This is a genomic window from Pseudomonas sp. DW-iso17, from assembly GCF_058725345.1.
Genome location: NZ_JBZXEA010000047.1, coordinates 171,328 through 268,989 on the forward strand (window position 1 = coordinate 171,328; position 97,662 = coordinate 268,989).

The 97,662-nt window shown below is 59.7% G+C and carries 94 protein-coding genes (1 of these 94 only partly in view); 43 read left to right on the forward strand and 51 right to left on the reverse strand.

Annotated elements, in window-relative coordinates; genetic code table 11:
* Positions 1 to 423: the 3' portion of a 1-acyl-sn-glycerol-3-phosphate acyltransferase gene (locus AC4PS6_RS27135; RefSeq protein ID WP_014716949.1), read on the forward strand. It extends 741 nt beyond the left edge of the window; only the last 423 of its 1,164 coding nucleotides appear in the window; its start codon lies off the left edge, out of view; it ends in the stop codon at positions 421 to 423.
* A gap of 180 nt (positions 424 to 603) precedes the next feature.
* Here AC4PS6_RS27135 and AC4PS6_RS27140 read toward each other — a convergent pair whose 3' ends face one another.
* Positions 604 to 861, reverse strand: coding sequence for a GNAT family N-acetyltransferase (locus AC4PS6_RS27140; RefSeq protein WP_014716948.1), 258 nt, complete (start codon positions 859 to 861; stop codon positions 604 to 606).
* A gap of 182 nt (positions 862 to 1,043) precedes the next feature.
* On the opposite strand from AC4PS6_RS27140, the gene AC4PS6_RS27145 reads away from it, so the two are divergent.
* Complete coding sequence (locus tag AC4PS6_RS27145; RefSeq protein WP_014716947.1) at positions 1,044 to 1,253, forward strand: hypothetical protein; 210 nt, start codon at positions 1,044 to 1,046, stop codon at positions 1,251 to 1,253.
* Positions 1,254 to 1,313: 60 nt separating this feature from the next.
* On the opposite strand, the gene AC4PS6_RS27150 is transcribed toward AC4PS6_RS27145, so the two are convergent.
* A complete protein-coding gene (locus AC4PS6_RS27150) occupies positions 1,314 to 1,898 on the reverse strand; it encodes a YajG family lipoprotein (protein ID WP_014716946.1) in 585 nt (194 codons plus the stop codon).
* Between the two features lie 182 nt (positions 1,899 to 2,080).
* Here AC4PS6_RS27150 and AC4PS6_RS27155 point away from each other — a divergent pair, with 182 nt between their 5' ends.
* Complete coding sequence (locus tag AC4PS6_RS27155; protein WP_014716945.1) at positions 2,081 to 2,314, forward strand: hypothetical protein; 234 nt, start codon at positions 2,081 to 2,083, stop codon at positions 2,312 to 2,314.
* 728 nt (positions 2,315 to 3,042) lie between these two features.
* Positions 3,043 to 4,551 carry a malate dehydrogenase (quinone) gene (mqo, locus tag AC4PS6_RS27160; protein ID WP_014716944.1) on the forward strand — a complete coding sequence of 503 codons (1,509 nt, stop codon included), beginning with the start codon at positions 3,043 to 3,045 and terminating at the stop codon, positions 4,549 to 4,551.
* A gap of 109 nt (positions 4,552 to 4,660) precedes the next feature.
* On the opposite strand, the gene AC4PS6_RS27165 is transcribed toward mqo, so the two are convergent.
* The 3 genes from AC4PS6_RS27165 to AC4PS6_RS27175 all read right to left on the reverse strand — a co-directional run bounded on the left by AC4PS6_RS27165 (position 4,661) and on the right by AC4PS6_RS27175 (position 6,076).
* Complete coding sequence (locus AC4PS6_RS27165; RefSeq protein WP_336827008.1) at positions 4,661 to 4,948, reverse strand: PA4642 family protein; 288 nt, start codon at positions 4,946 to 4,948, stop codon at positions 4,661 to 4,663.
* A 99-nt stretch (positions 4,949 to 5,047) separates the two neighbouring features.
* Complete coding sequence (locus AC4PS6_RS27170) at positions 5,048 to 5,515, reverse strand: WbuC family cupin fold metalloprotein (protein ID WP_020301262.1); 468 nt, start codon at positions 5,513 to 5,515, stop codon at positions 5,048 to 5,050.
* 3 nt (positions 5,516 to 5,518) lie between these two features.
* Entirely contained in the window at positions 5,519 to 6,076 is a 558-nt protein-coding gene (locus tag AC4PS6_RS27175; RefSeq protein ID WP_003188610.1) for a hypoxanthine-guanine phosphoribosyltransferase, read from the reverse strand.
* Between the two features lie 164 nt (positions 6,077 to 6,240).
* Here AC4PS6_RS27175 and upp point away from each other — a divergent pair, with 164 nt between their 5' ends.
* Both upp and AC4PS6_RS27185 read left to right on the forward strand, forming a co-directional pair.
* The gene (gene upp, locus AC4PS6_RS27180; RefSeq protein ID WP_003188608.1) at positions 6,241 to 6,879 is read left to right on the forward strand and encodes a uracil phosphoribosyltransferase; all 639 of its coding nucleotides are present in this window, start codon (positions 6,241 to 6,243) and stop codon (positions 6,877 to 6,879) included.
* Between the two features lie 2 nt (positions 6,880 to 6,881).
* Positions 6,882 to 8,156 carry a uracil-xanthine permease family protein gene (locus AC4PS6_RS27185; RefSeq protein ID WP_003188606.1) on the forward strand — a complete coding sequence of 425 codons (1,275 nt, stop codon included), beginning with the start codon at positions 6,882 to 6,884 and terminating at the stop codon, positions 8,154 to 8,156.
* 127 nt (positions 8,157 to 8,283) lie between these two features.
* On the opposite strand, the gene hisC is transcribed toward AC4PS6_RS27185, so the two are convergent.
* From hisC to AC4PS6_RS27235, 10 genes are all read right to left on the reverse strand, one after another.
* The gene (hisC, locus tag AC4PS6_RS27190) at positions 8,284 to 9,336 is read right to left on the reverse strand and encodes a histidinol-phosphate transaminase (protein WP_014716942.1); all 1,053 of its coding nucleotides are present in this window, start codon (positions 9,334 to 9,336) and stop codon (positions 8,284 to 8,286) included.
* 3 nt (positions 9,337 to 9,339) lie between these two features.
* The gene (gene hisD / locus AC4PS6_RS27195) at positions 9,340 to 10,656 is read right to left on the reverse strand and encodes a histidinol dehydrogenase (protein WP_058409866.1); all 1,317 of its coding nucleotides are present in this window, start codon (positions 10,654 to 10,656) and stop codon (positions 9,340 to 9,342) included.
* A gap of 128 nt (positions 10,657 to 10,784) precedes the next feature.
* Complete coding sequence (gene hisG / locus AC4PS6_RS27200) at positions 10,785 to 11,420, reverse strand: ATP phosphoribosyltransferase (RefSeq protein WP_003188599.1); 636 nt, start codon at positions 11,418 to 11,420, stop codon at positions 10,785 to 10,787.
* Positions 11,421 to 11,631: 211 nt separating this feature from the next.
* Entirely contained in the window at positions 11,632 to 12,897 is a 1,266-nt protein-coding gene (gene murA, locus AC4PS6_RS27205; RefSeq protein ID WP_003188598.1) for a UDP-N-acetylglucosamine 1-carboxyvinyltransferase, read from the reverse strand.
* Between the two features lie 23 nt (positions 12,898 to 12,920).
* On the reverse strand, positions 12,921 to 13,160 hold the full coding sequence (locus AC4PS6_RS27210) for a BolA family protein (RefSeq protein WP_003188597.1): 240 nt from the start codon (positions 13,158 to 13,160) through the stop codon (positions 12,921 to 12,923).
* Between the two features lie 114 nt (positions 13,161 to 13,274).
* Positions 13,275 to 13,580: an STAS domain-containing protein gene (locus AC4PS6_RS27215; protein WP_336827010.1), complete on the reverse strand. Its 306-nt coding sequence runs from the start codon at positions 13,578 to 13,580 to the stop codon at positions 13,275 to 13,277.
* Positions 13,577 to 14,224, reverse strand: coding sequence for an MlaC/ttg2D family ABC transporter substrate-binding protein (locus tag AC4PS6_RS27220; RefSeq protein WP_014716940.1), 648 nt, complete (start codon positions 14,222 to 14,224; stop codon positions 13,577 to 13,579). Before AC4PS6_RS27220 ends, AC4PS6_RS27215 begins: the two co-directional genes overlap by 4 nt.
* Positions 14,225 to 14,235: 11 nt before the next feature.
* Positions 14,236 to 14,703, reverse strand: a complete 468-nt coding sequence (mlaD, locus tag AC4PS6_RS27225; RefSeq protein WP_003188593.1) for an outer membrane lipid asymmetry maintenance protein MlaD — start codon at positions 14,701 to 14,703, stop codon at positions 14,236 to 14,238.
* Positions 14,703 to 15,500, reverse strand: coding sequence for a lipid asymmetry maintenance ABC transporter permease subunit MlaE (mlaE, locus tag AC4PS6_RS27230; protein ID WP_003188592.1), 798 nt, complete (start codon positions 15,498 to 15,500; stop codon positions 14,703 to 14,705). The genes mlaD and mlaE overlap by 1 nt, the downstream gene beginning before the upstream one ends.
* On the reverse strand, positions 15,500 to 16,309 hold the full coding sequence (locus AC4PS6_RS27235; RefSeq protein WP_038448939.1) for an ATP-binding cassette domain-containing protein: 810 nt from the start codon (positions 16,307 to 16,309) through the stop codon (positions 15,500 to 15,502). The genes mlaE and AC4PS6_RS27235 overlap by 1 nt, the downstream gene beginning before the upstream one ends.
* 310 nt (positions 16,310 to 16,619) lie before the next feature.
* On the opposite strand from AC4PS6_RS27235, the gene AC4PS6_RS27240 reads away from it, so the two are divergent.
* From AC4PS6_RS27240 to AC4PS6_RS27285, 10 genes are all read left to right on the forward strand, one after another.
* Entirely contained in the window at positions 16,620 to 17,594 is a 975-nt protein-coding gene (locus tag AC4PS6_RS27240) for a KpsF/GutQ family sugar-phosphate isomerase (protein WP_336827011.1), read from the forward strand.
* Positions 17,595 to 18,119 carry a KdsC family phosphatase gene (locus tag AC4PS6_RS27245; RefSeq protein WP_014716938.1) on the forward strand — a complete coding sequence of 175 codons (525 nt, stop codon included), beginning with the start codon at positions 17,595 to 17,597 and terminating at the stop codon, positions 18,117 to 18,119. It begins immediately after the preceding gene.
* An 8-nt stretch (positions 18,120 to 18,127) separates the two neighbouring features.
* Positions 18,128 to 18,700: an LPS export ABC transporter periplasmic protein LptC gene (lptC, locus tag AC4PS6_RS27250; protein WP_014716937.1), complete on the forward strand. Its 573-nt coding sequence runs from the start codon at positions 18,128 to 18,130 to the stop codon at positions 18,698 to 18,700.
* A complete protein-coding gene (gene lptA, locus AC4PS6_RS27255) occupies positions 18,687 to 19,220 on the forward strand; it encodes a lipopolysaccharide transport periplasmic protein LptA (protein ID WP_020301264.1) in 534 nt (177 codons plus the stop codon). Before lptC ends, lptA begins: the two co-directional genes overlap by 14 nt.
* Positions 19,220 to 19,945, forward strand: coding sequence for an LPS export ABC transporter ATP-binding protein (lptB, locus tag AC4PS6_RS27260; protein WP_003188582.1), 726 nt, complete (start codon positions 19,220 to 19,222; stop codon positions 19,943 to 19,945). The genes lptA and lptB overlap by 1 nt, the downstream gene beginning before the upstream one ends.
* Positions 19,946 to 20,129: 184 nt before the next feature.
* Positions 20,130 to 21,623 carry an RNA polymerase factor sigma-54 gene (locus AC4PS6_RS27265; protein WP_014716935.1) on the forward strand — a complete coding sequence of 498 codons (1,494 nt, stop codon included), beginning with the start codon at positions 20,130 to 20,132 and terminating at the stop codon, positions 21,621 to 21,623.
* Positions 21,624 to 21,698: 75 nt separating this feature from the next.
* Positions 21,699 to 22,004 carry a ribosome hibernation-promoting factor, HPF/YfiA family gene (hpf, locus tag AC4PS6_RS27270; RefSeq protein WP_003171804.1) on the forward strand — a complete coding sequence of 102 codons (306 nt, stop codon included), beginning with the start codon at positions 21,699 to 21,701 and terminating at the stop codon, positions 22,002 to 22,004.
* Positions 22,005 to 22,014: 10 nt separating this feature from the next.
* A complete protein-coding gene (gene ptsN / locus AC4PS6_RS27275; RefSeq protein ID WP_014716933.1) occupies positions 22,015 to 22,479 on the forward strand; it encodes a PTS IIA-like nitrogen regulatory protein PtsN in 465 nt (154 codons plus the stop codon).
* Positions 22,480 to 22,481: 2 nt separating this feature from the next.
* Entirely contained in the window at positions 22,482 to 23,339 is an 858-nt protein-coding gene (gene rapZ / locus AC4PS6_RS27280; RefSeq protein WP_019816957.1) for an RNase adapter RapZ, read from the forward strand.
* Between the two features lie 16 nt (positions 23,340 to 23,355).
* Positions 23,356 to 23,628, forward strand: a complete 273-nt coding sequence (locus AC4PS6_RS27285; protein ID WP_014716931.1) for an HPr family phosphocarrier protein — start codon at positions 23,356 to 23,358, stop codon at positions 23,626 to 23,628.
* 114 nt (positions 23,629 to 23,742) lie between these two features.
* Here the strand turns inward: AC4PS6_RS27285 and AC4PS6_RS27290 are convergent, their stop codons facing one another.
* From AC4PS6_RS27290 to pmbA, 6 genes are all read right to left on the reverse strand, one after another.
* Entirely contained in the window at positions 23,743 to 24,636 is an 894-nt protein-coding gene (locus AC4PS6_RS27290) for a ZIP family metal transporter (RefSeq protein WP_201913599.1), read from the reverse strand.
* Positions 24,637 to 24,668: 32 nt separating this feature from the next.
* Positions 24,669 to 25,280 (reverse strand): superoxide dismutase, encoded by a 612-nt coding sequence (locus tag AC4PS6_RS27295; RefSeq protein ID WP_014716929.1) that lies wholly within the window; start codon positions 25,278 to 25,280, stop codon positions 24,669 to 24,671.
* Position 25,281: 1 nt separating this feature from the next.
* Complete coding sequence (locus AC4PS6_RS27300; protein WP_014716928.1) at positions 25,282 to 25,710, reverse strand: DUF2753 family protein; 429 nt, start codon at positions 25,708 to 25,710, stop codon at positions 25,282 to 25,284.
* A gap of 27 nt (positions 25,711 to 25,737) precedes the next feature.
* The gene (locus AC4PS6_RS27305) at positions 25,738 to 27,114 is read right to left on the reverse strand and encodes a class II fumarate hydratase (RefSeq protein WP_492181066.1); all 1,377 of its coding nucleotides are present in this window, start codon (positions 27,112 to 27,114) and stop codon (positions 25,738 to 25,740) included.
* Positions 27,107 to 27,502, reverse strand: coding sequence for a hypothetical protein (locus tag AC4PS6_RS27310; RefSeq protein ID WP_003188570.1), 396 nt, complete (start codon positions 27,500 to 27,502; stop codon positions 27,107 to 27,109). Before AC4PS6_RS27310 ends, AC4PS6_RS27305 begins: the two co-directional genes overlap by 8 nt.
* A 147-nt stretch (positions 27,503 to 27,649) precedes the next feature.
* Positions 27,650 to 28,996, reverse strand: coding sequence for a metalloprotease PmbA (gene pmbA, locus AC4PS6_RS27315; protein WP_014716925.1), 1,347 nt, complete (start codon positions 28,994 to 28,996; stop codon positions 27,650 to 27,652).
* Positions 28,997 to 29,104: 108 nt separating this feature from the next.
* Here pmbA and yjgA point away from each other — a divergent pair, with 108 nt between their 5' ends.
* Entirely contained in the window at positions 29,105 to 29,626 is a 522-nt protein-coding gene (gene yjgA, locus AC4PS6_RS27320) for a ribosome biogenesis factor YjgA (RefSeq protein ID WP_003188568.1), read from the forward strand.
* Between the two features lie 45 nt (positions 29,627 to 29,671).
* On the opposite strand, the gene tldD is transcribed toward yjgA, so the two are convergent.
* The 8 genes from tldD to mreB form a co-directional block, all read right to left on the reverse strand.
* The gene (tldD, locus tag AC4PS6_RS27325; protein WP_003188566.1) at positions 29,672 to 31,114 is read right to left on the reverse strand and encodes a metalloprotease TldD; all 1,443 of its coding nucleotides are present in this window, start codon (positions 31,112 to 31,114) and stop codon (positions 29,672 to 29,674) included.
* A 16-nt stretch (positions 31,115 to 31,130) separates the two neighbouring features.
* The gene (locus AC4PS6_RS27330) at positions 31,131 to 31,979 is read right to left on the reverse strand and encodes a carbon-nitrogen hydrolase family protein (RefSeq protein ID WP_094774472.1); all 849 of its coding nucleotides are present in this window, start codon (positions 31,977 to 31,979) and stop codon (positions 31,131 to 31,133) included.
* Between the two features lie 48 nt (positions 31,980 to 32,027).
* Complete coding sequence (locus AC4PS6_RS27335) at positions 32,028 to 35,843, reverse strand: YhdP family protein (RefSeq protein ID WP_336827013.1); 3,816 nt, start codon at positions 35,841 to 35,843, stop codon at positions 32,028 to 32,030.
* 78 nt (positions 35,844 to 35,921) lie between these two features.
* Positions 35,922 to 37,379, reverse strand: coding sequence for a ribonuclease G (gene rng / locus AC4PS6_RS27340; protein WP_003188562.1), 1,458 nt, complete (start codon positions 37,377 to 37,379; stop codon positions 35,922 to 35,924).
* Between the two features lie 70 nt (positions 37,380 to 37,449).
* A complete protein-coding gene (locus AC4PS6_RS27345; RefSeq protein ID WP_103451294.1) occupies positions 37,450 to 38,046 on the reverse strand; it encodes a Maf family protein in 597 nt (198 codons plus the stop codon).
* A gap of 50 nt (positions 38,047 to 38,096) precedes the next feature.
* Entirely contained in the window at positions 38,097 to 38,585 is a 489-nt protein-coding gene (gene mreD / locus AC4PS6_RS27350) for a rod shape-determining protein MreD (RefSeq protein WP_003188558.1), read from the reverse strand.
* Positions 38,585 to 39,652 (reverse strand): rod shape-determining protein MreC, encoded by a 1,068-nt coding sequence (gene mreC, locus AC4PS6_RS27355; protein ID WP_072434182.1) that lies wholly within the window; start codon positions 39,650 to 39,652, stop codon positions 38,585 to 38,587. The genes mreD and mreC overlap by 1 nt, the downstream gene beginning before the upstream one ends.
* A gap of 139 nt (positions 39,653 to 39,791) precedes the next feature.
* Positions 39,792 to 40,829: a rod shape-determining protein MreB gene (gene mreB / locus AC4PS6_RS27360; RefSeq protein WP_002555108.1), complete on the reverse strand. Its 1,038-nt coding sequence runs from the start codon at positions 40,827 to 40,829 to the stop codon at positions 39,792 to 39,794.
* A 210-nt stretch (positions 40,830 to 41,039) separates the two neighbouring features.
* On the opposite strand from mreB, the gene gatC reads away from it, so the two are divergent.
* The 6 genes from gatC (at position 41,040) to AC4PS6_RS27390 (ending at position 46,266) form a co-directional block, all read left to right on the forward strand.
* Positions 41,040 to 41,327: an Asp-tRNA(Asn)/Glu-tRNA(Gln) amidotransferase subunit GatC gene (gene gatC / locus AC4PS6_RS27365; protein ID WP_003188556.1), complete on the forward strand. Its 288-nt coding sequence runs from the start codon at positions 41,040 to 41,042 to the stop codon at positions 41,325 to 41,327.
* Between the two features lie 16 nt (positions 41,328 to 41,343).
* On the forward strand, positions 41,344 to 42,795 hold the full coding sequence (gene gatA, locus AC4PS6_RS27370) for an Asp-tRNA(Asn)/Glu-tRNA(Gln) amidotransferase subunit GatA (protein ID WP_014716920.1): 1,452 nt from the start codon (positions 41,344 to 41,346) through the stop codon (positions 42,793 to 42,795).
* Between the two features lie 10 nt (positions 42,796 to 42,805).
* Positions 42,806 to 44,251: an Asp-tRNA(Asn)/Glu-tRNA(Gln) amidotransferase subunit GatB gene (gatB, locus tag AC4PS6_RS27375; protein WP_005784800.1), complete on the forward strand. Its 1,446-nt coding sequence runs from the start codon at positions 42,806 to 42,808 to the stop codon at positions 44,249 to 44,251.
* Between the two features lie 157 nt (positions 44,252 to 44,408).
* On the forward strand, positions 44,409 to 44,780 hold the full coding sequence (locus AC4PS6_RS27380; RefSeq protein ID WP_014716919.1) for a septal ring lytic transglycosylase RlpA family protein: 372 nt from the start codon (positions 44,409 to 44,411) through the stop codon (positions 44,778 to 44,780).
* 59 nt (positions 44,781 to 44,839) lie between these two features.
* Complete coding sequence (locus AC4PS6_RS27385) at positions 44,840 to 45,886, forward strand: calcium/sodium antiporter (protein ID WP_490602872.1); 1,047 nt, start codon at positions 44,840 to 44,842, stop codon at positions 45,884 to 45,886.
* The gene (locus AC4PS6_RS27390) at positions 45,883 to 46,266 is read left to right on the forward strand and encodes a carboxymuconolactone decarboxylase family protein (protein ID WP_014716917.1); all 384 of its coding nucleotides are present in this window, start codon (positions 45,883 to 45,885) and stop codon (positions 46,264 to 46,266) included. The genes AC4PS6_RS27385 and AC4PS6_RS27390 overlap by 4 nt, the downstream gene beginning before the upstream one ends.
* Before the next feature lie 124 nt (positions 46,267 to 46,390).
* On the opposite strand, the gene AC4PS6_RS27395 is transcribed toward AC4PS6_RS27390, so the two are convergent.
* The 5 genes from AC4PS6_RS27395 to kdgD form a co-directional block, all read right to left on the reverse strand.
* Positions 46,391 to 47,332 carry an AEC family transporter gene (locus AC4PS6_RS27395; RefSeq protein WP_003188544.1) on the reverse strand — a complete coding sequence of 314 codons (942 nt, stop codon included), beginning with the start codon at positions 47,330 to 47,332 and terminating at the stop codon, positions 46,391 to 46,393.
* Between the two features lie 187 nt (positions 47,333 to 47,519).
* Positions 47,520 to 49,073, reverse strand: coding sequence for a galactarate dehydratase (gene garD / locus AC4PS6_RS27400; RefSeq protein WP_019816962.1), 1,554 nt, complete (start codon positions 49,071 to 49,073; stop codon positions 47,520 to 47,522).
* Between the two features lie 10 nt (positions 49,074 to 49,083).
* Positions 49,084 to 50,448, reverse strand: a complete 1,365-nt coding sequence (locus AC4PS6_RS27405) for an MFS transporter (protein ID WP_014716915.1) — start codon at positions 50,446 to 50,448, stop codon at positions 49,084 to 49,086.
* A gap of 182 nt (positions 50,449 to 50,630) precedes the next feature.
* Positions 50,631 to 52,076 (reverse strand): aldehyde dehydrogenase family protein, encoded by a 1,446-nt coding sequence (locus AC4PS6_RS27410; RefSeq protein ID WP_014716914.1) that lies wholly within the window; start codon positions 52,074 to 52,076, stop codon positions 50,631 to 50,633.
* 54 nt (positions 52,077 to 52,130) lie between these two features.
* A complete protein-coding gene (gene kdgD, locus AC4PS6_RS27415) occupies positions 52,131 to 53,042 on the reverse strand; it encodes a 5-dehydro-4-deoxyglucarate dehydratase (RefSeq protein WP_003188537.1) in 912 nt (303 codons plus the stop codon).
* 234 nt (positions 53,043 to 53,276) lie between these two features.
* On the opposite strand from kdgD, the gene AC4PS6_RS27420 reads away from it, so the two are divergent.
* Positions 53,277 to 54,434: a phospholipase gene (locus AC4PS6_RS27420; protein WP_103451293.1), complete on the forward strand. Its 1,158-nt coding sequence runs from the start codon at positions 53,277 to 53,279 to the stop codon at positions 54,432 to 54,434.
* Between the two features lie 141 nt (positions 54,435 to 54,575).
* Here the strand turns inward: AC4PS6_RS27420 and AC4PS6_RS27425 are convergent, their stop codons facing one another.
* From AC4PS6_RS27425 to rplM, 8 genes are all read right to left on the reverse strand, one after another.
* The gene (locus tag AC4PS6_RS27425) at positions 54,576 to 55,325 is read right to left on the reverse strand and encodes a FadR/GntR family transcriptional regulator (RefSeq protein WP_003188534.1); all 750 of its coding nucleotides are present in this window, start codon (positions 55,323 to 55,325) and stop codon (positions 54,576 to 54,578) included.
* Between the two features lie 159 nt (positions 55,326 to 55,484).
* Complete coding sequence (locus tag AC4PS6_RS27430; protein WP_014716912.1) at positions 55,485 to 55,904, reverse strand: ClpXP protease specificity-enhancing factor; 420 nt, start codon at positions 55,902 to 55,904, stop codon at positions 55,485 to 55,487.
* 17 nt (positions 55,905 to 55,921) lie between these two features.
* On the reverse strand, positions 55,922 to 56,539 hold the full coding sequence (locus tag AC4PS6_RS27435; RefSeq protein WP_003188529.1) for a glutathione S-transferase N-terminal domain-containing protein: 618 nt from the start codon (positions 56,537 to 56,539) through the stop codon (positions 55,922 to 55,924).
* 148 nt (positions 56,540 to 56,687) lie between these two features.
* Complete coding sequence (locus AC4PS6_RS27440) at positions 56,688 to 57,467, reverse strand: cytochrome c1 (RefSeq protein ID WP_014716911.1); 780 nt, start codon at positions 57,465 to 57,467, stop codon at positions 56,688 to 56,690.
* Positions 57,467 to 58,678: a cytochrome b gene (locus tag AC4PS6_RS27445; protein WP_003188526.1), complete on the reverse strand. Its 1,212-nt coding sequence runs from the start codon at positions 58,676 to 58,678 to the stop codon at positions 57,467 to 57,469. Before AC4PS6_RS27445 ends, AC4PS6_RS27440 begins: the two co-directional genes overlap by 1 nt.
* Positions 58,678 to 59,271, reverse strand: a complete 594-nt coding sequence (petA, locus tag AC4PS6_RS27450) for a ubiquinol-cytochrome c reductase iron-sulfur subunit (protein ID WP_003188524.1) — start codon at positions 59,269 to 59,271, stop codon at positions 58,678 to 58,680. Before petA ends, AC4PS6_RS27445 begins: the two co-directional genes overlap by 1 nt.
* A gap of 266 nt (positions 59,272 to 59,537) precedes the next feature.
* Positions 59,538 to 59,930: a 30S ribosomal protein S9 gene (rpsI, locus tag AC4PS6_RS27455; protein WP_002555064.1), complete on the reverse strand. Its 393-nt coding sequence runs from the start codon at positions 59,928 to 59,930 to the stop codon at positions 59,538 to 59,540.
* 14 nt (positions 59,931 to 59,944) lie between these two features.
* Positions 59,945 to 60,373 (reverse strand): 50S ribosomal protein L13, encoded by a 429-nt coding sequence (gene rplM / locus AC4PS6_RS27460; protein WP_003188508.1) that lies wholly within the window; start codon positions 60,371 to 60,373, stop codon positions 59,945 to 59,947.
* Positions 60,374 to 60,623: 250 nt separating this feature from the next.
* On the opposite strand from rplM, the gene AC4PS6_RS27465 reads away from it, so the two are divergent.
* Positions 60,624 to 61,664 (forward strand): NADP(H)-dependent aldo-keto reductase, encoded by a 1,041-nt coding sequence (locus AC4PS6_RS27465; protein WP_014716910.1) that lies wholly within the window; start codon positions 60,624 to 60,626, stop codon positions 61,662 to 61,664.
* Between the two features lie 144 nt (positions 61,665 to 61,808).
* Here AC4PS6_RS27465 and AC4PS6_RS27470 read toward each other — a convergent pair whose 3' ends face one another.
* Positions 61,809 to 62,945 (reverse strand): acyl-CoA dehydrogenase family protein, encoded by a 1,137-nt coding sequence (locus AC4PS6_RS27470; RefSeq protein ID WP_168224158.1) that lies wholly within the window; start codon positions 62,943 to 62,945, stop codon positions 61,809 to 61,811.
* Between the two features lie 220 nt (positions 62,946 to 63,165).
* Between AC4PS6_RS27470 and AC4PS6_RS27475 the strand changes: the two genes are divergently transcribed.
* Positions 63,166 to 64,086 (forward strand): GlxA family transcriptional regulator, encoded by a 921-nt coding sequence (locus AC4PS6_RS27475; protein WP_177324603.1) that lies wholly within the window; start codon positions 63,166 to 63,168, stop codon positions 64,084 to 64,086.
* Between the two features lie 138 nt (positions 64,087 to 64,224).
* Here the strand turns inward: AC4PS6_RS27475 and zapE are convergent, their stop codons facing one another.
* From zapE to AC4PS6_RS27490, 3 genes are all read right to left on the reverse strand, one after another.
* Positions 64,225 to 65,319, reverse strand: coding sequence for a cell division protein ZapE (gene zapE / locus AC4PS6_RS27480; RefSeq protein WP_014716907.1), 1,095 nt, complete (start codon positions 65,317 to 65,319; stop codon positions 64,225 to 64,227).
* Between the two features lie 79 nt (positions 65,320 to 65,398).
* Positions 65,399 to 66,754, reverse strand: coding sequence for a tryptophan--tRNA ligase (locus AC4PS6_RS27485; protein ID WP_336827015.1), 1,356 nt, complete (start codon positions 66,752 to 66,754; stop codon positions 65,399 to 65,401).
* A 16-nt stretch (positions 66,755 to 66,770) separates the two neighbouring features.
* Positions 66,771 to 67,400 (reverse strand): alpha/beta hydrolase, encoded by a 630-nt coding sequence (locus tag AC4PS6_RS27490; protein ID WP_038448913.1) that lies wholly within the window; start codon positions 67,398 to 67,400, stop codon positions 66,771 to 66,773.
* A gap of 146 nt (positions 67,401 to 67,546) precedes the next feature.
* Between AC4PS6_RS27490 and AC4PS6_RS27495 the strand changes: the two genes are divergently transcribed.
* Complete coding sequence (locus AC4PS6_RS27495; RefSeq protein ID WP_003171734.1) at positions 67,547 to 67,984, forward strand: Z-ring associated ZapG family protein; 438 nt, start codon at positions 67,547 to 67,549, stop codon at positions 67,982 to 67,984.
* Positions 67,985 to 68,179: 195 nt separating this feature from the next.
* Here the strand turns inward: AC4PS6_RS27495 and AC4PS6_RS27500 are convergent, their stop codons facing one another.
* The 3 genes from AC4PS6_RS27500 to AC4PS6_RS27510 form a co-directional block, all read right to left on the reverse strand.
* On the reverse strand, positions 68,180 to 69,904 hold the full coding sequence (locus tag AC4PS6_RS27500) for an ABC transporter ATP-binding protein/permease (RefSeq protein ID WP_336827016.1): 1,725 nt from the start codon (positions 69,902 to 69,904) through the stop codon (positions 68,180 to 68,182).
* 99 nt (positions 69,905 to 70,003) lie between these two features.
* On the reverse strand, positions 70,004 to 70,564 hold the full coding sequence (locus AC4PS6_RS27505) for a response regulator transcription factor (RefSeq protein WP_003171731.1): 561 nt from the start codon (positions 70,562 to 70,564) through the stop codon (positions 70,004 to 70,006).
* Entirely contained in the window at positions 70,557 to 71,819 is a 1,263-nt protein-coding gene (locus AC4PS6_RS27510) for an ATP-binding protein (RefSeq protein ID WP_003188495.1), read from the reverse strand. The genes AC4PS6_RS27505 and AC4PS6_RS27510 overlap by 8 nt, the downstream gene beginning before the upstream one ends.
* Before the next feature lie 205 nt (positions 71,820 to 72,024).
* Between AC4PS6_RS27510 and AC4PS6_RS27515 the strand changes: the two genes are divergently transcribed.
* The 12 genes from AC4PS6_RS27515 (at position 72,025) to AC4PS6_RS27570 (ending at position 91,623) form a co-directional block, all read left to right on the forward strand.
* Positions 72,025 to 72,738: an SIMPL domain-containing protein gene (locus tag AC4PS6_RS27515; protein WP_014716903.1), complete on the forward strand. Its 714-nt coding sequence runs from the start codon at positions 72,025 to 72,027 to the stop codon at positions 72,736 to 72,738.
* 180 nt (positions 72,739 to 72,918) lie between these two features.
* Positions 72,919 to 76,266, forward strand: a complete 3,348-nt coding sequence (locus tag AC4PS6_RS27520) for a dermonecrotic toxin domain-containing protein (protein ID WP_032872230.1) — start codon at positions 72,919 to 72,921, stop codon at positions 76,264 to 76,266.
* A 103-nt stretch (positions 76,267 to 76,369) separates the two neighbouring features.
* Positions 76,370 to 77,971: an ABC transporter substrate-binding protein gene (locus tag AC4PS6_RS27525; protein WP_014716901.1), complete on the forward strand. Its 1,602-nt coding sequence runs from the start codon at positions 76,370 to 76,372 to the stop codon at positions 77,969 to 77,971.
* Between the two features lie 258 nt (positions 77,972 to 78,229).
* The gene (locus AC4PS6_RS27530) at positions 78,230 to 79,858 is read left to right on the forward strand and encodes an ABC transporter substrate-binding protein (RefSeq protein ID WP_014716900.1); all 1,629 of its coding nucleotides are present in this window, start codon (positions 78,230 to 78,232) and stop codon (positions 79,856 to 79,858) included.
* Positions 79,859 to 80,163: 305 nt separating this feature from the next.
* Entirely contained in the window at positions 80,164 to 81,768 is a 1,605-nt protein-coding gene (locus AC4PS6_RS27535; RefSeq protein ID WP_032904009.1) for an ABC transporter substrate-binding protein, read from the forward strand.
* 171 nt (positions 81,769 to 81,939) lie between these two features.
* Positions 81,940 to 83,334 (forward strand): OprD family outer membrane porin, encoded by a 1,395-nt coding sequence (locus AC4PS6_RS27540; protein ID WP_336827018.1) that lies wholly within the window; start codon positions 81,940 to 81,942, stop codon positions 83,332 to 83,334.
* A gap of 80 nt (positions 83,335 to 83,414) precedes the next feature.
* The gene (locus AC4PS6_RS27545; protein WP_014716897.1) at positions 83,415 to 85,013 is read left to right on the forward strand and encodes an ABC transporter substrate-binding protein; all 1,599 of its coding nucleotides are present in this window, start codon (positions 83,415 to 83,417) and stop codon (positions 85,011 to 85,013) included.
* Between the two features lie 76 nt (positions 85,014 to 85,089).
* Entirely contained in the window at positions 85,090 to 86,100 is a 1,011-nt protein-coding gene (locus AC4PS6_RS27550) for an ABC transporter permease subunit (protein ID WP_003171721.1), read from the forward strand.
* Positions 86,101 to 86,110: 10 nt separating this feature from the next.
* Entirely contained in the window at positions 86,111 to 87,022 is a 912-nt protein-coding gene (locus AC4PS6_RS27555; protein WP_003188486.1) for an ABC transporter permease subunit, read from the forward strand.
* 10 nt (positions 87,023 to 87,032) lie between these two features.
* Entirely contained in the window at positions 87,033 to 88,001 is a 969-nt protein-coding gene (locus AC4PS6_RS27560; protein ID WP_014716896.1) for an ABC transporter ATP-binding protein, read from the forward strand.
* On the forward strand, positions 88,001 to 88,972 hold the full coding sequence (locus AC4PS6_RS27565) for a peptide ABC transporter ATP-binding protein (RefSeq protein WP_014716895.1): 972 nt from the start codon (positions 88,001 to 88,003) through the stop codon (positions 88,970 to 88,972). Before AC4PS6_RS27560 ends, AC4PS6_RS27565 begins: the two co-directional genes overlap by 1 nt.
* Before the next feature lie 392 nt (positions 88,973 to 89,364).
* On the forward strand, positions 89,365 to 91,623 hold the full coding sequence (locus tag AC4PS6_RS27570; RefSeq protein ID WP_020301281.1) for a TonB-dependent siderophore receptor: 2,259 nt from the start codon (positions 89,365 to 89,367) through the stop codon (positions 91,621 to 91,623).
* Positions 91,624 to 91,696: 73 nt separating this feature from the next.
* Here AC4PS6_RS27570 and AC4PS6_RS27575 read toward each other — a convergent pair whose 3' ends face one another.
* Positions 91,697 to 91,957 carry a hypothetical protein gene (locus AC4PS6_RS27575; protein WP_032904007.1) on the reverse strand — a complete coding sequence of 87 codons (261 nt, stop codon included), beginning with the start codon at positions 91,955 to 91,957 and terminating at the stop codon, positions 91,697 to 91,699.
* Between the two features lie 226 nt (positions 91,958 to 92,183).
* The gene (locus AC4PS6_RS27580; protein ID WP_003188476.1) at positions 92,184 to 93,767 is read right to left on the reverse strand and encodes a peptide chain release factor 3; all 1,584 of its coding nucleotides are present in this window, start codon (positions 93,765 to 93,767) and stop codon (positions 92,184 to 92,186) included.
* Positions 93,768 to 94,099: 332 nt separating this feature from the next.
* On the opposite strand from AC4PS6_RS27580, the gene AC4PS6_RS27585 reads away from it, so the two are divergent.
* From AC4PS6_RS27585 to AC4PS6_RS27600, 4 genes are read left to right on the forward strand one after another with little or no spacing between them, the layout of a single operon-like run.
* Positions 94,100 to 94,816, forward strand: a complete 717-nt coding sequence (locus tag AC4PS6_RS27585; RefSeq protein ID WP_020301284.1) for an ABC transporter permease — start codon at positions 94,100 to 94,102, stop codon at positions 94,814 to 94,816.
* Positions 94,817 to 94,835: 19 nt separating this feature from the next.
* Positions 94,836 to 95,729, forward strand: a complete 894-nt coding sequence (locus AC4PS6_RS27590) for a glycine betaine ABC transporter substrate-binding protein (RefSeq protein WP_014716892.1) — start codon at positions 94,836 to 94,838, stop codon at positions 95,727 to 95,729.
* A gap of 12 nt (positions 95,730 to 95,741) precedes the next feature.
* Complete coding sequence (locus tag AC4PS6_RS27595; protein ID WP_003188473.1) at positions 95,742 to 96,395, forward strand: ABC transporter permease; 654 nt, start codon at positions 95,742 to 95,744, stop codon at positions 96,393 to 96,395.
* A complete protein-coding gene (locus AC4PS6_RS27600; RefSeq protein ID WP_014716891.1) occupies positions 96,392 to 97,549 on the forward strand; it encodes an osmoprotectant ABC transporter ATP-binding protein OsmV in 1,158 nt (385 codons plus the stop codon). The genes AC4PS6_RS27595 and AC4PS6_RS27600 overlap by 4 nt, the downstream gene beginning before the upstream one ends.
* Positions 97,550 to 97,662 lie beyond the last annotated feature (113 nt).

A 97,662-nucleotide genomic window follows, 5' to 3' on the forward strand; every position in this document is an offset into this window, starting at 1 on the left:
CGCGAGTTGTATATCCGCGCCACCACCGGTACCTACAGCAAGGCACCGGGCGAGGATGATGTGAGCATTGCCCTGGGCATTACCGGCTATAAAGGCCGGGTGCACGTGAACTTTGCGCCGCCGATCACCGAGCGTTTCGAAGACACCAAGCTGCTGGCCGTGGAGATGGACCGGCAGATCCTGGGCGGCTATCGGTTGTTCCCGGTGCACTACCTGGCATATGCGCAGTGGAGTGACGCCGACCCGCAATTGCAGGTGCCCAAGGCGGCGGACGTATTCCCGGCCGATGAGCTGGCCAAGGCCAAGGCGGAATGGGAGCGGCGCTTGAACGAGTGCCCGGCGGAGCACCGGCCTTATCTGGTGGTGCAGTATGCGACGCCGGTACGCAACCAATACCGAGTCAAGGCTGGGATCCCTCTATAAACACCCAACCCAAATATGTGAGCCCACTGGGGATATGGGGCAGGCGCTGATTCTGTGGGCAGTACATGGCCAGTGTGGGAGCTGGCTTGCCTGCGATAGCGGTGGGTCAGTTAAAGATTCAGCGGCTGATACACCGCCTTCGCGGGCAAGCCCGCTCCCACATTTGGTTTTGCAGTGGAATTAGAAGTGGGTGCTGAGCCAGGAGATGGCCAGGGCCAAGCCAAGGCAAGCAAAACCGACGCGGTACGCCAGGCGATGCGCCCGTTCGGTGCGTGTATCCAGAAACAGCATCGGCTGGTCGATAGCGCGCTCTTCGCTGCGCAGGGCCAGGTCGGCCATCGCACGCTGTGCATGCAGGCGGGTGATGAACAGCACCCAGGCGCCCGAGCAGGCAACCAACAGGGCAACAATATTAATGAGCAGTGCGGGCAGCGCCATCGCAAACCTCGGTGAACCAGTGTTCGGGTATCAGTCCAGATACACTCCTGAACGATCGTCGCCTCCTGCGCCTTTAATGCTCCTTCCCCATGGACGGCTAATGTATCCAGTAATTTACGCCGTCACCTGAACGTCACCTTAACAAGCCACTCTGTTGCCCTTCGACGCTTGAGGAGCTTGTCATGCTGCATGCGCAAAACCAGGATCGGCTGTATCTGATCGCCCAGAGCGATGAACAGGAGGCGCTGATCGGCAGCCTCGCGTTCAACGTTCAGGACCGCCATTGGCTGGTGTATTGCGCCCTCGGCGGGCACCAGCATGCCGATCTGCCGGAGCTGGATGTGCTCACCGGCGTGAGCATGCTGGACTTTTATGTCGATACGGCGGCATGACAAAACCACAGGCATAAAAAAACCGGGCTCAGCGATGAGCCCGGTTTTTTTGTGAGCGGCTTATTGCGCGCTGAGCAGTTGGCCGATGCTTGGGTCCTTGAACAGGCGGGTCAGGGCATCGCTGAGCACGTCGCTGACCAGCTTGGTGTTGGTTTCCTGGTTGGGCGACATGCCGAAACGCTGGTTGAGCGAGGCGGCGTAGCGGCCACTGTAACGGCGGGTGCCGGCACTGACGTCAGACTTGAAGGTGGCGCCGATGGAAGCCTCGGTCACATACAGGCCGTCTTTGGGCGACTGGTATTTAAGCTCGGCCAGGGTCACGGTCAGTTGTGGTACGCCTGGCGAGTTGGTCGGCGTAAAGCCCAACAAACGCACAGCAGCTTCAGCCTGGGCCTGCAACTTGGGCAGCACATCCTGGCCGGTCACCGAAATCAGTGCGGTCTCCGGGTACAGGCCGCCACGCGAGCCCAGGGTCGGCGACGGACGACCGTCGACCACGCGCACCGACACCGGCTGGCCATGGCCTACCGCAGCCAACGGCGCAGTGACTTTAGGTTGCGGGCTGAGTTGTTGCGGGCTGTTGGCGCAGCCGACAAGGGTCAAACTGGTCACAGTGATCAAACCGAACAACAGGCGTTGCAACATCGCATTTCTCCAGGACTAGGTGCAGACAGGTCGCCAGTATAACGGTGCACGCGCGCCACTCACCAGCGATCCTGAACGACGGCTGAAGCCCCGGTGCAAATTACAAATTCGCATAAATTCGTCACCCCAGTGTCATGCCACACTGGCAACCTTCAAGCATGTAACACACCAGGTACACAGCCATGCGCCTTCTCAAGACCCTGTTCATGTCACACACCCGCCATCGTCACTTTGCCTTGCTCGATGCCAAAGGCCATTGCCAGGCATTCAAGCAGTGCAGCCTGCCGCCCGTCGGTGAAGGCTGGGTGGAAGTGACCGAGACTCACCTGGGCTGGATGCACCGCCCACTGCCGGCCAGCGCCCGGGTCAGCCCGCAGGTTTTTCGCGCACAACATCGGCAAGCGTTGGCCTCCTGACCGGGACCCGAATAAAAGTCATAAAACACGCCCATTTCCTTGGCATTCTTCGCTACAATCTCCCCCCGATTATAAGGACGTCTCCTGATCGGGCCCCGCAGCATCGTTAATGCCCAGGCATTAGCCCCCAAAATCGCCCACAGAGAGCCGCCCACACAGATCGAGTGAAGCTGGCGTGCTTGCTGTTTCCTTTGCAAACCACCCCGTCTTTCATCGAATCTGCCAGAGCTGCCATTGCGCTCGGCCACTTGAGTTGTTTGCCCGTTTTGCCGCGTGTCGGCAGAGGTTTACGGGCCAGGTGCCAGGCTGGGGCAGCCCTTTTTTGAGGTTCACGTCTTCAAAAGAGCGTGAAAAAACGGGTTTTCACAACTTCACAAGAGTGTGGCGAGCAAATGAATAGTTTGGCGTTTGTACAAGCACCATCAGCGTCTGGGTCAGCCCAATTACACAGGATCGAGCCTTCCTCAAAAACCGGAGCTTGAGCCTGTCCGCTACGGATTGGTTGCACGAATCGCACGCTTTGACCATAAGTCGAATTGCCACAGGCGCCCATGAATGCGTTCATAGGCAGATTAGCCCGGCAGGAAGCGTGTGCTGAAGTTGCAAAGAATTGCGAAACGGACATGGCGATCCTGGCCATGGGTAACCTGGGGCAACACGTGAATCGCCCCGTCACTCCTGGCAGCCATGCCGTCAATTTGGTGCTGCAGATTTTGGAGACGCGTTAAATGGCGCATAACGAAGCAGTCGACGTAGTACTGGTAGGGGCCGGCATCATGAGTGCCACCCTGGCCGTACTGCTCAAAGAGCTCGACCCCAGCCTCACGCTGGAAGTCGTTGAGCTGATGGACTCGGGTGCCGCGGAGAGTTCCAACCCGTGGAACAACGCCGGCACCGGCCATGCCGGGCTGTGTGAGCTGAACTACACGCCACAGGCCGCCGATGGTTCCATCGACATCAAGAAAGCCGTGCACATCAACACCCAGTTCGAGGTGTCGAAGCAGTTCTGGGCTTACCTGACCAAGAAAGGCACCTTTGGCTCGTCCAAGTCGTTCATCAGCCCGGTGCCGCACCTGAGCTTCGTGCAGGGCGACAAAGGCGTGTCCTTCCTCAAGAAGCGCTTTGAGACCCTCAGCCAGCACCACGCGTTTTCGGACATGCACTACACCGAAGACCGCAGCGAAATGGCCGAGTGGATGCCGTTGATGATGCCGGGCCGCCCGCTCGACGAAAAAATCGCCGCCACCCGCGTGATGAACGGCACCGACGTCAACTTTGGCGCCCTGACCAATCAGCTGCTCAGCCACCTGACCAGTTCGCCAGACGCCCAGGTCAAGTACTGCAAGCGCGTAACCGGCCTCAAGCGCAACGGCGCAGGCTGGACCGTGAGCATCAAGGACGTCAACAGCGGTAACAGCCGCGACGTCGATGCCAAGTTCGTGTTCCTCGGCGCTGGCGGTGCGGCGCTGCCGTTGCTGCAGGCCTCGGGCATCGAAGAGAGCAAAGGCTTCGGCGGCTTCCCGGTGAGCGGCCAGTGGCTGCGTTGCGACAACCCGGAAGTGGTCAAGCAGCACCAGGCCAAGGTCTACAGCCAGGCTGCCGTGGGCTCGCCGCCGATGTCCGTGCCGCACCTGGACACCCGCGTGGTGGATGGCAAGAAATCCCTGCTGTTCGGGCCATACGCCGGTTTCACCACCAAGTTCCTCAAGCACGGCTCGTTCCTTGACCTGCCGATGTCGATTCGCGCCGGCAACATCGGCCCAATGCTGGCCGTGGCCCGCGACAACATGGACCTGACCAAGTACCTGGTCAGCGAAGTGCGCCAGTCCATGGAACAGCGCCTGGAATCCCTGCGTCGCTTCTACCCCGAGGCGAAAGCCGAAGACTGGCGCCTGGAAGTGGCCGGCCAGCGCGTGCAGATCATCAAGAAAGACCCGAAGAAAGGCGGCGTGCTGCAGTTCGGCACCGAACTGGTCGCGGCCAAGGACGGTTCGCTTGCGGCACTGCTGGGCGCGTCTCCAGGCGCTTCGGTCACGGTCTCGATCATGCTGGAGCTGATCGAGCGCTGCTTCCCGGAGAAAGCCGCCGGCGAATGGGCCACCAAGCTCCATGAGATCTTCCCGGCACGCGAGAAAGTGCTGGAGACGGACGCCGAGCTGTATCGCAAGCTCAACACGCAGAACAACATCAGCCTGGAGCTGGTGGAGCAAAGCAACGAGGCTGAAAGCTACGCGTGAGGTCGTGACGCAGAGCGTCACAGAATGCATTCCCACGCAGAGCGTGGGAACGAGCGCGAAACGCCCCGGCCTCTCATGAGGCCGGGGCGTTTTTTTGTGGCTCGGATAATCAGCCGCGGGCGTTGTCGATCAGCTCGATGTATTCGGCGGCGTTGCGCTGGTCTTTGATCAGGTCGACGAAGGTCTGGCCATGCTCGTCCTTGCCGTCCAGGTCCAGGCCTGCTTCTTTGAAAAAGCCCAGGAAACGCTCGAAGTCGTCGATACGCAGGCCGCGATAGGCCTTGATCAGTTTGTGCAGGGACGGCGACGTCGCTTCAACCGGCTCGAAGTCCAGGAACAACTTGATCTGGTCGTCACCGATTTCGTCGCCAATCACCTGTTTCTTATCTTTACGCATTACCGACTCCAGCCTGCAGACATTTACACGGGGCTTGAAGTCTACCTGCGCGACGCCGGCTTCGAAAGCGGTGAGAAAGCAATGTGGGACGGGGCTTGCTCAGTCGAACTGGGCAAGCATCCAGCGATGATACTCAGCCATACCTGCCTCGCCTTCACGGGGAGCCCAGTCGGCCAGCTCACCCTCACCCACAGCGCGGTAAGGGCCAGCCTTGCACTCAAACATCACGCTGTCCGGCTCAAGCACTACCAGGCCATGGAACACGCCGGGCGACAGGTCGACGCCCTGGCATTCCCCGCCCGCTTCCAACACACGCGTGCTCAACACTTCCCCCGTCTCGCTGAAAATCAGGATTCCCAGACGCCCTTTGAGCACCAGCAACGTCTCCGCCTTATCGGCACTCAGGTGACGGTGAGGCTGTACATAGGTGCTGGGCTGCAAACCGACGGCCATGCGATGACAAGGCTCTTGCATCTCATGGAAGTTAACGTTTTGACGACCACGGGGATTGGCGGCCGCTTTCTCGGCCAACTCGGCAAACAGCGTCTGATCAAGAAAGCGGGCCATCGATTACATTCCTTTAACGGCGTAGATGCCATTGGCATTACGCCAGTAGCCCTTGTAGTCCATGCCATACCCGAAGATATAACGGTCGACGCACGGCAACCCGACAAAGTCGGCTTTCAGCTCTGGGCGCGCCTTGCGGTCGTGGTCTTTGTCGATCAGCACGGCGGTGTGCACTTTGCGTGCGCCGGCATGTTTGCAGAAATCGATGATAGCGCCCAGGGTGTGACCTTCATCGAGAATGTCATCGATGATCAACACATCGCGGTCGATGAACGACACTTCCGGCTTGGCCTTCCAGAACAAGTCGCCGCCGCTGGTCTCATTGCGATAGCGGGTGGCGTGCAGGTAAGAGGCTTCCAGCGGGAACTGCAGGTGAGTGAGCAATTTACCGGCGAAGATCAGGCCACCGTTCATCACGCAGAAAACCACCGGGTTGGTGTCGGCCATTTCGCGGGTGATGTGCGCGCCGACCTTGGCGATCGCTGCTTCGACTTGCGCTTCGGTGTACAGGCAGTCAGCCTCGTGCATGATTTGACGGATATGCTCGAGATCAGCAGACATGGCGCTCTCCAAGGGGGTGCTGTGGCAAGAAAAGCGGGCGAAGGTACGCTTCTCGTGCGCTCCAATCAAGCCTTTATGGACTAACGTACTTGATGTCTATAGGACAACACCCTCGGATAGATTAATCTAGGCCGGTTTTTTTGCCCGCCGCCGGAGCCTTTCCTATGCCCACTCGCGAGATCCGCCACCCGCTGATCCGACACAAACTCGGCCTTATGCGCCGTGCCGACATTAGCACGAAGAACTTCCGTGAGCTTGCTCAGGAAGTCGGAGCGTTGCTCACTTACGAAGCCACCAAGGATTTGCCCCTGGAAACCTACGAGATCCCCGGTTGGGCTGGTCCCGTACAAGTGGAGAAAATCGCCGGTAAGAAAATTACCGTCGTCCCTATCCTGCGTGCCGGTATCGGTATGCTCGAAGGTGTACTCAGCCTGATCCCGGGCGCCAAGGTCAGCGCCGTGGGCGTAGCCCGCAATGAAGAAACACTGCAGGCCCACACCTACCTGGAAAAACTCGTCCCGGAAATCAACGAACGCCTGGCCATGATCATCGACCCGATGCTCGCCACCGGCAGTTCCATGGTCGCCACCATCGACTTGCTGAAAAAAGCCGGTTGCCGGGACATCCGCGCCATGGTGCTGGTGGCCGCGCCAGAAGGCATCGCCGCCGTCGAGAAGGCCCATCCGGATGTACAGATCTACACCGCATCCATCGATGAGCGCCTGAATGAACACGGCTACATTATCCCGGGCCTGGGCGATGCCGGTGACAAGATCTTCGGCACCAAGCAGAAGGACGCGTGAGCATGCAGGATGAATTCAACGACCCGCTTTGGCGCCAGATCCTGTCTGGCGCACAAATGCTCTTCGTAGCATTTGGCGCGTTGGTGTTGATGCCGCTGATCACAGGTCTTGATCCAAACGTCGCGCTGTTTACCGCAGGCCTGGGCACGTTGTTGTTCCAGGTGGTGACAGGGCGGCAGGTGCCGGTATTTTTGGCATCGAGCTTCGCGTTCATCACCCCGATCATTCTCGCCAAGGGCCAGTTCGGCCTGGCGGCGACCATGGGCGGCGTGATGGCGGCGGGTTTCGTCTATACGTTCCTGGGACTGGCCGTGAAGGTCAAGGGCACCGGTTTTATCGACCGGCTGCTGCCGCCCGTGGTGATTGGCCCAGTGATTATCTCGATCGGCCTGGCCATGGCGCCGATTGCCGCCAACATGGCCATGGGCAAGTCTGGCGACGGTGCCGAGTTGATCCACTATCAGACGGCGATGCTGATCTCGATGCCAGCGCTGCTTACCACTTTGATCGTGGCGGTGTTCGGCAAGGGCATTTTCCGCCTGGTGCCGATCATTTCCGGCGTGCTGGTGGGTTTTGCCATGTCGTTCTACTTTGGTGTGGTCGACACGGCGAAAATCGCCGCCGCCCCCTGGTTCGCCCTGCCCCACTTCACCGCGCCGGAGTTCAACTGGCAGGCCATCCTGTTTATCGTCCCGGTAGCACTGGCCCCGGCGATCGAGCATATCGGGGGTGTGATTGCGGTAGGCAGCGTGACCGGCCGCGATTACCTGAAAAAGCCTGGCCTGCATCGCACGCTGCTGGGTGACGGTATCGCCACCACGGCTGCCGGCATGTTTGGCGGCCCGCCGAACACCACCTACGCCGAAGTGACCGGCGCCGTGATGCTGACCAAGAACTACAACCCGAAAATCATGACCTGGGCGGCAGTGTTTGCCATCAGCCTGGCGTTCATCGGCAAGTTCGGCGCGCTGCTGCAGAGCATCCCGGTGCCGGTGATGGGCGGGATTCTGTGCCTGCTGTTCGGCTCGATTGCTGCGGTGGGGATGAACACGCTGATTCGCCACAAGATCGACCTGGGCGAGGCGCGCAACCTGGTGATTGTGTCGGTAACGTTGGTGTTCGGGATTGGCGGTGTGCTGGTGGGTACCGGCACCGGCCCGGATGATTTCGGCCTCAAGGGCATCGCCCTGTGTGCGGTGGTGGCAATTGGTTTGAACTTGCTGCTACCGGGCAATGATGGCTGGAAGAACAAGAAGCCGGATGAGCCGCTGCTGTAACTGACTAAACGCAAATCAGTGTGGGAGCTGGCTTGCCTGCGATAGCGGTGTATCAAACGACAGATAGGTCGACTGTTACACCGTCATCGCAGGCAAGCCAGCTCCCACATTTGATTTTCAGCGTCTGTTAGAGCTCACCGAGCCCGTCGATCAGCGCCTGGTTCTGCTCCGGCGTCCCGATGCTGATCCGCAGGAACTGGGCAATCCGCTCCTGCTTGAAGTGCCGCACGATCACCCCTTGCTCACGCAACTTGGCGGCCAGCCCTGCAGCGTCATGCCGCGGGTGACGGGCGAAGATGAAGTTCGCTGCCGATGGCAATACCTCGAATCCCTTCGCTTCCAATTGCGCGACGACCTGGTTGCGGCTGTCGATCACCCACTGGCAGGTTTTCTCAAAGTATTCACGGTCGTCAAACGCGGCCGCCGCGCCAACAATCGCCAACCGATCCAACGGGTAGGAGTTGAAGCTGTTCTTGACCCGCTCTAGCGCCTCGATCAGGTCTGGGTGGCCCACAGCCAGGCCCACACGCAAACCGGCCAGTGAGCGCGATTTGGACAGGGTCTGGGTCACCAGCAGGTTCGGGTAACGGTCGACCAGGCTGATGGCAGTTTCGCCGCCGAAGTCGATATAGGCTTCATCGACCACCACCACCGAGTCCGGGCTGGCCTTGAGGATCTGCTCCACCGCGTCCAGCGCCAGTACGCAGCCGGTGGGCGCGTTAGGGTTGGGGAAGATGATCCCGCCGTTGGGCCTGGCATAGTCAGCGGCCCGAATCTGGAACTGTTCGTCCAGTGACACCGCGTCGAACGTAATGCCGTACAGGCCGCAGTACACCGGGTAGAAGCTGTAGCTGATATCCGGGAACAGCAGCGGCAGATCGTGCTGGAACAGGCCATGGAAGATGTGCGCCAAGACTTCGTCAGAACCGTTGCCGAGGAACACCTTGCCGGCATCGATCCCGTAATACCTGGCCACGGCCTGCTTGAGCAGGTCGCTGTTGGGGTCCGGGTACAGGCGCAAGTTGTCGTTCAACTCGGCCTGCATTGCCGCCAGCGCCTTGGGGGATGGGCCGTAGGGGTTTTCGTTGGTGTTGAGCTTGACCAGTTTGGTCAGCTTCGGTTGCTCACCGGGTACGTAAGGCACCAGGTCCTTGACGAAAGGGCTCCAGAATTTGCTCATGCCTTACGCTCCCTTGACGATGCGGTATTCAGCGCTGCGTGCGTGCGCGCTGAGGGATTCACCACGGGCCAGCACCGAGGCGGTCTTGCCCAGCTCGGAAGCGCCTTGTGGCGAGCAGAAGATAATCGACGAGCGTTTCTGGAAGTCGTACACCCCCAGCGGCGACGAGAAACGCGCAGTGCCGGAGGTTGGCAACACGTGATTGGGGCCGGCGCAATAGTCGCCCAGGGCTTCGCTGGTGTGACGGCCCATGAAGATCGCCCCAGCGTGACGGATCGATGGCAACCAGGCCTGTGGGTCCGCCACGGACAGCTCCAGGTGCTCCGGCGCGATGCGGTTGGCCACATCAATGGCCTGCTCCATGTCACGCACCCGAATCAGCGCACCACGGCCGTTGATCGACTTCTCGATGATCTCGGCACGCTCCATGGTCGGCAGCAGCTTATTGATGCTGGCGGCGACCTTGTCGAGGAACTCGGCATCGGGGCTGACCAGGATCGCCTGGGCGTCTTCATCGTGCTCCGCCTGGGAGAACAGGTCCATGGCGATCCAGTCCGGGTCGGTCTGGCCGTCACACACCACGAGGATTTCCGAGGGCCCGGCGATCATGTCGATACCGACCTGGCCAAACACATGGCGTTTGGCGGTAGCGACGTAGATATTGCCGGGACCGACCACTTTATCGACCTTCGGCACGCTTTCGGTGCCATAGGCCAGCGCTGCAACGGCCTGGGCGCCACCAATGGTGAATACCCGGTCGACACCGGCGATGCAGGCGGCAGCCAGCACCAGCTCGTTGATCTCGCCACGGGGGGTCGGCACCACCATGACCACTTCGGTCACGCCGGCGACTTTGGCCGGGATCGCATTCATCAACACCGACGATGGATACGACGCCTTACCGCCCGGCACGTAAAGGCCGGCGCGGTCCAGTGGCGTGACCTTCTGGCCCAGCACAGTGCCGTCGGCCTCGGTGTAGCTCCAGGAGTCCTGCTTCTGTTTTTCGTGATAGCTGCGTACCCGCGCCGCAGCGACTTCGAGGGCTTCGCGCTGCGGTGCGGTGATGCGCGTCAGCGCCAGCTCCAGGCGTTCACGCGGCAGGATCAGGTCAGCCATGGACTGCACGTCCAGGCCGTCGAACTGGCGGGTGAAATCCACCAGCGCAGCATCACCGCGCTCACGCACGGCCTTGATGATGTCGAGCACCCGCTGGTTGACCGAGTCGTCAGACACGCTTTCCCAGCTCAGCAGATGATCCAGATGATGGGCGAAATCCGGGTCGGCAGCGTTGAGTCGGGCAATTGCAGTGGACGTGGTCATAGCGAGGGCCTCAATAGAATTGGCAAAAACTCAGGCGCCCTAAACTAGCAGTCGTTTCCGCTTGGGCACCTGAGAATTCTGGCTATGAGGCGGATAGACGGGCGCAGCTCTTCAGCTACGCGGGTGAGTCAACCGCGGTGTCGAGACTCCACTGCCTTGCGCAGGGTGTCGATCAACGCCTGAATACGGGCGTGCTGCATCTTCATCGATGCTTTGTTGACGATCAGGCGGGAGCTGATGTCAGCGATAAAATCCTGGGGCTCCAAACCGTTGGCACGCAGGGTGTTGCCGGTGTCGACCACGTCGATGATCTTGTCGGCCAGCCCGATCAGCGGTGCCAGCTCCATGGAGCCGTAGAGCTTGATGATATCGACCTGACGGCCTTGTTCGGCGTAATAGCGCTTGGCAACGTTGACGAACTTGGTGGCGACCCGCAGGCGGCCCTTGGGCTCGACATCACCCACGCGGCCAGCGGTCATCAGCTTGCACAGGGCGATGCGCAGGTCCAGAGGCTCGTACAGGCCCTGGCCACCGTATTCCATCAGCACGTCCTTGCCGGCAACACCCAGGTCGGCGGCGCCATGTTCAACGTAGGTCGGCACGTCGGTAGCCCGCACGATCAGCAGGCGCACGTCGTCCTGGGTCGTGGGGATGATCAGCTTGCGGCTCTTGTCCGGATTCTCGGTCGGCACGATGCCCGCTTCAGCCAGAAGCGGCAACGTGTCGTCAAGGATGCGGCCCTTGGACAGTGCGATGGTCAACATGGGAAATGTCAGTCCTTCATCAGGCTATTGCTGTCCGGTCGCAAACGGCGCCAGACACAGATCGAGGCCATGACAGCCTCGATTTGAAACAAACCAGTCAACAACAAACTGTGGCGAGGGAGCTTGCTCCCGCTGGGACGCGAAGCGGCCCTCGAAGAGCGGGACTGCTACGCAGTCCAGCGGGAGCAAGCTCCCTCGCCACAAACAGGGACTAGCCCGGTACGCGGCGAATCTTCGCGCCGAGCATCTGCAGTTTCTCTTCGATGCACTCGTAACCACGGTCTATGTGGTAGATGCGGTCGATCAGGGTGTCACCTTCGGCGCACAGTGCCGAGATTACCAGGCTGGCCGAGGCACGCAGGTCGGTTGCCATTACTGGCGCGCCCTTGAGCTTGTCGATCCCAGTGACGATGGCGGTGTTGCCTTCGACCTGGATCTTGGCGCCCATGCGGTGCAGTTCATACACGTGCATGAAGCGGTTTTCGAAGATGGTCTCGATCACAGCACCGGTGCCTTCGGCAATCGCGTTCAAGGAGATGAACTGCGCTTGCATGTCGGTCGGGAACGCCGGGTACGGAGCGGTACGCACGTTGACGGCTTTTGGCCGCTTGCCGTGCATGTTCAGCTCGATCCAGTCTTCGCCGGTGGTGATCTCTGCGCCGGCTTCCTTGAGTTTTTCCAGGACGGCTTCCAGGATGGTCGGATCGGTGTCCTTGACCTTCACACGGCCACCGGTCACGGCAGCAGCAACCAGGTAGGTACCGGTCTCGATGCGGTCAGGCATGACTTTGTAGGTGGCGGTGTGCAGACGCTCTACACCATCAATAGTGATGGTGTCAGTGCCAGCGCCGGAAACTTTGGCGCCCATGGCGTTGAGGAAGTTGGCCAGGTCGACCACTTCCGGCTCGCGTGCGGCGTTCTGCAACACGCTGCGACCGTTGGCCAGGGCAGCGGCCATCATGATGTTCTCGGTACCGGTGACGCTGACGGTATCAAAGAAGAAGTTCGCGCCGCGCAGGCCGCCTTCCGGCGCCTTGGCCTTGATGTAGCCGCCTTCGACGTCGATGACTGCGCCCATGGCCTCAAGGCCACGGATGTGCAGGTCGACCGGACGCGAACCAATGGCGCAACCGCCAGGCAAGGCTACTTCGGCTTCGCCGAAACGGGCAACCATCGGGCCCAGCACCAGGATCGACGCACGCATGGTTTTCACCAGTTCGTACGGGGCAATCAGGGTCTTGATGGTACGTGGGTCAATTTCGACGGCCAGTTTCTCGTCGATCACCGGCTCAATGCCCATGCGACCGAACAGCTCGATCATGGTGGTGATGTCGTGCAGGTGCGGCAGGTTGGCCACAGTCACCGGGCCATCGCACAGCAGGGTCGCTGCCAGGATCGGCAAGGCGGAGTTTTTCGCACCGGAAATGCGAATCTCGCCATCAAGGCGGGCACCGCCGGTAATAATCAATTTATCCATAAGAATCTCGACGCCTTGGGGGCTCAGGTGCGCTCGGCCCAGGCCGCGCGGCTGAAAAATTTCATAGTGACCGCATGGATGCTGCCATCGGTGATCCATGGGTTCAAATGGGCATAGATCTGCTGCTGACGCTTGACCGGGCTCAATGCCGCCAGTTCATCGCTAATCACGTTCAGCTGGAAATTGCAGCCTTCGCCTTCGACTTCTACAGTCGTTTCAGGCAGCTTTCCTTCAAGGAAGCTCTTAACTTCTAGGGCCTGCATGCTCAACCTCTATCGGCGCCCAGTGCGCACGGGTCGCACATCATACAAAAAAGCCCCGCGCCTGCGAACCCCGCATAGCAGGACTCTGACGGGGGGCTTCTTTAATAATGTGTATCAGGGATGCGCCAGCAGCTCGGTCAAACCGGAAACTTCGGCAATTTCGCGCATGTCTTCCGGCAACGCACGGATACTGACCGGTTTTTTCGCCGCCTCGGCATCACGCATGAAGCACAGCAACAACGACAGGCCGGCGCTGCTGGACTTGGTCACCGCCGAGCAATCAAGCACCAGCTCTGGCGCTTTGCTGGCCTTGATTAACGCCTGGCCCTGCTTGCGCAGGTCAGGCCCGGTGCGGTAATCCAGCACGCCGCTGAGGAACAGCTCGCCGGCGTCGCCGATACGAACAGCCGACTCGGTCATTGCGCAGGCTTCCCGGCAGCTTTGTCGGTTTCTTCCTTGGCCTTGGCCACTTCACCGGCCCAACCGTTGATGGTCTTGTCCAGATCGTTGCCATTGCGCTGCATCGCGTCGGCGAACTGATCACGGAACAGCTTGCCGATGTTGATACCGTTGATGATCACGTTGCGCAGTTTCCACTCACCGTTGATCTTCGTCAGGGTGTAGGACACCGGGTACACGGCGCCATTGCTGCCGGAGACTTTCATCCCGACTTCAGCACGGTCGCCCGACTCGTCCTTGGGCGCATCAACGATAATGCCCTGGTTGTTGTATTCCAGCAGAGCGTTGCCGTAGAACTGGAACAGACCCTTCTTGAAGTTTTCCTGGAACGTCTGCATCTGCGCAGGCGTAGCCTTGCGCGAATACTTGACCGTCATGATGCTTTTGGAGATGCCTTCAGCATCGACCACAGGGCCAACGATCGTGTTGAGCGCGTTGTAGAACTTGGAAGGGTCTTGCTTGTACTGTTCTTTATTAGCCTTGAGGTCAGCCAGCATTTTACTGGTGGTGTCCTGCACCAAATCGTGGGCAGAACCTGCCGCGTTGGCCATCATCGGCAATGCTGCAAGCAGTACCAGCAGGCCACGTCGCAAGGTAGAGATCATGAACAGATTCCTCATTTGGCGTCTTTATTGACCGTATTGAGCAAAAATTTTCCGATCAGGTCTTCAAGCACCAGCGACGACTGTGTGTCGTGGATGGTCGAACCATCCTTGAGCAGGGCTGTTTCCCCGCCCACGCTGACCCCGATGTACTTCTCGCCCAGCAAACCCGCAGTGAGGATAGATGCCGTGGAGTCAGTTGGCAGATTATCTACCTTCTTGTCCAGTTGCATCGTCACCCGACCGGTAAAGCTGTCGCGATCCAGATCGATTGCCGTGACTTTGCCGATGGTGACACCGGCCATGGTCACTTTGGATCTGACCGTCAAACCGGCGATATTGTCGAAGTACGCGTAAAGTTTATAGGTATCGGCGGTAGGGCTGGCCGACAGGCCGCTGACTCGCAGGGCCAACAACAGTAAAGCCAGGATGCCAGCCAGCAAGAAAAGGCCGACACCGATTTCCACAGTGCGGTTTTGCATCAGAAATCTCCAAACATCAAGGCGGTCAAAATGAAGTCAAGGCCCAGTACCGCCAACGAGGCGTACACAACGGTCTTGGTGGTGGCACGGCTGATCCCCTCTGAAGTGGGCTCACAGTCATAGCCTTGGAATACGGCAATCCAGGTCACCACAAAGGCAAAGACGATGCTCTTTATAATGCCGTTGAGCACGTCACCGGTGAAGGTCACGCTGTTTTGCATGTTGGCCCAGTAGGAGCCGTCGTAGACCCCCAGCCAGTCAACCGCCACCCACGAACCACCCCAGATACCCACCACGCTGAAGATCATTGCCAGCAGTGGCAGGGAAATGAAGCCGGCCCACAGGCGCGGGGCAACAATGTACTTGAGCGGGTCCACGCCGATCATTTCCAGGCTGGACAGCTGCTCGGTGGACTTCATATTGCCGATTTCAGCGGTTAACGCCGAGCCCGCACGCCCAGCGAACAACAAGGCGGTGACCACCGGGCCAAGCTCACGCAACAGAGTCAGGGCCACCATCTGCCCTACCGCCTGCTCCGAGCCGTAGCTGGACAGGATATTGAAACCCTGCAGGGCCAGCACCATGCCGATGAACACGCCGGAGACCACGATGATCACCAGGGACATCACCCCCACCGAGTGCAGTTGCTTGACCAGCAGGCCAAAGCCGCCGCCGATGCCGCCGCGCCCCAGCAAGGCGTGAAACAGGAAAATGGTCGAACGCCCCAGCACTTCGACGATGTCGATGCCCGAACGACCGAAAAGGCGAACCTTCTCGATAAGAGATGTCTTGCGCATCAGCGCTTCCCCAGAAGATCTGAGCGGTAGTCCGCCGCCGGAAAGTGAAAAGGCACCGGGCCATCGGGGTTGCCGGTCATGAATTGGCGAATGCGCGGGTTATCGGCGTTCATCAACTCTTCAGGCGTACCCTGCCCCAGCACCTGACCATCACCGACTACATACAGATAGTCGGCAATGCTCGCGGTTTCGGCCAGGTCGTGGGAGACCACGATACTGGTGATTCCCAGTGCATCGTTGAGCAGGCGGATCAGGCGCACCAACACGCCCATGGCGATCGGGTCCTGCCCCACGAATGGCTCGTCATACATGAGGATCTGTGGGTCGAGGGCAATGGCCCGCGCCAGGGCGACACGGCGCTTCATGCCACCGGACAACTCGTCCGGCATCAGGTCGATGGCGCCGCGAAGGCCTACGGCCTGCAGCTTCAGCAACACGATGTCACGAATCATTTCATCGGACAGCTGGGTGTGCACCCGCAGCGGGAAGGCCACGTTTTCGAACACATCGAGGTCGGTAAACAGCGCGCCGCTCTGGAATAGCACGCCCATATGCTTGCGCGCATCGAACAGATCGCTGCGTGACAGCGTCGGCAGGTTCTGGCCGTTGACCCACACTTCCCCGGCACTGGGGCGCAATTGCATGCCCATCAGGCGCAACAGGGTGGTCTTGCCGCAACCGGAAGGCCCCATGATGCCCGTGACCTTGCCGCGAGGAATGCGAATATCGATGTTATTGAAGATGCTGCGCGTCCCGCGCTTGAAGGTAAGACCCTTCAGCTCGACCGCGTAGGCGTTATCGGCACTCATCTAATCTCCTTGGGATGCAGCCTTTCACTCAGACACCATGTGTGCGACTTTGGTTTTCAACAGATGCGCAATAGTTGAGCACATGGGTTGGGCGGACCGAACTGGCGGCGAACTATATCACTGCTGGTACAGAGCGCCCAAGGCCGGAACAGCGCTGGTTCAGATTTGAGACAGGGAAAAAACGTTGCTTGCTATGTTGCCCACGGTGCTTTTCAGTTATCCCGCGCACAAAGCCTGACGAACTTGCGTGAGGGAATCGATCATTACCGCTATAATCGCCGACTTTTCGTCAGGCTATACGATTTCAGACATGAGCCAATCCAGCGACCTTATTCAATCCGCACAACGCACCGTACGCCTTGAGCTTGAAGCCGTAGAAGGCTTGCTGGCCCATATCGACGCGGATTTCGTGCGCGCCTGCGAGATGATTCTGGCGAGCAAGGGCCGCGTTGTGGTGGTCGGCATGGGCAAGTCCGGCCACATTGGCAACAAGATCGCGGCGACCTTGGCAAGCACGGGGACCACTGCGTTTTTCGTGCACCCGGCCGAAGCCAGCCACGGCGACATGGGCATGATCACCAAGGATGACGTGATTTTGGCGCTATCCAACTCCGGCACCACCAACGAAATCGTGACCCTGTTGCCGCTGATCAAGCGCCTGGGCATCCAGATGATCAGCCTCACAGGTAACCCTGAGTCAACGTTGGCCAAGGCTGCCGACGTCAACCTGAACGTGCACGTGACCCACGAAGCCTGCCCACTGAATCTGGCGCCCACCTCCTCCACCACCGCCGCGCTGGTAATGGGCGATGCCCTGGCGGTGGCATTGCTGGAGGCCCGCGGGTTTACGGCCGAGGACTTCGCATTTTCACATCCGGGTGGCGCACTGGGCCGTCGCCTGCTGCTGAAAGTGGAAAATGTCATGCATCGCGGCGCCGAGCTGCCGAGCGTTCCACGCGGCACTCTGCTTCGGGATGCGCTGATGGAAATGACCCGCAAGGGCTTGGGCATGACCGCCATCGTCGAAACCGATGGCCGGCTGGCCGGGATATTCACCGACGGCGACCTGCGTCGCACCCTCGACCGCACCATTGATATCCATACCGCGACCATCGACGCCGTGATGACCCCTCACGGCAAGACCGCCCGCGCCGAAATGCTCGCGGCTGAAGCGTTGAAAATCATGGAAGACCACCGGATAGGTGCACTGATCGTGGTCGACCACGATGATCGGCCGATCGGGGCCCTAAACCTAGGCGACTTGCTGCGCGCAGGAGTGATGTAAATGATCAGCGACCTGATGCAACGCGGTAAAAACATCAAACTGGCGATTTTCGACGTTGACGGCGTGCTGACGGATGGCCGCCTGTACTTCCTCGAAGACGGCAGCGAATTCAAGACCTTCAACACCCTCGATGGCCAAGGCATCAAAATGCTGATGGCAGCGGGCGTGCAAACCGCAATTATCAGCGGTCGAAAAACACCGGTTGTGGAACGCCGCGCACAAAACCTCGGTATTCCTCACCTGTATCAGGGCCGCGAGGATAAACTGGTGGTGCTGGACGAGCTTCTTGGCCAACTCAACCTAAGCTATGAACAGGTCGCCTATCTGGGCGACGACCTGCCAGACCTGCCGGTGATTCGCCGGGTGGGCCTGGGCATGGCCGTCGCGAATGCCGCGGCGTTTGTCCGCGAACACGCCCATGGCATCACCACCGCCCGTGGCGGCGAAGGTGCCGCCCGCGAGTTCTGCGAGTTGATCCTGCGTGCCCAGGGCAGCCTTGAAGCGGCCCACGCCGCCTACCTATAGAGCGTTATATGCTGAGCAAAAAGATTCGCAACTTCCTGTTATTCGGGGTCATCGCCGCGCTGCTCCTGGCGGTGGGCTACTGGAATATCAGCCCGGAGCGCTTCCTCGACAAGCCTGTTGCGCAGGTTGACGAAGGTCTTATCGACTATTACGCCACCAATGCCTACAGCATTCAGTACCTGCCTGACGGCAAGGTGCAGTATGAGATGACATCGGACAAGGTCGAGCACTTGAAGGCTTCCGAAGTCAGCCTGCTGACCAATCCGGACCTGAACCTGTATCGCGGCACCGAATTTCCCTGGCACGTCACCAGCAAGCGTGGCGAGGTCAACCCGGATGGCACCGAAGTTGAACTGATCGACTCGGTTCGCGTCGCACGTACAGACGCGCAGAACCGCGACACCATCATTACCAGCAGTCGCATGACCGTATTCCCACAGAAGCAATATGCGCAGACCGAGCAAGACGTTAGAATCGACGGCGCTGGCGGTGTATCGACTGGCAAGGGAATGAAAGCGTATTTGAAAGAAAGCAGGATACACCTGCTATCGAACGTAAGAGGACAGTATGAGGCTCGTTAAAACCCTCCCTATTTTGCTCGGTCTGGGCGCAGCACTGGGAAGCGTGAGCGCCTGGGCTCTGCCGAACGATAGCCAGCAACCGATCCATATTTCGGCTGACGATGCACAGCTCGATGACAAGAAAGGTGTTGCCACCTATACAGGCGGCGTGATCATCACCCAGGGCTCGATGAAGATCACCGGCAACACGGTGACTCTGACGCGCACCCAGACAGGCGACATTGACGTGGTGACGTCGGTGGGCAACCTGGCTTATTTCGAGCAGAAGCAGTCCGCTACCGACACCGGCCCGATGAAAGGCTACGGCAAGACTATCCAGTATCACGCCCAGCAGAATCGTATCGTGTTGATCGACCAGGCCAAGGTACTGAGCCCAGACGGCAACTCGACCGAAGGTGAAAAGATCACCTATGACACCGTCAAGCAGATCGCCAACGCCGGTCGCGCCAACGGCTCCAAGGTCACTGCACCGCGCCCGCGCATCGACATGGTTATCCAGCCGAAGAAGAAGGCCGAGTAATGGCAACCCTGAAAGCCCAGCATCTGGCCAAGGCCTATAAAAGCCGCCAGGTGGTACGCGACGTCAGCCTGTCGATCGACAGCGGCCAGATCGTCGGTTTGCTCGGCCCCAACGGTGCCGGCAAAACCACTTGCTTCTATATGATCGTCGGGCTGGTCCAGGCAGACCAGGGTCGTGTATTGATCGACGACCTGGATGTCAGCCATCAACCCATGCACGGTCGTGCACGGGCAGGTATTGGCTATCTTCCCCAGGAAGCGTCGATCTTCCGCAAACTGTCGGTAGCCGATAACATCATGGCGATTCTCGAGACCCGCAAGGAACTCGATCGCGATGGCCGCCGCCAGGAGCTGGAAAGCCTGCTGCAGGAATTCCACATCAACCATATTCGCGACAACCTCGGCATGAGCCTGTCCGGTGGTGAGCGCCGCCGCGTGGAAATCGCCCGCGCCCTGGCGACCGCGCCGAAATTCATCCTGCTGGATGAACCCTTTGCCGGTGTCGACCCGATTTCGGTGGGTGACATCAAGCAGATCATCCATCACCTCAAGGCCAAGGGCATTGGCGTGCTGATCACCGACCACAACGTGCGCGAAACCCTCGATATCTGCGAAACAGCGTATATCGTCAACGATGGTCAGCTGATTGCCGAAGGCGATGCCGAGACTATCCTGGCTAACGAGCTGGTGAAGGAAGTGTACCTGGGTCACGAGTTCCGCCTGTAAACACAGGGGTATCGCGCTTTTCCCTGGAGCGCGCGGGAGTCAATGGAAACCTCGGTTTTTTTATTGTTACCGCGCTCTAGGCAAAGGCCCCGAGATCAGGCATATAATTTGCTTATGTTTGGCGCTCACGCGCCCTGTCGTGGATGGCGCATTGCGCCGGCGAATAAGGTGTTAAGCCCCTGCCATGAAACCATCGCTAGTCCTGAGAATGGGCCAGCAGCTGACGATGACACCGCAGCTGCAACAGGCCATCCGCCTGCTCCAATTGTCGACCCTGGACCTGCAACAGGAAATCCAGGAGGCCCTGGAGTCCAATCCGATGCTCGAACGCCAGGAAGAAGGCGACGACTTCGATAATGCAGACCCGCTGGCCGACAACATCGAGCAAAAACCCAATCCCGACGTGCAGGAACCCTCCTATCAGGAAACCGCCCCGACGGTGGACAACCTGGAGGAAGGCGACTGGAACGAACGCATTCCCAACGAGCTTCCCGTGGACACCGCGTGGGAAGACGTCTACCAGACCAGCGCCAGCAGCCTGCCGAGCAACGATGATGACGAGTGGGACTTCACCACCCGTACGTCGGTGGGCGAGAGCCTGCAGAGCCACCTGTTGTGGCAACTGAACCTGGCGCCGATGTCCGATACCGATCGCCTGATCGCGGTCACCCTGATCGACTGCATCAACAACCAGGGCTACCTGGACGAAACCCTCGAGGAGATCCTTGAGGCCTTCGACCCGGAACTGGATATCGAACTGGACGAAATCGAAGCCGTCCTGCACCGCATCCAGCAATTCGAGCCCGCCGGCATTGGTGCCCGCACACTCAGCGAGTGCCTGTTGCTGCAACTGCGCCAATTGCCGGCCAAGACCCCATGGCTCACCGAAGCGCAACGCCTGGTCAGTGACTACATCGACCTGCTGGGCAGTCGCGACTACAGCCAACTGATGCGCCGTATGAAGCTCAAGGAAGATGACTTGCGCCAGGTCATCGAGCTGGTGCAAAGCCTCAACCCGCGCCCAGGCTCGCAGATCGAATCCAGCGAAGCCGAATACGTAGTGCCCGACGTCATCGTGCGCAAGGACAACGAACGTTGGCTGGTGGAGCTGAACCAGGAGTCGGTACCGCGCCTGCGGGTCAACCCGCAATACGCAGGTTTTGTGCGCCGCGCTGATACCAGCGCCGATAACACCTTCATGCGCAACCAGTTGCAGGAAGCGCGGTGGTTCATCAAGAGCCTGCAAAGCCGCAACGAAACCCTGATGAAAGTCGCAACCCAGATCGTCGAACACCAGCGCGGTTTCCTGGAGTACGGCGACGAGGCCATGAAGCCTCTCGTGCTGCACGACATCGCCGAAGCCGTCGGCATGCATGAATCGACGATTTCCCGGGTTACCACGCAGAAATTCATGCATACCCCACGGGGTATTTATGAGTTGAAATACTTTTTCTCCAGCCACGTCAGCACCTCTGAAGGCGGTGAATGCTCGTCCACGGCGATCCGCGCGATCATCAAAAAACTGGTTGCCGCTGAAAATCAGAAAAAGCCGTTGAGTGACAGCAAGATCGCTGGTTTACTGGAGGCACAAGGCATTCAGGTCGCCCGTCGAACCGTCGCCAAGTACCGCGAGTCCCTAGGGATCGCGCCATCCAGCGAGCGTAAGCGTTTGATGTGACGGGCGGGCCACAGCGTTCCAGTGGTGGGTATTCCTGCCCACCGCTTTATGCACTGGCAACGAAGGAGAAGCTGTATGCAAGTCAACATCAGTGGACACCAGCTGGAAGTCACCAAGCCCCTGCGTGAATACACCGAGAGCAAACTGAACAAGCTTGCGGGGCATTTTGACAAGATTACCAACGTGCAGGTCATCATGGAGGTCGATAAGCTCAAGCAGAAAATCGAGGCCACCCTGCACGTACCGAATGCCAAGCTCGTTGCCAATGCAGAACATGAAGACATGTACGCGGCAATTGACTCGCTCTACGACAAGCTCGACCGCCAACTCATAAAGCATAAGGAAAAGAATCTGCACCTGATGCAAGGTACAGGTCGTTAACTCTCCCCCCATGATCCGACTTGAAACCATCCTGACCCCCGGCCGTTCCCTCGTGAACGTGCCGGGCGGCAGCAAGAAAAAAGCCCTCGAACAAATTGCCAACCTGATCGCACGCGAAGTGCCGGATCTGGAGATGCAAGATGTCTTCGAAGCGTTGATTGCCCGTGAAAAACTCGGTTCCACCGGTTTTGGCAACGGCATCGCCATTCCGCACTGCCGCCTCAAAGGCTGTGAAACACCTGTGAGCGCCTTGCTGCACTTGGATCACCCCATTGATTTCGACGCCATCGACGGCGCCCCGGTCGACCTGCTCTTCGTGCTGCTGGTCCCGGAAGCCGCCACCGATGCGCACCTGGAACTGCTCCGGCAGATCGCCAGCATGCTGGACCGCAAGGATGTACGCGACAAACTGCGCAGCGCCTCCAGCAATGAAGCGTTGTACCAAGTTGTCCTGGATGAACAAAACGGGCAGTAATCATGCGTTTGATCATCGTCAGCGGTCGCTCCGGCTCGGGTAAGAGCACCGCCCTCAATGTGCTTGAGGACAACGGCTTCTATTGCATCGACAACCTGCCCGCCGGCCTGCTGCCAGAGCTGGCGGAACGCGCACTGATCCATACCGAATTGGCGCAGCCGCTGGTGGCGGTCTCGATTGATGCGCGCAACCTGCCTAGCCACCTCTCGCGGTTCCCGGAACTGTTGGAAGAAGTGCGTGCCAAGCACATTCATTGCGATGTGCTGTACCTGGATGCCGACGAAGAGACCTTGCTCAAGCGGTTCTCCGAAACCCGTCGACGCCACCCCCTCAGCAGCGCCAACCGCTCCCTGGCCGAAGCCATCGAGGACGAGACCAAGCTGCTCGGGCCGATCATTGACCTGGCCGACCTGAAGATCAACACCACCAATCTGAACCTGTATCAGTTGCGCGACGCGATCAAGCTGCGCCTGCTGAACCAGCCTGAGCCGGGGACGGCGTTTCTGGTCGAGTCATTTGGCTTCAAGCGCGGCATGCCGGTAGATGCCGACCTGGTGTTCGATGTGCGCTGCCTGCCCAACCCTTACTGGAAGCCGGAGTTGCGCGATCAGTCCGGGCTGGATCAGCCTGTGATCGACTACCTGGCCGCACAACCGGATGTGGAAGAGATGTTCCAGGACATCTCCAGCTACCTGCTCAAATGGTTGCCGCGCTTTGCCGCCAGCAATCGAGCCTATGTCACCATTGCCATTGGCTGCACCGGCGGCCACCACCGCTCGGTCTATTTGACTGAACGGCTGGGCCAGGTGCTGCAACAAACCCTCAAGAACGTCCAGGTTCGCCACCGCGACCTGAGTTGAAAGGAACACCTGCGCGATGCCTGCTCTGGAAATTGAAATCATCAACAAGCTGGGCTTGCACGCCCGGGCGTCGGCTAAATTCGTCGGCGTGGCCGGGCAGTTCCCCTGCCAGATCCGTGCTGGGCGTACGCCAGAGTCCATGGTCGATGGCAAAAGCATCATGGCGATGATGATGTTGGCGGCCGGCAAAGGCACCAAAATCCATCTGCGCACCGAAGGCGAGCAAGAAGACGAAGCAATGGCCGCACTGGTCGCGTTGATCAACAACTACTTCGACGAAGGCGAATAACCCTACTGTAGGAGCTTGCTCGCGAAAAACGTCAACGATAACGCGGGCATCCTGGTTAACGCAGTGCTCTCCGTTTTTTTTTGCGAGCAGGCTCCCTCCTACAGGGAACCACCCTCAGCCTAACGCCGTATCCATCACCATCATCAGGCAAAACCCGAGGCACAGCCCAAGGCTGGCGAGATTTTCATGGCCATTGCGGCGCGACTCGGGGATGACTTCATGAGTCACGACCAGCAACATTGCCCCGGCGGCCAACGCCAAACCCAGCGGCAACAACACTTCGGCAAGGCTCACCAGCCATGCACAGAGCACCGCAAATACCGGCTCAACCAAGCCTGATGCAGCGCCAATCAAAAAGGCTTTGATTCGCGACATTCCCGCCCCAGCCAATACCAGCGCAATCACCAGCCCTTCAGGCACATCCTGCAGGGCAATGCCCATGGCGAGGCTGTCGGCATCCGCCATGCCTCCGCCCGCAGAAACCCCCACAGCCATGCCTTCCGGAATGTTGTGCGCAATGATGGCAAACACGAACAACCAAATACGCGGCGGGATAACCGGTTTATCCGGTGTACCCACCAGCATTTCCGGGCTGGCGCCAGAAACCTTGCGGTCTACGAGGTACAGGCCGAACGCCCCGAGCATGATGCCGAAGCTGATCAAGCCACTGGCGCCCCAAGGTGAAAGTCCCAGGCTTTCGGCGGCGGCGATGCCCGGTACCACCAGAGAAAACGCAGTCGCCGCCAGCATCACACCGGCACCAAAGCCCAGCAGGGAGTCGCTAAGCGCCATCGGCATGCGCCGAATCACCAACACCGGCACCGCGCCCAGCGCCGTGCCAAGCGCGCAGATCGCCCCACCCTGCAAAGCACGCAGTATGCGCGGTTCCAGGTTCAACCAGGCCAGCCCATGGGCCACCAATAACGCAGTACCTGCCAATAGCAGCAGCGTGCCAAACGCATAACGAAACATTCGCACGCTACCGATCGCCAGTGTTTGAGTGCCCATAGTCGGCCTTAGATCTTGTTATGTAGTGAATGTCAGGCCAAAGCGGCCTGATAGCGCGCGGCAACCTCCGGCCAGTTGATGACGCTATAGAATGCATTGATGTACTCCGGTCGTCGGTTTTGATATTGCAGGTAGTAAGCGTGCTCCCAGACGTCCAGGCCCAGCACCGGCGTATTGCCGCTCATCAGCGGGCTGTCCTGGTTGCCGCTGCTTTCCACCACCAGCGTTTTTTGTGGCGTAACGCTCAGCCAGGCCCAACCGCTGCCGAATCGCGTCAAGGCCGCCTTGGTGAACGCCTCCTTGAAGCTGTCGAAACCACCCAATTGCTCGTCGATAGCCTTGCCCAGCGCGCCCTCGGGTTTGCCGCCCCCTGTCGGTGACATGACTGCCCAGAACAACGAGTGGTTCGCATGCCCGCCTCCTTGGTTGACCACAGCAGCGCGTAATTTCTCCGGCAATGTTTGGACGCTGGACACCAGCTTCTCCACCGGCCAGCCGGCGAACTCAGTCCCCTCGACCGCAGCATTGAGGTTATTGATGTAGGTCTGGTGGTGCTTGGTGTAGTGAATTTCCATGGTTTGCGCGTCGATATGCGGCTCGAGGGCGTCGTAGGCGTAAGGCAAGGCCGGCAAGGTATAGGTCATATCAATGTGCTCCATAGTGGGACGTGGACGTTGGCGTCGCAGCACTGCCCAGCAGCCGATGAGTGCGTGGGTACTCGCCGTGATCGCTGATGAAATTCAGCAGCTCGACGTAGGTCTTGCTGCTTTGGCGCAGCGCGGCCTCGCGCAGTGACGGGCTGAGTCGCGGGTTCTGCATGGTCTGTAAGAGGCGCTGATGGATAGCGCAGAGGTATTCCGCGCTTTCCTCAGGCTGGTTCAGGCGCAAGTGCAGGTCCGCCAGGTTGTGATGGGAAATGACGCAAGCCGCCACTGCTTCGTCAGCATCCGCCCAGCGTTCGAACAACACTTGGGCCAGGGCCAGGGCTTGCAGATAGGCCTCGCGAGCGTCAACCAACTCGCCTGCCATAAAGCAGCGATTGGCCCGTTCGATCGTGCGTTTCCAGTGCTCCATGGTGAGCCTCCAAAGCGGGGTCGTTGATTACACGCCGCCGGCGGTGAGCTTTTCCGGGTCCAGCAGGACTTCCAGTTGGCTGCGAGGCAGGTCGGTGTGTTCGAGGGCGACATCGATCACCGGGCGGCCTTGCTGATACGCCTTCTTGGCGATTTCAGCTGCTTTCTGGTAGCCGATGATCGGGTTAAGTGCGGTGACCAGGATCGGATTGCGTGACAGCGCTTCCTTGAGCTTGGGTTCGTTGACCTTGAAGCTGGCAATGGCCTTGTCCGCCAGCAACCGGCTGGCATTGGCCAGCAACTCTAGGCTGCTGAGCAGGTTTTGGGCAATGATCGGCAGCATCACATTCAGCTCGAAATTGCCCGACTGACCGGCCACCGTGATCACTGTGTCATTGCCGATAATCTGGGCGGCCACCATGGCGGTCGCTTCCGGGATGACCGGGTTGACCTTGCCCGGCATGATCGACGAGCCCGGCTGCAGCGCCTCCAGTTCGATTTCACCCAGGCCGGCCAATGGCCCGGAGTTCATCCAGCGCAGGTCATTGGCGATCTTCATCAGCGACACCGCCGTGGCTTTCAACTGACCAGAGACCGCAACGGCGGTGTCCTGGGAGCCAATCAGCGCAAACAGGTTCTTGCCGGGTGTGAACTTCACTCCGGTCAACAGGCTCAGTTGCTGGCTGAAACGCCCGGCAAACTCGGGGTGTGCGTTGATCCCGGTGCCGACCGCCGTGCCGCCCTGAGCCAATGCTTGCAGCGCCGGTAGCAGGTCCTGCAAGTGACCGATATTGGCCTTGAGCTGCTGCGCCCAGCCGTTCAACACCTGGCTCATGCGCACCGGCATGGCGTCCATCAAATGCGTGCGGCCGGTCTTGATGAACGGGTGAACCGCCTCGGCTTTTTGCTCGATGACCTGCACCAGATGCAGCAGGGCCGGCAACGTTTGCTCGTGCAGCACCAACGCAGCACTGACGTGAATGGTGGTGGGGATGATGTCGTTGCTGCTCTGGCCGCAATTCACATGATCGTTGGGGTTGACCGCCTCGCCCAGCAAACGGCTGGCAAGGGTCGCGATCACTTCATTGGCGTTCATGTTGGAGCTGGTGCCGGAGCCGGTCTGGAAGATATCCACCGGGAAGTGCTGCATGTAGTCGCCTTCCAGCAATCCTTGGGCAGCATCGACAATAGCCTTGCCCTGCCCTTCGCTGATTTGCTTGAGGTCGACGTTGACCTTGGCCCCGGCTGTCTTGGCCAGGATCAGCGCGCGGATGAATTGCGCCGGCATGGGTTGATGACTGATCGGAAAGTTGTTCACCGCACGCTGTGTTTGTGCGCCATACAAAGCTTCTTGCGGCACATGCAGTTCGCCCATGCTGTCGCGTTCGATACGGGTGTTACTCATCATTAGATCCTTGCACCAAGTCAGAAACGGAAATCGAAGGCAGTAATTCGCAGCTCGCCAATTGCCAGGCAAAGGTCTGCCAGCGCTTGAGGCGGCAGGCACAGTGGGAGAGTTTTTCCAGGTCGCGCAGTGGTCGCCAGGCCTGGTCCAGGCACAGAGAGCGCCAATGCCAGGGCAAGGCGACATCAGCGGCGGTGTCGATCAACAAACGAAATGAGGTTTCAGCGATGGTCCACGGATGGGTTGCGGTGCAACACGCCAGGTACCGACCTTCGTTCAGGTAATGCTCAATCAGGCGGGGTTCATTGGGATCCAGGCCACAGCGAATCTGGCGGCTCATCCAACGCCAGCTTTCCAGATAGGGATCCTCATGCAAGACAGAACTCATGAGACACACTCATTCGGTAATGATATTTATTATTAAATGATATTGAGAATCAAAACAAGAGTGGCCCATTAATCCTGTCAAAAGAGGCGCAATAAAAAAGGCGCGCCATCTTTGCGATGGCGCGCCTTTCAGAACGTGCGGGAGGGATTAGCTGCCAGCGACCGTCATGCGTTCAATAAGCACCGAACCCGTGCGGATATTGCTGCGCAGTTCAAGGTCGTTACCCACGGCAACGATCTGCTTGAACATATCGCGCATATTGCCCGCGATGGTCACTTCCTGGACGGCGAACTGAATCTCGCCATTCTCCACCCAGAAGCCCGCCGCACCACGCGAGTAGTCACCGGTGACCATGTTCAGGCCATGGCCCATCAATTCAGTCACCAGCAACCCACGCCCCATCCGCCGCAACAACGCCGCCTGGTCTTCATCACCGTGGGTCACGAACAGGTTATGCACGCCGCCTGCGTTAGCGGTGCTTGGCAGGCCCAGCTTGCGACCGGCATAAGTGCCCAGCACATAGGACACCAGCTCACCTTGCTCGACAAACGGCTTGGCATAGGTCGCCAGGCCATCGCCGTCGAACGACGAACTGCCCATCGCGCGCATCAGATGCGGGCGCTCGTCGATGGTCAGCCACTCAGGGAACAGCTTCTGGCCGATGGCGCCTTCCAGGAACGAAGACTTGCGATACAGGTTGCCACCGGAAATCGCGCCGAGAAAGCTGCCGAATAAACCACCGGCCAGCTCTGCGGAAAACAGCACAGGCACTTCGCAGGTCGGCACCGGGCGCGCGCCCAGGCGGCTCGCAGCCCGTTGCGCCGCACGCAGGCCAATGCTTGCAGGGTCTGCCAGTAAATCGCCTTGGCGGTTTACGTCATACCAGTAATCACGCTGCATCTGCCCGTTGGCTTCGGCGATCATCACGCAACTGAGGCTGTGACGCGTGGACGCATAGCCACCGATAAAGCCATGGCTGTTGCCGTAGACGCGGCAACCCTGATGGGTACTCAAGGTGGTGCCGTCCGCATTCTTGATGCGGGCATCGGCATCGAAGGCTGCCGCTTCGCAGGTCAGCGCCAGCTCGATGGCTTGCTCAGGCGTGATATCCCAGGCGTGGAACAGGTCAAAATCCTGCACATCCTTGGCCATCAACGCCTTGTCGGCCAGGCCCGAGCTTTCATCCTCGGAGGTGTGCTTGGCAATCGCCAGTGCTGCGGCGACGGTCTCGCGAATCGCCTCAGGGCCACTGGCGGAAGTGCTGGCCGAGCCTTTGCGCTGGCCCGCATACAAGGTAATGCCAAACCCTTGGTCGCGATTGAATTCAACCGTTTCCACTTCCCGCTGGCGCACCGAAGTCGACAACCCTTGCTCCAGCGACACCGCCACTTCACAGGCGCTGGCCCCCTGGCGCTTGGCCTCGGCAAGGATCTGCTCGACTTGTTCCTGCAGGGCCGGTAACGCTTGTGGACCGACGCTTTGGGCTGCACTCATGGTTTTCTCCACTCAAATTCTGCTTTCGGTAATGGCCATCGAGCGACCGGGCCGGACAAGCGGCCCCCGACTGGTTATCATGGCGGCGTTTCTTTGCGGACTGCCACCATGGTTGATTCTTACGACGACTCCCTCGATGGGGAGAAAAGCAAAACCCAGGTCAAACGTGAGCTGCATGCTCTGGTTGACCTTGGCGAGCGCCTTACAACGCTCAAAAAGGATTTGGTCGCCAAACTGCCACTGACCGACGAAATGCGTCGGGCCCTGGCGGATGCGCCCAAGCACACCGCGAATATCGCGCGTAAACGGCACATCTCGTTTATCGGCAAACTGATGCGCGACCAAGACATTGACGCCATTCTGACTTTGCTCGATCAAACCGATGCCTCCACTCGCCAGTACAACGAACGCTTCCACAACCTGGAACGTTGGCGTGACCGCCTGATCTCGGGCGATGACGCGGTGCTGGAGAAATTCGTACTGGACTACCCGGACGCGGACCGCCAGCAATTGCGCTCCCTGATCCGTCAGGCCCAGCACGAGCTGGCGCATAACAAGGCGCCGGCCACCAGCCGTAAAATCTTCAAATACATCCGTGAGCTGGACGAGACTCAACGCGGCCTGCGCTGATCCTCTTCCCCGGGTGGCGGTCTTCGCCACCCGAAGCTTGCGTTCCTACGATCCCGTACCACCCACGGTGATCGCATCAATTTTCAAGGTTGGCTGGCCGACACCTACCGGCACCGACTGCCCATCCTTGCCGCACGTGCCCACCCCGCTGTCCAGCGACAGGTCGTTACCGACCATCGACACCTTGCTCATGGCTTCCGGGCCGTTACCAATCAGCGTCGCCCCTTTGACCGGCGCGGTAATCTTGCCGTCTTCGATCAGGTACGCCTCGCTGGTGGAGAACACGAACTTGCCGCTGGTGATGTCCACCTGGCCGCCGCCGAGGTTGGCGCAGTAGATACCGCGTTTTACCGAGGCAATGATTTCTGCCGGATCGCTTTGGCCACCGAGCATGTAGGTGTTGGTCATGCGCGGCATTGGTAGATGCGCATAGGATTCACGACGACCATTACCGGTGCGCGCCACGCCCATCAGGCGCGCGTTGAGCTTGTCTTGCATGTAGCCCTTGAGCACGCCGTTTTCGATCAGGGTGGTGCATTCGGTCGGCGTGCCTTCGTCATCGACACTCAGCGAACCACGGCGGCCGGCCAGGGTGCCGTCATCGACAATGGTGCACAGCTTGGACGCAACCATTTCGCCCATGCGCCCACTGTAGGCGGAACTGCCCTTGCGGTTGAAATCGCCTTCCAGGCCATGGCCCACGGCTTCGTGGAGCAACACGCCAGACCAACCCGAGCCCAGCACCACCGGCAAGGTGCCGGCGGGTGCCGGAATCGCTTCCAGGTTGACCAATGCCTGGCGCAGCGCCTCACGGGCATAGCCCATGGCACGGTCGTCAGCGAGGAAATAACGGTAGTCGGTGCGCCCGCCGCCGCCATGCCCACCGCGCTCGCGGCGCCCGTTCTGTTCGACGATCACACTCACATTGAAACGCACCAGCGGCCGTACATCCGCCGCCAGCCCACCGTCTGTGGACGCCACGAGGATGCGCTCCCACACGCCCGCCATGCTCACGGTCACTTGCTGGATACGCGGGTCCAAGGCGCGGGTGGCTGCGTCGATTCGCTTGAGCAGCTCGACCTTTTCCGCACGGCTGATCACTTCCAAGGGGTTATCCGGCGCATACAACTGCGCCACGTCCTGGGTACTGAACGCCTGCACCGTGCCATTCTGCCCGGCACGGGAAATCGAACGGGCGGCACGCGCCGCCAGGCCTAGGGCCTCCAGGGTGATCGCATTGCTGTAGGCAAAGCCGGTTTTCTCACCCGATTGCGCGCGAACGCCTACGCCCTGGTCAAGGTTGAAACTGCCTTCCTTGACGATCCCATCTTCCAGCGCCCAGGACTCGGAAATCTGCCCCTGGAAATACAGGTCAGCCGCATCGATACCCGGCCCGGCCAGATCGCCGAGCACGGTTTGCAGGCTTTCGATGGTCACGCCACCGGGTGCCAGGAGGTGATCACTGACTGAGGACAACAACTCGCTCATAGGTTTGGCCTTAAATTCATCGTTCTGAAGCAGGCCGCTGCGCGCCCTGCGAGAAAAAGCGCCGGTGATTGGCCACCGGCATGCGCGCCCGTATCGACGCCTGTTCACTGCTATCGCGTTCGGCCAGTAACACCGCCTCACCTTGATCCTGTTGCGCCAGCACTCGGCCCCAAGGGTCGACAATCGCCGCGTGGCCAAAGGTTTCCCGTGGGCCTGGGTGCACACCGCCCTGGGCGGCTGCCAGCAGGTAGCACTGAGTTTCGATGGCACGTGCGCGAATCAGCACATCCCAATGCGCAGCCCCTGTCACTGCCGTGAAGGCCGAGGGCGCGGTAATCAGTTCAGCCCCCGCCGCACGTAACTCGCTGTACAGTTCGGGGAAACGCAGGTCGTAACACACCGTCAACCCCACACGGCCCACCGGCGTATCCGCCACCACCACCTGGTTACCGAAAGCATAGTCGTCAGATTCGCGATAACGACCGCGAGCATCCGCTACGTCCACATCAAACAGGTGGAGTTTGTCGTAGCGAGCGACTATTTCACCCTGATCGTTGATCAGCAGCGAGCAAGCATTGGGTTTGGCATGGGGCTGGTCCTTGGGCGGCAACGGCAATGTGCCGGCCACTATCCATAAGGTGAGGTCGCGGGCGGCCTGTTTCAACCAGGGCAGCACAGGGCCTTGCCCCAACGCCTCGGCGCGGCCAATGTCGGCCACATCGCGGCGCCCCATGGCGGCGAAATTCTCTGGCAGCACCGCGAGTTTCGCGCCACCGGCCGCCGCCTGCTCCAGCAGGCGACGCGCCTGGGCGAGGTTGGCCAGCACGTCACTCTGGCTGACCATTTGAATTACCGCAAAGGACATGGGCCGACACTCCATACAGGGCATGGGGCCATGCTACTCCACAGGCTCTCAGTTTGGCTTTTCAAATGGCTTGTCGAAGGTGATTTTTGGATCCTTCCAGGGGCCTTGCACCTTGTATTGCACACTGGCGAAGCGCGAAACCCGGTCACCGATCAGCTTGTCGATCAAAAACAGCGCACCACCAATGGCCGGCGCACCGACAATCAGCGCCGCAATCGGCAGGTTGTTGGTCACAGGCAAGGTGACCAGCAATTTGGCGTCGACGCGATCGGCAACCAGATCCAGGGTGCCGTTAAGCTCCAGATTGGTGGAAGGCCCGGTCATGGTGATGGGCTCGCGGGTCACGAACACGCCATTACTGGCGGCCAACAAGCCCTTGACCCTGTCGTAGCTCAAGCCCTTGCCGAACAAGTCGGAAAAGTCCAAACGCAAACGCCGGCCAATGGAGTTGAAGTTAAGCAGGCCAAACACTCGCAATGCCTGGGCCCCGCCCTCCACTTCGACGAACTGACCTTTACGGAACGCGGCATCCAGGCTGCCGGAAAACCGCTTGGGCCCGACCCAGGCCGGCGAGCCCGGCCAGCGGCCATCGACGTCCAGATGAAAGTCTTCGCTGGTCACCGTAGGCGCAAAACCCCAGCCCTTGAGCACGTCGGCAATGTTGCGCCCATCGAGGCGGCCCTTGTACCAACTGCTGCTGGCGCCTGGCGCACCTTCCCAACCCCCAGCGCCCTTGAGCAGCATGCCCTTGAGGCCAAGGTCGAGGTTATTGAAGGCCAGGCCCTTGGCGGTCGGGCGGATTCTCAGCGACCAGGCCCCGATCAGGTCCGAGCCCTGGAACAGCTGGTCGACGGCAATATCCAGTGCCGGAATGCTCTTGGGGTCGATATCGGCCAGCGGGTCCGGCGCGTTTTCGTCCGCCTGCGCGGTCGGGTCTGGCGCAGGCAATTTCACATACTTGAGGTTGACCGCAATCGGCGCGCCTTTGGCGTCCGGCAGGTTCACCGCGCCCTTGGCTTGCTGGCTATCGAGTTGCAGGCCCCAGGCCGCTGGTTTGCGATCGAGCTGCAAGCTGACCTGGTCAAACTGGGTACCAAACCCGGTCAGCTTGCCCACTTTGAAGTCCGCACCGCTGAGCAGTTGCTTGGCGTTGCCACCTGGATCATTGCCCGCGTAGCGATCCACGAGTTTCTTCCAGGGATCGATATCCAGTTCCGACAGCACGCCACGAATGCGCAGGCCTTTGGCACCGGGCAACACGGCATCACCATCGCCGAGGAACAATTCGCCGCGGCCATCATTGAACTTGTCCGGCGGCGCAGCAAAGGTGAAGTTAGCCAGCTCGCCGTAATCAAACCAGTAACGGCGTTCAGCGCCCTGCAAAGTCATGCGGAAGGTGCTGTCACGTCCCTGGCTGGCCGGCATGCCGAACGGTGCCGGCAGGTCCACCGCGACACCCTTGAGGTTGGAATTGACCATCAACTGGCTGTCCGCGCCGTCGAGGATCACTTGCAACTGGTAGGGAATATCGCCGGAGACCGGCAACGGCTGGCTGATTTTCAACCAGTCCGTAAGGCGCTTGACGGTGACCTGGCCATTGGCAGTCACCCGCGTGCTGATATTGCCCGGTTTGCCTTCGGCAAAGATCTGCGCCGTGATGGGGCGGTCGAACGCCTGGGCCGAGATCTTCTGCCCGCTCAGGCCCTTGGCGCTGTCGAAGCGAAAATCGCCCTTGAGCTGGGTCAGGTCCAGCGGCGGTTCCGCCAATTGCAGGCGCGCTTTGTCGGTCTTGAAGTCCACCACGATCTTGGGCTCAGTGCCTTTGGCCAGCGGTACGTCCAGGTCCAGGCTACCTTGCAGGTCGCCCTCGCCTTTCCAGCCAGCGAACGTAGACGCCGTGCCAATCGGCGCTTCTTGAAGGATCTTCAGGCCGTCGCCCAAACCGCCAAAGAACCCGCCCGTGAGCAGCAGATGACTGTCCCCGCCCGCTGGGGCGTGGGGGATATTGACGTAGACATCCTTGACCTGGGTGTCGAGCAATTGGCCCTTGCTCGCCAGAATGCGTACGCCGCTCTCCTCGACAAACACTTCGCCATTGACCTTGTTCACGTGCGGCCAGCCCGGCTGGAAGGCGAGTTCGGCATCATGCACCTTGAAGAACAGGCTGATATTGCGCGACGCGGGCAGTGCATTGTGGCTGAGCGAACCCTGGTACTGGAAGAAGCCTTCGTCCACCGCGCCCTTGAGGATCGCCGTGCGCAACCACTCATCCAGCGCCGGGCTCAACACGGCGGGCAGGTACTTGGGGGTGAAACGGCCATCGCCATCGACCATGCCGACCCGCAGGTCCATGTAGTCTTCCTGGCTGTGGTCGAAATGCAGGCGAATCAGGAAGTCCGCCGCCACCTTGCCTTCCTCGCCCAGTACCTTGATATATGGGGCGATCAGGGTGAAGCCTTGCTTGTCCAGCTTCCAGGTCAGGCGTGCATTGGCCTGGATGTACTGCCACGGCTTGGCGAAGATCGGATACAGATGCAAGGAAAAGTCCTTGCTGTCCATGCGCAACTCGCCCTGGCCCAGGTCGCCACTGATGCTGCCGGACACATTGCGTGCGGCTGGCGCGCCAAAGTAGGCATCGAAGCCGACACGTTCCAGGTTGGCGGCAAAACTGAGTTTTCGGTCGGTGGTGTCTTGCGGTCGGAAGTCCACCAGCACATTGCGTAACAGGCCAGTGGCTTTGAGGTGTTCGACGGCCTTGGCGAAACCGTCCGGCAGCGGCGCCAAGGCGTTGAGCAGCGGGGTAATGGGGGCCAGGTCGAGACGGTCGGCCTGCAATTTCCACACCTCCTGTTCTTTGTCGGTCGCCAGGTTTTGCTGCAATTGCAGGCGCGATTCCCAGCGGGTTTCGCCAATGTTCATCGCCAGGGAATCAAACAGCACCTTGAGGCCAGTGTCACTGCGTTGCAGGTAGGCGGTCAGGGCCAGGTTTTCAAGGTGCACCGGCTTACGGTCGGCGTAGCTGCCCTTCACTTGGGGCGAATTGAGGCGTACCGCCGCGCTTTGCACCGTGCCTTTGGCCCAACTGAGCCAAAACTCACCGCCGGCCTTCAATTGCGTCAGCTTCCATTGCTGGGTCAGCCTGGCGGGAATCCACTTGGCCCAGTCGCTTTGCGGCAGGCTCAGGTAGGCATCGACCTCAGCGTCTTTCCACTGACTGGCGCGAATGCGGCTGCGCAGGCTGACCGCCAACGGTTGGCCATCGGGCAATGTCAGGCGAGCATCCAGACGCTGCTGGCTCATGCCGGTATGCAGGCTCAGGCCCACATAGGTCACGGTCACTGGTGCCTGGTCGAAGGGTTGCAGGGTCACCTGGCTGTCCAGCACCGACACGCGCTTGACCATTTGCATGCGCGTCAGCAGTTGTTGCGGGTCCAACGGCTGGTCGTCCTGCACCGGCAAGCCTTGCAGGGTCCAGCGGCCGTCCTGGTCCTCCTTGACGCTCAGTTGCAAGCCACTGACTTGCAGATGGGCGATACGCACTTCCCGGGCCATCAGGCTGGCCCACATATCCGGCACCACTTCCACCTGGTCCAGGCGCAAGGCACTGCTGCCCTCGCCGACCATGACGTCGTGGGCCAGCAATACCGGGGCAAACCCGCTCCAACGGCCTTCAAGACTACCGATATGCAGCGGCGTATCCAGCGCAGCCTGGGCCTTGGCCTCGACTTCGGCGCGGTATTCAGCCACCAGCGGGGTGAGTTCGCGCCCCAGGCTCACATACACCGCCGCCAATACCAGCGACAACGCACACAGGCCCAGGCCCCAACGGGTCAAAGCGGCAAAAAAGCGTATCAGACGCTCCATGTCAGGCGACCCTCAAAAAACAGTTAGCGGACGGCAGATCAAGGTCTGCCGGTCTCGAAGAAAGTGCACAGTTGGGGATCAGAGCAACACCACGTCGTATTGTTCCTGGGAATACATGGTTTCGACCTGGAAGCGAATCGTGCGACCGATAAAACTTTCCAGTTCGGCGACGTTACCGGACTCTTCGTCCAGCAGGCGATCCACCACTTTCTGATTGGCAAGTACTCTATAACCTTCGGCCTGATAGGCGCGTGCCTCCCGCAGGATCTCGCGGAAAATCTCGTAGCAAACCGTTTCCGGGGTCTTCAGTTTGCCGCGCCCTTGGCAACTGCTGCACGGCTCGCACAGGACCTGTTCCAGGCTTTCACGCGTGCGCTTGCGAGTCATCTGCACCAGGCCCAACTCGGTGATGCCGATGATGTTGGTCTTGGCGTGATCGCGCTCCAGTTGCTTCTCAAGCGTACGCAGCACCTGGCGCTGGTGCTCTTCATCTTCCATGTCGATGAAGTCGATGATGATGATGCCGCCCAGGTTGCGCAGGCGCAGTTGGCGGGCAATAGCGGTAGCCGCCTCGAGATTGGTCTTGAAGATGGTCTCTTCAAGGTTGCGATGGCCCACGAATGCGCCGGTATTGACGTCGATGGTGGTCATGGCTTCCGCCGGGTCTACCACCAGGTAGCCGCCGGACTTGAGTGGCACCTTGCGTTCCAGGGCTTTCTGGATTTCGTCTTCGACGCCATACAGGTCGAATATCGGCCGCTCGCCGGGGTAGTGTTCCAGGCGATCGGCGATTTCTGGCATCAACTCAGCGACAAATTGCGTGGTGCGCTGGAAGGTTTCCCGCGAGTCGATGCGAATTTTCTCGATCTTCGGGCTGACCAGGTCGCGCAGCGTGCGCAGCGCCAGGCCAAGGTCTTCATAGATGACGCTGGGCGCGCCGATGGTCTTGATCTGCGCGTCGATCTGATCCCACAGGCGCCGCAGGTAGCGAATATCCATGAGGATCTCGTCAGCGCCAGCGCCTTCTGCGGCGGTGCGCAGGATAAACCCACCCGCTTCCTTGATGCCCTCGGCGGCGACGCAGTCGCTGACCACCTTCTTCAGGCGCTCGCGCTCGGCTTCATCTTCGATCTTCAGGGAAATGCCCACATGGGCAGTGCGCGGCATGTACACCAGGTAGCGCGAGGGAATCGACAACTGGGTGGTCAAGCGGGCGCCCTTGGAACCGATAGGGTCCTTGGTGACTTGCACCACCAGGCTCTGGCCCTCGTGCACCAGAGCGCTGATGCTTTCCACCGCAGGGCCCTCGCGCAGGGAAATTTCCGAGGCATGGATAAACGCTGCACGGTCCAGGCCGATGTCGACGAAGGCCGCCTGCATGCCCGGCAATACACGCACCACCTTGCCTTTGTAGATATTGCCGACGATCCCGCGCTTTTGGGTGCGTTCGACATGCACTTCTTGCAGAACACCGTTCTCTACCACCGCCACGCGCGATTCCATCGGCGTGATATTGATCAGAATCTCTTCACTCATGGCTGGGTCTCGTTCAGGCGTTTTCACAATAGTGACCGGTCGCTTAAGGCTTGGCGCTGGAATACGGCGTTCAGCACACGGTAAGGTTTTGCCAACAGGGTATGCCGAATTGCGCCAGGAGTTGCGCGGTTTCGCACACAGGCAGGCCCACCACCGCGGAATAACTGCCATTGAGCCCGGCAACGAACACCGAACCCAACCCCTGGATAGCATAGCCGCCGGCCTTGTCCTGCGGTTCGCCACTGTGCCAGTAGGCGGTAGCCTCCTGAACAGACACCTCGCGAAAACGTACACGACTGCTTACACATCGGGTTTCGCAACGCTGGCCGTCAGTCAGGGCAATGGCGGTGAGCACTTCATGTTCTCGACCGGAAAGCGCCATCAGCATCGCCAGCGCATCGGCCTGGTCAACGGGCTTGCCCAGGATCTGGCCATCCACGATCACAGCCGTATCGGCCCCCAATACACAGGCGCCCAAGGTTTGGCCAAGCGCAATAAAACCCGCCGTCGCCTTGCCGCGCGCAAGGCGCTCGACATAGGCAACGGCAGGCTCGTTGACAAGAGGGGTTTCATCAATAGCGGCGCTGACCACGGTGAAGGGCACACCGATCTGGGTCAACAGCTCACGTCGCCGCGGGGAGCCCGAGGCCAGGTAAAGCGAATTCATTGCAGCCTCTCCCTGTTGAGTTCGATAACCAGGCAGAGCCTCGCAACCATTCAATTGATTTTATAGCGCCGACGCAGCCCGCGCAGGCCAAAACTGATCCAGGGCCACAACAATGCACTGACCAGCGCCGGCAAGACCAACGCCAGCGTAGGCTGACGGTTGCCGGTCAAGGCGCTCAGCCACAGTTGCACCAACTGCGCCAGGCCGAAGATCACCAGGATCACCAGGCACTGCTGCCACATCGGGAACATGCGCAGGCGCTGTTGCAACGACAGCACCAGGAAGGTAATCAGTGTCAGGATCAACGCGTTCTGGCCCAGCAAGGTGCCATACAGCACATCTTCGGCCAACCCCAGGCACATGGCCGTGACCATGCCCACCTTGTGCGGCAGGTTCAATGACCAGAACGCCAGCAACAAGGCCAGCCAGAGCGGGCGCAGGATTTCCATGAACTGCGGCAGCGGCGAAACGCTGAGCAGCAAGCCGATGGCGAAGGTCAGCCAGACGATCCAGCCATTGCGTGAATGAGTACCCGCCATTAGTCCCCCCTCTGCGGTGTGGTGGCCGGAGCGGCGGTCGGTTTAGCCGGGCGCGCGTTATGCGCGGCAGGTTTGGCCGGCGTTGTCACAGGTGCTGCCGGTGCAGGTGACGTGGCTGGCGCGGGTGCAGGCGGACCAACAAAAGCAGGTTTTGGCACCGTGGCCGGCACGATAGGCGCGGTGCCATTCTGCTGGTCCTCCGCTTCCTGGGCCTGGGCAGCGTCGTTAGCGCGCTCTTCCGGGGTGCGGTTGTCGCTGAACACCAGCAGCAGGTAACGGCTGCGGTTCAGCGCGGCAGTCGGTACCGCCCGAACGATAGCGAACGGCTGGCCGGAATCGTGGATCACCTCTTTGACCGTCGCCACCGGATAACCCGCCGGGAAGCGCTGGCCCAGGCCAGAGCTGACCAACAGGTCGCCTTCCTTGATGTCAGCGGTGTCGGCCACATGGCGCAGTTCCAGGCGTTCCGGGTTACCGGTGCCGCTGGCAATCGCGCGCAAACCGTTACGGTTGACCTGTACCGGAATGCTATGGGTCGTGTCCGTCAGCAACAGCACCCGCGAGGTGTAGGGCATCAACTCCACCACCTGGCCCATCAGGCCACGGGCGTCGAGCACCGGCTGACCAAGCACCACACCGTCGCGCTCACCCTTGTTGATGATGATGCGGTGGGTAAAGGGGTTGGGGTCCATGCCGATTAGTTCGGCCACCTCGACCTTTTCGTTGACCAGTGCGGAAGAATTGAGCAACTCGCGCAGCCGAACGTTCTGCTCGGTGAGGGCCGCCAGCTTTTGCATGCGCCCCTGCAACAGCAGGTTTTCAGTCTTGAGTTTTTCGTTCTCGGCGACCAGTTCGGTGCGGCTGCCAAATTGGCTGGACACGCCCTGGAAGAGACGTTGCGGCAGGTCGGTGATCCAGTAGGTCTGCATCAACACCAGCGACATCTGGCTGCGCACCGGCTTGAGCAGTGCAAAGCGGGCATCGACCACCATCAGCGCGACCGAAAGCACGGTCAGCACCAATAAGCGCACACCCAATGAGGGGCCTTTGGCGAAAAGCGGTTTAATAAGCCGCTCCTCCCAGGCAAATGTTCTCTTTATTCATACGGCATCAAACCGGCCTGGATGCAGATTGAAGAAGATAAACGCCAACAGGCAGCACTGCAAAGTGCTGCCTGCCGACGAAGCATGAACCATCCAGGCAATCTTATTCGCTGGAGAGCAGGTCCATGGTGTGTTTATCCATCATTTCCAGCGCACGACCACCGCCACGGGCAACGCAGGTCAACGGGTCTTCGGCGACGATCACCGGCAGGCCGGTTTCCTGGGCCAGCAACTTGTCGAGGTCGCGCAACAAGGCGCCACCACCGGTCAGTACCAGGCCACGCTCGGCGATATCGGAAGCCAGCTCCGGCGGCGATTGCTCCAGGGCACTTTTCACCGCCTGAACGATGGTGGCCAGGGACTCTTGCAGAGCCTCCAGCACTTCATTGGAGTTCAGGGTGAAGGCACGTGGAACGCCTTCGGCCAGGTTGCGACCGCGCACATCGACTTCGCGCACTTCGCCGCCTGGGTAAGCGGTGCCGATTTCCTGCTTGATGCGCTCGGCGGTGGATTCGCCGATCAGGCTGCCGTAGTTACGACGCACATAAGTGATGATCGCTTCGTCGAAGCGGTCGCCGCCCACGCGCACGGATTCGGCATACACCACACCGTTCAGGGAAATCAGGGCGATTTCGGTAGTACCACCACCGATATCCACCACCATCGAACCGCGCGCTTCTTCCACCGGCAGGCCGGCACCGATCGCAGCCGCCATCGGCTCTTCGATCAGGAATACTTCACGGGCACCGGCGCCAAGGGCCGATTCACGGATGGCACGACGCTCCACCTGGGTGGACTTGCACGGAACGCAGATCAGCACGCGAGGGCTGGGCTGCAGGAAACTGTTTTCGTGAACTTTGTTGATGAAGTACTGCAGCATCTTTTCGCAGACGCTGAAATCGGCGATCACGCCATCCTTCATCGGACGAATGGCAGCAATATTGCCTGGTGTACGGCCGAGCATGCGCTTGGCCTCGGTGCCAACGGCAACGACACTTTTCTGATTACCATGGGTCCGAATGGCCACAACCGATGGCTCATTCAGAACGATTCCGCGCTCGCGCACGTAAATAAGGGTGTTGGCAGTGCCCAGGTCAATGGAGAGATCGCTGGAAAACATGCCACGCAGTTTCTTGAACATGGGGAAAGGACCCTAGGCAACGCGTGGGTAAAAAAGTGCGGCAAACTCTAACAACGACAGGGATTTTGGGCAAGGCGCCAATGTGCTAAATTGGCCGACTTTCTGTGCACCAACCCCCACAATCGCGGCCTTATGACCGTAGAAATGCGGTAGTGTTCCGACAATCTAACACACGGACGCCCTCCGTTCTGTTTTCCACTGGAGAATCCCATGGCGCTTGAACGCTCCGACGTGGAAAAAATCGCACATTTGGCCTCGCTTGGCCTTAATGATGCCGATCTTCCACAGACCACCGCAGCCCTGAACAGCATTCTCGGGCTGGTCGACCAAATGCAGGCCGTGAATACCGACGGCATCGAGCCCCTGGCTCACCCACTGGAAGCCAGCCAGCGCCTGCGCGCAGACGTCGTGACCGAACGCAATAATCGCGAGGCCTACCAGTCCATCGCGCCAGCGGTCGAAAACGGCCTGTACCTGGTTCCGAAAGTCATCGACTAAAGGGAAAGAGCCTTTCATGCATCACATGACTCTGGCCGAGATCGCCCGCGGTCTCGCCGACAAATCGTTTTCTTCCGAAGAGCTGACCCAGACCTTGCTGGCGCGTATCGCCGCGCTCGATCCGAAGGTCAACAGCTTCATCAGCCTCACCGAGGAGCTGGCCCTGAGCCAGGCCAAGGCCGCCGACGCCCGTCGCGCCAACGGTGAGAATGGTGCGCTGCTCGGCGCACCGATCGCCCACAAGGACCTGTTCTGCACCCAGGGCATTCGCACCAGCTGCGGCTCGAAGATGCTCGACAACTTCAAGGCGCCCTACGACGCCACTGTGGTCGCCAAGCTGGCCGCCGCCGGCGCCGTGACCCTTGGCAAGACCAACATGGACGAATTCGCCATGGGTTCGGCCAACGAGTCCAGCTACTACGGCGCGGTGAAAAACCCGTGGAACCTGGAACACGTCCCGGGTGGTTCGTCCGGTGGTTCGGCGGCGGCCGTGGCCGCGCGCTTCCTGCCGGCCGCTACCGCCACCGATACCGGCGGTTCGATCCGCCAGCCAGCCGCCTTCACCAACCTAACCGGCCTGAAGCCGACCTACGGTCGCGTTTCCCGCTGGGGCATGATCGCCTACGCCTCAAGTCTCGATCAGGGCGGCCCTCTGGCACGCACGGCTGAAGACTGCGCAATATTGTTACAAGGCATGGCAGGCTTCGATAAACAGGACTCCACCAGCATCGACGAGCCAGTGCCGGACTACAGCGCCAGCCTGAACACCTCGATCAAGGGCCTGCGCATCGGCGTGCCGAAGGAATACTTCAGCGCTGGCCTCGACCCGCGTATCGCCGAACTGGTGCAAAACAGCATCAAAGAGCTCGAAAAGCTTGGCGCCGTGATCAAGGAAATCAGCCTGCCGAACAACCAGCACGCGATTCCCGCCTACTACGTGATCGCGCCAGCAGAGGCCTCTTCCAACCTGTCGCGTTTCGACGGCGTGCGCTTCGGCTATCGCTGCGAGAACCCGAAAGACCTCACCGACCTGTACAAACGCTCCCGCGGCGAAGGCTTCGGCAGTGAAGTGCAGCGCCGGATCATGGTCGGTGCTTATGCCCTGTCCGCCGGCTACTACGACGCGTACTACCTCAAGGCGCAAAAAATCCGTCGCCTGATCAAGAACGACTTCATGGCCGCCTTTGAAGAAGTCGATGTGATCCTCGGCCCGACCGCGCCAAACCTGGCGTGGAAGATCGGCGCCAAGACCGGCGACCCGATCGCCGAGTACCTGGAAGACCTCTACACCATCACCGCCAACCTCGCGGGCTTGCCGGGCTTGTCCATGCCCGCAGGTTTCGTCGATGGCCTGCCGGTGGGCGTGCAATTGCTCGCCCCGTATTTCCAGGAAGGCCGCCTGCTCAATGTGGCGCACCAGTACCAGTTGAATACCGACTGGCACACCCGCACCCCTACCGGCTTCTGAGGAGAACACTATGCAATGGGAAGTTGTGATCGGGCTGGAGATTCATACCCAGCTCGCCACCCAATCGAAGATTTTCTCCGGTAGCGCCACCACGTTCGGCTCCGAACCCAATACCCAGGCCAGCCTGGTCGACTTGGGCATGCCCGGCGTGCTGCCGGTGCTGAACCAGGAAGCGGTGCGCATGGCCGTGATGTTCGGCTTGGCGATTGACGCCGAGATCGGCCAGCACAACGTGTTTGCGCGCAAGAACTACTTCTACCCGGACCTGCCCAAGGGCTACCAGATCAGCCAGATGGAACTGCCGATTGTCGGCAAGGGCCACCTGGACATTCCCCTGGAAGACGGCACCATCAAGCGCGTCGGCGTCACCCGTGCGCACCTGGAAGAAGACGCCGGCAAAAGCCTGCACGAAGAATTCCCGGGCGCTACCGGTATCGACCTGAACCGTGCTGGCACGCCGCTGCTGGAGATCGTGTCCGAGCCGGACATGCGCAGCGCCAAGGAAGCCGTGGCCTACGTCAAGACCATCCACGCGCTGGTGCGCTACCTGGGCATCTGCGACGGCAACATGGCCGAAGGCTCGCTGCGTTGCGACTGCAACGTGTCGATCCGCCCCAAGGGCCAGGTCGAGTTCGGCACCCGCTGCGAGATCAAGAACGTCAACTCGTTCCGCTTCATCGAGAAGGCGATCAACAGCGAAGTACGTCGCCAGATCGAGCTGATCGAAGACGGCGGCAAGGTGATCCAGCAAACGCGCCTGTACGATCCGAACAAAGACGAAACCCGCGCCATGCGCAGCAAAGAGGAAGCCAACGACTACCGTTACTTCCCCGACCCGGACCTGTTGCCGGTGGTGCTGGAGGATTCCTTCCTCAATGACATCCGCGCCACCCTGCCGGAACTGCCGCAGCAAAAACGCGAGCGCTTCCAGGAGCAGTTCGGCCTGTCGGTCTACGATGCCAGCGTCCTGGCCTCCAGCCGTGAACAAGCCAACTACTTCGAAAAAGTCGTGAGCATTGCCGGCGACGCCAAGCTGGCGGCCAACTGGGTGATGGTCGAGCTGGGCAGCCTGTTGAACAAACAGGGCCTGGAAATCGACGAAGCGCCGGTCACCGCCGAACAACTGGGTGGCATGCTGCTGCGCATCAAGGACAACACCATCTCCGGCAAAATTGCCAAGACCGTGTTCGAAGCGATGGCTGCCGGTGAAGGCAATGCCGACGAGATCATCGAGAAGCGTGGCCTCAAGCAAGTCACCGACAGCGGCGCCATCTCGGCCGTGCTCGATGAGATGCTCGCGGCCAATGCCGAGCAGGTCGAGCAATACCGTGCGGCAGACGAAGCCAAGCGCGGCAAGATGTTCGGCTTCTTTGTCGGCCAGGCGATGAAAGCCTCCAAGGGCAAAGCCAACCCGCAACAGGTGAACGAACTGCTCAAAAGCAAGCTCGAAGGCTGATTGCAGTGAAATGGTCGGAGTGGAGTTTCACCTACACCCCGACCTTTTGTGGGAGCTGGCTTGCCTGCGATTCAGGCACCTCGGTGTTTCAGTTACACCGAGCCGATGCTATCGCAGGCAAGCCAGCTCCCACATTTACATCTGGGACTTCCTGACAATGAAGCGTCTACTCGGCCTCCTGGCCCTGTCCTCCCTGCTGGCCGGTTGCGCCAGCGGCCTCATCGACCCCAACGGCTACGACGAAACCGGCACCGCGTCTTATTACGGCGCCAAGCACCATGGCAAGAAAACCGCCAGCGGTGAACCTTTCAACCAGAACGCCTTGACCGCCGCCCATCGGCGCCTGCCCTTCGGCACCCAGGTCAAGGTGACCAACCTCGACAACAACCGTTCTGTCGTGGTGCGTATCACTGATCGCGGCCCGCATACCCGTGGGCGCCTGATCGACCTTTCACGCAAGGCTGCCGAGCAGTTGCGCATGCTGCGCAGCGGTACCGCACGGGTACGCGTGCAAGCCCTGAACAACTGATCGAGGCAGCCTTGAGCATTTTCGGATTGAACGCCCTCTCACCCTGGAGCCTGCTCGAACTGGTGGGCGGCCTGATCTTGCTGATCATCGGCGCTGAAATCCTGGTACGCGCCGCGGTACGCCTGGCGGCGAGCCTCAAGGTGCGGCCACTGATCATCGGCTTGAGCATCGTCGCCTTCGGCAGCAGTGCGCCACAGATGACCGTCAGTCTTCAGGCCACGCTGGCCGGCAACACGGACATTGCCGTAGGCAGCGTCATCGGCAGCAGCATCTTCAATATCCTTGTGACCCTGGGTTTGTCCGCACTGATCATTCCGCTGCGGGTCTCGCGGCAGCTGGTGCGCGTGGATATCCCGGTGATGATCGTCGCCGGCCTGCTGGTGTTTATCCTCGCCGCCAATGAAATGCTGACGCCCTTCGATGGCGCCGTGCTGCTGGTGGCGCTGGTGGCCTACCTAGGCGTATTGCACTACCAGACACGTCATTCCCGGCGCCCGCGCACTCTGGACACCGTGGCGAAGGCGCCATGGCTGAGCAGTGTGCTGCTGATGCTCGGCGGTTTGCTGGTGCTGGTGCTGGCCGGGCATTTGTTGCTCGGCGCAGCGGTGGAGGTGGCGGGCGATCTCGGATTGTCGGAGCGCGTCATCGGCCTCACGTTGATCGGCGTCGGCACCTCGCTGCCGTGCCTTGCCACGTCGCTGATCGCCGCGTTGCGTGGCGAACGGGAGATTGCCGTAGGCAACGTGATCGGCAGCAACCTGTTCAACCTGCTCGGCGTGCTGGGTTTTACCGCACTGGTGGCGCCGACACCGCTTTCGGTATCACCCAACGCCCTGGACTTCGATTTACCGGTGATGCTCGGCGCCATCATCCTGTGCCTGCCGGTGTTCTATACCGGCTATCGGGTAACACGTATCGAAGGGCTGGTGCTGCTGGGGCTGTACCTGGCGTACGGGCTGCATGTCATGGCCTTCACCACGGGCATGCCGCTGGCCAACAAGCTTGAACAATTGATGCTGTATTACGTCCTGCCAGCGTTAGTGGTTTTGCTGTTGTTCACCTCACTGCGCGCCTGGCACCGCCAACACAAGAGGGAATCGCAATGACCGATCAGAAAAAACCCGGGGTTGAAGTACGTCGCCAGGTCATGGGCGATGCGTTCGTCGACCGCGCCCTGGGCAATGCCACGGCGTTCACCCAGCCGCTGCAGGACTTCGTCAACGAGCACGCGTGGGGCAGCGTCTGGAACCGCGAGGGTTTGCCGCTCAAGACCCGCAGCCTGATCACCCTCGCCGCCCTCACCGCCCTCAAGTGCCCGCAGGAACTCAAGGGCCATGTGCGCGGTGCGCTGAATAATGGCTGTACGGTGGAGGAGATCCGCGAAGCGCTGCTGCATTGCGCGGTGTATGCCGGGGTGCCGGCGGCGATTGATGCGTTTCGGGCGGCGCAGGAAGTGATTGAGGCGTATCAGGCGGATCAGCAGTGACTGCCAGATAGTTATCGCAGGCAAGCCAGCTCCCACACTTGAGTGTATTCACACATCCACATGTGGGAGCTGGCTTGTCGGGTCGCCGCATCGCTGCGATGGGGCCTCAACCTGCCCGCCTATTTCAGATCCAACCACCCGCCTGCAACACAAAAATCCCGATATTCGTGGTCACCGCCGCCATCAACGTGGTGATCACGATAATCGCGGCCGCCAACTCATGATTACCCTCCGCCGCCCTGGCCATTACAAAGCTCGCGGCGGCCGTGGGCGCGCCGAAATACAGAAACAGAATCCCCAACTCCGGCCCCCGGAACCCCAGCAACCAAGCGCCCAATGTGGCGATCACTGGTAGCCAGATCATCTTCATCAGGCTCGCGCTCAACGCCATGTTGCCGCTCTTGCGCAGCGCGGCCATGGACAAGGTGCCGCCGATGCAAATCAACGCCAACGGCAGCGTGGTGTCCGACAGGTACTGCAAGGACTTCTCCAACCAGCCGGGCACGCCGATCTGGAAGTACGCGAACGGCGTGGCGACGATCACGCTGATAATCAGCGGGTTGGCCAATACGCTTTTGAAGATGCTCCACGGGTCGGACTTGATCACTGGGCTATAGACCGCCAGCACAATGGTCGACAGCGTGTTGTAAAAGAGGATCACCAGCGCTGCGAGGATCGCGCCCAGCGATATACCGTAGTCGCCGTACATACTGGCCGCCAGCGCCAGGCCGATGACCCCGTTATTGCCACGAAACGCGCCTTGGGCGTAGATGCCTCGGTCTTCGCGCTTGCAACGAAAGATTGCCCAGCCCCAGGCCATGGCAAAGCTCACCAGGGTGGCGACGCAAAAGTAGATCAGCAACCCCGGCTTGAGCGCCGAGTGCAGGTCGGCATGCAGAATGCCAAGGAACAGCAGCGCCGGCATGGCGACGTTGAACACCAGGGACGATGCGGTGTGGATAAAGTTGTCATTGATCCAGTTGATGCGCTTTAGAAACACGCCCAGGAACAGCATGGCAAACACCGGCGCGGTGATGGTGAGGGTGGTGAGGAAGATTGCCAGCATGCCGGGGAGAACCTTGGTGGGCGTCGTTAGTTGGCTAATGATAAGCCAGTCCGAGCGGGTTCGTGTGGGCAACGCCATTCAAATGTGGGAGCTGGCTTGCCTGCGATGGCGATATGTCAGCCGATGCACTCATAATTGATGCACCGCTATCGCAGGCAAGCCAGCTCCCACAGGTTAGCGCCTGGTTTCAGGTAATCGGCGCCGGGTTGAACAGCGTGATGTCGTTATGCAGCTTATGCCGCTCTGCCCAGGTCTGCTTCTTGCCGCTGGCCACATCCAGATAGAAGTGGAACAGCTCCCAACCCAGCTCCTCGATACTCGCCCGCCCCGTGGCAATGCGCCCGGCGTCGATATCGATCAGGTCCGGCCAACGCTGGGCCAGCTCGGTGCGGGTGGAGACCTTCACCACCGGCGCCATCGCCAGCCCATACGGCGTGCCGCGCCCGGTGGTGAACACGTGCAGGTTCATCCCCGCCGCCAGTTGCAAGGTGCCGCAGACAAAATCACTGGCCGGTGTGGCGCAAAAGATCAGGCCCTTTTCCTTGAAGCGCTCACCAGGGCCAAGCACGCCGTTGATGGCACTGCTGCCGGATTTGACGATGGAGCCCAACGACTTTTCGACAATATTCGACAGCCCGCCCTTCTTGTTACCCGGCGTGGTATTGGCGCTGCGGTCTGCCTCGCCCTTGGCCAGGTAACGGTCGTACCAGTCCATTTCCCTGACCAGCTCGCGGGCAACGTCCTGGTTCTGCGCGCGTGAGGTCAGCAGGTAAATCGCATCGCGCACTTCAGTCACTTCGGAAAACATCACCGTCGCGCCGGCACGCAGTAACAGATCCGAGGCATACCCCAGCGCCGGGTTGGCGGTGATGCCGGAAAACGCATCGCTGCCGCCGCACTGCATGCCCAGGATCAACTCGGAGGCCGGCACGGTTTCGCGGCGACGCTGGTTGAGTTTTTTCAAGCGCACGTCGGCCAGGGCCATGATCTGCTCGATCATTTCAGTAAAGCCGTGGCTGGAATCCTGCAAGCGATACAGCCATGGCTCGCTCAGGTCCACGGAGCTGTCGTTATCGTGCATCACCTGCCCTGCCTGAAGCTTTTCGCAGCCCAGGCTGATCACCAAGGCCTCGCCGCCCAGGTTGGGGTTGCGCGCCAGGTTGCGCACGGTGCGGATGGGGATATAGGCATCCGTCGCCGTAATCGCCACGCCGCAGCCGTAGCTGTGGGTCAGCGCCACCACATCATCGACATGCGGGTACTGGGGCAGCAACTCGTCCTTGATGCGCTTGACCGCATGGTCCAGCACGCCGGTAACGCATTGCACGGTGGTGGTAATGCCGAGGATATTGCGCGTGCCCACGGTGCCGTCTGCATTGCGATAGCCCTCGAAGGTAAACCCCTCCAGGGGCGCCTGGGTTTCAGGCACCTCGGTGGACAGCGGCAAGCTGTCCAGCGGCGGTGCGGTGGGCATGCGCAACTGGTCCTCCTGCACCCAACTGCCGCGCGGAATCGGCGCCAGGGCATAACCGATGGTCTGGCCGTAGCGAATAATCTGGCCGCCCTCGGGGATGTCTTCCAGGGTCACCTTGTGGCTCTGCGGGATGAAATCCACGGTGACGAGGCCGTCGGGAAACTCGGTACCGGCGGGTACCCCTTGATCGTTCACCACGATCACCACATTGTCGCGCTCGTGCAAACGGATCGAGCGCGGCGAGTCGGCATGTTCAATCAACTGCATCACACGAACCTCAGGAATGCGCTTGAGAAAGGTTGGTCAACTCCGGGCCTTTGGTGGGCGGCTCCTTGAGCACCACGCGCTTGATCGGGCCGACAATCACCAGGTAGCTGAATACCGCCACCAGCGCGTTGGCGCCGACGAACACCAGCGCCCATTTGAACGAGCCGGTGGTGCTGATGATGTAGCCAATCACAATCGGCGTGGTGATCGACGCCAGGTTACCGAAGGTGTTGAACAAGCCGCCACTGAGCCCGGCGATTTGTTTCGGCGAGGTGTCGGACACCACCGCCCAACCCAATGCGCCAACGCCTTTGCCGAAGAAGGCCAAGGCCATGAAGCCCACCACCATCCATTCGATGTCCACGTAATTGCACGCCACGATGCTGCTGGAAATCAGCAGGCCACCGATGATCGGCGCCTTGCGTGCGAAGGTCAGCGAATGGCCTTTGCGCAGCAGGTAGTCGGAAATCACCCCGCCGAGCACCCCGCCGATAAAGCCGCAGATCGCCGGTAACGAGGCAATGAAGCCGGCTTTGAGGATGGTCATGCCACGCTCCTGCACCAGGTACACCGGAAACCAGGTCAGGAAGAAGTAGGTGATACCGTTGATGCAATACTGGCCCAGGTAGACGCCAAGCATCATGCGGTTGGTCAGAAGCTGGCGGATGTAATCCCACTTGGGCCCGTCGGTTTTCTTACCCTTGCCCTTGTCCTGATCCATATCGACCATCGCGCCATTGGCGGCGATGTGATTGAACTCGGCCTCGTTGATCATCGGATGCTGGCGCGGGCTGTGGATAACTTTCAGCCAGATCAGCGAGAAAACAATGCCGATCACGCCCATCACGATAAACACGTGCTGCCAGCCAAAGCGATAGACGATCCAGCCCATCAACGGCGCGAACAACACCGTGGCGAAATACTGGGCCGAGTTGAAGATCGCCGACGCAGTGCCGCGTTCCGCCGTAGGAAACCACGCCGCAACAATACGGGCATTTCCCGGAAACGACGGCGCCTCGGCCAAGCCCACCATAAAGCGCAGCATGAACAGCGCGACCACCGCAGTGGAGACGCCAAACTCACCGACATAGCCTTGCAGCACGGTGAACAGCGACCAGGTGAAGATGCTCAGGGCATAGACTTTTTTCGAGCCGAAACGGTCGAGCAGCCAGCCACCGGGAATTTGCCCGGCCACGTAGGCCCAACCGAATGCAGAGAAGATATAACCGAGGGTGACCGCGTCGATACCGAGGTCTTTTTGCAGGCTGGAGCCGGCGATAGCGATGGTGGCCCGGTCGGCGTAGTTGATCGTGGTCACCAGGAACAGCATGAGCAGGATCAAATAGCGGACGTGGGTCGGCTTGGTCGCTTGCATGTAGAAGTACTCCCACTAATTATTTTTTTTGCGGGTAATCATTTTTTTGCCGTGGAAACCGCACTATGAGGGAGCCGGGCTTGCCCGCGATGCAGGCACCTCGGTGTGTCAGCGAGACCGAGGTGAGGCTATCGCAGGCAAGCCAGCTCCCACCTGGAGCCGGTGCCACGGGGTGCTGCGTGTTACGAACCGATGTAGCTGGTTTTCACCACGGTGTAGAACTCTTGCGCATAGCGACCTTGCTCACGCGAACCGTAGGATGAGCCCTTACGGCCACCAAATGGAACGTGATAGTCCACCCCCGCCGTCGGCAGGTTGACCATCACCATTCCAGCCTGGGAGTGGCGCTTGAAGTGGTTGGCATATTTGAGCGAGGTGGTGGCGATGCCGGCCGACAAGCCGAACTCGGTGTCATTGGCCATGGCCAGCGCCGCCTCGTAGTCCGCCACGCGCACCACGTTGGCCACCGGGCCGAAGATCTCTTCACGGCTGATGCGCATCGCCGCTTCACTGTCGGCAAACAGTGTGGGCGCCAGGTAATAGCCTTCGGTGTCGCAGGTGACCAGGCCGCCACCGCTCACCAGCCGGGCGCCTTCGCTCTGGCCGATGTCGATGTATTTCATGTCCTGATCCAACTGGGCCTGGGACACCACCGGGCCAATGTCGGTACCACTATGCAAAGCGTGGCCGACCTTGATCGACTTCATGCGCTCGGCCATGGCGGCGACAAACTGGTCGTGGATCCCCGCGGTGACAATCAAGCGGCTCGAGGCGGTGCAACGCTGGCCGGTGGAGTAGAACGCACTCTGTACCGACAGCTCGACAGCCTGCTTGAGGTCGGCATCGTCGAGAATGATCTGCGGGTTCTTGCCACCCATTTCCAACTGCACCTTGGCCTGGCGCGATACACAGCTGACGGCGATCTGACGCCCAACACCCACAGACCCGGTGAAACTGATGCCATCGACTTTCGGGCTGTTGACCAGCACGTCGCCGACCACACGGCCACTGCCCATCACCAGGTTGAACACACCGGCAGGGAAGCCGGCGCGGGAGATGATTTCGGCCAAGGCCCAGGCACAGCCCGGCACCAGTTCGGCAGGCTTGATCACCACGCAGTTGCCGTAGGCCAGCGCCGGAGCGATTTTCCACGCGGGGATGGCGATCGGGAAGTTCCACGGGGTGATCAGGCCCACCACACCGAGGGCTTCGCGGGTCACTTCAACGTTGACGCCCGGGCGCACCGAAGGCACGTAATCGCCCGACAGGCGCAGGCACTCACCGGCGAAGAATTTGAAAATATTGCCGGCGCGGGTCACTTCACCAATGGCTTCGGGGAGGGTCTTGCCCTCTTCCCGGGCCAGCAGGGTGCCGAGTTCTTCACGACGGGCGAGAATCTCGCTGCCGACTTTATCCAGCGCATCGTGACGCGCCTGGATACCGGAGGTGGACCACGCCGGGAACGCGGCGCGGGCAGCGTCGATGGCCGCGTTGACTTGGGCCACGTCGGCTTTGGCATATTCGCCAATGGCGTCGGACACATCCGAGGGGTTGATGTTGGTGCAGTAGTCGGCGCCGGTTACCCATTGGCCATTGATGTAGTTCTCAAAACGCTTTGCTTGGGACACGAATCTTCTCCTGACGCAAAAGGCCGCTGATTGCTCAGCGGCCTTGTGGATAATTTATTGCGCGCCTTGCTTGTCGATCAGCGCGGCGAGGGCTTCGTACTCTTCCGGCAGCAGGTCGGTCAGTGGCGTGCGCACGGGGCCTGCGTCATAACCGACGATTTTCGCACCGGCCTTGACGATGCTCACCGCGTAACCGGCCTTGCGATTACGGATATCCAGGTACGGCAGGAAGAAATCGTCGATGATCTTGCCGACGGTGGCGTGATCTTCGCGGGCAATGGCATGGTAGAAATCCATCGCCGTCTTGGGGATGAAGTTGAACACCGCCGAGGAGTACACCGGCACGCCCAGGGCCTTGTAGGCTGCGGCGTAAACCTCTGCAGTCGGCAAACCACCGAGGTAGCTGAAACGGTCGCCCAGGCGACGGCGGATCGACACCATCAACTCGATATCACCCAGGCCATCCTTGTAGCCGATCAGGTTCGGGCAGCGCTCGGCCAGGCGCTCCAACAGCGGTGCGGTCAGGCGGCAGACATTGCGGTTGTACACCACCACGCCGATCTTGACCGACTTGCACACGGCTTCAACGTGGGCGGCAACCCCGTCCTGGCTGGCTTCGGTGAGGTAGTGCGGCAGCAGCAGCAAACCTTTGGCGCCGAGGCGTTCGGCCTCTTGGGCGTACTCGATGGCTTGGCGGGTAGCACCGCCCACACCGGCCAGGATCGGCACGCTGGACGCGCAGGTATCCACGGCGGTTTTCACCACCTGGGAATATTCGCTGGCCGCCAGGGAGAAAAACTCACCTGTGCCACCCGCGGCGAACAAGGCGCTGGCGCCATAAGGGGCCAGCCATTCCAGGCGCTTGATGTAACCCGCCTGGTGGAAATCACCCTGGGCGTTGAAATCGGTCACCGGGAAAGACAGCAGACCGTGGGAGAGGATGGACTTCAGTTCTTGTGGATTCATTATTCGAACACCCTGGGCGAAGACTTTCTAAACGAAAGGTTGTTGTTGGTTTTGATGATGTCGTACGTCATCGTACAACTATAAATAAATTCGTCAACTGCAATTCATCCGGCGTACTCCTGCGAAGGCTTAAGACGCGGCTCTTGACGTAGGAAATTTCTCACCTATGATCCATATAACTGTATATGTATACAGTTATCACGGAAGATTCCTACGACATAGCAAGGAGCTAACATGTCAGGTCTTGAACTCGCAGCACCCGAAAAAAACCCGCCAACCCTGCGCTTCGAAGGCGGTGAACACACCGCCATCGGCGATGACACCCTGCTTCGCTTCAGCAAGGACGCCCCGGCCATCCCTGCGCGCCAAGTCGAACTGCATCTGCCCAACGGGCTCGCGCTGACCTATGGTCAAGTAATCGCCCTGGGCGGCGACTTCTATGGCATCCCCGGCCAACCGATCAGCGATGGCAACTCGCCGTCCGAGCGCGTGCAACGCTTTACCGCGGCCTTCAATTCTCTTGCCGTGTTGCCCGCTTCACGGGAAGAAGCGCAGAAGATCCTGGCGGTGATGCAAAAGGAGATCAACGCCGTCAACCAGGCGATCAAGGACGGCAAACAGCCGCACGAAGCCTACGACGCCCTGGGTGATACGTTGTCCGAGGAGTGGAACCGCATCACCGGCGGCGGCAGCGCTGTTTCGGCCCTCGTGCCACTGGGCCGCTACTTGAAACTGGCAGCCGACAACGCCGACCACTTCGGTGAGTGGGCCTTGTCGGCCTACATGGCCGGCCATACGGCAGCACTGCAACAGGCAGTGGTGGCCCATCAGACCGGCACCGACCAGGCCCTGGAATTGGCTTACGCCATGAACAGCTTTGCCGATCACTTTTTGACCGATCTGTTTTCCGCCGGCCACCTGCGGGTACCGCGCAAACAACTGGCGGCAGTGGTGACGCCAGGAGAACTCGGCTCGCTGATCAGCCGCTTCATGCACGATGAAGACAGTAAATTCGGGCTCAAGGTGCGCAATGCCATGGGCGCTCAGTGGCATGCCTACGGCGACAAGCGCTACTTCGACAGCATTGACGCCGACAATCGCGTGCAGGTCAAACGGGCGGTACAGGCCTCGGCAGATGAAATCTTCGAAACCTTCATCAGCGGCATCGCGCCCTCCCCGGCTGAGTTCAAGGCACCGCTGTATGTGCCCGACCTGAACGCCGCGCAGAACCCGGCGAATAACTTCTCGCCGCTGTTCAAGATAGAGGGGGACAAGGTGCTGCGGCGCAAGGACGTCAACGATTTGAACGACAAGCACTGGACCAATGATTGGTGGGGATGGAGTACGTACTTATTGCTTAAGGACTACAAGCCAAACCAACCCGCCAACTAACGGCTGGCATGATCGTTCCCACGCTCTGCGTGGGAATACAGCCTATGACGCTCCGCGTCACCCTGCGAGGGCTTGAGAAATTCACGCGCATCGGGACGCGGAGCGTCCATAGAGGCGTTACCACGCAGAGCGTGGGAACGATCAGCCCCGCTGCGCCTCTGCCTCTTCATGGGCATGGCGCAGTCGCTCGCGACTGTTGGTCAAATGCAAGCGCATCGCCGCCCGTGCCGCATCCGAATCCTGGCGGGCAATCGCCTCATAGATTTCTTCGTGTTCGCGGCTCAAGCGGCTCATGTAGTGCTGTTGGTCATCATGGGCCAGGCGCGCCGAATTCAGGCGGGTACGCGGAATGATGCTGGTGCCCAGGTGGGTCATGATGTCGGTGAAGTAGCGGTTGCCGGTAGACAGCGCAATTTCCAGGTGGAAGGCAAAGTCCGACGCCACCGCATCGCCGGCGTGGGCCGCACTTTCATTCAAGGCATCGAGGGCCGCACGCATGGCCGCCAGTTGCTCATCGCTGCGACGCAGCGCCGCGAGGCCAGCAGACTCCACTTCCAGGCTGATACGCAACTCCAGAATCGCCAGCACATCACGCAAGGTCACCACGGTGGCCGGGTCTATGCGAAAACCGCTGGGGCTTGGCGTGTCCAGCACGAAGGTGCCGATACCATGGCGAGTCTCGACCTGCCCCGCCGCCTGCAGGCGCGAGATGGCTTCACGCACCACCGTCCGGCTGACGCCATGGGCGTCCATGATCGCCGACTCGGTGGGCAGCTTGTCGCCGCGTTTGAGCTGGCCATCGCGGATCTGCTCGGACAACACCGTGACCAATTCCTGGGCAAGGCTGCGGCGCTTGCGGGGAAGACGTGGGGCGGCGCTGGCGTTTTCCATGATGAACCATCTTTCTCGACGAACTAAAGACCGCATCATAGCCCATGGTGGTTGTACGATCACCGTTCTGGCGCGACTTTCATCCATATCCTTCACGCAAAAAAAATGCCCCGACAGACGTCGGGGCATTTTTCAGATGGGTCTGTAAGCGAAATCCGCCTACTTCACCACTTTCAAGCTTGGCCGACCGCTAGGGCGCGGCGGCTCGGTATCCGGTGGCGGTACATCATCACCGTCTTCGCCTTCGATCGTTTCGTCATCCTCTAAAGGCGACTCCAGATCGAACACCATGCCCTGGCCATTTTCCCGGGCGTAGATCCCGAGGATGGCGCCGATGGGCACGAACAGCGTATGGGGCACACCGCCGAAACGCCCTTCGAAGCTCACCGCTTCGTTGTCCATGTGAAGGTGGCGCACGGCACTGGGCGATACGTTCAGCACAATTTGCCCGTCACTGGCAAAACCCTGGGGTACCTGAACCGCAGGAAATTCGGAATTGACCAGCATGTGCGGGGTGCAATCGTTGTCCACAATCCACTCATAGAGCGCGCGGACCAGGTAAGGTCGACTGGAGTTCATCAACGGCTCCTTAAGCCTTAGCGCATATCGCGCTCGGCACCAGACAGACTTGCCTGGAAAGCCTCACGCGCAAACTGGCGCTCCATGTAATCAAGCAACGGCTTGGCCGGCCGTGGCAGTTCAATGCCCAGAATCGGCAAGCGCCAGAGTATGGGTAATAGGCAGCAATCCACCAAGCTTTGTTCCTCACTGAGGAAAAAAGGTTTATCGGCGAACAACGGCGAAACGCCGGTGAGGCTCTCGCGCAATTCCTTGCGCGCCTGCACACGAGCGGCTTCTTTGGAACGCGAATCCAGGATCACATCCACCAACCCGCACCAGTCACGCTGGATCCGATGGATCAGCAGGCGGCTGTTGGCACGCGCCACCGGGTACACCGGCAGCAAAGGCGGATGAGGGTAACGCTCATCCAAGTATTCCATCACCACGGTCGACTCCCACAACGCCAGGTCACGATCGACCAGGGTGGGCAAGCTGCCGTAAGGGTTCACTTCGATCAGCTTCGGCGGCTGACGGCCCGCCTCCACACTGATGATCTCGGCGCTGACACCCTTCTCTGCGAGCACGATGCGTACTCGGTGGGAATAGTGGTCGGCGGGGTCGGAGTAACAGGCCAACCGGTTGGTCACGCCCATGGCGGTCCTCCTCGCTTGTTGAAATTATCGAAAGCTCAAAAACGAGCGCGCCCAGAAAGCATCCCTGTAACGACCGGTTCAAACCGGCGCTACGTGTTCAGAGATGCCGCTGGGCGCGCAAGATTAACAGCAATTGCTTACGGTTGGATCAATGCACATCCTTCCAGTATTCACGCTTGAGCAAATAAGCGAATACGAAGAAGAAAGCCAGGTACAGCAAGACGTAGGTACCGATGCGCTGATGCTGCAGTTTGACCGGGTTGGCCGAGTAGGCCAGGAAGGTCACCAGGTTCTTGACCTTCTCGTCGAACTGCTCTTCGTTCAGCGTACCGGTCTTGGGCACGATGGTCAGTTGATCGCACGCTTCATGGGTCAGCGGCGTGCCGGTCAACGGATCATATTGCTTCTTGCCGTCTTCAACGACCTGAACCTGCTTGCATCCTACCACTTGGCGCCCCTGCAGGCCGACCAGAACGTTCGGCATGCCGACGTTCGGGAAGACTTTGTTGTTCACGCCATAGGGGCGTGCAGGGTCTTCGTAGAAGGACTTGAGGTAACCGTAGAGCCAGTCGGTACCGCGTACACGGGCCACCAGGGTAAGGTCGGGCGGTGCGGCGCCGAACCAGGTCTTGGCGTCGGCCGGTTGCATGCCGATGTTCATGTGGTCGCCGATCTTGGCACCCGTGAACACCGCGTGGCTGAGCATCACTTCATGGGGAATGCCCAGGTCATCGGCAACGCGCTCGTACCGTTGGAACTTGGCGCTGTGGCACCCCATGCAGTAGTTGGTGAATGTACGCAGCCCATCCTGCATGGCGGCTTTGTCAGACACATCGATATCGACTTTTTCCAGCTGCGCACCATGTTCGGCAGCGAAGGACAGTAGCGGCAGTGCCGCAAGCACGAATGCAACGAGTAATTTTTTCATCAGCCAGTCACCCTTTCCGGAACCGGTTTGGTCTTCTCGAGCCGGGTATAGAACGGCATCAGAATAAAGTAGGCGAAGTACAGGAAGGTGCAGACCTGCGACAGCAACGTCCGCTCAGGGGTGGGCGCCAATACACCCAACACACCCAGGATCACGAACGAAATGCAGAACACCCACAGCCAGATCTTGCTCAGCCAGCCTTTGTAGCGCATTGACTTGACCGGGCTACGGTCGAGCCACGGCAGCACGAACAGCACCGCGATGGCCGCGCCCATGGCGATCACGCCCATGAGTTTGTCGGGGATCGCGCGCAAGATCGCGTAGAACGGCGTGAAGTACCAGACCGGGGCAATGTGCTCAGGTGTCTTGAAGGCGTTGGCCTGTTCGAAGTTAGGCTTCTCCAGGAAATAACCGCCCATCTCCGGGAAAAAGAACACGATCGAGCAGAACACAAACAGGAACACGACCACGCCGACAATGTCTTTCACGGTGTAGTACGGGTGGAACGGAATGCCATCCAGCGGGATGCCGTTCTCGTCCTTGTGCTTCTTGATGTCCACGCCATCCGGGTTGTTGGAACCCACTTCGTGCAGCGCCAGGATATGCAAGACCACCAGGCCCAGGATCACGATCGGCAAGGCCACCACGTGCAAGGCGAAGAAGCGGTTCAAGGTGATGCCGGAGATCAGGTAGTCACCACGAATCCACTGGGTCAGGTCGTTGCCGATCACCGGGATTGCGCCGAACAGCGAGATGATCACCTGGGCGCCCCAGTACGACATCTGGCCCCAAGGTAGCAGGTAGCCCATAAAGGCTTCGGCCATCAGTGCCAGATAGATCAACATGCCGAAGACCCACACCAGCTCACGGGGCTTCTGGTACGAGCCGTAGAGCAGGCCGCGGAACATGTGCAGGTAGACGACGATAAAGAACGCCGACGCACCGGTGGAGTGCAACAGGCGCAGGATCGAGCCGTACTCGACATCACGCATGATGTATTCGACAGAGGCAAACGCCTCTTCCGCCGACGGCGTGTAGCTCATCGTCAACCACACGCCAGTGACGATCTGGTTGACCAGCACCAACAGCGCCAGGGAGCCGAAGAAGTAGAAGAAGTTGAAGTTTTTCGGCGCGTAATATTTGCTGAGATGGTCTTCCCACATTTTAGTGGCGGGGAAGCGCGCATCCACCCAATCCATGAACTTGCTCATCACGCGTTCTCCTTGTCGAGGCCAATGACAATGATGTCGTCAGATTCGTAATTGTGAGGAGGAACCGGCAGGTTCAGGGGCGCAGGCTGGGATTTGTAGACGCGGCCGGCGAGGTCATAGTGGGAACCGTGGCACGGGCAGAAATAACCGCCGACCCAGTCTTTGCCCAAGTCGACAGGCGCCACTTCCGGGCGGAAGGTAGGTGAACAACCCAAGTGGGTACACAGACCAACCAGCAGCAGAATTTCTGGCTTGATCGAACGCGCTTCGTTCTTGGCGTAGGCGGGCTGGTCGGACTTTTCGGACGTCGGGTCAGACAGCTGGCCTTCGATCTTCTTCAGATTCCCCAGGATTTCCTCGGTACGACGAACAATGAAAACCGGCTGGCCGCGCCACTCAGCAATCATCTGCTGGCCTGGCTCGATCTTGCTGACATTCACCTTCACCGGTGCACCTGCGGCTTTCGCCTTGGCACTGGGAAACCATGACCCCACGAACGGGACCGCAGCCCCCACCGCTCCTGCAGCACCCACCACGGATGTGGCTGCTACCAAGAAGCGACGCCGGCCTGCATTCACGCCGTCATTGCTCATTCAGTCCTCTCCCATCAGCTTTTTGGCCTGTTAAATCAGGCGTCTACTAAGTGTTGAATCTTTACTTATAAAAATTTTGACGGATGGTAATGAAAAGCCCCACGTATGACAAGGGAATTGCCCGGGGCTCCGCCTCCAGGCCTTGTAGTATAGGGGGTCTACGGATGTGGCAAGTTGTCACGGCGAAAAATGTGCATAAATCGCAGGCAATAAAAAACGCCCAGCTCCGTGAGGAGGCTGGGCGTTTTTGTGGAACGTAAAGCGAATTAACGCTTCGAGTACTGCGGACGCTTACGCGCTTTACGCAGACCGACTTTCTTACGTTCAACTTCACGAGCATCGCGAGTCACGAAGCCAGCTTTGCGCAGAGCGCCACGCAGGGTTTCGTCGTACTGCATCAGAGCGCGAGTGATACCGTGGCGGATTGCGCCAGCTTGACCACTTACACCGCCACCGATAACGGTGACGTAGATGTCGAACTTTTCAACGGTCTCGGTCAATTCCAGCGGCTGACGAACTACCATGCGGGCAGTTTCGCGACCGAAGAAGTTGTCCAGGGAGCGGTTGTTGATCGAGATGTTACCAGTGCCCGGACGCAGGAAAACGCGTGCGGTTGCGGTTTTGCGACGGCCAGTGCCGTAATTTTGAGTCGCCGACATAATGAACTATTCCGTTAAAACTTCAGTTCTTGGGGCTGCTGAGCAGCATGAGGGTGTACAGCGCCCGCATAGACTTTCAGCTTGCGAAACATATCGCGACCCAGTGGGCCCTTAGGCAGCATGCCTTTGACCGCGATTTCGATCGGGGCTTCAGGCTTCTTGGCAATCAGGCCTTCGAAGTTGGAAGACTTGATACCGCCTGGGAAACCGGAGTGACGGTAGTACATTTTGTCGCTTGCTTTGTTGCCGGTTACACGAACCTGCTCAGCGTTGATGATGACGATGTAGTCGCCGGTATCAACGTGCGGGGTGTATTCAGGCTTGTGCTTGCCACGCAGACGGCTGGCGACTTCAGTGGCCAGACGACCCAGGGTCTGACCAGCGGCGTCGACGACAAACCAGTCGCGCTGAACTGTTTCCGGTTTTGCAGTAAAAGTTGTCATTCTTTAATAGCCTCAGGGGCCGCCTGTAAATTTAGACGGCGGATCTTACTGAATAGTGCGTACTTTGACAAGGTCAAAGGCAGCCGGATACAGACGCTATCGGGGGCTCGGGTCGGCGCGTCCGTTCAACGGCAAGATTCTTCGGCAGGCGGCGCATCACTTCCACTGCAGAAAGAGGTGGGCAATTATGCAGATTGCGAAAAAAAATTCAACCTGCTTTTATGATTGTTTTACCCCGAAGGAGTACCCGATGGATTACCGACAGCTGGGCCGCACCGATCTGAATGTCAGCGCGATCGCGTTGGGCACCATGACCTGGGGCGAGCAGAACAGCGAGGCAGAGGCCTTCGCGCAGATCGAAAGGGCCAAGGCCGCGGGGATCAACTTCCTCGACACCGCAGAAATGTACCCGGTGCCGCCCAAGGCCGACACCTACGCCACCACCGAGCGCTACATCGGCAACTACTTCAAAAGCCGTGGCGACCGCGCCGACTGGATTCTCGCCAGCAAGATCGCCGGCCCCGGCAACACCATCGACTATATCCGCGATGGCCACCTGCGCCACAACCGCAAGCACATCGCCGCAGCCCTGGACGCCAGCCTCAAGCGCCTGCAGACCGAGTGGATCGACCTCTACCAACTGCATTGGCCGGAGCGCAGCACCAACTTCTTCGGCCAGTTGAGCTACAAGCACAAGGACGAAGACGACCTCACGCCACTGGAGGAAACGCTCGAAGCCCTGGATGAACAGGTAAAGGCCGGCAAGATCCGCCACATTGGCCTGTCCAACGAAACGCCGTGGGGCGCCATGAAGTTCCTCGCCCTGGCCGAAGCCCGCGGTTGGCCGCGCGCCGTGTCGATCCAGAACCCCTACAACCTGCTCAACCGCAGTTTTGAAGTGGGCCTGGCGGAGGTTGCCATTCGTGAACAGTGCGGCTTGTTGGCCTATTCGCCTTTGGCGTTCGGCATGCTCAGTGGCAAGTACGAAAATGGCGCTCGCCCGGCCAAGGCGCGCCTGACCGAGTACAGCCGCTTCAGCCGCTACTTCAACCCGCAATCGGAAGCGGCGTGCAGCCGGTATGTGGCTCTTGCGCGGGAACATGGCCTGGACCCGGCGCAGATGGCGCTGGCGTTTGTGACGCAGCAACCGTTTGTGACCAGCAATATTATTGGGGCCACATCGCTGGAACAACTGGACAGCAACATCGCCAGTGCCGACATGAAATTATCGAAAGAAGTGTTGGAAGGGATTGAGGCGATTCAGAAGGATCATCCAAACCCAGCACCTTGATTGATCCGCACTGATCATTCCCACGCTCTGCGTGGGAATGCCGCCTTGGACGCTCTGCGTCCGCTTTCAGAGTCGTGACGCGGAGCGTCACATGAGGCGTTCCCACGCGGAGCGTGGGAACGATCAATCAAGAGCACCTAACAATCAAAGCGCCCGCGCAATGATCTCTTTCATGATCTCATTGGTCCCCGCATAAATGCGCTGCACCCGCGCATCCGCCCAGGCCCGGGCAATCGGGTATTCCCACATGAAGCCGTAGCCGCCATGCAACTGCACGCACTCATCGAGCACCTTGCATTGCAGGTCCGTGGCCCAGTACTTGGCCATCGCCGCTGTGGGCACGTCCAGCTTGCCTTCCAGATGCAAGGCCATGCACTGATCGACAAACACGCGGCCAATCTGAATCTCGGTGGCCATCTCCGCCAGCTTGAACCGGGTGTTCTGGAAATCGGCAATCGCCTTGCCGAACGCCTTGCGCTCTCGCGTGTACTCGAGGGTCCATTGCAACGCCGCTTCGGCTGAAGACAGCGCGCCAATCGCCACGGTCAGGCGTTCTTGTGGCAGTTCCTGCATCAGGTAGGCAAAGCCCATGCCCGCCTGGCCCAGCAGATTTTCCTTGGGCACGCGCACATCCTGGAAGAACAGCTCCGAGGTGTCCTGGGCCTTCATGCCAACTTTCTCCAGGCGCTTACCTTTGTCGAAGCCCGGCGTGTCGGCTTCCACCAGGAACAGACTGGTACCCTTGGCGCCAGCCTTGGGGTCGGTCTTGGCGACGACAATCACCAGATCGGCCAGGTAACCGTTGGTGATAAAGGTCTTGGAACCGTTGATCACATACTCGTCACCGTCCAGCACTGCGCTGGTCTTGACCCCTTGCAGGTCGGAACCGGCGCCCGGCTCGGTCATGGCAATGGCTGTGACCCTCTCTCCGGAGATCAACTGGGGCAGGTACTTGTGCTTCAGCGCTTCACTGCCGTAATGCAGGATGTAGGGCGCGACGATATCCGAATGCAGGGAAAAACCGATGCCGGTCAAACCCAGGCGGCTGACTTCTTCGATCACCACCGCGCTATAGAGAAAGTCCGCGCCCAGCCCGCCATACTCCTCTGGCAGGTGGGAACACAACATGCCCGCCTCCCCCGCCTGGTTCCACAAGTTACGGTCGATATAGCCCTGCTTTTCCCATTGCCCATGGAAGGGCACGGCATGCTTTTCGAGGAAAGTGCGTACGCTCTCACGGAAGAGTTCGTGCTCCGAGCTGAACAAGGTTCTGGGGATCATGGGTCACCTGCGTGGATTGTCGGACAAGGACGAGCCCACAGAGCCTATGCCCCGAAGGCGTCACGGGACACTGGACACATGCGACAAAAAATAAGACGATCCAGCCGTCTGGTGACCACTTTCCCCTATAAGAATAAATGAAATTATGTCTAACCAAATCTCCACGCCGTTGCGGCGCGTCAGCATTTTGGCCATTGATCGGGTATTCGCTTCAACCCTCATGCAAGCCAAGGATTTCTTCCATCTCGCCAGCCTGCGCCATGGCAAACAGCAAGGGCTGGGCCTGACCCCAGGGTTCGAAACGCGCCTGGTCAGCCCCGACGGCCAGTCCGTGCGCAGCTTCAGCGATGTGATCATGCCAGTGGACGGCGGCCTCGAAGACGCCGACATCATTGTGCTGCCGGCCTTCTGGGACGACTTCGATGCCCTGTGCTCCCGCTACCCGCAGGTGCTGCCGTGGCTGCGCGACCAGCACGCCCGCGGCGCCGTTCTCTGCGGCGAGGCCACCGGGGTGTTCTGGCTGGCCGAAGCCGGGCTGCTCGATGGCAAGGAGGCGACCACCTACTGGCGCTTCTTCAATGCCTTCAGCGAGCGCTTCCCCAAGGTGCAACTCAACCAGGACAAGCACCTCACGGATGCCGATAACCTGTACTGCGCCGGCGGCACCACGTCGGCCTGCGACCTTTATATCTACCTGATCGAACGCTTCTGCGGCGCCAACATCGCCCAGGCGGTGGCCCGCGACATTCTCTATGAAGTGCAGCGCAACTATTCACCGGGGCGGATCGGGTTTGGCGGGCAGAAGCTGCATCAGGACGTGATCATCCTGCAGATCCAGCACTGGCTTGAAGAGCACTTTGCCGACAAATTCCGCTTTGAAGACGTCGCCCGGGAACACGGCATGAGCATCCGCAACTTCATGCGCCGATTCCAGACCGCCACCGGTGACAAGCCGCTGCATTACCTGCAACGCCTGCGCATCGAGACCGCCAAGGGCCTGCTCTCGGGCAGCCGCAAGAGCATCAAGACCATCAGCTACGAGGTGGGTTACGACGATGCGAGTTTCTTTGCGCGGTTGTTCAGGCAACACACGGAGTTGTCGCCCAACCAGTATCGCCAGCAATTTCAGCAGGCCGCCTGACTCCAGGCCAACACAAACCATTGTGGGAGCTGGCTTGCCTGCGATGACGGTGTATCAGCCAGCCTATAGTTGACTGATACACCCCCATCGCGGGCAAGCCCGGCTCCCACATTAGCTCTCCATTGAGCCGGAGATTGATTAAGGCTTGTGGCCGCGCGACAGGAACTCGTGGGACTGCATTTCCAGCAGGCGACTCAAGGTGCGCTGGAATTCGAAGTTCAAGCGGCCGCCGGTATAGAGGTCCTTGAGTTCGACTTCCGCCGAGATGATCAGCTTGACGTTACGGTCGTAGAACTCATCGACCATGTTGATGAACCGTCGGGCGATATCGTCGGTAGTCACGCCCATCTGTTCCACACCACTCAAGATCACGGCGTGAAAGATCTTGCCCAGCTCGATGTAATCGTTCTGGCTGCGTGGCCCATCGCACAGTTGGCGGAACTCGAACCAGGCCACGTCATCGCAGGTGCGCAGCGCGATGATTTCGCGGTTCTCGATCATCAGCTTGTCGTTTTCCACCGCCTGGGTGCACTCCGGCGTCAGCGCACGGAAGCTTTTCTTCAGGCTTTCGTGTGCTGCTTCGTTGAGCGGGAAGTGGAACAGCTCGGCTTGCTCCAGATGACGCAAGCGGTAGTCGACGCCGCTGTCGACGTTGACGATATCGGTGTTCTGCTTGATCAGCGCAATGGCCGGCAGGAAGCGTGCACGTTGCAGGCCGTCCTTGTACAGGCCATCGGGCACGATGTTCGACGTGGCCACCAGGGTCACACCGTTCTTGAACAGTTCTTCCATCAGGGTGCCAAGGATCATGGCGTCGGTGATGTCGGAGACGAAGAATTCATCGAAGCAGATCACCCGGGCCTCTTGGGCGAAACGCTTGGCGATGATGGTCAGCGGGTTTTTCTCGCCCGGCAGGGTCTTCATCTCTTCGTGCACGCGCTTCATGAAGCGGTGGAAGTGCGTACGCACTTTTTCCTTGAACGGCAGCGCTTCAAAGAAGGTGTCTACCAGGTAAGTCTTGCCCCGACCCACGCCGCCCCAGAAATACAGGCCCTTGACCGGCGTGTGGTCTTTCTTGCCAAACAGCTTGCTGAACATCCCTGGCTTGCTTTGCGACGCGGCCACGAGGTCCTCGTACAGGCGCTGCAAATGACGCACGGCATTTTCCTGGGCCGCGTCGTGGAAGAACTCGGGGCGTTTCAGATCAGCTTGATATCGTTCTAGGGGCGTCATAATTTCGTTAGCAAGGCAACAAAAACGGGCCGACACTGTAACGACGGCCCTGGATAATGGCAATCAACCCTTGGTCGGGTTAATCCTCGATTGGGGTCAACGCAGCGCGCAAGGCTTCGATGGCCGCGTCACGCGATGCTTGATCGGCGTACTCGGCGCTGTCAGCGACTGCGGCGCCGTCCAGCCATACGCTGAAGCCCAGGGCCTCGGCGCGCACGTCCAGCGCATCACCACTTTGCAGTTGCTTGGTCACCGCGCCGGCTGCTTTGCCATCGGCAAAGTTGCGCGACAGCAGCAGTTGCTCGCCATCAGCGGCCAGCAGGCGGAAGCGGAAGCTGCCGTCAGTTTCACGGAAGCTCACAAACCGCGCAGCCTTCGCTGCTTTTTTCTTGGTGGCGACCGGCGCCGCCGCCTGGTTGACGAACGAACGCAGGCCCACCGCTTCACGCAGCTCGGCCAGGAACGGTGCCGCCACGGCACGGGCTTTTTTCGCGCCGACCTGCAGCAGGTCTTCCATGTCCGATGGGCGCGACATCAGTTGGTGGTAACGCTCGCGCGCTTCGCCGAGCTGGCCGTCGAGCAGTTGGAACAGACGGTTCTTTGCCTCGCCCCAGCCCAGGCCTTCTAGCAACTGACCACGGAATTCGGCTTCCTGGGCCTTGGTCGCGAACGCCTGGTAAAGGGTGAACAGGTGCGAATTGTCCGGATCCTTGGGTTCGCCTGGCGCGCGGGAGTCGGTGACGATCCGCGAGATCGCGTCCTTCATGTCCTTGGCGCTGGTGAACAACGGGATGGTGTTGTCGTAGCTCTTGGACATCTTGCGGCCATCCAGGCCCGGCAAGGTGGCTACGCTTTCTTCGATCAGCGCCTCGGGCATGGTGAAGAATTCTTTACCGTTGCCGAACAGGTGGTTGAAGCGCTGGCCGATGTCGCGGGCCATTTCCACGTGCTGGATCTGGTCGCGGCCCACCGGCACCTTGTGCGCGTTGAACATCAGGATGTCCGCTGCCATCAGCACCGGGTAGCTGTACAGGCCCATGCTGATGCCCGCATCCGGGTCTTCACCGTTTTCCACGTTCTTGTCCACCGAGGCCTTGTAGGCATGGGCGCGGTTGAGCAGGCCCTTGGCGGCAACGCAGGTCAGCAGCCAGGTCAGCTCGGGGATTTCCGGGATGTCCGACTGGCGGTAGAAAGTCACCCGGTTCACATCCAGGCCACCGGCCAGCCAGGTCGCGGCGATTTCCATACGCGAGCGCTGGATGCGCTGCGGGTCATCGCATTTGATCAGGGCGTGGTAGTCGGCCAGGAAGTAGAAGGAATCGGCATTCGCGTCTTCGCTGGCGAGGATCGCCGGGCGAATCGCACCGGCGTAGTTGCCCAGGTGCGGCGTGCCGGTGGTGGTGATGCCGGTGAGGATACGGGTACGGGTCGTCATGGGTGATCGCTTGTCATCAATTCGAAAGGCGTGGCAGCACCAGATCCTTGAGATCGGTCAGCTTGCCATGAAAAAAGTGTCCGCATTCTGCCACTTTCAGCAGCTCATGGGGGCGTTTCAGGGCGGCGGACCAGGCATAGACCACTTGCGGGTCGACCACTTCGTCGCTTTCCGGCTGGATCAGGGTCAATGGGCAGCCTTGGGGCAGCACGTCCGACTCGCCCAGGCGCATCACCGCCGCAGCCACCATGAACAGGTGCGCGAGCTTTTCGCCCTTGGCCTCCAAACGCCCGCCGAGACTGGCAGCCACGTAACCGCCGAAGGAAAAACCGAGCAAGGTGATTGGCAGGTCCGGGTGCTTTTCCCGCAGCCAGGTGGCGGCCGCTTCAGCGTCGTCGACCTCACCGGTGGCCATATCGTGAGTACCGGCACTGGCACCCACGCCCCGGTAATTGAAACGCAAAGTAATCAAACCCGCATCGCGGGCAGTGCGTTGCAGGGTCGAGACGACTTTATTGAGCATGGTGCCACCCTGCACCGGGTTAGGGTGGCAAACCAGCGCCAGGCCACGTGGTTCGGGGTGATCCAGGTACAGGGCTTCCAATTGGCCCGCCGGGCCATCGATCAAAACGGGGGTTTCACGCATGAGCAAGGATGAACTCCGTGACCTCTCAAGGGGTCGACTCGTCTAGCTAAAAGTCTGTGCATGGCATCATTGCGAGCTTAATCGCGGTATACAGCGCAGGTTTGAGCCGTTAACGTAAAGCAAAGCCGTTTATAGAGGAAGGACTCGTGGAACACTCGCTCTTAGTTTGGTTGTTGCCGACTCTTGCCCTGGTTGCCGGTGTCGCCATTGGTTTCCTGGTTGCCCGCCTGCTGCCCAATGCCGCGCCTAACCGCACGCAGCGTCAGCTGGATGACATTCAGGAACGTTTTGACAGTTATCAGAACGAGGTTGTTACCCACTTCAACAGCACCGCGACCCTGGTCAAGAAGCTCACCCAGAGCTACCAGGAAGTACAGGATCACCTCGCCGATGGCGCTAACCGCCTGGCCCTCGACGACATCACCCGCCAGCGCCTGCTGGCCGCGCTGCATTCCGATGCACCGCAAACCCCACGGGAACGCCTGACCCCGCCTCGGGAAAACCAGGAGCCACCACGGGACTACGCGCCAAAGACGCCGAACGCTCCAGGCATGTTGGATGAGCATTACGGCTTGAAGAAGTAAGTCATCTTCGGGCAATAAAAAAGCCCGGCTGATCGATGATCAGCCGGGCTTTTTATTAGGTGCCTGAATCATCAGACAACACCGCCTCCTGTGGGAGCTGGATTGCCTGCGATAGCGGCGTGCCCGTTGACACACCTGCCTCAGACACTCCGCCATCGCGGGCAAGCCCGGCTCCCACATCGAGCGCGCACGCGTTCAGGTCGGTTGTTGTTCCTGCAACCGCCCACCGTCGATGCGCACATGCCGCCCATGGAAACGCTTGAGGCTGCTGCGGTGGCCGACGCTGACGATGCTCAACCCCGGCAACTCATCGATCAACGCCTGGTACAAGGTTGCTTCGTCTTCTTCATCCATGGCCGAGGTTGCCTCATCCATGTACAGCCATCGCGGTGCAAACAACAGCGCACGGGCAAAGGCCAGGCGCTGTTGCTCACCCGGCGAGAGCATGCGTTGCCAGTGGTTGGCTTCATCCAGGCGATTGACCAGGTGCGGCAGGCGGCAAGTCTCCAGGACCTGTGCATAACGTTCTGCCGGATAGACGCTGTCGTCCTGTGGATAACTCAACACGGCCTTGAGCGTACCAATCGGCAAGTAAGGCTTCTGTGGCAGGAACAGATAGCTCGTCGCCGGTAAGCGAATGCTGCCATGACCGGCGGGCCACAGATGCCCCATCGCCCGCAGCAAAGTGCTCTTGCCGCTGCCGGAACGCCCGCTGAGCATGACGCGCTCGCCAGGCTCCACGGTCATGTCGGCATCAGTGAGCAGGTGACGGCCGTCGGCCAGGTCCATGCCCAGGTCCTTGATCACCAGGCGCTCGCCTTCAGGGCGCACGTCGATCGCCGGCGTGCGTTGCTCGTTGTCGCTCATGGCCTGCTGGAAACTCAGCAGACGGTCGCTGGTGGCGCGCCAGGTTGCCAGCTCCGAATAGGCGTTGATAAACCAGCTGAAGTTCTCTTGCACGTTGCCGAACGCCGAGTTGATTTGCATCAGCTCGCCCAGCTCGATCTTGCCGGTGAAATAGCGCGGCGCGGCGACGATAAAGGGGAAGATGATTGCGATCTGGCTGTAGCCGGCGGTGAAAAAGGTCAGGCGCTTGGACACTTTCATGATGTCCCAGAAGTTCTGCCAGACTTTGCCGAAGCGGGTGCTCAGGCGCTGCCTTTCATTCGGCTCGCCGTTGTACAGGGCGATACTTTCGGCATTCTCACGCACCCGCACCATGGAAAAACGCAGGTCCGCTTCAAAGCGTTGTTGCTGGTTGCTCAGGCCAATCAAGCGCCGGCCGATCAGGTGCGTCAGCCAACTGCCCACGGCGGCGTACAGCAACGCACACCAGAACATGTAACCGGGGATGGTGACGCCGAACACTTCGATGCTGCCCGAGACACCCCACAGGATGATCGAGAATGACACCAGGCTGACCACGTTACGCAGCAACCCAAGGCCCAGGCTCAAGGTGCCGGACGTAAAGTTGTTGAGGTCTTCGGAAATCCGCTGGTCCGGGTTATCGGTGTAGCCGCCCTGCTCCAGCTGGTAGTAATTCTTGTGGGCCAGCCAACGGCTGAAGTGTTTTTCGGTGAGCCAGGCGCGCCAGCGGATAGTCAGCATCTGGGTCAGGTAAAGGCGGTACACCGCGCCGAGTATCGCCACCGCCGCGATCCCGCCGAAATAGCCGATCAACTGCCAGAAGGCCGCGGTGTCCTTCTTCTCCAGGGCGTTGTAGAAGTCTTTGTACCAGTGGTTGATCCACACGGAGATCGCCACGCTGAACAGCGACAGGCCAATCACTGCGGCCAGCAGCAGCCAGGCCCTGCCCTTCTCTTCACTGCGCCAATAGGGTGTGATCATCGCCCAGGTTCGGCGGAAGAATTGCCCACGCACCGCGTCGTTGACCGCGCGATATTCAGCATTCTGATTCATCGTTCAGGCTCGGTAGGAAAAAGTCACAGGCGTTTGAACCGATCATAGGGGATCGGTTCGTGCGTCCGTGCAGCCTGAAGCGAGTTGTTCAGTCGCCGTTCAGCGTCGTACCGGGCGCTTCTGCAACTTGCGCTGCAAGGTACGCCGATGCATGCCCAAAGCGCGGGCGGTGGCGGAGATATTGCCTTCGTGCTCGGTCAGCACGCGCTGGATATGTTCCCACTGCAGGCGGTCCACCGACATCGGGTTTTCCGGCACCAGGGTGTCGAGGTCGGCATGCTCGGACAGCAAGGCGGCCAGCACGTCGTCGGCATCCGCGGGTTTGCACAGGTAGTTGCAAGCGCCGCGCTTGATCGCCTCGACGGCGGTGGCAATGCTGGAGTAACCGGTGAGGATCACCACGCGCATTTCCGGGTCGAGTTCCAGCAGCTTGGGCAGCAGTACCAGGCCCGAGTCGCCGTCCATTTTCAGGTCGAGGGCGGCGTAGTCCGGCAGGTCGGCCTGGGCGATGGTCAGGCCCTCTTCGGCAGAGCCTGCAGTGCTGACGCGAAAACCGCGCCGGCTCATGGCGCGCGCCATCACGCGGGTAAAGGTCGCGTCGTCATCTACCAGCAACAGGTGCGGCAGTTCTTCGCCTTCGACTTGGATCTCGTCACTCATCGATATCTCCTCGTGCGACACGGGGCAGGCGCAGCTCGGTGAGCGTGCCACCTTCCTCATGACTATAGAGCTTCACTGAGCCGCCCGCGCGGGTCACGCTGGCCTTGCTCAAAAACAGGCCCAGGCCGAAGCCTTTGCCCTTGGTGGTAAAGAAGGGTTTACCGATCTGCTCGGCAATGGCCAACGGCACGCCCGCGCCGTGGTCACGAATGCTGATGGTGACGTTTTCCGCGTCCCAGTCCAACTGCACGCCGAGGCCTTCAGGGCAAGCGTCGGCTGCATTGTTCAGCAAGTTGAGCAGCGCCTGGGTCAGGTCCGGCGGTGGCGCCATGCGCGGCACGCTGCCTTGGCCCAGCAGGTTGAAACGGTAACTGGCTTCGGGACGCATCAGGTGCCAGCGGTTGAGCGCCTCATCGAGCCACTGGGTGACGTCCTGCATTTCGACCGCCAGACGGCGATTGGCTTCGGCGGCGCGCACCAGTTGCTGCAACGTCAGCTTGCACTGCTTGACCTGTTCCTGCAGCACGCTCAAATCGTCCTGCAGGGCCGGGTCGTGATGGTCCTGGGTCATTTCCTTGAGCAGCACGCTCATGGTCGCCAGCGGCGTGCCCAACTCATGGGCAGCGCCTGCGGCCTGGGTGGCGACAGCCAGCAACTGCTGGTCACGCAGGCCTTCTTCACGGCGAATGGCGCGCAGTTCTTCCTGGCGGCGCAGTTCTTCGGCCATGCGCGCGGCAAAGAAGGTGATGACTGCCGCAGACAGGGCGAAGCTCAACCACATTCCGTAGATCTGCAGGTTTTCCCGGGCGATGGGGAACGTCTGCAAGGGGTAGAACTGCGCCAACAGCAGGGTGTACAGCGTCAGCGCAATCCCCGACAGCACCACCGAATAGCGCCACGGCAGGGTGACGGCAGCGATGGTCAAAGGCACCAGGTAGTAGGAGACGAAGGGGTTGGTGGACCCACCGGAGAAGTACAGCAACACGCTGTGGATAAACAGGTCACAGGCCAGTTGCAGAGCATATTCCAACTCGGTCACCGGCCAAGTGGTACGCAATCGAATGGCGGTGAACACACACAATACGGTGGAAAAACCCAGGGTCACGGCCAGTTGCAGCCAGGGCAGCGGCAGCAGGTCGAACCAATAGGCAAGCCCGACGGAACCAGCCTGTGCGGCCAATACCAGGGTGCGAATGAACGTCAGGCGCCAAAGGTTCTGGCGAGTGGCGGAAGTCAGTTTTACGGCGGCGAGCATGAGCTCTCCCGTTGAGCGCTGCAGGCGGATCGGCACGAGTATAAACGAAGCAGACCTGCTGGCACGGCGTGTGTGGCTCTTTGACGCAGGCCGGGTAAATGACCGTTCGTCGGCGCCGGCATAACTTGTAGGTAATGTGTAAACCCGAAGAACCCAGTGCCAACGTCTACAGTCATACCGAGCACGACTATCTCAAGGAGCTTCCATGTCTCGTTTCATTCGCAGTGCAGCCATCATTACCCTCAGCGCCAGCGCCCTGGCCAGCCTGCCGGCCATGGCCGCCGATGCATTGCATTACAACCAGATCTCCCTGCGCGCCGAAGCCAGCCAGGAAGTGGCCCGCGACAAGATGATCGTCACCCTTTACACCGAATCGCAAAACGCCGACCCGGCCAAGCTCGCGGCCGAAATCACCACCACCCTGAACCAGGCCCTGGGCCAGGCGCGCGAAGTCAAAGGCGTGACCTTGCGCCAGGGCAGCCGCAACAGCTACCCGATCTACGACAGCAAGAACCAGAAGATCACCGGCTGGCGTGAACGCGCCGAGCTGCGCCTGGAAAGCGCGGACTTCCCGGCGCTGTCCAAGCTCACCGGCGAGCTGTTGAACACGTTGAAAATGGACAGCATGGACTTCGCCATCGCCGATGCCACGCGCAAGGCCAGCGAAGATGCGCTGCTCAAAGACGCCGTGGCTGCATTCAAGGCGCGCGCACAATTGGCGACCGATGCACTCGGTGGCAAGGGCTACAAGATCGTCAACCTGAACTTCAACACCAATGGCTACCCGATGCCCTACGCCCGCAATGGCGGCATGATGATGAAAGCCGCGATGGCCGATTCAGCACCGACGCCGGAAGTGGAAGCAGGTACCAGCCAGGTCAGCATGAGTGCCGATGGTGTGATCGAAGTTTTACAGTAACTTTTTAGACAGAACAAAGGCGCAGCCCCACGGGATTGCGCTTTTTTTGCGCGCACGCGCGCCGTCATATACGGCAGCACATCTCGTAGGAATCAAGTGTCCGGTTTTCACGACTCATTACTGCCATAGCTACCAGGGAGGGCTGTGCTGGCATTTATTCATACAATGAGAGCCGAATTCATGTCCCTATCACTCGATCCAACACCCTCGTTATCGCTGCCCCTCGCCGTCGCTACTGCGACATCCAACACTCAAGCTCAGGCGACGCCGGCATCGTCACCGCCCACGCCAAAGGCTGTCCAACCCGATGAAACAGCACTGCTCAAGGCCTACCTCGAGGCCGTACAACGCAAGGTGTTGCACGGCAATGCCGGGCTGATAACCGTGCCGCCCCAAAGCACTCTGGGCCAATGGCTCGGGCTGTATCGCATGCATGTGGAAAACGCCGTGGTACAGGGCTGGCTGCGCGAACAACACTTCGCCCCGGACACCTTGCTTTCAATCAACCCGTCTACAGGTACCTTGTCCGCCGAGATCGAGGGCAAAACGAAAACCTTCCATCTCTCGGATACATCAGGCTGGGGACAAATTTCAGGCCCCTTGCTGGAGACCGCAAAAGTTATCGCCCCTGGCAATAACGGTGATTTGCGTGTGAGGCTGGGTAAGGACTCCATACAGGTCAGTGCAAAAGTGGTGGCCAACTTTGAAGGCGTGTCCCTTCCCCAAACGCTGTCCCAGGCTCGAACACAAATAAGGTATCTGGAACATAAAGACAGCTTCGACCCTATCCCCGCCAATGACCGCCTGCGCCCTGCCAGCAGCCGCTCTTCACAAGCGCTGCAAGTGCAAAAACACAATGCCGCCAATTACTACAGCACCGCACCACAGGCGTTGGCTTACAAGCGTTTGGCGGTTGACGTCGCCAACAACCTGCCCAATACGCGGGCAGAGGCCAAAAAGTGGGCGGATGACCTGCTGCTCAAACTCACGGGCAAACCTATCGACTCCGACACCGTGTACCTGAACCGTTTCAAAGGTGGCGAAAGTGCAGACACGGCGACCGGCTGGGAACACACATTCCAAGAGCCCTGGTCTTCGCTGCGCCTGCCCGACGCCCTGCTGAAAAACTTCTCCGAGCACGATTGGGTGCCCGGCAACCTGGACCTGGAAGCGGGGCTGTATACCCAACCTGCTGGGCAAAGCGAAAAAGGCGGCTACGGCAAGCACAACCAGATCGACCTCAAACCGTCGCAAGTGATGCATGAAAGCTGGAAGACTGACTTCCAGAGCCAAATGACCCAGAAGATCGACAACTTCTGGAACTCTCATTCCGATAGCTACCAGACGGCGATCAAAGGCGAGTTCACCTTCCAGGCCCGCAAACAATTCAAGACAGCTCAAGCATGGCCTGCAGTTGAACGTGCGCTGCAAGCACCCGAACACCAATTCACTCGTGACGACTACAAGATGGTGATGGCAGCAGTACCCGACCTGCCCCTGGATGAAAATGCACCGATCAGCGTCGACCAACTCAAAGCCAAAACACCGATAAAAGCCCCTGTACAGGCGAATGCCTTGAGCATCCACGGTTTTACCTCCAGCGACATTGTGCGATTCAGCGCGGGCGACGGTGGCCGGCAAGTGCTTTACATCCCAGGCGCCGAGCCGGCGTTTCTCAGGTTCGACTCTGCGCAAAAGCTGGAACAATGGCTGATTGATCAGGCAAAAGATCCGAAAAAAAGTGAGGCCTTGGCGAGTCACTTCCCGATGATTTATCGCCAGGACCAAACCGCCGGTTTTGCCGCCAGAGCGGCGAAAGTACTTATGCCCCTCCTGTGGTTCACCCACGTAGGCGAAACGAAAGATGGCTTGGATACACACCTGAAGAAAATGGCCAGCGGCGAACTGAAGGGACCGGCAATCGATGCAAGCCACTCGAAAATTACCGGCGACTTATTTACTACCCTGGCGACCACCACCCAGGAGCGCATGAAAAGCGATGCTGACGTGGTCATCAAGTCAAACAGCGAAGAGACTCGAGACACCTGGCTCAACGACATTACCGTGGCGGCTGGCTTATTGGCCAAACTTGCGCCGATTGCCGCACCCGTGGCCGCGGTAGCCGTCGTGACAGGATTGACCGAATTGGCGCTGGGCGCAGAAAAAACCTCGTCTGGCGACACAGTGCAAGAGCGTGACGAGGGTGCCTCCAAGGCGTTCGATGGCTTACTGAACACACTCTTCTCGGTCGGAGCCAGCTCAGTCCCCGAAGACCCTTTTGCATTGCCTCCCGAAAAAGAATTACCACTGGGTGAACCGATTACCCCAACCCCCGCCAATGAAGTCGCGGAACCACAACCGGGACCGTCCGGGGGTACGCGCGCTGGCAAACCTGCTCCACAGCCCCTGCCTGACTCCCGGTCACTCATCCCGCTGGCCAAATATGCGGTCCCTGAGGGTGAGGCATTGATAAAAAATGCCACCCGAGATGCACTGGGGGTTTATCGAATGACTGACGACACCGGGGCGTTCCGCCAATTCGTACGCCTTACTGATGAAACAGGGACGAGCAAGGTCTTTGAAATATCCGGGCGCTACAGGACCGGCGACTCATTTGCCAAAATTATTGACCCGGATACTCGCGCAGGGCTGACGGTAATAACACCCGGGCGCGATGGCGAATGGGCTCGCGCGCCCGGCGACGGTGCTGGGTTGTTTGCATGGCTACGTCGTCCAGTTTCGCCAACGCCGAGTGATGACCTGAAGTCCCCACCCACTTTTGCCGATGAATTTGTCGATATCGATGGAAAAAAAATAGCCGGTGCCGAACAGTTCGATGAAATCTTGAAGAACAAAGCGGGAACCAACTACGAGTTCTCTTTCAGTCACATCGAGGAAGAAGGAATAATTAAAAAAAAGCTCATCACCTCGTGGACCCTTGAAGAACCGAATTTTACCTTGTTGCCGGAAGAGATAGCACACACCACGGAATACGGTGCCAGCGAGTATTCGCCCGCCTTCGTCAAGGATATCGATCGTAATCCTTACACTGTCACCACTACCGAAAACGCCTTGTCAGTGACTACTGAGCTGAACGCAACAGCAGACACGACGGCGGGTGCCAAGCAAGCAAGGATTGCGCAGTTCGAAGCGGCAATTCCCAATGCCGATCTGCGGGCTCGCATCTCCGAAGTGGCTCATCAAGGCTCTGCCGGGCCCGCTATCGTTGACCTACACGAACTTGACCTGAACAAAGAAGAGGTGACTCTGCAGAAGGGCTATTTTTTTAAGGCTGACAATACCCAGTTTCAGATTGAATACGATCCCTCGAACAACCTGGCCAAGGTCCATATGACTTCTGAAGGACACTTCTCTAACGCCGATAAAAATATCCAAAATGCTCCGGGTGTAAAGTTAACAATCAACAGGACCTTCACGATACGGGAGAGTAACGAGTTGGACGGTGCCTATGCGATCGATAAAGATGCTCCTACCAAGGTCGAGGTCACCTACATAGTAAATGCATAAACCGGCTAATGGCCCCTTACCTGAAACACCTGAACGGCGGTAACCTCGGTAACCGCCGTTTTTGTTTGGGCAGCCTAATATGCTTGCCATTTCAGGGGTCTCCATGGAAAGAATCGCCTTCAAACCACTATTGATCGCCGCAAGCCTGCTGGCCTGTATGCCCATGGCCCAGGCCGCCACCACCCTGGTCTATTGCTCCGAAGCCAGTCCCGCCGGCTTCGACCCCAGCCAATACACCAGCGGCACCGATTTTGATGCCTCCGCCGAAACCGTGTTCAACCGCCTGACCCAGTTCAAGCGTGGCGGCACCGAGGTAGAACCTGGTCTGGCGACAAGCTGGGATGTATCGAAGGACGGCCTGACGTACACCTTCCACCTGCGTGACGGGGTCAAGTTCCACACCACCGACTACTTCATCCCGACCCGCAATTTCAACGCCGATGACGTGCTGTTCACCTTCAATCGCTTGCTCGATGCCGACAGCCCGTTTCGCAAGGCCTACCCGTCCGAATCGCCCTACTTCACCGACATGGGTTTGAACACCACGATCAAAAGCGTCGAAAAACTCGACGAGCACACTGTGCGGTTCAACTTGAACACTGTCGATGCTTCGTTCGTGCAAAACCTGGCCATGAGCTTTGCCTCTGTTCAATCGGCCGAATACGCCGCCCAGTTGTTGAAACAAGGCAAGGCCGAGCAGATCAACCAGCAACCGGTCGGTACCGGGCCGTTTGTGTTCAAGCGTTATCAGAAGGACTCGCAGATCCGTTATGTGGCCAATAAACAGTATTGGAAACCCGAGGATGTGAAGCTCGACAACCTGATATTCGCCATCACCCCGGACGCCGCCGCGCGCCTGCAGAAACTCAAGGCAGGCGAATGCCAGGTCAGCGGTTACCCGCGCCCTGCCGATATCGAAATGATGAAGCAAGACCCCAACCTGCGCGTATTGCAACAAGCAGGCTTCAACCTGGGCTTCCTGGCCTATAACGTGACTCACCCGCCGCTGGATCAACTCAAGGTTCGTCAGGCCCTGGACATGGCCATCGACAAGCCCGCCATCATCAAGGCCGTTTACCAGGGCGCCGGACAATTGGCGCAGAACGCACTGCCTCCCGCGCAGTGGTCTTATGACCCCACGATACACGATGCGCCCTACGACCCGACCAAGGCCCGGTTGCTACTAAAAGAAGCAGGGGTTGCACCAGGTACCACCATTAACCTATGGGCGATGACCGTACAACGCGCCTCGAATCCTAATGCACGGATGTCCGCGCAGATGATTCAACAGGATTGGGCCAAGGTCGGTATCAAGGCCAACATCGTCAGCTATGAGTGGGGCGAGTACATCAAGCGCGCCAAAAACGGCGAGCACGATGCAATGATTTATGGCTGGACCGGCGACAACGGCGACCCCGATAACTGGCTAGGCGTGCTCTACAGTTGTGCCGCGGTCAAGGGCAGCAACTATGCCAAATGGTGTAACCCGGCCTACGACAAGTTGGTGCAACAAGCCAAGGTCAGCAGCGACCGCGAGCAGCGCATCAAGTGGTATCAACAGGCCCAGAAAATCCTTAAGGAACAAGTACCTATAACGCCCATTGCAAACTCGACGGTTTTCCAGCCTATGCGCAAGCAAGTGCAGGATTTCAAGATCAGTCCGTTTGGACTGACGCCCTTCTACGGCGTGGGTCTAGATAAGTAACATCAATGCCCCAACCGAGTGCGCTAGACGCCTCGGATGGGCATTTTTGGTGCGCCATTTGCACCGAAAAAACCCTCCAAATAAGCACTTTTGTGTCGAAACTTTCATAATCGCGACATTCCTGTACGTTCGTACCACAGTTTTCCCTTTGCAACCGCTCTGCATCTTGCATTGGGTATGGCGCCTGCATAAGTATCCGCAGGCCGACTCACGAGGTCGCCCTCACCACCAAAAATGACAACAAATCATGAGGCCAACATGCTTAAACACGCAGTCCTTCCGTTATTAGTGAGCGCTGGCCTTATGGCCGCAGCCCCCGTAGCCCTTGCGGCAACTAACCTGGTGTTCTGCTCCGAAGGGAGCCCGGCCGGTTTCGACCCAGGCCAGTACACCACCGGAACAGACTTCGATGCCTCGGCCGAAACCATGTTCAACCGCCTGAGCCAGTTCGAACGTGGCGGCACCGCCGTCGTTCCTGGCCTGGCCACCAGCTGGGACGTTTCCCCGGATGGCCTGACGTATACCTTCCACCTTCGCGAAGGCGTCAAGTTCCATACCACCCCGTACTTCAAGCCTACTCGTGAATTTTCGGCTGACGACGTACTGTTCACCTTCAACCGAATGATCAATAAAGACGATCCGTTCCGTAAGGCCTACCCTACCGAGTTCCCGTACTTCTCGGACATGGAGATGGACAAGAACATCAAGAACATCGAGAAAGTCGATGACCACACCGTCAAGTTCACCCTTGGCACCGTGGACGCGGCGTTTATCCAGAACCTCGCGATGAGCTTTGCATCGATCCAGTCGGCCGAATATGCCGCCCAACTGTTGAAGGAAGGCAAGGCCGCCGACATCAACCAGAAGCCGATCGGCACTGGCCCGTTCGTGTTCAAGAGCTACCAGAAAGACTCCAACATTCGCTTCACCGGCAACAAGGAATACTGGAAGCCTGAAGACGTCAAGATCGATAACCTGATCTTCGCAATCTCCACGGACCCTTCAGTACGCATCCAGAAACTGAAAAAGAACGAGTGCCAGATCACAGCCTATCCTCGCCCGGCCGATATCAAGCCGCTGGAAGCGGACAAGGACATGAAGATGCCGCACCAGGCCGGCTTCAACCTGGGCTACATCGCCTACAACGTGATGCCTGTGCTCAAGGGCCAGACGACGCCAAACCCGCTGGCTGACCTGCGGGTTCGCCAGGCTTTGGACATGTCGGTGAACAAGCAGCAGATCATCGACTCCGTGTACCAGGGCGCTGGGCAATTGGCCGTCAATGCCATGCCACCCACCCAATGGTCGTACGACACTACGATCAAGGACGCCAAGTACGACCCTGCCAAAGCCAAGGAACTGCTCAAGGAGGCTGGCATCAAGGAAGGCACCGAGATCACTCTTTGGGCCATGCCGGTTCAGCGTCCGTACAACCCGAACGCCAAGCTGATGGCCGAGATGCTGCAGAGCGACTGGAAACAGATCGGCCTGAAGGTCAACATCGTCAGCTACGAGTGGGGCGAGTACATCAAGCGTTCCAAAGGTGGCGAGAACCAGGCGATGATCATCGGCTGGAGCGGTGACAATGGTGACCCTGACAACTGGCTGGGCACCCTGTTTTCGTCCCCGGCGTTGAACGGTAACAACTTCTCCAAGTTCGTTAATAAACAGTATGACGACCTGATCAGCCAGGCCAAATCGACCACGGATGTCGCCAAGCGCACCGAACTGTACAAACAGGCGCAACAGCTGCTTAAACGCGAATTGCCTTACACACCTATCGCGCACTCGACGGTGTATCAACCCATGCGTAATACCGTGCAGGACTTCAAGATCAGCCCGTTTGGCTTGAATTCCTTCTACGGCGTTAGCGTCAGCGGCAAGTAAGGACCAATAACGGCGACGTTTCATAACGTCGCCGTTATTCCATCCGCCTGGACCTTAGGAAACAGACTACGTTTGCAAGCGTTGCCGTCTTACAGCAATGAACTGCGACCCGTGCCTCCGTTGCCTACAAGGTCAGTCAGAATTGACGCATTTACTGCAAGGTCAACGCCCCATAAGGTCGTAGGACAGCAGAGGCATCACTCTGGGAAGGGCACTTGCTGTGTGTGGGATCAGTGAGGTCTGCCTGGCTGCACGCCAGCAGGTAGGCTCGCTGTTGATAACTACAAACAAGGACCGGGATCGTCATGCGCCATACCACCGTTGTATCCGCTCTGTTTGCCACCAGCCTGCTGGCCATGGCCACCATGGGCCAAGCCGCCGAGAAAAAGAGCCTGGTGTTCTGCTCCGAAGGCAGCCCGGCAGGGTTTGACACTGCGCAATACACCACCGCTACCGACAACGATGCGGCGGAGCCTTTGTATAACCGTTTGGTGGAGTTCGAAAAAGGCGCGACCGACGTCGTCCCTGGGCTGGCAACCAAGTGGGATATTTCCCCTGATGGCCTGACCTACACCTTCCACCTGCGTGAAGGGGTGAAGTTCCACAGCAACAAGGAATTCAAGCCGACGCGAGACTTCAACGCCGACGACGTGCTGTTCACCTTCAACCGCATGCTTGACCCCGAGCACCCGTTCCGTAAGGCCTACCCCACCGAGTTTCCGTACTTCAACGGGATGAGCCTGAACAAGAACATCGCCAAGGTCGAGAAAACCGGCCCCTACACCGTAGTGATGACGCTGAACACGGTCGACGCAGCCTTCGTGCAGAACATCGCCATGAGCTTTGCCGCGATCCTTTCGGCGGAATACGCCGAGCAGTTGCTCACGCAAGGCCGGCCCAGCGACATCAACCAGAAGCCGATCGGCACTGGCCCCTTCGTGTTCCAGCGTTACCAGAAAGACTCGCAGATCCGCTACGTGGGCAACAAACAGTACTGGGACCCGAGCCGCGTCAAGCTGGACCAACTGATCTTCGCCATCAACACCGACGCCTCGGTGCGCGTGCAGAAGCTCAAGGCCGGCGAATGCCAGGTGACCCTGCATCCACGCCCCGCCGACGTCGAAGCCCTCAAGACCGACCCGAACCTGCAACTGCTGACCAAACCGGGCTTCAACCTGGGCTATATCTCCTACAACGTACGCCACAAGCCGTTCGATCAGTTGGAAGTACGCCAGGCGCTGGATATGGCGGTGAACAAGCAGAGCATCCTCAATGCTGTGTACCAGGGCGCCGGGCAACTGGCGGTCAACGCCATGCCACCCACGCAGTGGTCCTACGACGACAGCATCAAGGACGCCGCCTACGACCCGGAAAAAGCCAAGCAGTTGCTCAAGGCCGCTGGCGTCAAGGAAGGCACCGAGATCACCCTGTGGGCCATGCCGGTGCAACGCCCGTACAACCCCAACGCCAAGCTGATGGCGGAAATGCTGCAGAACGACTGGGCCAAGATCGGTCTCAAGGTCAAGATCGTCAGCTATGAATGGGGCGAGTACATCAAACGCACCAAGAACGGTGAGCACGATGTCAGCCTGATCGGCTGGACCGGCGACAACGGTGACCCGGACAACTGGCTCGGCACCCTCTACAGCTGCGACGCCATCGGCGGGAACAACTACTCCATGTGGTGCGACCCGGCGTACGACAAGCTGATCAAGCAAGCCAAGGTCGTGACCGACCGTGAACAAAGGACTGTTCTGTACAAACAGGCGCAGCAACTGCTCAAGCAGCAGGTGCCGATCACGCCCATCGCCCACTCGACGGTCAACCAGCCGTTAAGCGCCAAAGTCGAAGGCTTCAAGGTAAGCCCCTTCGGCCGCAACGTGTTCTCGGGCGTCAGCATCAACCCATAAGAAAATAACCGGATGGCGGGGAGCGAAATCAGCTCCCCGGCAAACGTGCAGGCTTTTGTTGGGAATTTTCCTACGCCAAACGTTTGCAATAGCTTGAACAAGTTCCACACCCAATAGCCGGATCACCCAAAAAGACCGGCATTAAAAAAGAGAACCAAAGGAGCTTCACCCATGAAACTGAGCAGCAAAGCGCTTCTGGCCTTGGCCATCAGCAGCATCACGGCCACCGCCTACGCTGAAACGCAAAGCCAGGACTTCGTTCCTACCACCCTGGCCGGCACCAGCGCCCAAAGCGAGGCCAAAGGCTTTACCGAAGATTTCAGCCTGGGCGGCACCACGCGTAACTGGTACTCCCATGAAAGCAAATACCGCGGGGGCACCTTCTCGTACCAGAAACACGGCCAGACCCTGACCGATCGCAACCGTACCAACTGGGTGCAAGGCACCATCCTCAACGCCAGCTCGGGTTTCACCCAGGGCACCGTTGGGGTCAAGACTGAAGTGGCGGTGTACAACGCCCTGGTACTGGACCGCAGCAAGCGTGATATCAAAGGCGGCTCCAACCGTACCCTGGCCGACTCCAACGGTGACGCCGTAGACCAGTGGAGCAAACTGGGCCTGGCCAACGTGCAATTCCGTGTGTCCAACACCACACTGACCGCCGGTCGCCAGAACTTCAGCAGCGGCATCGTCGACACCATCGGCAACCGTGCTCTGCCTTCGAGCTTCCAGGGCGTGAGCTTCAACAGCGAAGAGTTCAGCAACCTGTCGTTCCAGGGCGGCGTGTTCGACCGCGTTTCCCCACGTAGCGAGCAGAGCCTGTCGAAATTCCGTAGCGAATACGGCAATGGCGCAGAAACCGACAAAGTGTCGACCCTGGGTGTGAACTACCAGCCGCTGAAAAGCCTGAAGACCAGCTTCTTCGCCGCTAACGTGAAGGACTTCTGGAACCAGTACTACTTCGGCGCCACCCACGAGCTGGGCGACGCGCAGCAGTTGGGCCTGACCACCGGCTTCAACTACTACAAGACTGTCGATGAAGGCAAAAAAGAGATGGGGGAAATCGACAACGATACCTTCTCCCTCTCCCTGGGCCTGACTCACCAGGCACACAGCCTGACCTTTGGCTACCAGCAAGTGAACGGTAACGAGTACTTCGACTACCTGCACGAAACCAACGGTATCTACCTGGCCAACTCCCTGACGTCTGACTTCAACGGCCCGAACGAGAAATCCTTCCAGATCGCCTATGCCATCAACATGGCTGAATACGGCGTACCTGGCCTTAAGTTCAACGCCTACTCGGCACGCGGCTGGGGCATCGACGGCACCCACTACACCGGCAACAATGGCCGGGCCAAGTTTGCCTATGACGGCATCCAGTCCCAGGACGGCGAGAAGCACCAGGAATACGGTGTAGGCGCCTCTTACGCGCTGCAGAGCGGCCCGCTCAAAGCCACCACCGTGCGCGCAACCTATGTTGAGCACCGTGGCAGCGAGTTCCAGTCCGACGGCAGCATCAAAGAGTTCCGTCTGGTTACCACAATCCCGTTCAACATCCTTTAATTAGTGCCAGGCAGGCGGCGAGCTCAGGACGAGCTTGCCGCCTACGCTTTTCTGGTTCCATCGATTGCAGAGGGCTCTGAATGAAAATGCTCCCACTACAAGCCGCCATGGCCGCTGCGCTGTTGAGCGTGGCCATCGGCGTTTCGGCCAAACCGCTGGTGGTCTGCACCGAAGCCAGCCCGGAAGGTTTCGACCCGGTCCTGTACACCACTGCCGTGACCGCTGACGCCGCCGCTGAAACCATGTTCAACCGCCTGGTGGACTTCAAGCCCGGCACCACAGAAGTGGTGCCTGCCCTGGCCAAAGACCTGCCGGAAATCAGCGCCGATGGCCTGACCTACACCTTCCACCTGCGTGACGACATCAAGTTCCACACCACCGACTATTTCAAACCCACGCGCAACCTGAATGCCGATGATGTGCTTTGGAGCTTCCAGCGCCAGCTGGACCCGAATCACCCTTGGCATAAAAAGTCCAACGTGGGCTATCCGTACTTCGAAAGCATGGGCTTTAAAGAACTGCTCAAGAGCGTAGAGAAAACCGACGATCACACCGTCGTCTTTACCCTGACCCGTCCTGAAGCCCCGTTCCTGGCCGACCTGGCCATGGCGTTTTCCTCGATTCACTCCGCCGAATATGCCGACCAGTTGCTCAAGTCCGGCAAGACCGATGACCTGAACGCCAAGCCCATCGGCACCGGGCCGTTCATCTTCAACCGCTACGCAAAAGATGCCCAGGTGCGTTTCAAGGCCAACCCGGAGTACTTCCGTGGCAAGCCGCCGGCCGACCCGCTTATTCTGGCAATCACCACCGATAGCAATGTGCGCCTGCAAAAGCTCAAGGCCAACGAATGCCAGATCGCGCTGTATCCCAAGCCCGATGATGTACCCAGCGCCAAGGCTGATCCCAACCTGAAAGTGGCGGAACTAGCGGCGATGACCACCAGCTACACCGCCATGAATACCACCCACAAGTACATGAGCGATGCGCGGGTACGTCACGCGATCAATATTGCCTTCGATAAAAAGGGCTACAACGAATCGCTGTACGGCAAAGGCAACGCCGTCGATGCCACCGGGCCGTACCCGCCGACCCTGCTGGGCTTCAGTGACAAGCTGAAAAACCCAGTTCGCGACTTGGACAAGGCGCGCGCCCTGCTCAAGGAAGCCGGCGTACCGGAAGGCACCGAGTTCACCCTGTTTACCCGTAACGGCGGCGGCCCGACCAACCCCAACCCGATGCTCGGCGCCCAGCGCATGCAGGCGGATCTAGCCCAGATTGGCCTGAAGGTCAATATCAAGGTCATGGAGTGGGGCGAAATGCTCAAGCGCGCTAAAGCCGGCGAACACGACATGGTTTCTGCAGGCTGGGCCGGGGATAACGGCGACCCGGATAACTTCCTCACCCCTAACCTGAGTTGCGACGCAGCGAAAAACGGCGAAAACTACGCCCGCTGGTGTAACAAAGAGTTTCAAGACTTGATCGACAAGGCCCGCGCCGACGCTGAACCCGCCGAACGCGCCGCACTCTATGAACAAGCTTTGGCCGTTTTCGAGAAGGACCAACCGTGGATCCCCATGGCCTACCCGAAAATGTTTACCGCCATGCGCAAGAACGTCGAGGGTTATACCCAAAGCCCTCTGACTACCAATAACTTCGCCACGACCCAGGTGAAGTAAATAAGAAAAACGCTCGGCACCGTCGACACTGACGGTGCCGGACCTGCCTAACCGGCTGATTGAGGTACACACCAAGATGTTTAGTTTTATTGCCCGCCGACTGGGGTTATTGATCCCCACGTTCTTCGGCATCACGTTGCTGACCTTTGCGTTGATTCGCATGATTCCAGGCGACCCCGTAGAAGTCATGATGGGCGAGCGACGGGTTGACCCCGAAATGCACGCCCAGGCAATGGAGCGCCTTGGCCTTAACAAGCCGCTGTATGCGCAATACCTGGATTACGTCGGCAAGCTCGCCCAGGGCGACCTTGGCGAATCGCTGCGCACTCGCACCAGCGTGTGGACCGAGTTCACCGCCCTCTTCCCCGCGACCCTGGAACTGTCCATGGCCGCGCTGTTGTTCGCCGGTATTCTGGGCCTGTTGGCCGGGGTGATCGCGGCACTCAAACGAGGATCCCTGTTCGACCACGGGGTGATGGGCATCTCCCTGGCGGGATATTCGATGCCGATCTTCTGGTGGGGCCTGATCCTGATCATGTTCTTCTCGGTGAGCCTGGGCTGGACCCCGGTATCCGGGCGTATCGACCTGCTCTACGACATCGAGCCACGCACCGGCTTCATGCTGATCGACACCCTGCTGGCCGACGAGCCGGACGCGTTCTGGGATGCGTTGCACCACCTGATCCTGCCAGCCATCGTGCTCGGCACCATCCCGCTGGCGGTGATCGCGCGCATGACCCGTTCGTCGATGCTCGAAGTGCTGCGTGAGGACTACATCCGTACCGCCAAGGCCAAGGGCCTATCGCCGGCGCGCGTGGTGTTCGTGCACGGCCTGCGTAACGCGCTGATCCCGGTGCTCACTGTGGTCGGCCTGCAAGTCGGCACGCTGCTGGCCGGTGCGGTACTGACCGAAACCATCTTCTCGTGGCCCGGCATCGGCAAATGGCTGATCGAAGCCATTGGCGCGCGGGACTACCCGGTGGTGCAAAACGGCATTCTGCTGATCGCCTGCCTGGTGATCCTGGTGAACTTCGTGGTGGATATCCTCTACGGCTTCGCCAACCCACGCATCCGTCACCAGCGCTGAGATCATGACCATGACCACACCTACTCAAGTGTCAGCAGTCGATCAGAGCCTGCTGTACCCGTCCCCGTACAAAGAATTCTGGCAAGCCTTCTCCAAGAACAAAGGCGCGGTTGCCGGCCTGCTGTTCATGTTGCTGATCGTGTTCTGCGCGATCTTCGCCCCGTGGGTTGCGCCGCATAACCCCAGCGAGCAATACCGAGACTTCCTGCTCACGCCACCGGCCTGGCTGGAAGGCGGGCAGATGCAGTTCCTGCTGGGCACCGACGAACTGGGCCGCGACTTGCTCTCGCGCCTGATCCAGGGCTCGCGCCTGTCGTTGCTGATCGGTTTATCGTCGGTGGTGATGTCGCTGATCCCGGGCATCCTGCTGGGCCTGTTCGCTGGGTTCTTCCCGCGCTTGCTCGGCCCGACCATCATGCGCTTGATGGACATCATGCTGGCCCTGCCATCGCTGCTGCTGGCCGTGGCGATTGTGGCCATCCTCGGCCCTGGCCTGATCAACACCGTGATCGCCATCGCCATCGTGTCGTTGCCATCCTATGTGCGCCTGACCCGCGCCGCCGTGATGGGCGAACTGAACCGCGACTACGTGACTGCCGCCCGCCTCGCTGGCGCCGGCCTGCCACGCCTGATGTTCATCACCGTGCTGCCTAACTGCATGGCGCCGCTGATCGTACAAGCGACCTTGAGCTTTTCCTCGGCGATTCTCGATGCCGCGGCCCTGGGCTTCCTCGGCCTTGGCGTACAACCGCCAACCCCTGAGTGGGGCACCATGCTGGCTTCGGCCCGCGACTACATCGAACGCGCCTGGTGGGTGGTGAGCCTGCCTGGCTTGACCATTTTGCTCAGCGTGCTGGCAATCAACTTGATGGGTGACGGCCTGCGCGATGCGCTGGACCCGAAACTCAAGAACGCCGCCTGAGGAGATTCCCATGTCATTGTTAGAAATCAAGAATCTCAACGTGCGCTTCGGCGACAAGACCGCCGTGCCGGTGGTCGATGGCCTCGACATTTCCGTCGACAAGGGCGAAGTCCTGGCAATCGTTGGCGAGTCGGGCTCGGGTAAATCCGTGACCATGATGGCGCTGATGGGCCTGATCGAGCACCCCGGCATCGTCACCGCCGATGCGCTGAACTTCGACGGCAAGGACATGCTCAAGTTGAGCAACCGCCAGCGCCGCCAGATCGTCGGCAAAGACCTGGCGATGGTGTTCCAGGATCCGATGACCGCGCTGAACCCCAGCTACACCGTGGGTTTCCAGATCGAAGAAGTGCTGCGCCTGCATTTGAAAATGTCCGGCAAACAAGCACGCAAACGCGCCATCGAGCTGCTGGAAAAGGTCGAGATCCCAGGCGCTGCCAGCCGTATGGATGCCTACCCGCACCAATTGTCCGGTGGTATGAGCCAACGCGTGGCAATCGCCATGGCGATTGCCGGCGAACCGAAACTGCTGATTGCCGATGAACCGACCACTGCGTTGGACGTGACCATCCAGGCGCAGATCATGGAGCTGCTGTTGGCCCTGCAAAAAGAGCAGAACATGGGCCTGGTGCTGATCACTCACGACCTCGCGGTAGTGGCTGAGACTGCCCAGCGCGTGTGCGTAATGTACGCCGGCCAGGCCGTGGAAGTCGGCCAGGTGCCGCAGTTGTTCGACATTCCGGCACACCCGTACAGCGAAGCGTTGCTCAAGGCGATTCCCGAGCACAGCCTGGGTGCCACGCGCCTGGCCACGCTGCCGGGCATCGTGCCGGGCCGCTATGACCGTCCGCAGGGTTGCCTGCTGTCGCCGCGCTGCCCGTATGTGCAGGACTCCTGCCGCGCCCAGCGGCCGGGCCTCGATCCGAAAAGCAACAGCCTTGCCCGCTGCTTCTACCCGTTGAACCAGGAGGTGGCGTAATGGCCGTCGTACTTACCGCCCGCGACCTCACCCGTCACTACGAAGTGTCCCGTGGCCTGTTCAAGGGCCACGCCACCGTGCGTGCTCTTAATGGTGTGTCTTTTGAGCTGGAAGCCGGCAAGACCCTCGCCGTGGTAGGCGAGTCGGGCTGTGGCAAATCCACCCTGGCCCGCGCCCTGACGCTGATTGAAGAGCCCTCGTCGGGCTCGTTGAAAATCGCCGGGCAAGAAGTGGCCGGCGCCAACAAGGCTCAGCGCAAGCAATTGCGCAAAGACGTGCAGATGGTGTTCCAGAGCCCCTATGCCTCGTTGAACCCACGCCAGAAAGTCGGTGATCAACTGGCCGAACCGCTGCTGATCAACACCCACCTGTCCGCTGCCGAGCGCCGCGAAAAAGTGCAGGCGATGATGAAGCAAGTGGGCCTGCGCCCTGAGCATTATCAGCGCTACCCGCACATGTTCTCCGGTGGTCAGCGCCAGCGTATCGCCCTGGCTCGCGCAATGATGCTGCAACCCAAGGTGCTGGTGGCGGACGAACCGACCTCGGCGCTGGACGTGTCGATCCAGGCACAGGTGCTTAACCTGTTCATGGATTTGCAGCAGGAATTCAACACCGCCTACGTGTTCATTTCCCACAACCTGGCGGTGGTACAGCACGTAGCTGACGATGTGATGGTGATGTACCTCGGCCGCCCGGTTGAGGTGGGCCCCAAGGAAGACATCTACGCACGCCCGCTGCACCCTTACACCCAGGCGCTGCTGTCGGCCACGCCGACCATTCACCCGGACCCGAGCAAGCCAAAGATCAAGATCGTCGGCGAACTGCCCAACCCACTGAACCCGCCGCCGGGTTGCGCGTTCCACAAGCGCTGCCCGTATGCGACCGAGCGCTGCAGCAGTGAGGAGCCGCTGTTGCGGCCGTTGGATAACCGGCAGGTGGCTTGTCACTACGCGGAGCAATTCGTGGCCTGAAGCAACATTGTTTCCCTCTGTGGGAGCGGGCTTGCTCGCGAATGCGTGGGTTCAGCTACAGATGGGTTGCTGACACACCGTCTTCGCGAGCAAGCCCGCCCCACAGGGGTAATGCGTAATATCGAGTTCCATCGCCCTTCCCGCCAGATTGCGCATCAGTCTGCCTGGAGGGGCTTTTTTTTGCGCGGTTGTAACAAAAAATATACCGTTTGAACCCATGCCAAAAGCCCTGAAAACATTGAGCCAGAGCGTTTCGAAAAGTGTATAGATTGTAAATGCAATTTACTTCTGTTTGAGAATCAATACCATTACGGCGCACGGAGAGCGCTGGATGCACGACAAAAATTCAGACGCCTCTCGTTCAATCGCCCCTCCTAAAGGACTTTGTGGACATGTCGTCTCAATTCAGGCTCAGCCATCTCTCGCTGGCGTTTATCGCTACCCTTTCGTCACCCGCGCTGCTGGCGCAGAGTGTGGAAAAAGAGCGCGATAAAGTGCCGATCCAAGCGACAGACCTGCCGGTGGATGGCACGCCCCAAGCCCTGGTGCTGGGCGAAACGCGTGTATTGGGCACCGCTGCCGAAGAACTCAAGCAGGCGCCCGGTGTGTCGATCATCACCGCCGAAGACATCAAGAAACGCCCGCCCACCAACGACCTGTCGGAGATCATCCGCCGCGAGCCGGGCGTGAACCTGACCGGCAACAGTTCCAGCGGCAGCCGTGGCAACAACCGCCAAATCGACCTGCGCGGCATGGGCCCGGAAAACACCCTGATCCTGATCGATGGCAAGCCGTCCACCTCCCGCAACGCCGTGCGTTATGGCTGGAGCGGCGACCGCGATACCCGTGGCGAAACCAATTGGGTGCCGGCCGAAGAAGTCGAACGCATTGAAATCCTGCGCGGCCCGGCCGCCGCCCGTTATGGCTCCGGTGCCATGGGCGGTGTCATCAACATCATCACCAAACGCCCCACCGACCAACTGCACGGCTCGCTGACCGCTTACACGGCCTTCCCTGAAAACGACGCCGAAGGCGCGAGCAAACGCACCAACTTCAACCTCAGCGGCCCGTTGACCGACACCCTGGCGTTCCGCGTCTATGGCGGCCTGAACAAGACCGACGCCGATGACGCCGACATCAACCGCGCAGCACAGGCGACCCCAGACTCGCTGGTGGCCGGCCGCGAGGGCGTGCGCAATAAAGACGTGAACGGCTTGCTGAGCTGGCAGTTCACCCCCGAGCAAACCCTCGACCTGGAAGCCAGCTACAGCCGCCAGGGCAATATTTTCGCCGGTGATACCATGCTCAACGGCGGTGGCGCATTCGTGGAAAGCCTGGTGGGCAAGGAAACCAGTGTGATTCAGCGCAGCAGCTTTTCTGCCACGCACCGCGGCGAGTTCGACTGGGGCTCGACCCTGGCTTCGCTAACCCACGACCTGACCCGCAACGAACGCCTCAATGAAGGCCTGGCCGGTTCTGGCGAGGGTGCGCCGTCTGCCAGCGCAGGCCGTTTCGAGTCGCGCTTGCGCAACACTCGGGCCACCGCCGAGGTCAACCTGCCCCTGAGCGTCGGTGCCGAACAGGTGCTCACCCTGGGCAGCGAGTACCTCTACGAGTCGATGAACGACCCAGGCTCGTTGCGCCCGCAAAGCTATGACCCAGGCACCGGCGGCGTCCCCGCCATCCCGGGCGTGAGCCGCAACAGCACCAAGACCACCGCCTCGAGCTACGCCTTGTTTGCCGAGGACAACATCGAGCTGGGCAGCAAGACTGTCATCACGCCTGGCTTGCGCTTCGACGACCATGAGGAATACGGCGGCAACTGGAGCCCCAGCTTCAACGCCTCGCACCAGTTGACCGATGAATTGAGCATCAAGGGTGGCATCGCCCGCGCCTATAAAACACCCAACCTGTACCAGTCCAACCCGAACTATTTGCTGTACAGCCGTGGCAATGGCTGCAACGCCAGCGAAGCCAACATGGGCGGTTGCTACCTGGTGGGTAATCGCGACCTGAAGCCGGAAATCAGCGTCAACAAGGAAATCGGCCTGGCTTTCGACAAGGGCACCTGGCGTACCAGTGCGACGTACTTCCGTAATGACTACAAGAACAAGATCAACGCCAGTAACGAGGCGGCCTTCCGCCTGGGCAACGGTCGCCGCGTGCTGGAGTGGGAAAACAGCGGGCCCGCCTTGGTGCAGGGCGTTGAAGGCAACCTGTTCATCAGCCTGCGCGATGATCTGGACTTGAATACCAACCTGACCTACATGATCGACTCCAAGGACAAGGACACCGGCGAGCCCTTGAGCATCATCCCCAAGTACACCGTCAACACCACGCTGGATTGGCAAGCCACTGACAAGCTGTCATTCCAGGTCAGCGGCACCTATTACGGCAAACAAGAAGCACCGACGCTCAACTCACGCAGCGCCAGCAGTTACGAGCGCAGCGCCCAGCAGGACGTCGACCCGTACGGGTTGATGGGCCTGAGCAGCGGCTACGAATTCAGCAAAAACCTGAGCGTACGCGTGGGCATCAACAACCTCCTGGACAAGCGCCTGTCTCGCAAAGGTAACGCCGACGACGCCGGTGCCCAGACCTACAATGAACCGGGCCGCGCTTACTTCGCGTCGGTGACTACATCGTTCTAAGGCATTGTTTGAGGTCTGAAAAGCGCCTCCCACCAGCTATAGGCTGGCGGGAGGCGCTTTCTTTCTAGCGAGCCTACGTTTGGCTATCGCCTTCGTCTGCGTCTGCGTCGTCGCTGTCGGGCTCGTCGGTAGTAGAGTCATCATCACCCTCGCTGCCGCCCTGGCCCTGATCGCCTGGTTCGGCTTCGGACTTGGCCAACTGCAAGTGCGATGCCTGACCACTGGTCACCACCGCTGCGCTCGGTACCGGGTTATGCGCCCAGGCCGTCGACATCCCCAACGACAACAGCACCAGCACTTTCATCAACAGCACTATTCGTTGAAAAATACTCATGATCGATTCCGTCCAGTCAGTAAATGGGCCCCGCACGGCAGTCATTAACTGCCACCAGCGTTTACGCTAGTCGCGATGCCGGATTACCGCCAATCCCCAGCCTTTAGGAGGTCAAAATGTGGGAGGGGGCTTGCCCCCGATTACGGAGTGTCAGAGCCCAATACACTGGCTGACACACCGCTATCGGGGGCAAGCCCCCTCCCACATTCTCTGAACCGCTCAAACCTTAGTGGTGTTCGCGGGTCGCGCGGAACTTCACATCCGGCCAGCGCTCTTCCATCAACGCCAGGTTCACCCGCGTCGGCGCCAGGTAGGTCAGGTGACCACCGCCGTCGATTGCCAGGTTTTCCACGGCCTTGTTGGAGAACTCTTCCAACTTCTTCTTATCGCTGCAATCAATCCAGCGCGCCGAATACACGGTGATCGGCTCATACGAACACTCAACCTTGTATTCCTCTTTCAAGCGGCTGGCGACCACATCGAACTGCAGCACACCCACGGCGCCGAGGATGATGTCGTTGCTGCGCTCGGGGAAGAACACCTGGGTGGCGCCCTCTTCGGCCAATTGCTGCAAGCCTTGGCGCAGTTGCTTGGACTTGAGCGGGTCACGCAGGCGCACGCGGCGGAACAGTTCCGGGGCGAAATGCGGAATCCCGGTGAAGCCCAGGGCTTCGCCTTCGGTAAAGGTGTCGCCGATCTGGATGGTGCCGTGGTTGTGCAGGCCGATGATGTCGCCGGCAAACGCCTCTTCCAGCTGTTCACGCTCGGAGGAGAAGAACGTCAGGGCGTCGCCGATGCGTACGTCCTTGCCGGTGCGCACGTGGCGCATCTTCATGCCTTTTTCGTACTTGCCGGAGCAGATGCGCATAAAGGCGATACGGTCGCGGTGTTTCGGGTCCATGTTCGCCTGGATCTTGAACACGAAGCCGGTGAATTTCTCTTCCACCGGTTCCACGGTGCGCTCGTTGGCAACGCGGGCCAGGGGTTTTGGCGCCCAGTCCACGACGGCGTCGAGCACGTGGTCGACACCGAAGTTGCCCAGCGCGGTACCGAAGAACACCGGCGTCAGTTGGCCGTCGAGGAATTCCTGCTGGTTGAACTCATGGCAGGCGCCCTGCACCAGTTCCAGCTGGTCGACGAAACGATCGTACTCGTCGCCCAGGTGGGCACGGGCTTCGTCGGAGTCGAGCTTCTCGATGATCTTGGTTTCGGTGCGTTCATGGCCGTGGCCGGCGGTGTAGACAATGATGTAGTCGTCGGCCAGGTGGTACACGCCCTTGAAGTCGCGGTAGCAACCAATCGGCCAGGTGATCGGCGCGGCTTTGATCTTCAAGACGGCTTCGATTTCATCCAGCAACTCGATGGGGTCGCGGATATCGCGGTCGAGTTTGTTGATGAAACTGACAATCGGCGTGTCACGCAGACGGCACACGTCCATCAACGCGATGGTACGCGGTTCGACGCCTTTACCGCCGTCGAGGACCATCAGCGCCGAGTCCACCGCGGTGAGGGTGCGGTAGGTATCTTCGGAGAAGTCTTCGTGCCCCGGGGTGTCGAGCAGGTTGATCATGTGCTCGCGATACGGGAACTGCATGACCGACGTGGTAATGGAAATACCCCGTTGTTTTTCCATTTCCATCCAGTCGGAGGTGGCATGGCGGTCGGATTTGCGCGATTTCACCGTGCCGGCCACCGCGATCGCCTTGCCCATCAGCAACAGCTTTTCGGTGATGGTGGTCTTACCGGCATCGGGGTGGGAAATAATGGCGAAAGTGCGGCGTTTCGCGACTTCGGCGGCCTGGTGGGTCATGGGAAATCGCCTGGCAGGTGAGTCAAAAAAGGGCGGCGAGTATAGCGCAAACGCGAGGGTACGGACCACCGTTGAGCCCATTGGGGGTGGCTAAATGCGCCCAAGTGTGGAACCTTTTAAAAGGTAGAGACGTCCACTCCCCTGCTATCGCACTCGGAACAGGGGCTGAAATATCAGCAAGTTAGCCTGACGAGGCTGCGCTCATGGCTCGATCGCATACTGCATTGCCAGTATCGGCGAGTTGCTTTTCGCGAACTCATTCAGAGGCAGCCAGGAATGGCAGTGCCGCCGGAAAATGTGTTCGCCGACAAAAGAAAAAAAGGAGTCCGCCTGTGGCTATTCGCTATGGCAAAGGGCTGATAGGAGGCGCGGTTGTCGTCGCGCTCCTGGCCCTGCTGGTCCACTGGATCGGCATCAACACGATCGAACTGTACCGCGACGATTTGTTGTTTTACCTGCAAGCTCACCTGATTCTCGTCCTAATCTCCATGCTGGCAGCCCTGATTGTGGGCATCCCCGCCGGTATCCTGCTCAGCCGACCCAACATGGTCGGGCGCGCAGAACGTTTCATGCAGATCTTCAACATCGGCAACACCGTCCCTCCCCTGGCCGTACTGGCCATCGCCCTCGGCGTCCTCGGCATCGGCAGCGGCCCGGCCATCTTCGCGCTGTTCCTTGCCTCGCTCCTGCCCATCGTACGCAACACCTACGAAGGCCTGAAAAACGTTCAGGGCTCCCTCAAGGAAGCCGCCACCGGCATCGGCATGACCCCGCGCCAGGTGCTGTTTCGCGTGGAGCTGCCCAACGCCGTGCCGATCATCATCGGCGGTGTGCGCGTGGCCCTGGCGATCAACGTCGGTACCGCACCGCTGGCGTTCCTGATTGGCGCCAACAGCCTGGGCAGCCTGATCTTCCCCGGCATCGCCCTGAACAACCAGCCGCAACTGTTGCTCGGCGCCGCCTGCACCGCGCTGCTGGCATTGCTGCTTGATGGCCTGGTGACCATGGCTAGCCGCCTCTGGCTGGAACGCGGGTTACGCCCGTCTTAAGCCCGGTAAAGGAATTCACATGAAAAAACTGAGCTTGATATTAGGCTGCGTCCTGCTGCTTGCAGGTATTGCGCAAGCCGCCGAAAAACCCGTGATCCGCATCGGCGCCCGGGTGTTCACCGAGCAGACCCTGCTCGCCGAAATCACTTCCCAATACCTGCGCACCAAGGGCTACGACGCCCGCGTGACCGGCGGCCTGGGCAGCAACCTGGCGCGCAGTGCCCAGGAAAGCGGGCAACTGGACCTGATATGGGAATACACCGGCGTGTCGCTGGTGGCCTACAACCATATCGACGAGAAACTCGACAGCGAGCAGTCCTACGCTCGGGTCAAAGAACTCGATGGAAAAAAAGGCCTGGTCTGGCTATCGCCGTCGCGCTTTAGCAACACCTATGCCCTGGCGCTGCCGGAGAAAGTCGCCCAGGAACATCCCGAGATCAACAGCATCAGCGACCTCACCAACGCCATGGCCGAGAACACCAAAGAGCACCGTCTGGTCGCCCTGGACACCGAGTTCGCCAACCGCTCCGATGGCCTGGCCGGCATGGTCAAGCTGTACGACATGAACCTGACACGCAAGAACACCCGGCAAATGGACGCCGGCCTGGTCTACACCGCACTGCGTAACGGCCAGGTGTTTGCCGGTTTGGTCTACACCACCGACGGGCGCCTCAACGCCTTTAAGTTGAAGCTGCTGGAAGACGACAAGCACTACTTCCCGGACTACACCGCAGCCCCGGTGATCCGCCAGGAGTACCTCGACAAGCACCCGCAACTGGCCGCGGAACTCAAGCCTTTGGCCCACCTGTTCGACGACGAAACCATGCGCCAGCTCAATGCACGGGTCGACGTCGACCATGAAAGCCCGTCCGCCGTTGCCGCCGATTTCCTGCGCCAACATCCAATCAACTAAAAAGGAGAAGACATGGAATTTTTGAACGCCTTTTCCCATCTTGATTGGGCCCAGGTCCTACACCTGACCTGGCAGCACATCACCCTGGTCGGCATCGCAGTGATCCTCGCGATCTTCATCGGCGTGCCCCTGGGCATTCTGATGACGCGCTTCCCGACCCTGGCCGGCCCGTTGCAAGCCAGCGCCACAGTGTTGCTGACCGTGCCATCCATCGCGCTGTTCGGCCTGCTGCTGCCGTTCTACTCCAAGTTCGGCCAGGGCCTGGGGCCAATGCCGGCGATCACCGCCGTGTTCCTTTACTCCCTGCTGCCAATCATGCGTAACACCTACCTGGCCCTCACCGGCGTTGAGCCAGGCATTCGCGAAGCCGCACGCGGCATCGGCATGACCTTCGGCCAGCGCCTGCGCATGGTCGAACTGCCGATTGCGGTGCCGGTGATTCTCGCTGGCGTGCGTACCGCCGTGGTGATGAATATCGGTGTGATGACCATCGCCGCCACCATCGGTGCCGGTGGCCTGGGTGTACTTATTCTGGCTTCCATCAGCCGCAGCGATATGTCGATGCTGATCGTCGGCGCCGTGCTGGTCAGTCTCCTGGCCATCTTCGCCGACCTGCTTCTGCAATGGCTGCAACGCTCGCTGACTCCAAAAGGATTGCTCAAATGATCGAACTTCAAAACCTGTCCAAGACTTTTCAAAGCAACGGCAAGACCGTCACCGCCGTCAACGATGTAAGCCTGACCGTCAACGAAGGCGAAATTTGCGTATTCCTGGGGCCCTCGGGCTGCGGCAAGAGCACCACGCTGAAGATGATCAACCGTCTGATCAAGCCCTCCTCGGGCAAGATCCTGATCAACGGCGAAGACACCACCGACCTCGACGAGGTGACCCTGCGTCGCAACATCGGCTACGTGATCCAGCAGATCGGCCTGTTCCCCAACATGACCATCGAAGAGAACATCGTGGTGGTGCCCAAGCTGCTCGGCTGGGACAAGCAAAAATGCCACGACCGCGCCCGCGAATTGATGAGCATGATCAAGCTGGAGCCCAAGCAGTACCTGCATCGCTACCCGCGTGAATTGTCGGGTGGGCAGCAACAGCGCATCGGAGTGATCCGCGCCCTGGCGGCGGATGCGCCGCTGCTGCTGATGGACGAGCCGTTCGGCGCGGTCGACCCGATCAACCGCGAGATGATCCAGAACGAGTTCTTCGAGATGCAGCGCGCGCTGAACAAAACCGTGATCATGGTCAGCCACGACATCGACGAAGCCATCAAGCTGGGTGACAAGATCGCCATCTTCCGCGCCGGCAAGCTGCTGCAGATCGACCACCCGGACACGCTGCTGGCGCACCCGGCCGACGAGTTCGTCAGCAATTTCGTGGGCCAGGACAGCACCCTCAAGCGCCTGCTGCTGGTAAAAGCCGAAGACGCGGCGGACAACGCCCCGTCGGTGAGCCCGGAAACACCCGTGGCCGATGCGCTGGAATTGATGGACGAGCACGACCGCCGCTATGTGGTGGTCACCTGTTCGGAGAACAAGGCGCTGGGGTATGTACGCCGCCGCGACCTGCACCGCCAGGCCGGCACCTGCGGCCAGTACCTGCGCGAGTTCAACGCCACGGCGGCGTACGACGAGCATTTGCGCATCCTGCTGTCGCGCATGTACGAGTTCAACCGCTCGTGGTTGCCGGTGATGGATGCCGAGCGCGTGTTCCTGGGTGAAGTGACCCAGGAGTCGATTGCCGAGTACCTGAGTTCCGGTAAATCCCGTGGCGGCAAGACCAGCATTGTCTCGCCTGCCGAAACTGCTTTGGCTTGATAGATCGCTATCGCAGGCAAGCCAGCTCCCACAGGGGAATGCATTCCAGCATAAGAATCAGCCCTTTCAAGGTCTTTTCGTCTTGGCAGCCTTGATTATCCGGTCCGTTGAAA

Excerpts from the sequence above, each read along its gene's own strand:
- AC4PS6_RS27140 (WP_014716948.1), bottom strand. The coding sequence starts at position 861 with ATGGCGCTGCCCGCACTGCTCATTAATATTGTTGCCCTGTTGGTTGCC.
- AC4PS6_RS27145 (WP_014716947.1), top strand. The coding sequence starts at position 1,044 with ATGCTGCATGCGCAAAACCAGGATCGGCTGTATCTGATCGCCCAGAGC.
- AC4PS6_RS27150 (WP_014716946.1), bottom strand. The coding sequence starts at position 1,898 with ATGTTGCAACGCCTGTTGTTCGGTTTGATCACTGTGACCAGTTTGACC.
- AC4PS6_RS27155 (WP_014716945.1), top strand. The coding sequence starts at position 2,081 with ATGCGCCTTCTCAAGACCCTGTTCATGTCACACACCCGCCATCGTCAC.
- mqo (WP_014716944.1), top strand. The coding sequence starts at position 3,043 with ATGGCGCATAACGAAGCAGTCGACGTAGTACTGGTAGGGGCCGGCATC.
- AC4PS6_RS27165 (WP_336827008.1), bottom strand. The coding sequence starts at position 4,948 with ATGCGTAAAGATAAGAAACAGGTGATTGGCGACGAAATCGGTGACGAC.
- AC4PS6_RS27170 (WP_020301262.1), bottom strand. The coding sequence starts at position 5,515 with ATGGCCCGCTTTCTTGATCAGACGCTGTTTGCCGAGTTGGCCGAGAAA.
- AC4PS6_RS27175 (WP_003188610.1), bottom strand. The coding sequence starts at position 6,076 with ATGTCTGCTGATCTCGAGCATATCCGTCAAATCATGCACGAGGCTGAC.
- upp (WP_003188608.1), top strand. The coding sequence starts at position 6,241 with ATGCCCACTCGCGAGATCCGCCACCCGCTGATCCGACACAAACTCGGC.
- AC4PS6_RS27185 (WP_003188606.1), top strand. The coding sequence starts at position 6,882 with ATGCAGGATGAATTCAACGACCCGCTTTGGCGCCAGATCCTGTCTGGC.
- hisC (WP_014716942.1), bottom strand. The coding sequence starts at position 9,336 with ATGAGCAAATTCTGGAGCCCTTTCGTCAAGGACCTGGTGCCTTACGTA.
- hisD (WP_058409866.1), bottom strand. The coding sequence starts at position 10,656 with ATGACCACGTCCACTGCAATTGCCCGACTCAACGCTGCCGACCCGGAT.
- hisG (WP_003188599.1), bottom strand. The coding sequence starts at position 11,420 with ATGTTGACCATCGCACTGTCCAAGGGCCGCATCCTTGACGACACGTTG.
- murA (WP_003188598.1), bottom strand. The coding sequence starts at position 12,897 with ATGGATAAATTGATTATTACCGGCGGTGCCCGCCTTGATGGCGAGATT.
- AC4PS6_RS27210 (WP_003188597.1), bottom strand. The coding sequence starts at position 13,160 with ATGCAGGCCCTAGAAGTTAAGAGCTTCCTTGAAGGAAAGCTGCCTGAA.
- AC4PS6_RS27215 (WP_336827010.1), bottom strand. The coding sequence starts at position 13,580 with ATGACCGAGTCGGCTGTTCGTATCGGCGACGCCGGCGAGCTGTTCCTC.
- AC4PS6_RS27220 (WP_014716940.1), bottom strand. The coding sequence starts at position 14,224 with ATGATCTCTACCTTGCGACGTGGCCTGCTGGTACTGCTTGCAGCATTG.
- mlaD (WP_003188593.1), bottom strand. The coding sequence starts at position 14,703 with ATGCAAAACCGCACTGTGGAAATCGGTGTCGGCCTTTTCTTGCTGGCT.
- mlaE (WP_003188592.1), bottom strand. The coding sequence starts at position 15,500 with ATGCGCAAGACATCTCTTATCGAGAAGGTTCGCCTTTTCGGTCGTTCG.
- AC4PS6_RS27235 (WP_038448939.1), bottom strand. The coding sequence starts at position 16,309 with ATGAGTGCCGATAACGCCTACGCGGTCGAGCTGAAGGGTCTTACCTTC.
- AC4PS6_RS27240 (WP_336827011.1), top strand. The coding sequence starts at position 16,620 with ATGAGCCAATCCAGCGACCTTATTCAATCCGCACAACGCACCGTACGC.
- AC4PS6_RS27245 (WP_014716938.1), top strand. The coding sequence starts at position 17,595 with ATGATCAGCGACCTGATGCAACGCGGTAAAAACATCAAACTGGCGATT.
- lptC (WP_014716937.1), top strand. The coding sequence starts at position 18,128 with ATGCTGAGCAAAAAGATTCGCAACTTCCTGTTATTCGGGGTCATCGCC.
- lptA (WP_020301264.1), top strand. The coding sequence starts at position 18,687 with ATGAGGCTCGTTAAAACCCTCCCTATTTTGCTCGGTCTGGGCGCAGCA.
- lptB (WP_003188582.1), top strand. The coding sequence starts at position 19,220 with ATGGCAACCCTGAAAGCCCAGCATCTGGCCAAGGCCTATAAAAGCCGC.
- AC4PS6_RS27265 (WP_014716935.1), top strand. The coding sequence starts at position 20,130 with ATGAAACCATCGCTAGTCCTGAGAATGGGCCAGCAGCTGACGATGACA.
- hpf (WP_003171804.1), top strand. The coding sequence starts at position 21,699 with ATGCAAGTCAACATCAGTGGACACCAGCTGGAAGTCACCAAGCCCCTG.
- ptsN (WP_014716933.1), top strand. The coding sequence starts at position 22,015 with ATGATCCGACTTGAAACCATCCTGACCCCCGGCCGTTCCCTCGTGAAC.
- rapZ (WP_019816957.1), top strand. The coding sequence starts at position 22,482 with ATGCGTTTGATCATCGTCAGCGGTCGCTCCGGCTCGGGTAAGAGCACC.
- AC4PS6_RS27285 (WP_014716931.1), top strand. The coding sequence starts at position 23,356 with ATGCCTGCTCTGGAAATTGAAATCATCAACAAGCTGGGCTTGCACGCC.
- AC4PS6_RS27290 (WP_201913599.1), bottom strand. The coding sequence starts at position 24,636 with ATGGGCACTCAAACACTGGCGATCGGTAGCGTGCGAATGTTTCGTTAT.
- AC4PS6_RS27295 (WP_014716929.1), bottom strand. The coding sequence starts at position 25,280 with ATGACCTATACCTTGCCGGCCTTGCCTTACGCCTACGACGCCCTCGAG.
- AC4PS6_RS27300 (WP_014716928.1), bottom strand. The coding sequence starts at position 25,710 with ATGGAGCACTGGAAACGCACGATCGAACGGGCCAATCGCTGCTTTATG.
- AC4PS6_RS27305 (WP_492181066.1), bottom strand. The coding sequence starts at position 27,114 with ATGAGTAACACCCGTATCGAACGCGACAGCATGGGCGAACTGCATGTG.
- AC4PS6_RS27310 (WP_003188570.1), bottom strand. The coding sequence starts at position 27,502 with ATGAGTTCTGTCTTGCATGAGGATCCCTATCTGGAAAGCTGGCGTTGG.
- pmbA (WP_014716925.1), bottom strand. The coding sequence starts at position 28,996 with ATGAGTGCAGCCCAAAGCGTCGGTCCACAAGCGTTACCGGCCCTGCAG.
- yjgA (WP_003188568.1), top strand. The coding sequence starts at position 29,105 with ATGGTTGATTCTTACGACGACTCCCTCGATGGGGAGAAAAGCAAAACC.
- tldD (WP_003188566.1), bottom strand. The coding sequence starts at position 31,114 with ATGAGCGAGTTGTTGTCCTCAGTCAGTGATCACCTCCTGGCACCCGGT.
- AC4PS6_RS27330 (WP_094774472.1), bottom strand. The coding sequence starts at position 31,979 with ATGTCCTTTGCGGTAATTCAAATGGTCAGCCAGAGTGACGTGCTGGCC.
- AC4PS6_RS27335 (WP_336827013.1), bottom strand. The coding sequence starts at position 35,843 with ATGGAGCGTCTGATACGCTTTTTTGCCGCTTTGACCCGTTGGGGCCTG.
- rng (WP_003188562.1), bottom strand. The coding sequence starts at position 37,379 with ATGAGTGAAGAGATTCTGATCAATATCACGCCGATGGAATCGCGCGTG.
- AC4PS6_RS27345 (WP_103451294.1), bottom strand. The coding sequence starts at position 38,046 with ATGAATTCGCTTTACCTGGCCTCGGGCTCCCCGCGGCGACGTGAGCTG.
- mreD (WP_003188558.1), bottom strand. The coding sequence starts at position 38,585 with ATGGCGGGTACTCATTCACGCAATGGCTGGATCGTCTGGCTGACCTTC.
- mreB (WP_002555108.1), bottom strand. The coding sequence starts at position 40,829 with ATGTTCAAGAAACTGCGTGGCATGTTTTCCAGCGATCTCTCCATTGAC.
- gatC (WP_003188556.1), top strand. The coding sequence starts at position 41,040 with ATGGCGCTTGAACGCTCCGACGTGGAAAAAATCGCACATTTGGCCTCG.
- gatA (WP_014716920.1), top strand. The coding sequence starts at position 41,344 with ATGCATCACATGACTCTGGCCGAGATCGCCCGCGGTCTCGCCGACAAA.
- gatB (WP_005784800.1), top strand. The coding sequence starts at position 42,806 with ATGCAATGGGAAGTTGTGATCGGGCTGGAGATTCATACCCAGCTCGCC.
- AC4PS6_RS27380 (WP_014716919.1), top strand. The coding sequence starts at position 44,409 with ATGAAGCGTCTACTCGGCCTCCTGGCCCTGTCCTCCCTGCTGGCCGGT.
- AC4PS6_RS27390 (WP_014716917.1), top strand. The coding sequence starts at position 45,883 with ATGACCGATCAGAAAAAACCCGGGGTTGAAGTACGTCGCCAGGTCATG.
- AC4PS6_RS27395 (WP_003188544.1), bottom strand. The coding sequence starts at position 47,332 with ATGCTGGCAATCTTCCTCACCACCCTCACCATCACCGCGCCGGTGTTT.
- garD (WP_019816962.1), bottom strand. The coding sequence starts at position 49,073 with ATGCAGTTGATTGAACATGCCGACTCGCCGCGCTCGATCCGTTTGCAC.
- AC4PS6_RS27405 (WP_014716915.1), bottom strand. The coding sequence starts at position 50,448 with ATGCAAGCGACCAAGCCGACCCACGTCCGCTATTTGATCCTGCTCATG.
- kdgD (WP_003188537.1), bottom strand. The coding sequence starts at position 53,042 with ATGAATCCACAAGAACTGAAGTCCATCCTCTCCCACGGTCTGCTGTCT.
- AC4PS6_RS27420 (WP_103451293.1), top strand. The coding sequence starts at position 53,277 with ATGTCAGGTCTTGAACTCGCAGCACCCGAAAAAAACCCGCCAACCCTG.
- AC4PS6_RS27425 (WP_003188534.1), bottom strand. The coding sequence starts at position 55,325 with ATGGAAAACGCCAGCGCCGCCCCACGTCTTCCCCGCAAGCGCCGCAGC.
- AC4PS6_RS27430 (WP_014716912.1), bottom strand. The coding sequence starts at position 55,904 with ATGAACTCCAGTCGACCTTACCTGGTCCGCGCGCTCTATGAGTGGATT.
- AC4PS6_RS27435 (WP_003188529.1), bottom strand. The coding sequence starts at position 56,539 with ATGGGCGTGACCAACCGGTTGGCCTGTTACTCCGACCCCGCCGACCAC.
- AC4PS6_RS27440 (WP_014716911.1), bottom strand. The coding sequence starts at position 57,467 with ATGAAAAAATTACTCGTTGCATTCGTGCTTGCGGCACTGCCGCTACTG.
- AC4PS6_RS27445 (WP_003188526.1), bottom strand. The coding sequence starts at position 58,678 with ATGAGCAAGTTCATGGATTGGGTGGATGCGCGCTTCCCCGCCACTAAA.
- petA (WP_003188524.1), bottom strand. The coding sequence starts at position 59,271 with ATGAGCAATGACGGCGTGAATGCAGGCCGGCGTCGCTTCTTGGTAGCA.
- rpsI (WP_002555064.1), bottom strand. The coding sequence starts at position 59,930 with ATGTCGGCGACTCAAAATTACGGCACTGGCCGTCGCAAAACCGCAACC.
- rplM (WP_003188508.1), bottom strand. The coding sequence starts at position 60,373 with ATGACAACTTTTACTGCAAAACCGGAAACAGTTCAGCGCGACTGGTTT.
- AC4PS6_RS27465 (WP_014716910.1), top strand. The coding sequence starts at position 60,624 with ATGGATTACCGACAGCTGGGCCGCACCGATCTGAATGTCAGCGCGATC.
- AC4PS6_RS27470 (WP_168224158.1), bottom strand. The coding sequence starts at position 62,945 with ATGATCCCCAGAACCTTGTTCAGCTCGGAGCACGAACTCTTCCGTGAG.
- AC4PS6_RS27475 (WP_177324603.1), top strand. The coding sequence starts at position 63,166 with ATGCAAGCCAAGGATTTCTTCCATCTCGCCAGCCTGCGCCATGGCAAA.
- zapE (WP_014716907.1), bottom strand. The coding sequence starts at position 65,319 with ATGACGCCCCTAGAACGATATCAAGCTGATCTGAAACGCCCCGAGTTC.
- AC4PS6_RS27485 (WP_336827015.1), bottom strand. The coding sequence starts at position 66,754 with ATGACGACCCGTACCCGTATCCTCACCGGCATCACCACCACCGGCACG.
- AC4PS6_RS27490 (WP_038448913.1), bottom strand. The coding sequence starts at position 67,400 with ATGCGTGAAACCCCCGTTTTGATCGATGGCCCGGCGGGCCAATTGGAA.
- AC4PS6_RS27500 (WP_336827016.1), bottom strand. The coding sequence starts at position 69,904 with ATGAATCAGAATGCTGAATATCGCGCGGTCAACGACGCGGTGCGTGGG.
- AC4PS6_RS27505 (WP_003171731.1), bottom strand. The coding sequence starts at position 70,564 with ATGAGTGACGAGATCCAAGTCGAAGGCGAAGAACTGCCGCACCTGTTG.
- AC4PS6_RS27510 (WP_003188495.1), bottom strand. The coding sequence starts at position 71,819 with ATGCTCGCCGCCGTAAAACTGACTTCCGCCACTCGCCAGAACCTTTGG.
- AC4PS6_RS27515 (WP_014716903.1), top strand. The coding sequence starts at position 72,025 with ATGTCTCGTTTCATTCGCAGTGCAGCCATCATTACCCTCAGCGCCAGC.
- AC4PS6_RS27520 (WP_032872230.1), top strand. The coding sequence starts at position 72,919 with ATGTCCCTATCACTCGATCCAACACCCTCGTTATCGCTGCCCCTCGCC.
- AC4PS6_RS27525 (WP_014716901.1), top strand. The coding sequence starts at position 76,370 with ATGGAAAGAATCGCCTTCAAACCACTATTGATCGCCGCAAGCCTGCTG.
- AC4PS6_RS27530 (WP_014716900.1), top strand. The coding sequence starts at position 78,230 with ATGCTTAAACACGCAGTCCTTCCGTTATTAGTGAGCGCTGGCCTTATG.
- AC4PS6_RS27535 (WP_032904009.1), top strand. The coding sequence starts at position 80,164 with ATGCGCCATACCACCGTTGTATCCGCTCTGTTTGCCACCAGCCTGCTG.
- AC4PS6_RS27540 (WP_336827018.1), top strand. The coding sequence starts at position 81,940 with ATGAAACTGAGCAGCAAAGCGCTTCTGGCCTTGGCCATCAGCAGCATC.
- AC4PS6_RS27545 (WP_014716897.1), top strand. The coding sequence starts at position 83,415 with ATGAAAATGCTCCCACTACAAGCCGCCATGGCCGCTGCGCTGTTGAGC.
- AC4PS6_RS27550 (WP_003171721.1), top strand. The coding sequence starts at position 85,090 with ATGTTTAGTTTTATTGCCCGCCGACTGGGGTTATTGATCCCCACGTTC.
- AC4PS6_RS27555 (WP_003188486.1), top strand. The coding sequence starts at position 86,111 with ATGACCACACCTACTCAAGTGTCAGCAGTCGATCAGAGCCTGCTGTAC.
- AC4PS6_RS27560 (WP_014716896.1), top strand. The coding sequence starts at position 87,033 with ATGTCATTGTTAGAAATCAAGAATCTCAACGTGCGCTTCGGCGACAAG.
- AC4PS6_RS27565 (WP_014716895.1), top strand. The coding sequence starts at position 88,001 with ATGGCCGTCGTACTTACCGCCCGCGACCTCACCCGTCACTACGAAGTG.
- AC4PS6_RS27570 (WP_020301281.1), top strand. The coding sequence starts at position 89,365 with ATGTCGTCTCAATTCAGGCTCAGCCATCTCTCGCTGGCGTTTATCGCT.
- AC4PS6_RS27575 (WP_032904007.1), bottom strand. The coding sequence starts at position 91,957 with ATGAGTATTTTTCAACGAATAGTGCTGTTGATGAAAGTGCTGGTGCTG.
- AC4PS6_RS27580 (WP_003188476.1), bottom strand. The coding sequence starts at position 93,767 with ATGACCCACCAGGCCGCCGAAGTCGCGAAACGCCGCACTTTCGCCATT.
- AC4PS6_RS27590 (WP_014716892.1), top strand. The coding sequence starts at position 94,836 with ATGAAAAAACTGAGCTTGATATTAGGCTGCGTCCTGCTGCTTGCAGGT.
- AC4PS6_RS27595 (WP_003188473.1), top strand. The coding sequence starts at position 95,742 with ATGGAATTTTTGAACGCCTTTTCCCATCTTGATTGGGCCCAGGTCCTA.
- AC4PS6_RS27600 (WP_014716891.1), top strand. The coding sequence starts at position 96,392 with ATGATCGAACTTCAAAACCTGTCCAAGACTTTTCAAAGCAACGGCAAG.